General features: G+C 43.8%; 103 protein-coding genes and 3 tRNA genes (1 of these 106 running past the window's edge). 79 read left to right on the top strand and 27 right to left on the bottom strand.

Going from position 1 to position 115,343, the window contains the following annotated elements:
• Nucleotides 1-1,972, top strand: partial view of a flagellar hook-associated protein FlgK gene (gene flgK / locus C6Y39_RS05145; RefSeq protein ID WP_105930244.1) — the 3' portion only. 71 nt of this gene lie to the left of the window's left edge; the window shows 1,972 of its 2,043 coding nt (coding positions 72-2,043); its start codon lies beyond the left edge, outside the window; it ends in the stop codon at nucleotides 1,970-1,972.
• A 7-nt stretch (nucleotides 1,973-1,979) separates the two neighbouring features.
• A complete protein-coding gene (gene flgL, locus C6Y39_RS05140; RefSeq protein WP_105930243.1) occupies nucleotides 1,980-3,203 on the top strand; it encodes a flagellar hook-associated protein FlgL in 1,224 nt (407 codons plus the stop codon).
• A 5-nt stretch (nucleotides 3,204-3,208) separates the two neighbouring features.
• On the opposite strand, the gene C6Y39_RS05135 is transcribed toward flgL, so the two are convergent.
• On the bottom strand, nucleotides 3,209-4,186 hold the full coding sequence (locus tag C6Y39_RS05135) for a hypothetical protein (protein ID WP_105930242.1): 978 nt from the start codon (nucleotides 4,184-4,186) through the stop codon (nucleotides 3,209-3,211).
• Nucleotides 4,187-4,425: 239 nt separating this feature from the next.
• On the opposite strand from C6Y39_RS05135, the gene C6Y39_RS05130 reads away from it, so the two are divergent.
• From C6Y39_RS05130 to C6Y39_RS05045, 18 genes are all read left to right on the top strand, one after another.
• On the top strand, nucleotides 4,426-5,277 hold the full coding sequence (locus C6Y39_RS05130) for a flagellin N-terminal helical domain-containing protein (protein ID WP_105930241.1): 852 nt from the start codon (nucleotides 4,426-4,428) through the stop codon (nucleotides 5,275-5,277).
• A gap of 788 nt (nucleotides 5,278-6,065) precedes the next feature.
• Entirely contained in the window at nucleotides 6,066-6,911 is an 846-nt protein-coding gene (locus tag C6Y39_RS05125) for a flagellin N-terminal helical domain-containing protein (RefSeq protein WP_105930240.1), read from the top strand.
• A gap of 720 nt (nucleotides 6,912-7,631) precedes the next feature.
• Nucleotides 7,632-8,471, top strand: a complete 840-nt coding sequence (locus tag C6Y39_RS05120; protein ID WP_105930239.1) for a flagellin N-terminal helical domain-containing protein — start codon at nucleotides 7,632-7,634, stop codon at nucleotides 8,469-8,471.
• A gap of 94 nt (nucleotides 8,472-8,565) precedes the next feature.
• Nucleotides 8,566-9,054 carry a flagellar protein FlaG gene (locus tag C6Y39_RS05115; RefSeq protein WP_105930238.1) on the top strand — a complete coding sequence of 163 codons (489 nt, stop codon included), beginning with the start codon at nucleotides 8,566-8,568 and terminating at the stop codon, nucleotides 9,052-9,054.
• 13 nt (nucleotides 9,055-9,067) lie between these two features.
• Nucleotides 9,068-10,498: a flagellar filament capping protein FliD gene (gene fliD / locus C6Y39_RS05110; protein ID WP_105930237.1), complete on the top strand. Its 1,431-nt coding sequence runs from the start codon at nucleotides 9,068-9,070 to the stop codon at nucleotides 10,496-10,498.
• 22 nt (nucleotides 10,499-10,520) lie between these two features.
• Nucleotides 10,521-10,949: a flagellar export chaperone FliS gene (gene fliS / locus C6Y39_RS05105; RefSeq protein WP_105930236.1), complete on the top strand. Its 429-nt coding sequence runs from the start codon at nucleotides 10,521-10,523 to the stop codon at nucleotides 10,947-10,949.
• Nucleotides 10,946-11,263: a hypothetical protein gene (locus tag C6Y39_RS05100; protein ID WP_105930235.1), complete on the top strand. Its 318-nt coding sequence runs from the start codon at nucleotides 10,946-10,948 to the stop codon at nucleotides 11,261-11,263. Before fliS ends, C6Y39_RS05100 begins: the two co-directional genes overlap by 4 nt.
• 174 nt (nucleotides 11,264-11,437) lie before the next feature.
• Nucleotides 11,438-14,971, top strand: a complete 3,534-nt coding sequence (locus C6Y39_RS05095) for a motility associated factor glycosyltransferase family protein (RefSeq protein ID WP_105930234.1) — start codon at nucleotides 11,438-11,440, stop codon at nucleotides 14,969-14,971.
• On the top strand, nucleotides 14,968-16,152 hold the full coding sequence (locus tag C6Y39_RS05090; protein ID WP_105930233.1) for a glycosyltransferase family 2 protein: 1,185 nt from the start codon (nucleotides 14,968-14,970) through the stop codon (nucleotides 16,150-16,152). The genes C6Y39_RS05095 and C6Y39_RS05090 overlap by 4 nt, the downstream gene beginning before the upstream one ends.
• A gap of 99 nt (nucleotides 16,153-16,251) precedes the next feature.
• The gene (locus tag C6Y39_RS05085) at nucleotides 16,252-17,730 is read left to right on the top strand and encodes a glycosyltransferase family 2 protein (protein ID WP_167390625.1); all 1,479 of its coding nucleotides are present in this window, start codon (nucleotides 16,252-16,254) and stop codon (nucleotides 17,728-17,730) included.
• Nucleotides 17,731-17,738: 8 nt separating this feature from the next.
• Nucleotides 17,739-19,025 carry a glycosyltransferase family 2 protein gene (locus C6Y39_RS05080; RefSeq protein WP_105930231.1) on the top strand — a complete coding sequence of 429 codons (1,287 nt, stop codon included), beginning with the start codon at nucleotides 17,739-17,741 and terminating at the stop codon, nucleotides 19,023-19,025.
• A complete protein-coding gene (locus tag C6Y39_RS05075) occupies nucleotides 19,022-20,968 on the top strand; it encodes a nucleoside-diphosphate sugar epimerase/dehydratase (RefSeq protein WP_105930230.1) in 1,947 nt (648 codons plus the stop codon). Before C6Y39_RS05080 ends, C6Y39_RS05075 begins: the two co-directional genes overlap by 4 nt.
• Nucleotides 20,969-21,066: 98 nt before the next feature.
• Nucleotides 21,067-21,834: a glucose-1-phosphate cytidylyltransferase gene (gene rfbF / locus C6Y39_RS05070; protein WP_105930229.1), complete on the top strand. Its 768-nt coding sequence runs from the start codon at nucleotides 21,067-21,069 to the stop codon at nucleotides 21,832-21,834.
• Nucleotides 21,835-21,839: 5 nt separating this feature from the next.
• On the top strand, nucleotides 21,840-22,910 hold the full coding sequence (gene rfbG / locus C6Y39_RS05065) for a CDP-glucose 4,6-dehydratase (RefSeq protein ID WP_105930271.1): 1,071 nt from the start codon (nucleotides 21,840-21,842) through the stop codon (nucleotides 22,908-22,910).
• A complete protein-coding gene (locus tag C6Y39_RS05060; protein ID WP_105930228.1) occupies nucleotides 22,901-23,458 on the top strand; it encodes a dTDP-4-dehydrorhamnose 3,5-epimerase family protein in 558 nt (185 codons plus the stop codon). Before rfbG ends, C6Y39_RS05060 begins: the two co-directional genes overlap by 10 nt.
• A complete protein-coding gene (locus C6Y39_RS05055) occupies nucleotides 23,455-24,678 on the top strand; it encodes a class I SAM-dependent methyltransferase (RefSeq protein WP_105930227.1) in 1,224 nt (407 codons plus the stop codon). The genes C6Y39_RS05060 and C6Y39_RS05055 overlap by 4 nt, the downstream gene beginning before the upstream one ends.
• Complete coding sequence (locus C6Y39_RS05050) at nucleotides 24,675-25,580, top strand: NAD-dependent epimerase/dehydratase family protein (protein ID WP_105930226.1); 906 nt, start codon at nucleotides 24,675-24,677, stop codon at nucleotides 25,578-25,580. The genes C6Y39_RS05055 and C6Y39_RS05050 overlap by 4 nt, the downstream gene beginning before the upstream one ends.
• A 1-nt stretch (nucleotide 25,581) precedes the next feature.
• The gene (locus C6Y39_RS05045) at nucleotides 25,582-26,349 is read left to right on the top strand and encodes a cephalosporin hydroxylase family protein (protein WP_105930225.1); all 768 of its coding nucleotides are present in this window, start codon (nucleotides 25,582-25,584) and stop codon (nucleotides 26,347-26,349) included.
• Nucleotides 26,350-26,483: 134 nt separating this feature from the next.
• On the opposite strand, the gene C6Y39_RS05040 is transcribed toward C6Y39_RS05045, so the two are convergent.
• From C6Y39_RS05040 to C6Y39_RS05015, 6 genes are read right to left on the bottom strand one after another with little or no spacing between them, the layout of a single operon-like run.
• Complete coding sequence (locus C6Y39_RS05040; RefSeq protein WP_105930224.1) at nucleotides 26,484-27,248, bottom strand: phosphocholine cytidylyltransferase family protein; 765 nt, start codon at nucleotides 27,246-27,248, stop codon at nucleotides 26,484-26,486.
• Nucleotides 27,245-27,844, bottom strand: a complete 600-nt coding sequence (locus tag C6Y39_RS05035; RefSeq protein WP_167390624.1) for a gamma-glutamyl-gamma-aminobutyrate hydrolase family protein — start codon at nucleotides 27,842-27,844, stop codon at nucleotides 27,245-27,247. The genes C6Y39_RS05040 and C6Y39_RS05035 overlap by 4 nt, the downstream gene beginning before the upstream one ends.
• Complete coding sequence (locus C6Y39_RS05030; protein WP_167390623.1) at nucleotides 27,841-30,198, bottom strand: PEP-utilizing enzyme; 2,358 nt, start codon at nucleotides 30,196-30,198, stop codon at nucleotides 27,841-27,843. The genes C6Y39_RS05035 and C6Y39_RS05030 overlap by 4 nt, the downstream gene beginning before the upstream one ends.
• A complete protein-coding gene (locus C6Y39_RS05025; RefSeq protein WP_105930221.1) occupies nucleotides 30,195-30,734 on the bottom strand; it encodes an adenylyl-sulfate kinase in 540 nt (179 codons plus the stop codon). Before C6Y39_RS05025 ends, C6Y39_RS05030 begins: the two co-directional genes overlap by 4 nt.
• Complete coding sequence (locus tag C6Y39_RS05020) at nucleotides 30,727-31,494, bottom strand: hypothetical protein (RefSeq protein WP_105930220.1); 768 nt, start codon at nucleotides 31,492-31,494, stop codon at nucleotides 30,727-30,729. The genes C6Y39_RS05025 and C6Y39_RS05020 overlap by 8 nt, the downstream gene beginning before the upstream one ends.
• On the bottom strand, nucleotides 31,484-31,966 hold the full coding sequence (locus tag C6Y39_RS05015; RefSeq protein WP_105930219.1) for a hypothetical protein: 483 nt from the start codon (nucleotides 31,964-31,966) through the stop codon (nucleotides 31,484-31,486). The genes C6Y39_RS05020 and C6Y39_RS05015 overlap by 11 nt, the downstream gene beginning before the upstream one ends.
• Before the next feature lie 304 nt (nucleotides 31,967-32,270).
• On the opposite strand from C6Y39_RS05015, the gene C6Y39_RS05010 reads away from it, so the two are divergent.
• Together C6Y39_RS05010 and C6Y39_RS05005 are read left to right on the top strand one after the other, a co-directional pair.
• The gene (locus tag C6Y39_RS05010) at nucleotides 32,271-33,356 is read left to right on the top strand and encodes a glycosyltransferase family 8 protein (protein ID WP_105930218.1); all 1,086 of its coding nucleotides are present in this window, start codon (nucleotides 32,271-32,273) and stop codon (nucleotides 33,354-33,356) included.
• Nucleotides 33,357-33,364: 8 nt separating this feature from the next.
• Complete coding sequence (locus C6Y39_RS05005) at nucleotides 33,365-34,309, top strand: class I SAM-dependent methyltransferase (protein ID WP_105930217.1); 945 nt, start codon at nucleotides 33,365-33,367, stop codon at nucleotides 34,307-34,309.
• 68 nt (nucleotides 34,310-34,377) lie between these two features.
• Here the strand turns inward: C6Y39_RS05005 and pseC are convergent, their stop codons facing one another.
• The 9 genes from pseC to C6Y39_RS04960 all read right to left on the bottom strand — a co-directional run bounded on the left by pseC (nucleotide 34,378) and on the right by C6Y39_RS04960 (nucleotide 42,626).
• Nucleotides 34,378-35,538: a UDP-4-amino-4,6-dideoxy-N-acetyl-beta-L-altrosamine transaminase gene (pseC, locus tag C6Y39_RS05000; protein WP_105930216.1), complete on the bottom strand. Its 1,161-nt coding sequence runs from the start codon at nucleotides 35,536-35,538 to the stop codon at nucleotides 34,378-34,380.
• Nucleotides 35,538-36,536, bottom strand: a complete 999-nt coding sequence (gene pseB, locus C6Y39_RS04995) for a UDP-N-acetylglucosamine 4,6-dehydratase (inverting) (RefSeq protein WP_105930215.1) — start codon at nucleotides 36,534-36,536, stop codon at nucleotides 35,538-35,540. Before pseB ends, pseC begins: the two co-directional genes overlap by 1 nt.
• A gap of 211 nt (nucleotides 36,537-36,747) precedes the next feature.
• Nucleotides 36,748-37,404: an HAD family hydrolase gene (locus C6Y39_RS04990; RefSeq protein WP_105930214.1), complete on the bottom strand. Its 657-nt coding sequence runs from the start codon at nucleotides 37,402-37,404 to the stop codon at nucleotides 36,748-36,750.
• On the bottom strand, nucleotides 37,401-38,351 hold the full coding sequence (locus C6Y39_RS04985) for an ATP-grasp domain-containing protein (RefSeq protein WP_105930213.1): 951 nt from the start codon (nucleotides 38,349-38,351) through the stop codon (nucleotides 37,401-37,403). Before C6Y39_RS04985 ends, C6Y39_RS04990 begins: the two co-directional genes overlap by 4 nt.
• A 27-nt stretch (nucleotides 38,352-38,378) precedes the next feature.
• The gene (locus tag C6Y39_RS04980) at nucleotides 38,379-39,287 is read right to left on the bottom strand and encodes a LicD family protein (RefSeq protein ID WP_105930212.1); all 909 of its coding nucleotides are present in this window, start codon (nucleotides 39,285-39,287) and stop codon (nucleotides 38,379-38,381) included.
• A 1-nt stretch (nucleotide 39,288) separates the two neighbouring features.
• Nucleotides 39,289-40,338 carry a pseudaminic acid synthase gene (gene pseI, locus C6Y39_RS04975; protein ID WP_105930211.1) on the bottom strand — a complete coding sequence of 350 codons (1,050 nt, stop codon included), beginning with the start codon at nucleotides 40,336-40,338 and terminating at the stop codon, nucleotides 39,289-39,291.
• Nucleotides 40,339-40,340: 2 nt separating this feature from the next.
• Nucleotides 40,341-41,423 (bottom strand): UDP-2,4-diacetamido-2,4,6-trideoxy-beta-L-altropyranose hydrolase, encoded by a 1,083-nt coding sequence (pseG, locus tag C6Y39_RS04970; RefSeq protein WP_276309282.1) that lies wholly within the window; start codon nucleotides 41,421-41,423, stop codon nucleotides 40,341-40,343.
• Complete coding sequence (gene pseF, locus C6Y39_RS04965; RefSeq protein ID WP_105930210.1) at nucleotides 41,420-42,124, bottom strand: pseudaminic acid cytidylyltransferase; 705 nt, start codon at nucleotides 42,122-42,124, stop codon at nucleotides 41,420-41,422. Before pseF ends, pseG begins: the two co-directional genes overlap by 4 nt.
• A 46-nt stretch (nucleotides 42,125-42,170) precedes the next feature.
• Nucleotides 42,171-42,626 (bottom strand): FAD synthase family protein, encoded by a 456-nt coding sequence (locus C6Y39_RS04960; RefSeq protein WP_105930209.1) that lies wholly within the window; start codon nucleotides 42,624-42,626, stop codon nucleotides 42,171-42,173.
• Nucleotides 42,627-42,800: 174 nt separating this feature from the next.
• Between C6Y39_RS04960 and C6Y39_RS04955 the strand changes: the two genes are divergently transcribed.
• The 36 genes from C6Y39_RS04955 (at nucleotide 42,801) to ppnP (ending at nucleotide 80,496) form a co-directional block, all read left to right on the top strand.
• Entirely contained in the window at nucleotides 42,801-43,595 is a 795-nt protein-coding gene (locus C6Y39_RS04955) for a flagellin N-terminal helical domain-containing protein (protein WP_105930208.1), read from the top strand.
• Nucleotides 43,596-43,759: 164 nt separating this feature from the next.
• Nucleotides 43,760-45,223 carry a sigma-54 dependent transcriptional regulator gene (locus tag C6Y39_RS04950; protein ID WP_105930207.1) on the top strand — a complete coding sequence of 488 codons (1,464 nt, stop codon included), beginning with the start codon at nucleotides 43,760-43,762 and terminating at the stop codon, nucleotides 45,221-45,223.
• A 134-nt stretch (nucleotides 45,224-45,357) separates the two neighbouring features.
• Nucleotides 45,358-46,500, top strand: a complete 1,143-nt coding sequence (locus tag C6Y39_RS04945; RefSeq protein ID WP_105930206.1) for a sensor histidine kinase — start codon at nucleotides 45,358-45,360, stop codon at nucleotides 46,498-46,500.
• 16 nt (nucleotides 46,501-46,516) lie between these two features.
• A complete protein-coding gene (locus tag C6Y39_RS04940; protein WP_105930205.1) occupies nucleotides 46,517-47,854 on the top strand; it encodes a sigma-54-dependent transcriptional regulator in 1,338 nt (445 codons plus the stop codon).
• 244 nt (nucleotides 47,855-48,098) lie between these two features.
• The gene (gene fliE / locus C6Y39_RS04935) at nucleotides 48,099-48,437 is read left to right on the top strand and encodes a flagellar hook-basal body complex protein FliE (RefSeq protein ID WP_105930204.1); all 339 of its coding nucleotides are present in this window, start codon (nucleotides 48,099-48,101) and stop codon (nucleotides 48,435-48,437) included.
• A gap of 12 nt (nucleotides 48,438-48,449) precedes the next feature.
• Complete coding sequence (gene fliF / locus C6Y39_RS04930; RefSeq protein WP_105930203.1) at nucleotides 48,450-50,144, top strand: flagellar basal-body MS-ring/collar protein FliF; 1,695 nt, start codon at nucleotides 48,450-48,452, stop codon at nucleotides 50,142-50,144.
• Between the two features lie 12 nt (nucleotides 50,145-50,156).
• Nucleotides 50,157-51,197 carry a flagellar motor switch protein FliG gene (fliG, locus tag C6Y39_RS04925; RefSeq protein ID WP_105930202.1) on the top strand — a complete coding sequence of 347 codons (1,041 nt, stop codon included), beginning with the start codon at nucleotides 50,157-50,159 and terminating at the stop codon, nucleotides 51,195-51,197.
• Between the two features lie 53 nt (nucleotides 51,198-51,250).
• Nucleotides 51,251-52,033, top strand: coding sequence for a flagellar assembly protein FliH (gene fliH, locus C6Y39_RS04920; protein WP_105930201.1), 783 nt, complete (start codon nucleotides 51,251-51,253; stop codon nucleotides 52,031-52,033).
• Nucleotides 52,026-53,360, top strand: coding sequence for a flagellar protein export ATPase FliI (gene fliI / locus C6Y39_RS04915; protein ID WP_105930200.1), 1,335 nt, complete (start codon nucleotides 52,026-52,028; stop codon nucleotides 53,358-53,360). The genes fliH and fliI overlap by 8 nt, the downstream gene beginning before the upstream one ends.
• Before the next feature lie 72 nt (nucleotides 53,361-53,432).
• The gene (fliJ, locus tag C6Y39_RS04910) at nucleotides 53,433-53,879 is read left to right on the top strand and encodes a flagellar export protein FliJ (RefSeq protein ID WP_105930269.1); all 447 of its coding nucleotides are present in this window, start codon (nucleotides 53,433-53,435) and stop codon (nucleotides 53,877-53,879) included.
• A gap of 347 nt (nucleotides 53,880-54,226) precedes the next feature.
• Nucleotides 54,227-56,470, top strand: a complete 2,244-nt coding sequence (locus tag C6Y39_RS04905; protein ID WP_105930199.1) for a flagellar hook-length control protein FliK — start codon at nucleotides 54,227-54,229, stop codon at nucleotides 56,468-56,470.
• A gap of 286 nt (nucleotides 56,471-56,756) precedes the next feature.
• On the top strand, nucleotides 56,757-57,293 hold the full coding sequence (gene fliL, locus C6Y39_RS04900; protein WP_105930198.1) for a flagellar basal body-associated protein FliL: 537 nt from the start codon (nucleotides 56,757-56,759) through the stop codon (nucleotides 57,291-57,293).
• 27 nt (nucleotides 57,294-57,320) lie between these two features.
• Nucleotides 57,321-58,379 carry a flagellar motor switch protein FliM gene (gene fliM, locus C6Y39_RS04895; protein ID WP_105930197.1) on the top strand — a complete coding sequence of 353 codons (1,059 nt, stop codon included), beginning with the start codon at nucleotides 57,321-57,323 and terminating at the stop codon, nucleotides 58,377-58,379.
• A 17-nt stretch (nucleotides 58,380-58,396) separates the two neighbouring features.
• Nucleotides 58,397-58,804, top strand: coding sequence for a flagellar motor switch protein FliN (gene fliN, locus C6Y39_RS04890; protein ID WP_014948639.1), 408 nt, complete (start codon nucleotides 58,397-58,399; stop codon nucleotides 58,802-58,804).
• A 28-nt stretch (nucleotides 58,805-58,832) separates the two neighbouring features.
• Nucleotides 58,833-59,285: a flagellar biosynthetic protein FliO gene (gene fliO / locus C6Y39_RS04885; RefSeq protein ID WP_105930196.1), complete on the top strand. Its 453-nt coding sequence runs from the start codon at nucleotides 58,833-58,835 to the stop codon at nucleotides 59,283-59,285.
• Nucleotides 59,278-60,033, top strand: coding sequence for a flagellar type III secretion system pore protein FliP (gene fliP / locus C6Y39_RS04880; RefSeq protein WP_105930195.1), 756 nt, complete (start codon nucleotides 59,278-59,280; stop codon nucleotides 60,031-60,033). The genes fliO and fliP overlap by 8 nt, the downstream gene beginning before the upstream one ends.
• Before the next feature lie 8 nt (nucleotides 60,034-60,041).
• Nucleotides 60,042-60,311: a flagellar biosynthesis protein FliQ gene (gene fliQ, locus C6Y39_RS04875; RefSeq protein ID WP_105930194.1), complete on the top strand. Its 270-nt coding sequence runs from the start codon at nucleotides 60,042-60,044 to the stop codon at nucleotides 60,309-60,311.
• A gap of 12 nt (nucleotides 60,312-60,323) precedes the next feature.
• Nucleotides 60,324-61,103: a flagellar biosynthetic protein FliR gene (gene fliR, locus C6Y39_RS04870; protein WP_105930193.1), complete on the top strand. Its 780-nt coding sequence runs from the start codon at nucleotides 60,324-60,326 to the stop codon at nucleotides 61,101-61,103.
• A gap of 6 nt (nucleotides 61,104-61,109) precedes the next feature.
• A complete protein-coding gene (flhB, locus tag C6Y39_RS04865; RefSeq protein WP_105930192.1) occupies nucleotides 61,110-62,234 on the top strand; it encodes a flagellar biosynthesis protein FlhB in 1,125 nt (374 codons plus the stop codon).
• Nucleotides 62,235-62,385: 151 nt separating this feature from the next.
• On the top strand, nucleotides 62,386-64,485 hold the full coding sequence (gene flhA, locus C6Y39_RS04860) for a flagellar biosynthesis protein FlhA (RefSeq protein WP_105930191.1): 2,100 nt from the start codon (nucleotides 62,386-62,388) through the stop codon (nucleotides 64,483-64,485).
• A 29-nt stretch (nucleotides 64,486-64,514) separates the two neighbouring features.
• On the top strand, nucleotides 64,515-65,945 hold the full coding sequence (flhF, locus tag C6Y39_RS04855; protein ID WP_105930190.1) for a flagellar biosynthesis GTPase FlhF: 1,431 nt from the start codon (nucleotides 64,515-64,517) through the stop codon (nucleotides 65,943-65,945).
• 5 nt (nucleotides 65,946-65,950) lie between these two features.
• Nucleotides 65,951-66,817 carry a MinD/ParA family protein gene (locus C6Y39_RS04850; protein ID WP_105930189.1) on the top strand — a complete coding sequence of 289 codons (867 nt, stop codon included), beginning with the start codon at nucleotides 65,951-65,953 and terminating at the stop codon, nucleotides 66,815-66,817.
• Complete coding sequence (locus C6Y39_RS04845) at nucleotides 66,814-67,545, top strand: RNA polymerase sigma factor FliA (protein WP_105930188.1); 732 nt, start codon at nucleotides 66,814-66,816, stop codon at nucleotides 67,543-67,545. The genes C6Y39_RS04850 and C6Y39_RS04845 overlap by 4 nt, the downstream gene beginning before the upstream one ends.
• Before the next feature lie 36 nt (nucleotides 67,546-67,581).
• Complete coding sequence (gene cheY, locus C6Y39_RS04840) at nucleotides 67,582-67,965, top strand: chemotaxis response regulator CheY (RefSeq protein WP_025254383.1); 384 nt, start codon at nucleotides 67,582-67,584, stop codon at nucleotides 67,963-67,965.
• Nucleotides 67,966-67,999: 34 nt separating this feature from the next.
• Nucleotides 68,000-68,755, top strand: coding sequence for a protein phosphatase CheZ (locus tag C6Y39_RS04835; protein WP_105930187.1), 756 nt, complete (start codon nucleotides 68,000-68,002; stop codon nucleotides 68,753-68,755).
• 12 nt (nucleotides 68,756-68,767) lie between these two features.
• Nucleotides 68,768-71,014 carry a chemotaxis protein CheA gene (locus C6Y39_RS04830; protein WP_105930186.1) on the top strand — a complete coding sequence of 749 codons (2,247 nt, stop codon included), beginning with the start codon at nucleotides 68,768-68,770 and terminating at the stop codon, nucleotides 71,012-71,014.
• Nucleotides 71,015-71,042: 28 nt separating this feature from the next.
• Nucleotides 71,043-72,173, top strand: a complete 1,131-nt coding sequence (locus C6Y39_RS04825; protein ID WP_105930185.1) for a protein-glutamate methylesterase/protein-glutamine glutaminase — start codon at nucleotides 71,043-71,045, stop codon at nucleotides 72,171-72,173.
• A 28-nt stretch (nucleotides 72,174-72,201) separates the two neighbouring features.
• Nucleotides 72,202-72,966: a ParA family protein gene (locus C6Y39_RS04820; protein ID WP_105930184.1), complete on the top strand. Its 765-nt coding sequence runs from the start codon at nucleotides 72,202-72,204 to the stop codon at nucleotides 72,964-72,966.
• Nucleotides 72,967-72,973: 7 nt separating this feature from the next.
• The gene (locus C6Y39_RS04815) at nucleotides 72,974-73,771 is read left to right on the top strand and encodes a chemotaxis protein CheW (protein WP_105930183.1); all 798 of its coding nucleotides are present in this window, start codon (nucleotides 72,974-72,976) and stop codon (nucleotides 73,769-73,771) included.
• Between the two features lie 17 nt (nucleotides 73,772-73,788).
• Nucleotides 73,789-74,280, top strand: a complete 492-nt coding sequence (locus C6Y39_RS04810) for a chemotaxis protein CheW (protein WP_105930182.1) — start codon at nucleotides 73,789-73,791, stop codon at nucleotides 74,278-74,280.
• Between the two features lie 57 nt (nucleotides 74,281-74,337).
• Nucleotides 74,338-74,772, top strand: coding sequence for a DUF2802 domain-containing protein (locus C6Y39_RS04805; RefSeq protein ID WP_105930181.1), 435 nt, complete (start codon nucleotides 74,338-74,340; stop codon nucleotides 74,770-74,772).
• A 114-nt stretch (nucleotides 74,773-74,886) separates the two neighbouring features.
• The gene (metA, locus tag C6Y39_RS04800) at nucleotides 74,887-75,825 is read left to right on the top strand and encodes a homoserine O-acetyltransferase MetA (RefSeq protein WP_105930180.1); all 939 of its coding nucleotides are present in this window, start codon (nucleotides 74,887-74,889) and stop codon (nucleotides 75,823-75,825) included.
• A 3-nt stretch (nucleotides 75,826-75,828) separates the two neighbouring features.
• Nucleotides 75,829-76,896 carry a homocysteine S-methyltransferase family protein gene (locus C6Y39_RS04795; RefSeq protein ID WP_105930179.1) on the top strand — a complete coding sequence of 356 codons (1,068 nt, stop codon included), beginning with the start codon at nucleotides 75,829-75,831 and terminating at the stop codon, nucleotides 76,894-76,896.
• 9 nt (nucleotides 76,897-76,905) lie between these two features.
• A complete protein-coding gene (gene metH / locus C6Y39_RS04790; RefSeq protein ID WP_105930178.1) occupies nucleotides 76,906-79,530 on the top strand; it encodes a methionine synthase in 2,625 nt (874 codons plus the stop codon).
• 14 nt (nucleotides 79,531-79,544) lie between these two features.
• Complete coding sequence (locus C6Y39_RS04785; RefSeq protein WP_105930177.1) at nucleotides 79,545-80,135, top strand: DUF938 domain-containing protein; 591 nt, start codon at nucleotides 79,545-79,547, stop codon at nucleotides 80,133-80,135.
• A 76-nt stretch (nucleotides 80,136-80,211) separates the two neighbouring features.
• The gene (gene ppnP / locus C6Y39_RS04780) at nucleotides 80,212-80,496 is read left to right on the top strand and encodes a pyrimidine/purine nucleoside phosphorylase (protein ID WP_105930176.1); all 285 of its coding nucleotides are present in this window, start codon (nucleotides 80,212-80,214) and stop codon (nucleotides 80,494-80,496) included.
• A 135-nt stretch (nucleotides 80,497-80,631) separates the two neighbouring features.
• Here the strand turns inward: ppnP and C6Y39_RS04775 are convergent, their stop codons facing one another.
• Both C6Y39_RS04775 and C6Y39_RS04770 read right to left on the bottom strand, forming a co-directional pair.
• Nucleotides 80,632-81,522: a LysR family transcriptional regulator gene (locus C6Y39_RS04775; RefSeq protein ID WP_105930175.1), complete on the bottom strand. Its 891-nt coding sequence runs from the start codon at nucleotides 81,520-81,522 to the stop codon at nucleotides 80,632-80,634.
• A 26-nt stretch (nucleotides 81,523-81,548) separates the two neighbouring features.
• Nucleotides 81,549-82,508 (bottom strand): hydrogen peroxide-inducible genes activator, encoded by a 960-nt coding sequence (locus C6Y39_RS04770; RefSeq protein WP_105930174.1) that lies wholly within the window; start codon nucleotides 82,506-82,508, stop codon nucleotides 81,549-81,551.
• A 159-nt stretch (nucleotides 82,509-82,667) separates the two neighbouring features.
• Between C6Y39_RS04770 and C6Y39_RS04765 the strand changes: the two genes are divergently transcribed.
• The 4 genes from C6Y39_RS04765 to betI all read left to right on the top strand — a co-directional run bounded on the left by C6Y39_RS04765 (nucleotide 82,668) and on the right by betI (nucleotide 88,406).
• Entirely contained in the window at nucleotides 82,668-83,321 is a 654-nt protein-coding gene (locus C6Y39_RS04765) for a carbonic anhydrase (RefSeq protein ID WP_105930173.1), read from the top strand.
• Between the two features lie 11 nt (nucleotides 83,322-83,332).
• Complete coding sequence (locus tag C6Y39_RS04760; protein ID WP_105930172.1) at nucleotides 83,333-84,970, top strand: SulP family inorganic anion transporter; 1,638 nt, start codon at nucleotides 83,333-83,335, stop codon at nucleotides 84,968-84,970.
• 354 nt (nucleotides 84,971-85,324) lie between these two features.
• The gene (locus tag C6Y39_RS04755) at nucleotides 85,325-87,757 is read left to right on the top strand and encodes a TonB-dependent receptor domain-containing protein (RefSeq protein WP_105930171.1); all 2,433 of its coding nucleotides are present in this window, start codon (nucleotides 85,325-85,327) and stop codon (nucleotides 87,755-87,757) included.
• A 73-nt stretch (nucleotides 87,758-87,830) separates the two neighbouring features.
• Nucleotides 87,831-88,406, top strand: a complete 576-nt coding sequence (gene betI, locus C6Y39_RS04750; protein ID WP_276309281.1) for a transcriptional regulator BetI — start codon at nucleotides 87,831-87,833, stop codon at nucleotides 88,404-88,406.
• A 195-nt stretch (nucleotides 88,407-88,601) separates the two neighbouring features.
• Here betI and C6Y39_RS04745 read toward each other — a convergent pair whose 3' ends face one another.
• Nucleotides 88,602-90,677: a M13 family metallopeptidase gene (locus C6Y39_RS04745; protein ID WP_105930169.1), complete on the bottom strand. Its 2,076-nt coding sequence runs from the start codon at nucleotides 90,675-90,677 to the stop codon at nucleotides 88,602-88,604.
• Nucleotides 90,667-91,932 (bottom strand): GNAT family N-acetyltransferase, encoded by a 1,266-nt coding sequence (locus tag C6Y39_RS04740; protein WP_105930168.1) that lies wholly within the window; start codon nucleotides 91,930-91,932, stop codon nucleotides 90,667-90,669. Before C6Y39_RS04740 ends, C6Y39_RS04745 begins: the two co-directional genes overlap by 11 nt.
• A 116-nt stretch (nucleotides 91,933-92,048) precedes the next feature.
• Here C6Y39_RS04740 and C6Y39_RS04735 point away from each other — a divergent pair, with 116 nt between their 5' ends.
• The 10 genes from C6Y39_RS04735 (at nucleotide 92,049) to C6Y39_RS04690 (ending at nucleotide 100,576) form a co-directional block, all read left to right on the top strand.
• Nucleotides 92,049-92,507 (top strand): regulatory protein RecX, encoded by a 459-nt coding sequence (locus tag C6Y39_RS04735; protein WP_105930167.1) that lies wholly within the window; start codon nucleotides 92,049-92,051, stop codon nucleotides 92,505-92,507.
• Nucleotides 92,508-92,788: 281 nt separating this feature from the next.
• Nucleotides 92,789-95,386: an alanine--tRNA ligase gene (gene alaS, locus C6Y39_RS04730; RefSeq protein ID WP_105930166.1), complete on the top strand. Its 2,598-nt coding sequence runs from the start codon at nucleotides 92,789-92,791 to the stop codon at nucleotides 95,384-95,386.
• Between the two features lie 133 nt (nucleotides 95,387-95,519).
• Nucleotides 95,520-95,711 (top strand): carbon storage regulator CsrA, encoded by a 192-nt coding sequence (gene csrA, locus C6Y39_RS04725; RefSeq protein WP_012517705.1) that lies wholly within the window; start codon nucleotides 95,520-95,522, stop codon nucleotides 95,709-95,711.
• A 462-nt stretch (nucleotides 95,712-96,173) separates the two neighbouring features.
• Nucleotides 96,174-96,264: transfer RNA gene (locus tag C6Y39_RS04720), tRNA-Ser, on the top strand.
• 41 nt (nucleotides 96,265-96,305) lie between these two features.
• A tRNA-Arg gene (locus tag C6Y39_RS04715) sits at nucleotides 96,306-96,382 on the top strand.
• Between the two features lie 53 nt (nucleotides 96,383-96,435).
• Nucleotides 96,436-96,512, top strand: a tRNA-Arg gene (locus C6Y39_RS04710).
• Between the two features lie 141 nt (nucleotides 96,513-96,653).
• Nucleotides 96,654-97,130 (top strand): acyl-CoA thioesterase, encoded by a 477-nt coding sequence (locus tag C6Y39_RS04705; RefSeq protein ID WP_105930165.1) that lies wholly within the window; start codon nucleotides 96,654-96,656, stop codon nucleotides 97,128-97,130.
• Between the two features lie 215 nt (nucleotides 97,131-97,345).
• Entirely contained in the window at nucleotides 97,346-97,612 is a 267-nt protein-coding gene (locus tag C6Y39_RS04700) for an OadG family protein (protein WP_105930268.1), read from the top strand.
• A gap of 18 nt (nucleotides 97,613-97,630) precedes the next feature.
• Nucleotides 97,631-99,442 carry a sodium-extruding oxaloacetate decarboxylase subunit alpha gene (gene oadA / locus C6Y39_RS04695; protein ID WP_105930164.1) on the top strand — a complete coding sequence of 604 codons (1,812 nt, stop codon included), beginning with the start codon at nucleotides 97,631-97,633 and terminating at the stop codon, nucleotides 99,440-99,442.
• A gap of 3 nt (nucleotides 99,443-99,445) precedes the next feature.
• A complete protein-coding gene (locus C6Y39_RS04690; protein ID WP_014948675.1) occupies nucleotides 99,446-100,576 on the top strand; it encodes a sodium ion-translocating decarboxylase subunit beta in 1,131 nt (376 codons plus the stop codon).
• Nucleotides 100,577-100,719: 143 nt separating this feature from the next.
• Here C6Y39_RS04690 and C6Y39_RS04685 read toward each other — a convergent pair whose 3' ends face one another.
• From C6Y39_RS04685 to pspF, 6 genes are read right to left on the bottom strand one after another with little or no spacing between them, the layout of a single operon-like run.
• A complete protein-coding gene (locus C6Y39_RS04685; protein WP_105930163.1) occupies nucleotides 100,720-101,523 on the bottom strand; it encodes an ATP-binding cassette domain-containing protein in 804 nt (267 codons plus the stop codon).
• The gene (locus C6Y39_RS04680; protein WP_105930162.1) at nucleotides 101,523-102,518 is read right to left on the bottom strand and encodes a peptide ABC transporter ATP-binding protein; all 996 of its coding nucleotides are present in this window, start codon (nucleotides 102,516-102,518) and stop codon (nucleotides 101,523-101,525) included. The genes C6Y39_RS04685 and C6Y39_RS04680 overlap by 1 nt, the downstream gene beginning before the upstream one ends.
• A 1-nt stretch (nucleotide 102,519) precedes the next feature.
• Entirely contained in the window at nucleotides 102,520-103,413 is an 894-nt protein-coding gene (locus C6Y39_RS04675; protein ID WP_105930161.1) for an ABC transporter permease subunit, read from the bottom strand.
• Nucleotides 103,400-104,431 (bottom strand): ABC transporter permease, encoded by a 1,032-nt coding sequence (locus C6Y39_RS04670; protein WP_167390622.1) that lies wholly within the window; start codon nucleotides 104,429-104,431, stop codon nucleotides 103,400-103,402. Before C6Y39_RS04670 ends, C6Y39_RS04675 begins: the two co-directional genes overlap by 14 nt.
• Entirely contained in the window at nucleotides 104,428-106,167 is a 1,740-nt protein-coding gene (locus C6Y39_RS04665; RefSeq protein ID WP_105930160.1) for an ABC transporter substrate-binding protein, read from the bottom strand. The genes C6Y39_RS04670 and C6Y39_RS04665 overlap by 4 nt, the downstream gene beginning before the upstream one ends.
• 3 nt (nucleotides 106,168-106,170) lie before the next feature.
• A complete protein-coding gene (gene pspF / locus C6Y39_RS04660; protein ID WP_105930159.1) occupies nucleotides 106,171-107,292 on the bottom strand; it encodes a phage shock protein operon transcriptional activator in 1,122 nt (373 codons plus the stop codon).
• 219 nt (nucleotides 107,293-107,511) lie between these two features.
• Here pspF and pspA point away from each other — a divergent pair, with 219 nt between their 5' ends.
• From pspA to maiA, 7 genes are all read left to right on the top strand, one after another.
• A complete protein-coding gene (gene pspA, locus C6Y39_RS04655; protein ID WP_105930158.1) occupies nucleotides 107,512-108,195 on the top strand; it encodes a phage shock protein PspA in 684 nt (227 codons plus the stop codon).
• Between the two features lie 75 nt (nucleotides 108,196-108,270).
• Nucleotides 108,271-108,510, top strand: a complete 240-nt coding sequence (pspB, locus tag C6Y39_RS04650) for an envelope stress response membrane protein PspB (RefSeq protein WP_105930157.1) — start codon at nucleotides 108,271-108,273, stop codon at nucleotides 108,508-108,510.
• Nucleotides 108,507-108,953: an envelope stress response membrane protein PspC gene (pspC, locus tag C6Y39_RS04645; protein WP_105930156.1), complete on the top strand. Its 447-nt coding sequence runs from the start codon at nucleotides 108,507-108,509 to the stop codon at nucleotides 108,951-108,953. Before pspB ends, pspC begins: the two co-directional genes overlap by 4 nt.
• A 205-nt stretch (nucleotides 108,954-109,158) precedes the next feature.
• Nucleotides 109,159-109,959, top strand: a complete 801-nt coding sequence (gene phhA / locus C6Y39_RS04640) for a phenylalanine 4-monooxygenase (RefSeq protein ID WP_105930155.1) — start codon at nucleotides 109,159-109,161, stop codon at nucleotides 109,957-109,959.
• 214 nt (nucleotides 109,960-110,173) lie between these two features.
• Nucleotides 110,174-111,730 (top strand): transcriptional regulator TyrR, encoded by a 1,557-nt coding sequence (gene tyrR, locus C6Y39_RS04635; RefSeq protein WP_105930154.1) that lies wholly within the window; start codon nucleotides 110,174-110,176, stop codon nucleotides 111,728-111,730.
• A 371-nt stretch (nucleotides 111,731-112,101) separates the two neighbouring features.
• Nucleotides 112,102-113,112: a fumarylacetoacetate hydrolase family protein gene (locus C6Y39_RS04630; RefSeq protein WP_105930153.1), complete on the top strand. Its 1,011-nt coding sequence runs from the start codon at nucleotides 112,102-112,104 to the stop codon at nucleotides 113,110-113,112.
• A 210-nt stretch (nucleotides 113,113-113,322) separates the two neighbouring features.
• On the top strand, nucleotides 113,323-113,976 hold the full coding sequence (gene maiA, locus C6Y39_RS04625; RefSeq protein ID WP_105930152.1) for a maleylacetoacetate isomerase: 654 nt from the start codon (nucleotides 113,323-113,325) through the stop codon (nucleotides 113,974-113,976).
• 58 nt (nucleotides 113,977-114,034) lie between these two features.
• Here maiA and C6Y39_RS04620 read toward each other — a convergent pair whose 3' ends face one another.
• The gene (locus tag C6Y39_RS04620) at nucleotides 114,035-115,273 is read right to left on the bottom strand and encodes an IS4 family transposase (protein WP_240618812.1); all 1,239 of its coding nucleotides are present in this window, start codon (nucleotides 115,271-115,273) and stop codon (nucleotides 114,035-114,037) included.
• Between the last annotated feature and the right edge of the window lie 70 nt (nucleotides 115,274-115,343).

The following is a 115,343-nucleotide window of genomic DNA, read 5'->3' as shown; positions in this document are numbered from 1 at the left end:
GAGCAACAACATAGCCAACGTGAACACGCCAGGCTATGTTCGTGAGCGCACTGAACTGCAAAATAGCCAAGTATTTGGTGTCGAAATTGGCAACACCGAGCGCATTATCAATGTGTTCGCCCAAAACCAACTTAGAAGAGATATTACAGCTGTTGGTGAGCTTGAAGCATTTTCTAGCAAAACAACGGCTATTGATAACTTGTTGGCAAGTGAAGCAAACTCTATTTCAAAAGGGTTGAGCGAATATTTCTCGGCGCTTCAAACCGCCGCTGACGATCCGACTAACCTCGCATCACGTGAGCAAGTACTTAGCAAGTCTGAGTCTCTCTACAATCGTATGAGAACCTTGTCGGATTACATGCTTGAAAAAGAAGAAGAACTCAATCTTGAGTTCACGTCGATGGTAAACAGAGCGAATACGCTGATAGGCAGTATCGGTGATTTGAATCGCAACATTGTTATTGCAAATGGCAACAGTACGAGCGACCAGCCGAGTGCCCTACTTAACGAGCGAGACCAGGCTATTGATGAGCTCGCCTCAATAATGGGAATAACCGTAAAGGAAAGTACAACGCAAAACGGCGCGGTAACCATTAACCTTACCTCAGGTGAGTCTCTCGTTCTTGAAAACGGTGCGTTTAATCTTTTCGAGTTGAGCTCTAGCGCTGATTTGACCACCAAGGAAATCAAGTTAGAAACTGATTTTGGTTCACAAACTAAAAATAACGCGTCCCTACGTATACTAGAAAGTGATCTTGGCGGCGCATTAGGCGGCTTATTCAACTATCGAAATGAAGTCTTAGGCCCAACGATGCGTGACGTTGGTCAGTTATCTGTAGCCTTTGCGGACGCTATGAATACCCAAAACAAGCTGGGCATGGACTTAGATGGCCAAATCGGTGGTAACATTTTTGACATTCCCTCGTTTAGAGGCTTAGCGTATGAAGACACCAATGGTGACTACGTAGTTACAGCACAGATCACGGAAGGCAAGGGCGCTGAATTAACTGATGCTGATTATAAAATTGAAGTAACGGCGGTTGCTGCTGGGGTACCCAGTGAGATAGAAATTACGTTTTTAAACCCAGACGGCACGCCCAAAAAAGACGGTTCAGGCATAGACATTATTTTTTCAAACTTTGCCGTTACACCTGGTTTTAACGAGTTGCCCGGTGGTATTGAAATCGACTTTTCGGGAAGCGACCCTTACACCGTTGGCAATGAATTTTTAGTTCAGCCGACTAAAGATGTAGCTTCAAAAATAAGTTTTGCGACAAATCGTCCTGAAGATTTAGCTTTTGCTAATCCCGTGAGAGCCGGGGCTGATAGCGCAAACTTAGGTAGTGCAAATATTATTGATGTTTCCGTATCAAACACAGAAATAGGAACGTCTGCTTTTGATGGAGCGGGAGGCCTTCTAAATTCTGCGCCTGCTCAAATCAGTTTTACGGCGGCTGATACGTATAATGTTTTGGATGGAAGTGGAACGGTGCTCGCTACCGTTACTGGCACAACGAATTTAAATAATCTTATCAGCCAAGCAGGCATTAGCCCTGACCCAGGGTTTGATCTGAGTTTAGATGGCGTGCCTAAAGCCGGGGATAGCTTTTCAATTAGCTATAATACAGACGGCTTTAATGACAATAGTAATGCGCTTAATTTAGCTGCTCTTCAAAATGAAAATAAAGTACAGGTGAGCAGTGAAGCTACCAACAAGCCTCGTACGTTTCAGGATGCGTATGCGTCTATGGTTGGGCGAATTGGCGAAGACGCTTCAATGGCTAATGTTTCACTGGCCTCAGCAGAAGCGATGAAAGTGCAATCGCAAAATTGGTTTGAGTCTGTTTCGGGTGTAAGCTTAGATGAAGAAGCGGCCAACTTGATAAAATATCAGCAAAGCTATGCCGCAGCAGCGCGAATTCTATCGACCGCTCAAGAGCTGTTTAATACCATTCTGCAGTCAGCAAGGTAGGTGATTTATGCGTATATCAACGAATCAAATTTATGACCAAAACATGCGCTCGATTATGCAGAATCAGGGCGATTTGGCAAAGACACAAGAGCAACTGGCCTCTGGCAAGCGCATAATTACGCCTAGCGACGACCCTGTTGGTGCGGCAAAAGTGCTTCGCTTGACAGAAGAAATTGACGAGCTCACCCAGTTCCAGCGTAACAACGATCTGGTCACTGGCTCGCTTGAACAGCAAGAGGCTGTGCTAACCAATATTACCGATTCAATTAACCGTGCACGCACACTTATCGTTCAGTCGGGTAACGGCATTCTATCTGACCCTGATAAGCGCGCTATAGGGGCTGAATTAGAACAAATTAAGCTCGAAGTGTTTGATCTTATGAACACGCAAGATGCTGATGGGAACTATTTATACGCTGGCTTCCAATCAGGTAACCAGGCGTTTGAATACAACCCAGCAGCAGGTGGCAACGCCATCACGTTCGCAGGCGATCCTGGAGTAAGCTTCGTTCAGCTATCAAATAGTTCGAAGATTCAATCAACCAGTAATGGTTACGAAGTGTTTGAAAACGTGCTATCACGGTTCAAATTCTCAGTTGATAGTACTGTTGGCGCTACAGTGAACACTGCATCGGTTAAACAGCAGGGAACATTCGACACTTTTTTTGACAAAAACTATGACCCGGTAAATGCTGCGAACAACGATTATCGCATTAATTTTCTAGCGTCAGGGCAGGCTGAACTTGTCAATCAAGGAACCGGAACGGTTGTCGACTCAGTTTCTTATACCTCTGGTCAGCCTTTCACTATAAAGGGAATGGAGTTTGAAGCGACGGCCGCGCCTGGCGATAGTATCGACTTATCCTTTAATGCGCCTGAGAAAAAAAGCATGGCCCAGTCTATTCACGAAATTCAAACGATTTTGATGGACTCCACAATAGATAATTCAGCGCTTCAAGAATCGATAGCCGATGCATTAGTAGGTCTAGATAACGGGCTTGAAAAGCTTTCTTTAGAGCGTGCTTCGATTGGTAGCCGGCTAAATATAGCCGAGAGTACTTACGAAAGTAATCTAGATATGGAAATTGCTGCGAAAGCGCAGCGTTCGTCAATTCAGGATGTGGATTACGCCGAAGCATCTACTGAATTTGCGAAGCAAGAAACGGCATTAAGTGCCGCGCTAGCTACTTTTCCTAAAGTGGCTAACTTGTCGTTATTTGATTTTGTCTAATAATTCTAATGTGTTAATTCAGTGACACCGGATAAACACGCCATATAGACTCGGGCTTCATTGTCTACATGACAAGAGTAGTAGGAAACATACAGGCGGTCGTTTTCTACTACTAAACCTGGATAACTCGTATCTTTACTGCTTGGCAACGTATGTAGTTCTTCAAGTTTTTTCGAGTCACTGTTGAACAGCCAAATTTTCGTAGAGAACTCTCTAGTTTCCCATTTGACGTGTCTTCCAGCGACAATAAATCGATTTCTACTTATTGCTACAGCCGCAGGACCGCCTATGTAAATTCCCAAATCGTGCCATTTCCATTTAGTAAAGGGGGGCTTCGATGTGCCAAATTGTGCACTGAAAGTATCGGCATCTCTTCTTAAAAATACCGAGGCGTTGCCGTCGTCATCAAACAAGATTGTGCTTTCATTAGGGTAGCCTTTGCCTTGCTTTTTTAGGTTAAAAACATCCTCTTTATGGGGCCGCATTGTGCGAGTGGGGTCGCCCTTATAAAGAGATAATGTGTTTGAGGGCCGATTGTAAGCAAATCCGTAGGCTTCAAAACCAAACCATTCATGGTTCCACAACCACCACCCGCTTTTACCAAAACTATTTTTGCCTGACCAAGATTGTCCTGTAGTTGAAAAGTAAGTCAGCATTTTGGTGACCATTTTTCCGGTAGCTAAGTATGTTTTTGCGTAAGTAGTTAGGATAAGCCGTGTCCCATCGAAAGAAAATTTAGGATCTCTTAAATCTGCATTGTTTTCTCTGATTGTCATTTTCCTGAGAACGCGAAAAGTCTTTTTTTCTACTGTCAGAATAACGAGAAAACCATCGGCACTGACGTGATTAGTTGCTAGGCGATAACAACACAGTAATGTTTGACCGCCTTCGTCGAAAGGATTTTTAATTAAATCGGTGAATGCACTATGGGCAGCAGGCTTAGAAATACGCATTAAATTAACTAGATTCAACTTTTTTTTCACCTTAAATCTTCCTTAAAAATCCAATGGTTACAAACGCATTTGCGGGTTCTTGGCGGCAATATATTACCGCTTATCGGCAAAAATCGTAATTTTTCCTAAAGGGAATTTACATTTTGTCGATACAGATTCTGAGAGAGCCAGTTCATCAATTACCCCTCAGGTCTTGATGACTACTAAAACAAAACGTCGGCAATGCCGACAGCCAGCGCACGCTGGACTGAGAGTGTAGGAGAGACTTTATGTCTATGTTCGTTAATACCAATGTATCCTCATTGAATGCCCAGCGTCAGCTATTTGATGTTAGTAATTCTTTGAGCACGTCTTTTGAACGCCTTTCTTCAGGCTTCCGTATCAACAGCGCTGCTGATGATGCTGCAGGTCTACAGATTACCGATCGAATGACTTCACAAATTCAAGGACTTAACCAAGCTGTACGTAATGCAAACGATGCGATTTCACTGTCGCAAACTGCAGAGGGTGCACTATCTGAAACAACAACAGCACTACAGCGTATACGTACGCTTTCTATTCAGTCGCAAAACGGTATCAACAGCTCAGCTGACCGTGTAGCACTGCAAAAAGAGGTGTCAGCACTACGTACTGAGATTTCGCGTATCTCTACAACAACACAGTTTGCTGGTGTAAACATTCTATCAGGCGATTTCTCTGCTAAATTCCTTGTAGGCGCCAACGCAGGTCAGACTATTTCTGTAAACCTTTCTAGCCCAACGCTAACACGTGCTGGTGTTAATGGCTTTAGTGCGACAGGATTGAATATCACAGGAACTGGTGTTGACGTTCTTACGAGCGAAAACGCTTCTGGTCTTTTAGCAAAAGTTGACAGCGCCATATCTGCAATTGGTGGTTTACGCGCAGACCTAGGTGCGCTACAAAACCGTTTCCAGTCTACAATTCGTAACTTGAGCAACATCTCAGAAAATGTTTCTGCTGCGCGCTCTCAGATCAAAGATACGGATTTTGCTACTGAAACGGCAAACCTAACGCGTAACCAGATTATTCAGCAGGCAAGCACAACTGTATTGTCGCAGGCTAATCAGCGTCCGCAGGCAGCATTATCGCTACTTGGTTAATACTATATCGAGAGTGGAGCCAGGGGGTAGTGCTCTAGTCCACAAAGCGATTCATAAAGCCGATACCGATAAGGTATCGGCTTTATTTTTTCTCGATTAAGATAACTTACGTAGTCAAACGGTCAAAACGAGATTAACCATCGGCATTTTTTAATTTTTAACTACCCTAGTGTTTATTCGTCAGACATATACCCAATCTCGCCTCGATACTACTTCCGCTATAAGCTTCTCCGATCCTATGTAGCTGATAATAAGAAATTTTTATCTGAAAACTAAAAAACCTCCAAAATATTTTAAAAAACACTAAAGTAATTTTCCCAAAGTGACGATAACTATTACAAAGGGAGATATAAGAGGCTTTATACTTCCTGAGCCAATAAAATAGTAGTTTACATTGTCAATATTTAGCTTTTGATGGGTAGATAACTTTTTTTAAATTGGTTTTAAAGTTAGGAAAAACAGTGTTTTATCTTTGTTTGGATAAATTTTTAAAAATTTCTAAAGAAAATTTGTTTGAGTGACGATAAATAAGAAGGTTTGTTGGGCGAGGGACTGCTGACTGGCGAGAGTGAAGCCAGGAGGTAGTGAGAGGTTTGAGGTCTGGAACATCAAACTCACCAGCCAGCAAAGAGAAGTAACTTCTCTGTATAGCAAGTTTTATCGGTAGTGTGCCGGTAAAACGTCAGATTACTCTGACACCTGAATAAAGCACAGGCTATGCCATTTTTAAAACTACAGCGCAGATAATAAAAACAATAGCGCAATCTCGAAACTGTTAGGAGAGACCCATGAGTCTATTTGTTAATACCAATGTGTCATCGTTAAATGCACAACGTCAATTATTCACAACTGGCAATAACTTAAGCACTGCTTTTGAACGTCTATCATCTGGCTTTCGAATCAATAGCGCTGCTGACGACGCTGCTGGTCTTCAAATTACCGACCGTATGACATCTCAGATTCAAGGTCTGAACCAAGCGGTAAGAAATGCAAACGATGGTATATCGCTTGCGCAAACGGCTGAAGGAGCGATGGCTGAGACTACAACGGCGCTTCAACGCATTCGCACCTTAGCAATTCAATCACAGAACGGTATTAATAGCTCAGCGGACCGTGTTGCGCTTCAAAAAGAAGTCTCTGCACTTCGCACGGAAATATCGCGCATTTCGACGACAACGCAATTCGCAGGTGTAGACATTTTAACGGGTGATTTTTCTGCCAAGTTCCTTGTTGGCGCCAACGCAGGGCAGACTATATCAGTAAACTTATCTGCACAGGCACTGGGTCGCGCAGGTGTTAATGGTTTCAGTGCGACAGGCCTAGGAATTATCGCTGACGACGTGTTAACCGAAGCTGGTGCATCACGTTTGTTAACCGCGGTAGACAAAGCAGTATCGGCAATTGGCGGCCTACGCGCTGATCTAGGTGCCTTACAGAACCGTTTTCAGTCAACTATTCGTAACTTGAGTAATATTTCTGAAAACGTGTCTGCGGCAAGATCGCGTATCAAAGATGCTGACTTTGCCACTGAAACGGCAGAGTTAAGCCGCAACCAGATATTACAGCAGGCAAGTACCACAATTCTTGCCCAGGCGAACCAGCGCCCACAGGCTGCATTATCACTACTTGGCTAATGACCAAAGTTAGTTATTAGGCGCTTATTTGGGAAGGAGTTGAGAGGCCATCCCCTAAAGAAAGGTTAGCAGCCATTTAGGCCGCTCCTTTGAGAAAGCGCCGACTAACAGGACTGAGAGTGTAGAAGTGTTGGTTGAGAGGCCAGTTTATCCTACTAAACCCTGCCAGCCGACAGAAACTGAATTTGCTCAATCTCCTAACGTGAGCAAATTGGCCGAGATTAAATTGTCTCGGCCTTTTTTTATTTTTACCGAAACATCCCACCAATTTCAAACTGCGGTAGAGCAACGCCGCGAGTTCATATTATCTAAAGCATATTAAGTGCCAACTCAAAAATTATAAGATTATCTCTGTCTCCAACTTATCACTTACCACCAAAATTGTTCCCTTTAATCTACTTTGTTTAAGAACGACTACTCTTTCTCCTTCCTTGAAAGGACCCAGTTAGTACGATTGATACTGCGTTAAATTAGAATTAAATCTTCGATAAAAATTTATTTTTTGCTTATAAATCATTGCTGTAGATTGCTGGGTCTAGTTTTTTTTAAAAAAAATAAAAAAAAAGCTAAAGAACCTAAAGCCTTGGCCGATACCTATTGTTGAGGGGTAATTTAATTTACTTTTATATTGAGGTGTTAGCAGGAGTAGTGACCCGGCTAATATGAACTGGAAGGATTTGATCATAGCAGTTTTGCCATCGAATCCCTAGGAGGTAATCTATGTCTTTATTTGTAAATACCAATGTTTCATCGATCAACGCGCAGCGTCAGCTTTTTGACGTGAACGATCGCTTGAATACGTCGTTCGAAAGACTTTCATCGGGATTCCGCATTAACAGTGCATCGGATGACGCTGCAGGTCTACAAATTTCTGATCGTCTCACATCGCAGGTACAAGGTCTTAACCAGGCCGTGCGAAATGCTAACGACGCTATCTCTTTGTCGCAAACAGCAGAAGGTGCGCTTAGCGAAGTTACCACAAGCCTACAGCGTATACGTACTCTTGCTGTACAATCACAGAACGGTATTAATAGCTCTGCTGATCGTCTGGCACTACAAAAAGAAGTGTCTGCTTTACGTACAGAAATTTCACGCATCGCTACCGATACACAGTTTGGTAACGTGAACATATTAGATGGTAATTTTTCTGCGAAGTTTCTTGTTGGTGCTAATGCTGGCCAAACAATTTCGGTAAATTTGTCATCAACAAATCTAGGTTCCATTAGCGGATTCAGTGCTACAGGTCTTGGCATCACTACAAACAGCGTTGCTACAGCGGGCGGTGCATCAGCCTTACTTAGTGATGTTGACGCTGCTATCTCTGGTATTGGTGCGGTTCGTGCAGACCTAGGTGCACTTCAGAACCGTTTTCAGTCAACTATCCGCAACCTAAGTAATATTAGTGAAAACTTATCTTCGGCTCGTTCACAAATTCGAGACACAGATTTTGCTGCGGAAACAGCAGAGTTAACGCGAAACCAGATTATTCAGCAGGCATCTGTTTCTGTACTAAGCCAGGCAAATCAGCGTCCACAAACTGCGCTGTCTTTGCTCGGATAAGCTATACTTTAAAATAGCGACCTTAGTTGAGATGTAGCGGGTGCTTGCTTTTTAAGCAAGGGCCCGTTTTGTTGTTTCAGTCGGGAGGTATTACGTGGAAATTCAAAATACCCAAGTTGGCCAAGTGTTTGCATCACTAGCTCCTAAGAATTCTGAAGTTGTTGAAGCTGATATTCAGAATAAAACTGCTGTTCTTGAAAGTAGTGAACCGGCTACATCTAGCGATACGCGTCGAGGCAATACGCGACTGGCAATTGATGAGTCGAATAATACAGAAAGGCAGCAAATTCTTTCTCAAGGTTCTCAAGCGCAGGCCGATAAAAGTGAAGAAGAGCGTAATGGTATTGAGTTAGATGATGCTGTTGCGAAAGTTGAATCATTCTTAAAAGTTCAGAATCGGGATTTAGCGTTTACTATTGATGAAAATACTAATCGTTCGGTAGTGACAGTTAAAGATTCAAAATCTGGTGATGTTATAAGGCAAATACCTTCAGAAGAAGTGTTAAAGCTTGCCGATCGAATCCAAGAGTTACAACAGGATGTTGGGGACAGTGTGGGAGTGTTTATCAACAATCAAGTTTAGTTTGAGGTAAAGTATGACAATTCAGTCTCTAGGTGTAGGATCGGGTTTAGCCCTTGATGATCTTGTACAACAACTTCTTAGCGCAGAACGCCAACCTAAAGAGGAGCGTTTGAACGCAAAAGAAGAGCGTATCGAGGCTGAAATATCTGGCCTTGGTAAAATAAAGTCTAAGCTCTCTGACTTTAAGGACGCTGTTGACGAATTAAGAAGCGACAACGGCATCAATGGTCGTGAGCCCACCATTTCTAATCCCTTAGAAGACAATGATGTTCTTTCTGCCGAGGCTTCTAACTCAGCGCTTCGCGGGAGTTACGAAATTGTTGTAGAGCAGCTAGCGTCTGGTAGTCGAATTACAACAGACGCAGGTGCATTTACGTCAAGCAGCGACCCCGTACTTACTTCAGGAACAGGCTCATTAACGTTTGACGTGGGCGGAAATAAAAGCTTTACCGTAGACGTTACCGCTGGGATGTCACTCACCGCATTACGCGAAAAAATAAACAACTCTGATAACAACTTTGGTGTAACCGCAAACATCATTGATACAGGAACCGGTGCAGGGCCTCGTTTAGTATTTTCGTCGAACGAAACCGGCGATGGGAACGATCTCGTCATTACCAATGACACTGGCGCTGCAGAGTTAGATAGATTGTCAACGGCAGGAGGCACAAATAATATCAGTGCCGCAAATATTCAGAGTGCTAAAAATGCAGTTGCTTATATTGACGGTATCGAAGTTCAGAGTAGCTCCAATGAATTTGAAAACACGATTCAAAACGTTTCATTTGAAGTAAATGAAGTCTCACCTAAAGATGCTGCAGGCGATTTCTTAGCTACTAAACTGAATATTGGTTATGACAAAGAAGGTTTAGATAAAAAAATTAGAGATTTTGTCGATAACTACAATTCTCTGATTGATGAAATAAAAACCCTGACGCGCTATGGTGAATCTGAGCTTGAAGACGATGGCGCATTAGCAGGAGATTCACTACTGCGCGGTATACAAAGCGGATTAGCTTCTATCGTTGGCGATAGCGTAAGTTCTTCCTCATTAGGTGGACTCTTCCAGATCGGTATTGAATTTAATGATGACGGAAAGCTCGAAGTCGGCACAACTGATTTTGGATTGGGTTCTGGCGAAGACAGACTAGAAGATGCTTTAGAAGATAACTTTGATGAAATAGCAAAATTGTTTACTGATCCTGACGAAGGCATCGCGACTCGACTTTATGATTTCTCTAAGGAATATACCTCATTTAGTGGACTAATTAGCTTAAGAGAGCGCGCAGCCAAGGATGATCGGGATGATCTATTTGATGAGCGTGAGACTCTCGAACTGCGTATGTTAAATTATGAAGAAATCCTTCGAGATAAATATTTAAACCTCGACCAAACCGTTGCGCAATTAAACCAAACTGGTTCCGCGCTTTTAGCGTCGCTATAAATAACATAAATTTGGAGTTTTTATGTCACTTAAAGGTATAAATGCGTATCGCAAAGGTAACCTTAAGCAAGATATTGCTAATGCCGATCCGCATAAACTTACACTTATGCTTCTTCAAGGCGCATTGGACAGGATTGCATACGCTAAAGGGGCCATGGAACGCAAAGAATTGGTAGCCAAAGCCGATTTCATTTCAAAAGCGAATGCGATCATAATGCATCTGCGTGACACTCTTGATTTGGAAGTGGGCGGTGAAGTCGCTGAGAATATGTTTGCGCTATATAACTATATGATTGAGCGCTTGAATGATGCACATTTTAACAACGACTTGAATATGTTAGATGAAGTGTCTAGCCTATTAACACCTATCCGAGACGCATGGGTACAGATTCCTGAAGAGGCGAAACAGGAAGCTTACGAAGCCCAGCGTCAGAAACGACAAGCTGTGTGAAAATACAAGACCTTAACCACTCTTTAACGCCAACGGCGCTGCAAAACTTAAACGAAAGCATTGCGGCGCAGTTACTGTTGGACCAAGAAAAATCCTCTGATTACGCTATGCTGAGAACATTGTTAGCAGAGCGAGATCGCCTTATAAAAGACCACTTAAACTCACTTTCTGTTAGCGAAAAGCGGCAATTTTCTGAAAAAGAATTGGTCGTCAATCGCCTCCTAGAGGAGTTGGCCTTTAAATTGCTTGAATCTTCAAAAGAAGAGATTATTCAATTTGTTAGAGGCAAGGCTGCAGTCAAAAAATACAAATAGAAGTATTTTTGCTTTAAATAGCATTGGTTTATTCATTTGACATAGCTTTCATACTTGAGCCTCCTGTAAGCTCCTCTTGTTGCGTCAAAATTATGTCTCGTTCTTAAATAAAACTAGAATTTTAAAAATCGTATAATTGGCAGAGCTCTTTGATTAAGGCGCTGGAGTCGAAAAATGCTAAAAGATATTAGAATCCACTTAGACCCAGATGAAAAGAAACAAAGCGAGCTAGAAAAGAAACTCGCTGAACGAGTTACACAAAATTATCGGCGAAACTTCGGGGCATTCAAGGCATATGTACCTAATATCGTCGATACAATTGTGCAAGCTGCAACGCTAGATATTTCCATTTTTACTAATCGGAATGGCGAACTTAATATTGTCAATTACAGCAACGGTCGTACATTCTACGATTTGTCACCCGAGAAGGAAGTTCAAGCTCAGTATGTCGAAAAATTACTTCACTGTACATATTGCGATCTAGAAAGAAATGTAAGCTATAACTCTAACGATGAACATTACTTACCTATTTATGACAGATACTTATCGCAACCCCCTTTAACAAAAGACATCAATTTACTCGTTGTTATGGGAGTGGGCTTAGGCTTTCATATTCGAACATTGGTTGAAAACCATAACATCAAACACCTTGTTATTTATGAGCCGGAAGAGCAATATTTTTTTGCTTCACTCTATACACCAAATTGGAAAGTCATACTAGAAACGGCCAAGTCGAAAGGCACTGCACTTTATTTTCAATTAAAAAATAGTGGTATATCTATGTCTAACGACATAGAGGAACTGAAAACGCATTTTCCAATTTCAGGTTTTTATTTTTATCGGCATTATAATCACAATACGTTCAACCTTCTCGAAAATGCATTACTTACTTCTAGTTGGGAGAACTTTCAAAAAGATGGTATCAGCAAACAGCTAAGAAAGTCTGAGGAAAGTCTCCTGCCGCATTGGAACAAACCTGTTTCAATGGAGCGACTTTATGAGGCGAGCAAAGAGGAGCGTTTTACTCTCAATGTAGAAGCTTTTAAACGCTACGTCCCGAATATTGCCAATGAATTTGAGTGCTACACACCTAATTATTGGGTTCCAATGCAGGACGCGCGCGGTGCAGTAAACATATTTAGCAAAGTATCTCTGGCTAATTGGTACAGTGATTCACCATTTGAAGATGCCAGTATAAATTTCGAAAACTTCAAAGAGTATCCGAATAAAGATGGCTTAATATTGGGGTATAACGGGGTTAAGCTGAAGCATTATCAACACTTTCAGTTTGTTAAAAAGGCAGAGAAACTTCTAAAAGACGCAGGAGATAAAACAAGTAAGCTACCCGAGCAGATAAAGTCGCTAATTCTATTTGGTATTGGACCTCAGTTAGAAACGTTGTTTGAGAACAACGATGTTGAAAAGCTCTTCGTCTGTGAGCCTAATCGCGACCTATTCTATGCATCGCTTTATTTAATAGACTGGGCAAATATTCTTGAGCGCATCGACCAGAAAGGCGGACGTTTATACATTAATGTTGGAGATGATGGCTCAAATCTATTTAGAGATTTGCTGAATCAGTTTTATTCTGTTGGTCCCTACATTCTCGCTAATACATACTTTTATCAGACCTATCATAACACCAAGATGGTTCATACCATTAGTCAGCTGCGTGAGCAGTTGCAAGTTGTTATTGCCATGGGGGAAAACTTTGATCATGCTCGCTACGGCATTGCGCATACAAAAGAAACCATAGGTAGAAAGTATCCACTTCTTTTAAAGGACCCTGCAAAAAAACTATCACTAGCAGACAAGGATATTGCAGTCTTCATCGTAGGAAATGGCCCGTCACTAGATAGCACAATCGATGCTATCAAGTCTTTTAAAGACAAAGCTATCGTGGTCTCGTGTGGTACAGCGCTTATGCCGTTGTATAAAAATGGCATAGTTCCAGATTTCCATGCAGAAATCGAACAAAATCGTTCTACTTTTGATTGGAGCTGCCGGGTTAACGACTTTGCTTTTTTAAAGCAAGTAGACTTGTTGTCATGTAATGGAATTCATCCAGATACATGTAAGTTGTTTAGAAATACTTATATCGCATTTAAAGAAGGTGAATCTTCTACGGTTTCTTCACTAAAGTTACTCGGTGAAAAAAACTACGAAGAACTTCAGTTTGCTTATCCTACGGTATCCAATTTTGCTATAAACCTGTTTACCTTGATGGGATTTCAGCAGCTTTACTTGTTCGGAGTCGATTTAGGTTTTGCAGAACAAGATAAACATCATTCAAAGCAGTCTGGCTATTATGACAATCATGGAAAGGAAAAATATAGTTATAAAGAACGGCATAATACCAATATCGTGGTGCCAGGAAACTTCAAGAAAAGTGTGTTCACCAAGTATGAATTTAAAGTTTCCAAAGCCATTATTGAGCGCACGCTTGCAAAAGCTAAAGTAGATTGTTTTAACACAAGTGACGGTGCGCTTATTGCTGGCGCGAAACCATTACCTGTAGACGACATCCTGTTAGTGACATCTGCCTATGAAAAAGAGGAGGTGTTGAGAAAAGTTAAGACAGAAGCGTTTCAACCTTTGTCGGAAGAACGCGATTTTTTACACGAATACGACAGTTTTTACGATCAGTCAACCTTAGAAAAACAATTGAATGAGTTTGTAGCGATGACGCAAGATGCTTTTGAAGTGTCGGACGATGCAGAGCACTACACAGAAAAACTTAAAAAGAAGTTGTTTTCGTCATATCAAGAGGGAAGGTCACTTCTTTTCTATTATCTTTACGGTACGGTAAATTTTGCTAATTCTGCATTCAGTAAGTTGCTTTATTCGGATGAATCAGAATACGAAAAAGTGTCACGTCTCAATATGCTAAGGGAAGCATGGCTTGAAACACTAGAAATGATTCGAGGTGCGATCCTGCAAGGGAATCACATATTCGATCACGTCTCTAGTTTTGTGCCAGAGCGTGAGGCTATTTTTATAAAAGAACAAAGCCAACAATTTACCGCACGATCTAATCTGAGTGAGAACGATAATAAATTCATAAAACAATATTTAGATGCGGTTTCTGAAATAGACAAACAGTGGTTCGAGCCCAACACTAACAATAATGAGACCGCATTACTCTGTGACGAAAAAAATTACCCTACGAAAGAAAGTATGTCTGGGGCACATGTCGTTGTACAAATTGATAAAGATACATCCCAGAAAGCGTTAGCAGATTTCTTCTGTAAACAAAATACGATTTTATATCATCATCCAGTGTTTGACTTTAAATATGACGTTGATGCGTACCTTAATGGTGAAACTGTTTTCTATCATTCAATTAATAAAGCATCTTGGACTGTAAAGGCTTGGATTCAGAAAAAGATTGCACTAGTCATTCTGCCAAAGCTTTATTTTGTGGGTGAAAGTAAAGAAGTTTCAGATGGTTTAAGGGATTATGCAGAACATGTGTTAAGTATGTTCCCGGATCATGTCAGCTATATCGATTATCCAAATTACATTATGATTCCAAAGGATAACGCTCAATATAATGACTACATAGTCGATAAATTGGGTAATAGAGGTGTTGTATGTGTTGGCAAGCCAAAGGTTGAGTCGATGTTTCTTGAAGGGGTGAGCAAACGTGAAGCACATCAACAAATTGAAAATAATATTATGTGGTGGGGCTTTGGAAATGAGCGATGAATTTTTCTGACAAGGCCGCTGAAATAGCAACAATGAACAGCACGCCATTGGTATCTGTGATTGTACCGAACTACAGGCACGAAAAGTACCTTGAGAAAAGACTCAGCACTATCATCAACCAAACGCATAGTAATATTGAAATTATATTGCTAGATGATGGTAGTCCTGATAAAAGCGAGGAAGTGCTTACCGCATTTGCTTCAGCCTGTGAGAAAGTTGTTGGCTTGTACGTCAACAATTCAAATTCAGGATTACCTATAAAACAATGGATAAAAGGGGTTTCATTAGCTAAAGGCGATTTTATTTGGATAGCCGAGAGCGATGACGAAGCTGAGCCAGAATTGATTACCACACTTCTTTCTATTTTAAAGGGCAATCCCTCAGTCGGCATGGCTTACTGCGACAGCGAAATAATTGATGAAAGTAGTCAAATTATCGCTAGGTATGACTACTCCTCTCATCACTATTCTGACGATGGGCTGTGGAAGCAAGACTTCTTCATGAAGGGAAGAGACTTTGTTACAGATTACATGGCTTATCGCAATGTAATACCCAACGTAAGTGCGGTATTGTTTAACGCTTCAGTTTTGAAAAAGAACCTCCGTGAATGCGACTTCAAATACTGCGCAGATTGGGCGCTTTACAATAGAATACTGTTGTCGCATGACATTGCTTTCACCTGTATCCCTCTGAATAAATTTAGAAAACATGTTCAAACAACGCGTTGGCACAACAAGAAAAGTTATGCGATAGAGTTAAGAGAAAAGTTTACGCTATTGAAATCATTGAGGAGTGCTGTGGGTTTAAACAAAGGTGCCCAAAGTAATATTAATTCTTCATTGAGCTTTATTTTTTCGAACAGGCATAAATTCAAGAGGGTTGAGTATTTGTGCAGTCAGATTGCTGCTCTGGACAACTCTTTAATTACAGAACTGTACATATTTGGCGCTAATGATATAGCCGAGCGTGCTGTCGAAACATCACTTGCAATGAATGTTAAGCCCATCGTCATAGATACCTTTAAAGCGGGACAAATATTTAAGGGAATAGAAGTTTTGCCTTTAAATCTCAATAGTTTCAATGCTGCGAGTGCCGTTGTTATTTGCTCTTTAAGCTATCAACAGCCAATGCAAGCGATACTTGAAAACTGTGGCTTCGAAGGGTTGGTGTTACGAGTATAGAGAAGACTGATGAACAAAAGCATTCTTATAGTTGGATGGAAACAGGAGCTTGAACAGGTTGAGTCTTTGGTGAGCTCATTAGAGAACGCGCAAGTCATTTTGTTTGATGATGAAGGACTGGTTTGGGCACCCTCTAAAAAAGTTGATAATATCGAGTTCTTAGTTATAGAACAGGGCCAGTTCACTCACAGGGATAGTAGCCTCAAGGCACCTTCTGAGATAGCGTTATGGCTCTATAAAAATCCATCTTTCGATACAATATATTTCTCTCGTTACGCTGGACTTGGGTACTTTGCTAATGTTTTGCATCAAACCGTTGAACGCTGTATGTACTGGAATATTCGCTGGTTTGGTTGTCATTCAGTTCAGCAGGATTATGCTAACGCAAAACGGTTTCTCGACAAAAATGGTTTGCTGCTAAGTTATCTTGAAAAGCATCAAAAAAGAAAAAGAACGCAGCTGAAAAATGAACGTTCGCAAATAAATATAGATGATGTTTCGGTTATCATCCCCTTCCATAATCGCATAGATTATTTACCTTTAACTCTTTTGTCTGTAGCGCAGCAAGGTACCGGACTTGAAGTTGTTATTGTGAATGATGCGAGTAGCCAACTAGAAAGGGAACAGTTAGCAGATTTGGTGAAAGACCCGCGATTTTCTAATCTACATATTAAAATCATTGATAGTAAAACTCCCCTTGGAGCCTCCAACGCAAGAAATAAAGGCGCTGCAAATACAAACCGCGACTATATATTTTTTCTTGATGATGATGACATTCTCGCACCAGACGCACTTCGCCTCTGCTGCGACACGCTATCAAGAGAAAATGCTGATGTTATTACCGTTGCTTTTTGTTTTTTTGAGGGCGACGGCATCCCTGATTTCGCAAACGAAAAAGGCATGCTAATTCAATTCCATGATGCCAAAGACTGGTCATCAGCGTTGTTATACAACTGTGTAGGAGGCATTAGCGCACTGTACCGCAAAGTTGCTTTTGAACAAGCCAAGGGTTTTCAGTGTGGAGAGTTTGCAGGAGAGGAGGATTGGCAACTCATCTTGAAGCTTTCATTTACAGGCAAAAATATCGTCAACATACCCTTACCGCTTTTATGGTATCGAAATACACCATTTAGCTTAAGTAAAAAGATGTTGCGGTATGAGAGTCGACAGCAGCTATTTGCCTTATATGAAAGTGTTCTCCCCGAACCTTTAGTGGCTCTCTCTGAGTTTGTAACGTCAACGCAGCATATGCAGAAATCTTCGTCTGATGAAATCGCAATGCTGGGGTGGGAGTTATATCCTTATCGAGAAAACCCTGTTTACATCTACGGTGGAGGGGAATTGGGACGCAACGTTTTAAAGTTTTTAAAAAAGCTTGAGCCATCAATAAGTATCGAATTGATAATAGATAGAAATGCATTATTTATCAAAGAGATAATGGGTTGTAAAGTGGTCACCCTAGATAAGTGTCTTTTTAAAGACAATGCAGTGGTAGTCATTGCCTCATTGAGTTTTGTTGATGAAATTGCAGCACAACTACCCTCCTCTGTGAGTCATGTTATCAAGTTGAAAAAGTAGGAAAGATTATGAATGACAGGCCTTTTCTGAGCTATGTATTACCCACTAGAGATAGGCCACAGCTGCTTAAAAAGTGCCTTGAATATCTATGTGCGCAGCAAACTGATGATTATGAAGTAATTGTCTCTGATAATAGCATTAATAAGCCCTGTAAAGACGTTGTTGCTCCATTCCTCAAAGATAAAAAATTTAAATATTTTAGACCGACTGAACCTTTATCAATGCCTGACAATTGGGATTTTGCGATTGAAAAAGCACAAGGTCAGTACATCACTGTTATAAATGAAAAATTTCTTTTTCATCCACGAGCAACGACGGTTTTGCAGGAATTAGCTGATGAATTTAATACCCCTGATATTTTATCTTGGCAGTATGAGCATTTTGCGATGTCAGATGGTGAAGGTCAGCGGGGTACATATCACCCCCTGATAAAGCCGGTAATGCCATCTGTTTATAGTGCACTTGAAGAGCTAAAGCGACGATTTGACTTTATCGAGCCTTTGTTTGGTCGTTCCACACAGGAAAAAATTAGTTTTGGTAAAATTTATTCAGGTGCAGTTAACCGAAAAATTGTAGAAAAGATAAAACAACATTACGGGCGTATATTTGTGCCAATGAGTCCTGATTTTACTTCTATGGTTTGTGCACTAAATTTTAGCAATAAATGTGTGGATGTGGGGCGTAGTCTTATGATGGTAGTCTCGGGAGAGAATATTTCAAATGGTGAGAGAACTAAAGTCTCTCTTCCCGCGGCAAAGCAATTTCTAGAAGAAACAACGCCTGACTTCTCGCAGTACATATCGCAACTTGTCGTTCCCGGCTTCTGGCTTGGACATAACATATTTATTGCATCAGATTACGCATGCATTAAAGCAATGTATTCGACAGGTAATTTGAGCAAAGTAAAGCTTAACATTCCAGCAGCATTGGGCTGGGCAATGATTGAGTATGATCAAGTCACTGAATGGGGAGATGAAGACCCTGCGAACTTCAAAAAGATTTTGGATGACTTTTATGCATTGCTCACGGACGAAGAGAAAGCTATCACAGATAGCATTATTGAAAAAAATGAGAAAATCCGTCAGCCGAGTCCTCGAGAGATTTATCATTCGGGCCTTACAAAAAGCGATATATATATACCTGATATAAGTCCAGAAGAGCTTGCTCGCTACCACTGGGAAAAGCAACTTGCCCTGCCACGGAAGCCAGTATCCACAAGCCCTCAGCATCTAGATGATGCAATGCAGTTCTACATAAAATACACTAATTTCTCTTTAGAATTGCTTGGATTATGATGCAAGATAAAAAGCATGTTGCCGATCATGACCGTTTGACTGATGAAATCGTAGCAGGACTGCTAAAAAAGGTTGGCTTAATAAAGTCAGCGGATATTAAAACCGCAATGTCAGATTTGCTCTGCTATTACAAACAACACTTATCACGCGTTGAGAATAAGATTAAATGCGGCTTTTGGGTTCAGCGCAATGCTGCAATGAATCACATGTTTGAGTTGTTCAGTTCGCTCAAAGAGTATGCGCAAATTGAAGTTCTCGCTATTGTCGATATTGATGAGGTTAAAAGTAACCCACAGTGGCTAATAGAGAGTAATTGGCTTGATGTTCCGTTACTCTTGTGTTGCGAGGAAGATTTTCAACAGTTAGACGCGCTAGATATTGTTTTTATACAAGAATCGAACTTCGAACTTAGCTTTAATTGGCCTACAAATGTTAAGCGCATCGGGTGTCAGCACGGTATCGATGTAAAGCTGACTAAAACACTAAACGAATACGGTGGATGTCTAGAGTTTGATTATATTCTTTCGGCCCAGCCTGTCACGTGTGTTAACAAGCAAGCGTTCTCAGGTTACTTTCCAAGAGCATTGCGACAGGCAAGCAGTGATGCTTTAACAGTCATTCCTTTTGGCTCAATAAAGTTCGATAAGTTTTATCAGGTTTACAGGCAGTGCAGCAAAAAAAACACGGCGATTATTTACCATCTCTCCAACCTTGCTTTAGAGGCGACTTGGGTCGTTGATCACATAGCACCGACCGTTACTTTTCTGTTAACTCATTTTCCAGAACACGAGATTATTTTCAGACCTTTTCCAGAAGATTTCTCTCACCCAAAAATTGCATCTGTCATTGAGAGCTTCAGTAACAACCCGCGTTTTACCTTCAGCAAATCACCTTCTTATATTGGCGACTACAGCAGAGGTGTGGCAATGGTCTGCCACAGGCAATATCAATCACACCTTTATCCTCTTGTTACCGGACAACCTATGCTGGTTTTCAAACCCAGCGGCGGAAAGTCTGCTATAGAAACAACTATTTCTAGCTTAGATGAATTGAAGGAAAGACTGAGCGCGATAATTGAGGGGACAAAGGAGGAAAATACACCGCAATATCATAATACTGTAATCTGTAATCCAGGTAACTCAGTAGGTTATCTCGTTGAAAATCTCCACTTTATTCTAAATGGCGTTAGGCTACCTGTATGGCAGGAATATAAGCTAGACCTTATGGAGTCCGTCGACAAGTGTCTGGAACAGTATCAAAGGTCGTATCAACCATTTAATAAGCTTGCGCTTGCTGCCTGGAAAAAATATCCCGAAAAAATGGACTACGCAATTACAGCCGCTGAGTCTCTATCAAGACGAACAGAGAAAGAATTCGATGTGAATCCTGGTTTAGCGCTTTTATATTTGCGTAAAGCACTCAACGTTGTTTTAAATGTTGCAGAGCGTAATGATGCCAATAGCGAAAAACTAGCTAGCTGGATGACTCGACAGGGCACTTTTATTTTGGGAATGATCGAGCAGTTGTGTAGCTGTCTACAAACGTCGCTACTTGAAACTGAAAAAGTGCTTATTAACCAGTTCGGAAAAAATGTGGCTCGCACAATTCCTTCACTGTACGCTCAAAAACTCTCGGTGAGATCTTGTCATAATGGGCAACAGCTTTGTACTGCTTCAAATGCAGTATTGTATGGTTCTGGTGAGCTCGCGAGTCAATTTATAATGCAACAAAGAGTAGATGGAACATATGACATTGTGGGCGTTTTCGACTCTTCACCTTCACGACATGGGTGTAAGTTCGAAGAGTACATTATTAGTCAACCAAATGAGCTACTTCAATTAGATGTTCCCATTATTATTTGTTCATTGGCTTTTGCTGAAGAAATCTATTTAAGCTTATGCCAATTAGGTATCTCGACAGAGCGAATGTATAAAATTTTTTAGCGTAATAGAGTCAATATGGGCCTGATGCTTGCTTTATTTTTGTATATACTTCAGTGTCATAGAAATGACAAATTACCAAAATACACAAAGGCTTAATAATGAAAGCAGTAATCTTGGCGGGTGGTTTGGGTACTCGAATAAGTGAAGAGTCACATCTACGCCCGAAGCCCATGATAGAAATTGGTGGCAAGCCAATACTGTGGCACATAATGAAAATATACTCTCATTATGGAATTAATGACTTTGTGATTTGTCTTGGCTACAAAGGTTACGTAATCAAAGAGTATTTCGCTAACTATTTTCTTCACTCTTCTGACGTCACATTCGATATGCGCTCGAACAATATGGAAGTGCATGAGAAGCATGCTGAGCCTTGGCGTGTCACTCTTGTGGATACGGGCGAATCGAGCATGACTGGCGGTCGATTGTTGCGCGTACGAGAATATCTTGATGATGAGACTTTCTGTTTTACCTACGGTGACGGTGTTGCGGATATTAATATATCCCAAGCAATCAGTGCACATCGAGCTTCGGGAAAAACGGCTACCGTTACGGCAATTCAGCCTCCTGGCAGATATGGTGCTCTTGATATTCAAGGTGATGTGGTTAATCGATTCAAAGAAAAACCGGCTGGTGATGGCGCTTGGATAAACGGTGGTTTTTTCGTACTTGAGCCACAAGTATTTAATTACTTAACGTCAGATGAAGATAGCTTCGAAGATAACCCTCTTATGGAATTAGCAATGAATGGGCAGTTAAATGCTTATAGGCATCATGGGTTTTGGCAGGCCATGGATACATTGAGAGACAAAAACCAGCTAGAGTCTATGTGGAAACAGCCTAATCCACCGTGGAAACTGTGGTAAACATTATGTTTAAAAATTGCTTTGCGGGTAAGCGCGTTCTAATTACAGGTGCTACTGGCTTTAAGGGGAGTTGGCTAACGCTATGGTTACAGGCATTAGGCGCGGAAGTAACTGGGTATTCTTTGGAGCCAGACACCACGCCTTCTCATTGGAGCTTGCTTGAACTGCAAGCTGACCATGTAAACGCAGATGTAAGAGATGAAAAAATGTTAAGTAGCGTGATAGAGAGAGTATCACCGCACCTCATATTTCATTTAGCTGCACAGCCCCTTGTCAGAGCTTCCTATAATGAACCTGTACAGACGTGGGCCACGAATGTAATGGGAACAGTTAACTTACTTAATGCATCACGCGGTTTGAGTAGTTTGCTTGGCATTGTGGTAATTACTACCGATAAAGTTTATGACAATCCAGAAAATGGCGCGCCATTTAATGAAAATGAGCCGTTAGGGGCGCACGACCCATACAGTTCATCGAAAGCGGCGTGTGAATTGGTCGTAGAAAGCTTTCGCAAAAGCTTTTTCACTGATGGTGCTCCAATTGTTGCCAGCTGTAGGGCAGGTAACGTGATTGGGGGTGGGGATTGGGCCAAAGACCGATTAATTCCTGACATCGTTAAATCAACGATAAACGGTTCTCCTCTTGATATTCGATATCCAAAGGCGGTAAGACCTTGGCAACATGTGCTTGACTCACTCTCTGGATATTTGTGTTTGGCACAAAAGATGGTTGAAGATGATAAAAGCGTGCAAGGCGCGTGGAACTTCGGACCGCGGCTTCAAGATAATTACAGCGTTGAAGATATTTTGACCACCATGAAATCGTTTTGGCCCGAATTGACATGGAATATACAGCAGGGTAAACCTTTGCACGAAGCAACATTGCTTAGATTGAACTGTGAAAAAGCACAATCACAACTCTATTGGCAGCCTGTTTGGGATTTCAGTGATACAGCTCGATATACCGCACTGTGGTATCAAAACTATTATGCTAATGGCCATGTCTCGTCTAAAGAGCAATTGAAGCAATATCAGCAAGATGCGCACAGAAAAGGAGTTGTTTGGGCGTGCAGTTAAAATGCGATGAAAAGCCAATCAACGGTGTAGTAGAGATTCTAAGCCCAAGGCTCGGTGATGCGCGAGGTAGTTTTAGTCGCTGGTTTTGTGCCGAACAACTTTGTCCACACATTGAAAATCTCTCATTTCGACAAATGAATCATTCTGAGAACTTTTTAAAAGGAACCGTCAGGGGCTTGCATTATCAACTAGGGCCACAAAGAGAATATAAAATCGTGCGTTGTATTAGAGGGAGAGTTTCTGATGTCGTGGTTGATTTACGCAAAACATCTGATACATTCTTACAGCATACAACAGTAGTACTATGCGCTGCTAAAAACAACGCGTTAATTATCCCTCCTGGGTGCGCACACGGTTTTCAGGTTCTTGAGCACGACTCTCAACTCCTTTATCTTCATACTGCTGATTATTTACCTAATTATGAAGGTGGAGTTCATCCAAACGATCCTAAATTAAACATTCAATGGCCGCTGCCGATAACAGAAATATCGGTCAGAGATAACGAGCTGCCTAAATTGCCGGGATATTTTAAGGGTTTGTCATTGTGAAGTGTCGCCACTGTAACCATTCACTATCGCTTCCATTTGTCGACTTAGGCTCAATGCCGCCGTCAAATGCGTATCTTAGCTGTGAATCCGACTTCGAGAAGGAAGTATCATTTCCACTGAATATTCTAGTTTGCGACAAGTGTTGGCTGGTTCAGACAGAAGATTTTACGCGGGCAGATGAACTTTTCACTGACGATTATGCCTACCTTTCCTCCACGTCATCTACATGGGTAGAGCATGCAAGGCTTTTTGTTGATGAACTTGTGGAAAGCCAAAATCTAGATGCTGAAAGTTTTGTGGTTGAGCTTGCCGCTAACGATGGCTATCTTCTTCAGCATGTTGTAAGAAAAGGCATTCCATGCTTGGGTATTGAACCTACTTCTGTAGCGGCAGAGATAGCAAGAAGCAAAGGCGTTGATATACAAGAGTGCTTTTTTGGATTAGAACAAGCTTATCGTTTATTGAATGACTATCCAAAAGCAAATGCCATCATTGGAAATAATGTACTTGCCCATGTGCCTGATATTAACGATTTTGTCAGTGGTATTGCCACTATGCTCGCTAAGACTGGGGTCGTGAGTTTAGAGTTTCCACACTTGTTGAACCTTATCAAATACAAGCAATTTGACACTATATATCATGAGCACTTTTCTTACCTCTCTCTTACCGCTGTCAGTAATATTTTAGCATCAGCGGGATTAGAGGTTTTCAATGTAGAGAAGTTATCGACGCATGGAGGTAGCTTGAGAGTATGGGCTCAGCATAGTGGCCAAATTAAAAAAGTGAACCACAATGTCCTCAACGTTCTTGAAGAAGAGCAACATTTCGGTATGGGTCTTCATAATACCTATCAGAACTTTGCGCATTCAGTGGATGCAATTTCACAAGACTTGAAAGCGTTCCTGAAGAAAGCAAAAGCAAGTCATAAAACGATTGTTGCATATGGTGCAGCGGCTAAGGGAAATACGCTGCTTAATTACGCGGGCGTTGATGTGTCAGATATTCCGGTAGTTTTTGACGCTGCTGATTCAAAGCAGGGAAAGTTTATGCCAGCAAGTCACATTCCTATTCTCCCGCCTAGTGGACTCAAAGAGTATTCTCCAGATTATGTGTTGATTCTACCGTGGAACATCGCTCATGAAATCAAAGATGTGGTTAAACCACTAGTGCCTAAAACATGCAAATTTATAACCGCAATACCTGAATTGAGAGTTATATGAAAGTATTGGTCACAGGTGCGAGTGGCTTTATTGGTGGTGCGGTTATAAAAAAGCTTACTCAACAACGTATTCCGTTCGTAGCCATTGGCCGTTCTTGCCCAGAAACCGTTGCTGAGGAAAACTTTATTTCGATTGATTTGTCGAGCCAAACCATAGCAAGCTTAACCAAGGTGCTAAAAAGTGTAGAGTGCACACACCTGCTTCATTTGGCGTGGTTTGTAAAGCCTAATCAATTCTGGGAAGCGCCAGAGAACATGGATTGGGTGGCTTATTCACTAACATTGTTCAGAGCATTCCATGCAGCAGGTGGAAATATCATAGTAAGTACCGGAAGCTGTGCCGAATATGGAAACTCAAAAGAAGTATTGAGTGAAGCTCATAATGAAGGCACTCCCAACACTTTATATGGAACTGCGAAGCTTTCATTAAATAATATTGCAGGCGCATGGGCTAAAAAACATGAAGTTGGCTTTCGATGGGCAAGAATTTTTTTTGCTTATGGGCCAGGTATGCCAAGTGCCAAACTTATACCCTCTCTAATGCGCTGTTTAGAAGGCTCTGAACCTGTATTTTCGGTAAATGCATTAGATAAACGCGATTTCATTTTTATTGATGATATAGCGCAAGCCATGCTGTGCTTATTGACCACGAGGAATAATGGCACATTTAATGTGTGTAATGAAATAGGACACTCTGTTGTAGATATTTTAAATATGTTACAAGGGTTTACTGGTTTTGATGCATCTGAAATTAAAGCTATAGCTAACGAAAATACTCTGAATTTGCCGATTGTCGGCCGTAATGGTCTTCTTAAGGAAATAGGTTGGCAACCTAAATATGATTTAGCCTCTGGGCTAAAGAGAATGGTTACTGCACATAAATCACCTGCAGCAGGAATATAAAATGAAAATCACGATCGATACAGAAGAAAAGACACTAAGTACACAAGATGGTGATGCAACCAAAACGTTGCCGCTTTATTCGAAAGAAGCATTTGAGGCGCTCTCGAAATATTGGGTAAAAGTAGGGTGGAACCAAAAGTATGTCTATACCTTTAGTTGGTTTGGTCGTCCTGTAATTCAACTTCCAGAAGACATGATACGCATGCAGGAAGTTATTTATCAGCTTCAGCCCGATGTAATTGTAGAAACAGGTGTAGCACACGGTGGCTCGTTAGTGTTTTACGCAAGTTTAATGCAGGCTTTAGATAAAGGACGTGTAATTGGGATAGATATTGAAATTCGTCCTCATAACAGGGCGGCAATAGAAGCCCATCCTCTATTTCATCGAATAGAGCTTGTTGAAGGTAGCTCTACCGACGAAAAGGTAGTGGCAGACATTAAGAGCATGGTTAAAGAGGATGAGACAGTACTGGTCATACTTGATTCTAACCATACCTATCAACACGTACTCAGCGAGCTTGAAGCCTATGCCGAACTTGTTTCTGTTGGTTCTTACATTGTTGCTACAGATGGCATAATGCAGGATTTAAGTGACGTGCCAAGAGGAGGAGCAAACTGGGATACAGATAATCCAACTCGCGCAGCGGCAGATTTCGTGAAAAGAGATGACCGCTTTGAAATCGTTCAGCCTGAATGGCCGTTTAATGAAAGTGAGCTTACTGATAATATAACGCACTGGCCAGGAGCGTGGATCAAACGTGTTAAGTAATGTCAATGCCTAAAAACGGCAGTTCACTCCCTTATTATTGTGCGAGATAAAGGGAGTGCAACAAGACGGTTTTGTCTTTAATCAGTCTTACATCGTCAGAGCAACATCTTCGTTGTGTTTAAGCACGCCAGCAGTCAATCGCTAGGTTTGATGCTATCTAAGAACGCTTTTATTTTTTTTGATGACTCGTAGCAGGCTTTATCTTCAACACTATCTACTTCCAACCAACCACCGCTATGAAGAGATGCAGTAACATCATGACCATTATCTATTAGGGATTGAATAAAATCAGTCATATATAAATTTTGAGACTTTGATGCTGGCATTTGGTCAAATGCAGTAAGCCACTCATTTTGAAATGCTGCAGATACCTTTAACAAACCTATATATTGAGCCTGCGCATCTTCATCAGTGGTAATGCTTTGACCTAAAGAAACAATTTTATGACTATCTTTCTCCATGACGAAGGATTCAGCATCACTGAAAGGGTCTTCCATCCTAAGCTTCCATAAGGAAAGCCAATCTAAGTCTGCCGAAACAACCAGTGAGCCTTGTGTATCTAAAATACGATTAAGGGTATCTTGGTTATATACAATGTCGCCGTAACAAACTAATAGATCTTCTTTGCTGTCAAAGAGCACACGTGCTCGCATTAATGAATAAACCATATTGCTGTTTGCGTACTGTTCGTTGTAAAAGCAAGGTAATTGATATTGCTCAAATGCATCGGGAAGATAACCTGTCACTAAGCTAATATTATTGATGCCCCGCTTTCTTAATGAAGAAAGCTGATAATCAAGCAAAGGAGTGCCGTTTACAGGAACCAGGGCTTTCGGAAGTGCGTTTGTGTACGGGCGAAGGCGACTGCCGAGCCCAGCTACCAGAATGACTGCTTTCATTGGCTAAAAAACTCTTTTATAAATTTGATGTCATGCTCACAGAATTCTTCTTCTCTTTCTGGGTGCCACATAATGCCGACGACAGGGGCGTTCGGGTGTGATATCGCTTTGATCACCCCATCTTGAGATTGCGCGTCTATGCTTAATAAAGTGTTGTTATTACGTGTACCTAGCTCGTGATAACTATTCACAGTGCGTAAAATACCTTTGTGCTTAATTTGCTGCTTTTGAGCAATGTGTCCGGTTATTGGCGTTAGTGCTTGTCCGTATTTATCTTGAATAACTTGCATACCACGACACACACCTAACACAGGTTTTTGCGCTGTAATGAATATGTCTAAAAGACGTTTTTCAGTAGCATCTCTCAGCGGTGCGTCTCCTCCATACGTTACCAAGGAGTTGCCGCCAGTGAGAAGAAGTCCAGACGGTGATATTGTCTTATATAGTGCTTCTGCTGCTTGCACATTATTGGGAATCAGAATTGGAAGTAGTCCGCAGTGCATGAGTAACAATACCCACTTCTGATCTAAGCTGTCTCGCGTTTCATTTCGATCTTGTAGAATATCTACACGCTGAGTAACAAAAATGGTGTTCATGAAATGATATGAACCTTTTGACATTGGCAGTCAATTTTTAGCATTTCTGCATTTTTCCATTTCTTAAACCACCACTCTCCTGCACCTATAACCGCAGGTACATTGAGTTCTTGTGCTCGAATAGCCATATGTGAATTTAGTCCGCCAAACTGTGTAACTAACCCTGCTATCTCATAAGAAAACAACCAGTCGAATCCGGGGTCAGCAGCCTCAATAAAAACAATTTTTCCTGCTACCGAATTTGGATCAATATTGGTACAAACCGGAGCCGTGATGCAGCCAGAAGTAACGAAGTTGGGTTCTTCGGCAAGCACTTGATAAAACTGGGCATCAGAGGGGCGTCGAATTAGTGCCGGCAATTTTATCTTCTGGCACATCTCATAATACTCCTTGCCGAGAGTAATTGTGCTAGCTAATGTTGCCGTAGCGCTGTGACTCGTTGACTGTAATCGCAAAATTTCTTTGATGTCAGCGAATGCTAAGTCGTCACGGCTAAAGCCCACCTGACTGCCTAGCTGCTCAATAAGTACCAGTGTTTGACTTAAACTTCGAGAGAAAACAAATTTTCCGTATTCACGCGCTTCAATAGCGTTTTTTATAAAGTTGAACAATGTAACGGCGTCGCAAGAGAGGTTGCTACGTGATAGCGCCTCATTAATGTTATTTAGCTGTTCTAATGACAATGCGAACTTATTTAATTTGTCACTGAAACCTTTGGTTGTCGAAAAATAACTGCCAGGCTCTTCGTCATAACGTTTAGAGGTAATGTCATATGTTCCAGGTCGTAAATGCCCGTATTTTTTAATGAGTAAGTCACGCTGCATTGTTTTGCTATCATCGAGCAATGCAGAACTAACGGTTTTTACGCTGTGTAAGAAGCTATCGTAATCACATTGGGTTATTAATTTGCTTTCGCACATTGACTTTAGTAGCTGAATGGCAATAAAACCGGCTCTTGCAAGTCCCGCAAATGGAAGTGTGCCATAGTTTTTGCAGTCTTCTATTAGCCAATATATTTTGTCTATTTTATTCAAGTCAGACTGAATTATTTGATCCTGCCTTTTTTCAAGTTCATCTATTTTCTTTATATCTTGATGAAAAACACTATTTTTATCGGTAATCACATTATCGGTAAGTACAATTAGTGCGCGTTGTATTTCATTACATTCAGACTGACTAAATCCGCACTGCTTAAGTTCATCAAGCTGGCCTTTTAGTCCGAAATTGAAACAGGATAAAACAATGCTGAACTCGACTTTGTCGTGGAGGTGCGGTGACGCTTTTAGTGTATTAAGGTAATGATTAACGAGCTTTTCAGCCAATGGTTCTGCCAAGGTGTTAGGGATAAATGAGTTAAAACTAGCTCTAATATCAACGAAAGGCGTACCGCCTAACACTAAAAGAAGAGGATGGTTATACACGTTTCTGTAACCATAGTTAAACCGCTGTTGCGCCCATACGCGGTCTGTAACTAATTCCTTATAGAGAGAAAGAGCGAGTGGTTTGGGTTTTACGCCAATAATTTCTGCAGGGTTCCAATCTGGCATAACGCCAAATAGCGTTTGCTCGCCGCAAAGGTACGGGTGGCGGGTAGACATACGTTTAAGCTTTTTCTCAATACAGGAAAGCTCTAGCTCGTATTGTTTTGTATTACTTTTTGATTCTTGGCTTTCTTGTTTTAGCGCTAACAAAAGAGGCCGTACCTGTAATAGAAAAACCTTATTTTTCTTGATGGCAAATTCGATATCCAGTGGGCATGTACCAAACAGCGTGTGTAGTTCTTCAAATAGTGCTATCACTTGAACTAGCCATTTTTCCTCAGGTTTTGCATCGTGCCTTATGAACCAATTCTGTATCGTTGAATCTGCGCCTGATGTAACCGATTGTGTATCACCGGTAGTATCAGCACTAATAACATAGTAGTTTCCATTACTATTCGGTTCTCTATTAAAGGCAACACCAACAAAGTCAGGTGTATCAAGCATTGGCTGAATAAATACTTGATCGTCATTTTGTGCATCGCCATAAGATTCGAACACTTTGCTTATTGCGTGACTTAAAGCTTCAGTTGTGTTTTTAACATGTAGTAACGAAGTGTATTTACCAGCTTGACTACTACAGTCGGTGTCTTCATTCAAACAACTAGAACGAACAATTAGCTCTGCGCCTAATTGCTTAGCTGCATGAATATGTTTATCACCACCACGTTTCCACTCTGCAAACGTAAAAAAATTAAGTGGGAGTACTGATGCGCTTTTTAGTCTGCCATACAAACTATTTAGCACTTCTGCCTTAGAGGAAGCTAACGAAAGCTCGCTACGTGAAAGCGTAACTATATTGTCAGAGTAACTCATAAACATTGCTCGCTGAATGCATCAAATATGTGTCTTGCGACACTATCTGCGGTAGTAATATCGCCTTCATTAACGATAGTGAGGTCAGGAGACGTAGGAAGCTCAACGTTCAGATCCAATCCTGGCATTTTTGCGTTTTTTCCTTGATTGTGTGACGCATAAAGTTTTTTTGGATCGCGCTTACGCCTTACATCTTGGCTCGTCTTTAAATACACTTCGAAATATCCCGCATTATGCAGCCTATTCCATTGCCTTACTTCTTCGAACATACTAATAGTTGGTACAATAACCAAGTGGCCTTGAGAAGCGAAAAGCGATGCAAGACGAGCATAAATATAAGAACCACGCAGCCTGCTAGCTTCGTCAAATTGCCAATGTGGATCTTGAATAGCAGCCCTAACTTGATCGCCATCAAGGACCACAGGAGTGAGGTTTCGCGCTTTGAATAATGTAATAAGTTTTTCTGCTATCGTCGATTTGCCTGCGCCAGAAAGACCTGTCAGCCAAATTACTTGGCCTTTTGCTGTATTACTCATTTATGAATAATCCTTTTGGGCTGAGAGGGTCGAAACGATTGGTCACTTTGTTTATTGTCATCATTCTTAAAAGTGGGTGCATGACATAACAAGCTCGAGGGCTAGGCGCTTTGCTTTTGTGCTTACTGCTGGTTTTTTTTATATCGGATATGTTGGGCCAAGACTGCCAAACACGTTTTAGTGTTTGTGCTCTAACCCACGGGTCGATGACATAATCCATATAAGTTGCGTTGAGGATCTCATTTGGTAGGTTGATATGGAAATGTTGGCAGAAGATAGGCTCGCCGGCGTCAATTTCTTCGGTTAAAAAAAATGCTGTTGCTGCCAAAGTATTGTCGCATAACAGTGAGTAATAGAAGCAAGTGCTTCCCCTAACTTCCGGTAATTGACCTGGGTGTATATGTAAAAAGCGGATGCCAGCTTTAAAAAAATGCGGTTTTACAATACCTCCACCACTAAAAATCCACGTTTTGATCCCTGTTTCTCTTATGAGCGCTAAAACGATATCGTCGTTGATATCACTGGCGTTGATTGAATACAACGGAATGCTTGCATGTTTCGACAATGTCTCTTCATCGTTTTTCATTGAAATGTAAGACTGAGAAATACCTTTTAATGTCGTTAACGATTTATTCAGGTGTGGGTTACTCAGTTTTAAAATACATGATGGAAATTTATTTAGCTCAGAAAACACGTCCATGTAAGCTAGAGCTCTAGCTCCAGGCATTGAAATAAAACCAATGTCAGTATTACTGCTCATTAGACAATGCCTCTAGAATATTCAACAAGTCGCCAAGTACTCTTTTCAGTGGCGCCTTATTTCTAATGTGTACAATTGAAAAAGAGAGTAAGTAATCAGTAAGTCTTACTGCGCTATTGAGCGAATTTAAGTCTTGGTTTTTCTCGCATTCACTGTTCAGTACTTCAAGTAGAAAAGTACCAACGACTATAGCTTGGTCAGCAGTAAGGTTTTTCATAAGCGGCTCTCCTTTTACCGCTAAGTCGCTACGAAGTACGAATCGCTTTTCTAGCCTTCGGATAGCTTGTTCACTCAAGACCCACTGCATTTGTTGGGCACTCAAGTATTGTTCCAGTGCGGCTCTGATGGAATAATCATCGCCTTCAATTTTCTGCATCACACTTTTTATTTTAGCTTGATATGCAACCAATGAGTCTTCGATTGAGACCGAAGGTATGTCTTGCTCGTGTCTATTTGAAGTTTGAAGTGTCATATTACTCGTTATTCGCGCATATTCAGCGCCATTACAAATGCTTTAAGTCTTGTATCGGCAAAACTATAGTAACCCTTAACGAAATGGTTTCTATAGTTTTATTACAATGAGCCGATACAAATTTTTTCGATTAGAGTTTATGTGTTTACTATGTGTTTATGAAGCGACAAGTAAGGCTTTATTTACTGTCTATAGCTTTAGTTTGCCTATCAGGAACATAAATTTTTACTCCCCAGTAGTTTGACATGTAGAACACAAATTTGACGTACTCCTTCTTGTTACTGCTAATTTAGAGGTCATAAAAATGATAAATGTCGCTTTTTGTATCGATGATAATTTTGCACCTTATTTAGCGGTGAGCCTTGCCAGCCTTATTAAAAATACCGACTCGTGTGTATCCCTTAATGTTGTCGGCAATTTATCTTCTAAGGTAAAACGATGTCTAAGAATGCTAGAAAGTGAAAAGGTAACGATCAATTTTATTGCTTACAAGGCGAACATAACGGAAGGCAAACTTAGTGAACGTTACCAAGGGCGCTTAAATGGCATTACTTTCATTCGTTATGCACTTGCTGAAATATTGCCACAGTTGGATAGGGTCGTTTATCTGGATGCTGATATTCTCGTCACAGGTGACATAAAGACACTTTGGGATGAGTCACTTGACGGCAAAACGGTTGGTGTTGTCGAGGATCATTCCTTAATGTCTCAAAACAGGCCGGAAAAAATAGCGCTTTCCTCAAAAAGTTATTTTAATGCTGGCGTAATGCTTATAGATCTAGCGAAGTGGCGAGAAAATGATACGTTTCAACATTTGACGTCTGTTCATAGTTCAAGAGAGCAATGGGAATACAATGACCAGGATGTATTAAATAAGGTGCTTGATGAACAGGCTCACTATTTAGACGCAAAGTTTAACGCGCAAACTTACACAATAATGCATTCAGATGTTACTTCGCCCGTGGTGGTACATTTTACTGGTCAAGAAAAACCATGGCATCTTTCTTCAGCACACCCTTACACAGAGCAATATAGGAGGTTTTTTGAAAATATACCTTTCGAGAACAATACGTTGTCATTGTTTCTTGATAGTGAAGACCATGCCATCCTCGAAAAACTAAAAGAAACATTTACTACCAGTGGTCAAATTGCCATTTGGGGAGCTGGGGCGCGTGGAAGACGAATTATTAAAGCGCTAGAACAAAAGCTTCCCCACATTGTTATTAAACAAGTTGTTGATACGTACTTAACTGGAAAGTGCTTTTCCTTTTCCATTGTTTCTCCAGAAAATTTGATGACTGAACAGGTCGAAGCAGTAGTTGTTGCAACGCTTCCTCACAAACAAGACATTACGAACTCATTACGCCATAAAGCGTTAACTGTTATATAGGGATTTATATGTTTTATCTTTTTCCATTCGGTGATGTTCCAAAAAGCGAGGGTGTTATAATCTACGGTGCTGGTGATATCGGTCAGTTATTCATACAGCAATTAGAAGTAACGAGGTTTTTTAGCACTATTTACGTTACGGACAAAAAAATAACGTCTGCAAAGCAAGAGGGAGCCATTAAATTTGTTCGAGAAGACGCATTACTTCGGTTACCAGCGTACCCAATTATTGTAGCGTCTTTAAAATTTGCCGATGAGATAGAGCTTCACTTAAAAAAACTGGGCGTCAACGCAAACAGAGTTGTTAAACTTAATGCTAACCATGTAATGGAAGAGGGGCAATATGAGCCCCATACTTTCGATTGGAACGAGTATTATAAAGATGCAGAAGAACATAATGAGGTACAGTTTCAGACCTATCTTGAGCCCTTGATGCAAAAATATCATTTCAATTTATCCCAAGTAATGGATTTTGCTTGCGGTAAAGGCCGAATTGCTGACTTGTTAAGCGGTAACTGTGAGTCACTTATTTGTGTAGACACAAGTCAAGAAGCTATCAGTCATTGTGCCTCAAGGTTTGACGAGAAAGAAAATGTGGAATGCCGCATAAGTAAGCCTGAAAAAATCCCGGCAGACAGTGGCAGCGTGAGTTTTATTTACAGCTGGGATGCGATGGTGCATTTCGATTACAAGAGCGTTGATTATATATTAAGTGAGTTTTCCCGCATCCTGTCTATCGGTGGTTACGCTGTGCTACACCATTCAAACGCTAGAGAACACCAAGATTTCAAAGCAGACAAAAATTGGAGAAAAAATCCTCATTGTCGTAGCGAGTTCAACGCAGAAGACATGCGTCATATTTGTAGAAAAAGTGGCTTTATTGTTGAAGAGCAGCAGATTATGGATTGGGGGATAAAAGCGTTAGATTGTATTTCGGTAATAAGGAAATGCTAGTATGTTTGCTGCAATCAATACGGCTCACTCAGTCTGGCATGAAACAAGACTGAACACCGGATTTTAAATTAGCGCTTTATCTCTTCAGCAAGTATTTTCACAACAAATTCAACCTGTTCAAATGTTAACTCCGGAAAAAGCGGTAATGTCACCGCTTGCTGATAGTAAGTCTCCGCATTTGGAAAGTCGCCAAGTTTAAAGCCTAAGTTCTTGTAATAGGGCTGCATATGAATAGGAATATAATGCACGTGCGCAAAAATACCTTGTTCACGTAAATTCGTCACAAGGTCGGCATGCTGTTTATCAGTAAACGAATCTATGCGAACCACATAAAGGTGATAGCTGGAATATCCATCAGTGTTTTGCTTCAACGGTGTTATGTTTTCATATTCGCTAAATAATCTATCGTAGTGTGCTGCTAGTGCGTTTCTTTTTTCCAGAAATTCTTCAAGTTTATTTAGCTGGCTTAGTCCTAACGCGGCCTCTACATCCGTCATACGATAATTAAAGCCTAACGAAATTTGTTGGTAGTACCAAGGTCCATGACTTTCTTCTGTCATCACTTCTGGATTGTTTGTTATGCCATGGCTGCGCAGCATGCGCATTTTCTCTGCCCATTCACTATTATTTGTGAGGGCCATGCCGCCTTCCATAGTGGTAATTATCTTCACTGGGTGAAAGCTAAAAACGCAAATATCAGCATACTGCCCGCTGCCTATGAATGCGCCTTTATATTTAGCACCAATGGCGTGTGATGCATCTTCGATAACATAAAAGCCAAACTGCTTTGCCAATACGTGGAGGCTCTCCATATCGCATGGTTGTCCAGCAAAGTGAACCGGAATAACCACCTTAGGCAGTGCATTGATGTTTTGGGCATGCTCAAGCTTCTGCTTTAACGCTTTCATACACATATTGCCTGTTTGCAGGTCAATATCTACAAAATCAACCGAAGCACCGCAATACAATGCGCAATTAGAAGATGCTACGAATGAATTAGGTGACGTCCAAACAAGGTCATCCTCGCCAATACCTAACGCCAAACAGGCAATATGAAGTGCCGAAGTTGCGCTATTTACGGCAACGCCAAATTCGGCGCCACAGTAATCAGCGAGAGCGGCTTCAAATTTAGGAACTGCTGGGCCTTGTGTTAACCAGTTTGATGTTAAGGTTTCGACAACGGCTTTTACATCTTCTTCATCAAGATGCTGTCGCCCATAAGGAATCACTATTGTGCTTCCTCGTTGAACTTCTGTATCTCCTCAATACTCAGGAAATGTTCGTTAGTGTCTGAGACGTACTCGAAACCCGACTCTACAAGCTTTCCCTGTTCGCTAAGTGCATTGCTAGTAAAATTGTTGCTTCGGTGGAAAAACTTGATAGCTGGGGCAATAACAAAGTGGTCATCGAACTCAAAAGTATGCAGCGACATGTCGCCAGGGCACATCATTTCATGAAGTTTTTCACCTGGACGAATGCCTACATATTTTATTGGAATATCCGGTGCCATTGCAGTCGCGAGGTCAGTAATTCGAATAGATGGGATTTTAGGTACGAAAATCTCGCCACCCAACATGCGTTCAAAGTTTTTAAGTACAAAGTCGACGCCCTGTTGAAGAGTAATCCAAAAACGGGTCATGTCTTTGTGCGTAACAGGGATATGATCGCTGTTTTCTGATATCAATTTATTGAAAAAAGGCACCACAGAGCCACGAGAACCCACTACATTGCCGTAACGCACTACGGAAAATCGAGATGCACCGGCTCCCACAATATTATTGGCTGCAACGAACAATTTATCTGAAGCTAATTTAGTAGCACCGTATAAGTTAACTGGGTTGGCGGCTTTGTCTGTAGACAACGCAATCACTTTTTCTACGTTATTATCGATGGCAGCGTTAATTACATTTTCGGCACCATCGATATTCGTACGAATACATTCGGTAGGGTTGTACTCAGCGGCAGGGACTTGTTTCATAGCTGCTGCATGTATAACAAAGTCAACACCTTGCATGGCGCGATTAAGACGTTCTCTGTCACGAACATCGCCAATAAAATATCGCATGCAAGGCGCGTGAAATTTTTGCTGCATTTCGAACTGTTTGAGTTCGTCGCGTGAGTAGATTATTAAGCGCTTTGGTTTGTATCTCGCTAACAGAGTCTCAGTGTACTTATGGCCAAATGAACCCGTTCCACCTGTTATGAGAATCGATTTTCCATCGAACATAGCTTGCCCGCTGTTTTTATGGTTATGAACACAATATATCATGTGTCGGCATTTTTGCCATAAAGCTTTAGAATCTATGCGCTTAGGTGAGTGGGATTAGTCCTAAAGGTGTAGTTTTCTTAGCATTTAGGTAGAACGTGTTGTTTATTGGCAGGTAGATTAAGCACTGATTTTTTTTTACTAAATATGTTGAGATGCCGCCTAACACGTTTCAAAGCCCGAGGGCTGGGAGTTCATCTAGGTTTTGTATGGTGAACTTTGCATCGAATCCTGGTTTGGCAGGTGCTTTTTTGTGAACACCAGTTAGCACCCGAACAGTCGGCATTCCAAGTGTATTTAAATTAACGAAGTCTTTCGCTGGATTGTCACCAATGTAAACCATTTCGTACCACTGACACTGTTCTGCTTGTCTGATTTTTTCAAAACAGTAAGTAGAAGGTTTAGCATGTTGCACTCCAAAGCGGTGAGTGACAAACACGCGCTTAAAGTAGTGCGCTATGTTGAGTGCTTCCACTTTCTTACTTTGTACCACTTTATTTCCGTCGGTTACGAGGTAAAGTGGCTTGGGCAAACTTTCTAGCAACGTTAGGTGATTGTCGGGCAAAGTCAAAGTGGGTTGGTGTAAGCGATATGCTGAAACACAGGCACGTACATTTCTCTTATTGACTGCTATACCATGGTGAGCTAGATAATCATTGAAAATTCGACCACGACCATTTCGATCAAGTAGAGTAACTAATTGTTGAAAGCCACTTCGCTTATCAACATTCCAGGTTTTTTCCACAAATGAGGCAACCGCTGCAAGGCCAGACTCTACGTACTGGCGTTCATCATAAAGGGTATCATCTAGGTCGAAGATATAAATCATAGGTAATAGTCGGTAGCAGCTCTAATCTGCGTTATTTTGTGGGATGCGAGATCTACGGGCAACGAATCGATATCTTCACCTATACTCTCGCACAAGCTCCAATAAAGACTATCAACCCCCGCCTTGATACCTAACGTTGAAGCGCCTCCAAATCGTGAATTACATTCAATGATGTGAAGTGCTCCATCATTTATGATGCCCTGTAATACAACGGGGCCAGACAGCGCTAGTTTGGAAAGTGTCTGTGTCACCTGTGCTGTAAAAGGGCAATTCGGTAAAGTATAAGTAATTTGGGATTCACCATTAACAACTAAGTCTCGCACACGGCACACGGCCGCTTTAACCAAATGATCTTTTGTTAGCCAAGCGTCTACGCTAATTTCTTGACCTGTTTTGAATAATTGAAAAATAGGGGAGGACAGACCTTTAGCGTGCTGGACTGCGTCGTTTTCGTTTAGATTAAGGCCAACTGCTTTACTACCCGCACCAAAACGTTCTTTGACCACATAATGCAATGGCTGAGTGTCCTGAACAACCGTTTTCACCTCTTCGATACTCTCGAATGAAGGGATGATAAAAGGAATACTGCATTGGCCGAATCTTAATTTATCTAAACAAAGCTCAATTGCACTTTCATTAGAAATAAGTACGTGAATGTTAGCGCTTTTTAGGTCGTTTTTTAGCCTTGCCCAAAAAAGCAGTTCGCCGTCTCTACTTGGGAGAACATGAGTAATGCTTCGATGCTTGAGCTGGGCAATAATCTCATGTGCGTTTTCTAGTTTTATGGGTGGCATTTGCCAAAAAACATCGCAAAAGTGTCGGGTGAGTACTTGGCTACTTAAATCTCCCGCCGTAACTATGCCTTTGTCATCGATACGCTTAACTGCGCATTGAAGCGCTTTTAATAGTGGAACTTTATTGCTGGCACTTGAAAGTAATACGTTCACGTTAATTTGACACCTTAACCATCACGCTCATTCACAAAGCGTGCGTTTTTGCACGCTTATACCTGTTCTAGGTGCTGACATCGATGCTCTTCTATTTTCGTATTCCGTAATTTGTGTCGTCTTTTTGGGCGTTTGCCAATGTCCGTACATAAATGTGAGAAAGCCTTCTGCATCGAATGGGGCAAGAAAGGTTTCACCTAAAAACTCGATTGGCTCGTAGCTGTCGAAATGTGTAGCGGGGGCAAAAAACAGCCCGCCCGAGGACAAGAGTTCAGATAAACCATTTATCGACTCTCTGCGCTGTATGCTTATATCAAAAGGGACTAATTGGGTGTGTGATGAATTACTAAACTCTAGGTTGATGCAACAGTCTATGTTGTTGACCGTGATAATGACGATATTCCATTTTACGTCATAGTTTGTGTTTAATAATTTATGAAGCTCAGGTAGCGATGCCTGTAACCTTTCGTAATTGTCTTTATCTACAGCTAAATCTATATCGTCATCCCAAGGTATGAGCCCTTTATTTCTCACAGCACCTAATAAAGTTCCAGAATCTAGACACGCTGAAATGTTGTGGGAAACGAAGTATCGATTTAGCGTACGCATTACGGACTGGGCAAAGGCTAACGTTTCATTGTCTTCGAAAGGCAAGGCAGCTTTTACCGACTGCTTACTCGGTACAATGATATTCGACTCATCAATACCCATTTCTTCGGTAAGCTGGGAATAGATTTGATCAACCCACTGACTGGTGATTATTATGCTGTCGACATCGTGAGTATTGATATCTGCGGGTGCAATGATGGGATAACCCATAAAACGAGTTCCGTGTTTCGCACTATCGTTATCCGTGAATGCCACGACTTCTATATCTGGGTGATTAGAAACGTAGTTTTCTCCGGCCTTACTTGCACCGAACAGAATGGCTCTCATCTCACAGTAGCTCCCAACTCATAGGGGTACCTTTTAGTGCGTCGCACTTGATTTGCTTTCCAAGCAAAAGGGGAAGGTATTTGGGAGGCAGTCCAAGTCCTGGACGAACAGAGCGTAAATTCTTTGCATTTAATGTATCGCCGGCTTTCATATCTTCGGCAATGTATAAAGAGCGTCGGTGTACCAACGAAGCCCTTTCTCGCTCGGTGGCGCCATAACTCACCTTTCCAATTGCTACCGCTGCCCGCGCCGTTTCCTCAACAAGCAGCTTAATTTCATGGGGTTCAAGAGAAAATTCTGCGTCAACCTCTCCGCCGTTTCTGTCTAAAACAAAATGCTTTTCAATGACTGTTGCACCAAGTGCCACCGCAGCGACAGCTACCCCCACCCCCGGAGTATGATCGGAAAGTCCAACGTGACAGTCGAAAAGTTCGCTCAAATGAGGAATTGTCTTTAAGTTGGCGTCTACCGGGTTCGCTGGGTAATTACTGGTGCACTTAAGCAATATGATGTCATTGCACCCATTGGAACGAAGTACTTCAACAGACTCGGCTATTTCTGCCTGGCTAGCCATGCCTGTAGAGACAATAACGGGTTTCCCTGTCTTTGCTACAGCCGCTAGGATAGCGTGGTCAGTATTTTCAAAAGACGCTACTTTGTAACAAGGAGAATTCAATGTTTCTAGGAAGTCGACAGCGGTTAAATCGAAGGGCGTGCTAAATGCCAATAGGCCTTTCTCTTTGGCATAGTCGAATAGCTCCTTATGCCATTCCCAAGGCGTCATCGCCTCTTTGTAGAGGTTATACAAAGAGTTTCCTTTCCAAAGACTATTTGGGTCTTCAATAAAAAATTCGCCTTCATGACAATCCAAAGTGATCGTGTCTGGCGTATAGGTTTGCAATTTTATGGCATGTGCGCCAGCTTCTGCAGCTGCATCAATGAGTCGGTAGGCTTTTTCTAATGATTGTCCATGATTTCCAGACATTTCTGCGATGATAAAGGGAGCGAGACCCGGACCAATTTGAATATCACCGATTGTGATTGGTTTCATGACTACCTCGTAACAATGTTCAATATAGTATCCATTACAAAAGATGGATTTTTGTTTGCGCTCACCAAAGATACCGCGTTGTTTGCTAGTTTACGCATTTCTTGCGGCGAATTTATCGCAAATTCAACGGCCTTGCTAATATCTTCGTTTGTGACCTCGTCACATGCTCCTAGCCACAAACAGCAATGCCGTTCGTGCAAGCACCGCGTCGTTTCAACTTGATTATCAGCCAATGTGATAATTATGCCCGCTACCCCCGATGCCGCGCGCTCCCAGTGCATCGAACCTCCAGCGCCAATCATTGTGTTGGCGGATTTCATAAGCTCGGATATGTGACCGCAAGCGACATGAAGCTTCGCGTTAGGTAGGCGTTCAACTTTTGCTTCAAGCGCATTAACGCTGGAATAAGCCGCTCCGACAACAATATCGGCTGAAAAAGTTAAAGACTTTAATTCAATCAAAACATCAACGACGCGCTCTGTTAAATTCCCAGGGTCGCTGCCGCCAAAGCAGACTAGAATATGATTGTCATTTCTAGGCATTGGTGGTGCGCGGTAAAACTCATTTCTTAAAATAGCGAACTCGGGTCCTAAGAGTTTTTGGCAATGAGGAGGGACAAGCTGATCGTATCGGAATTCAAAGTCCTCAAAGAGATTTTGGTCCAAAATCACGTCACAGTCGTGTTGGCGGTTTGCTAAATCGTCAATGACAACAATATGTTTGCAGCGACTGCGCATCACTTTACTAAACGAAGCTGATAGCTGATAGTGGTCGACTATAAGCATGTCGATAGACTCATCGTTCATGTCATCAAGAAGCGCTATACAGTGAGTTGCATGAGAGGCTTGTTCTACTTCATTTAAGACCGCCGAAGCATTATCTTCCAGTTCGCCTTCATCAAGCGATGGCGTGGTTAATATTGCAATTCCAGCACGCTGAATCTGTTGTTGTAGAGTTAAAGGCAGCGCGCAACACAGGAATGTTATGCTGTGTAAGGGAAGTAATTGTGTGGCCAAGGTTAAGCAACGCATAACGTGGCCGAGTCCTATTTGGGCCGTACCATCGACCCTAAAAACAATCCTCACTCTACGTTTTCGCTCTGTAAAAGCTTGTAAAGCAGTTCAGCTCTAACCCAATCTTCAGGTGTATCAATGTCTTGCACTAAGTGGTCTGGCATTACTACCATTTTCGAGTTTGCGCCAAAAATACGTTTGGTAGTATCAAGCCAGGTTTTGTGATGGCCCCAATACAACTGTCCTGCATCATGAAAGGCTGGTGGTAAATCCTGTGAGCGCTGAGTAATCCCAAAATCGTCAAAAGGTTTTACGCCGCCATTTTCGGTTTGTAATATCGCACGTTGAATTGGAAATGAGAATCTTGCCGCTGTAAAGACGTAGTCTGTATTGTCAGCGTTCATTAGCATTTCATAGCAAGAATTAATTAATGATGTGGTCAGAAGAGGCGATGTTGCATAAACGCAGGCGCAATAATTTATATCCCAGCCTTTTTCTAACAGAGTGCTCAGAGCATGGCGAACTACGGGACTAGTGCCTGTGTAATCATCTGCCAATTCTGCAGGTCTCATGAATGGCACCTCAGCACCATAATCTATTGCTACGTTCGCAATAGATTCATCATCTGTTGAAACCACTACTTTGTCTACATAAGGGCTTGCCAACGCGTTTTCTATTGCATGGGCAACCATAGGTTTACCGCAAAACGGTTTTATATTTTTTTTAGGAATGCGTTTGCTTCCGCCCCTTGCGGGGATTATAGCTACGTTCATTTACTTGTTCCGTTCAAAAAAGGCTAGCTCAAATCTGATAACGAACTCAAAGCCGCTGCATTAACGCATTTAAATGCTCTGTTAGACTTTTCAGTTGGCGAATTTTTTCGTTTTGAATTTCACTGATAACGGTTTTAAGTTCAGTAGTAGAGACATCTTGTGTACGTGGCAGATACACAACTTTAACGATATCTTGCAGATCATCGAACTTTCCAATCCAGTCATCACCCATTGCAAAGATATCAGCGTTTTCTCTTTTTAAATCTTCCCGTTTCTGTTCCCAACAGTTCTCCTCAAATACGTCATCGACATAACGGCAAGAAAGCAATATTTCCTTTCTATCAGCATAAGGAATAACGACGTTTTTACCTTTGATGGTATTAAATTCGTCAGAGGATAACCCAACTACAAGCCTATCACCGAGGCTATGTAATCGCTTTAAAAGTCGTACATGCCCAATATGGAATAAGTCGAAGGTGCCGTAGGTCACCACAGTTGTCATAATATTATTCTCTGAAAATAAATGAATTGTACACGCTAAACTTATCGGCAAGTCAAACAGTTACATGAGCGTATAATTTATACGTCAGAGGTATTAATCATTATACAAATGGTTGACTATATTTTATTCAGTGTTCTGCTAAACTATAGGGGTTATAAAACTTAGGAAAGTATCATGCAAGTTAATAGCTCAACGTCTTCTATTCTCAGTCAAGTGCAAGAGCGACAAGAGTCTTTGATGGAGAAGCTTGCCAGCGGCAAGAAAGTTAATAACGCGCTAGATGATGCTTCAGCCCAGCAAATCATCGATCGTCTCACCTCTGAAGTAGAGGGCAGCCGTCAGGCAATAAACAATGTTTATGACGGCATCTCCCTTGCGCAAGTCGCAGAAGGCGGCCTCGGAAGCATAAATGACGACGTTAACCGTATTCGTGAGCTTACCTTACAGTCGGGCAGTGGAGTGTTAAGCAGTGGCGATCGTCGTGCAATTCAATCTGAAATAACGCAGCTGCAAGAAAATATTTCGCAAACCATTGAGCAGACCAACTTCGCTGGCAAACCGTTATTATCTGAAAACGGTACACTTGATTTTCAATCAGGGGCAAGTGCTGGGCAATCGATAAGCGTGAACACGCGAGATATATCTTCAGAGCTAAGTGATGTGCTCGCGATCGATGTAACGGCGGGAACAAGTATTGAGGATGCACTAGATGCAACTGATGCAGCAATCGAAACACTGGGCAGCGCCCGTGGCGATTTAGGCGCAACGCAAAATCGCTTTGAAAGTGCAGCGCGTTCTCTTACTCAGTCGAACATTAATACTGCAGAAGCGAGAAGCCGAATCCAAGACTTAGATTTTGCTCAAGCAGCATCAGAGCGCGCATCTAACGATGTTTTAGGGCAAGCTGCCCTTACCGTTCAAGCGCAGGCTAATCAGCAAGAAGGACAGGTTCTGTCTTTACTAAGTTAGGTTATTTTTAACGAAATTCACTATTTATTAATCGAAAGAAGCAGGGTAACCTGCTTTTTTTATTGATACATTTCCCAAATCAGCGGTTGCGCTCCGATCTTTTGTCGTTACAATTTAGAAATGCGCTAAACTGTAAATAATAACAAAGCGTCCTCGGGGAATTGATGAAGAACATTTTGCTGGTTAGTGACAACCAGGAACTTATTCAAAACTTAGAAACTATCGTTACGTTCATGGGAGAGTCGTGTCAATCACGAGGCTTTAGTGAATGTGAACGCTATTTGCTAGATAGCGGTGCTGACGCTGTTCTTATTGAACATGTCTCTTCAACCATCGTAAGCAACTTGGTTGAGAAGTTTCCACACATACCTTTTGTTGCACTGGTTGAAAATAACAGTCAAGCGACAGCGGCTCATAATTTAGTTAGCGTTATAGCAACCCCATTAACGTACCCCGTTTTAACTCAGGCTATTCATCGCTGCCAAGAATATTCTCGACGTAAACCCAGCCTGTCTCGCACCGCGGGTACAAAAACGCGATTGTTTAGAAGCCTTATCGGCAAAAGCGAGCAAATTCAAATTGTTCGCCGCTTAGTAGAACAAGTTGCCCCTACCGATGCCACAGTATTGATCCTAGGTGAATCTGGTACGGGTAAGGAAGTCGTTGCCCGTAACGTACACTTTTTGTCAGAGCGTAAAGACGGTCCTTTCATACCTGTTAACTGCGGTGCCATTCCTGGTGAATTGTTAGAAAGTGAATTGTTTGGTCATGAGAAAGGGGCCTTCACAGGCGCGATCAGCGCGCGAAAAGGGCGCTTCGAATTAGCGGAAGGTGGTACGCTATTTCTTGACGAAATTGGCGATATGCCCCTTCAAATGCAGGTGAAATTGCTGCGTGTTCTTCAGGAGCGCACGTACGAGCGGGTAGGGGGAAACAAGCCTCTGCAGTGTAACGTTCGCATAATCGCGGCGACCCACCGCAATTTAGAAACCATGATCAGTGAAGATAAGTTTCGCGAGGACTTGTACTATCGCCTCAATGTTTTCCCAATTGACAGCCCTGCCTTAAGGCAAAGAAAAGACGATATTCCCTTATTACTACAAGAGTTGAACAGTCGTATTCAGGGCGATGGCGTTGAGTCCGTGCGTTTTACTGAGCAAGCCATTGCGTCTCTGATGGAGCATGACTGGGCTGGTAACGTTCGAGAGCTATCGAATCTAGTAGAGCGACTAACAATTCTCTATCCCGGACAAATTGTGGACATCGCCGATTTGCCTGAAAAATATCAGTATGGTGATGTACAAGTTTACGAACCTGATTATCCCGAAGAGATTCTGGAGCGTGAGGCATTTAACGAGTTGTTTGCTGAAGCGGCTGCACAAGAGCCTGAAGAGGGCATCAACCAGTCAAATAATCAAAGTTTTAATAGCCTGGTTTCTTCTGAATTACCTGAGGAAGGCGTTAATCTCAAAGAGTATCTTTCTGAGCTTGAAGTGAACCTTATACGGCAAGCCCTAGACAACCAAGAGTGGGTCGTAGCGCGAGCTGCCGACAAACTTGGAATGCGGCGAACAACCCTTGTTGAGAAAATGCGGAAGTACGATATTCAACGCACCGAAGATGCGTAATGTCAGGTAATTGACGTTACGCTTTCCCCTAAAAATCCTCGTATATATTTGAAATATATATCAATTTGAAGTTGGCACGCCTCCTGCTTTCTCCAAGCCATAGTGAACAACGTCTGCAATTTGACGAGGGTTATATGGCTTTTGACAGCACCACACATTCTACTGATTACACAACGTCAGCTTATGCACTAGATAGTGTCGAGGCAGCGATGCCACGTGCCGAGGGTTGTAGCTCAAGTTATGATGATATTGATTCATTGCGTTTGCAGGCAAGCAGGTTAGAGCATTTACTTCAAGTAATGCCGGCTGGCGTAATTGTTCTTGATGGCAAAGGCGTGGTTCGACAGGCAAACGAACAGGCGAAGGCCCTTTTGGGTGAGCCGCTAGAAGAGGAAGTGTGGCGTCGTATTATTACACGTTCTTTCAAACCGAGAGCCGACGATGGCCATGAAGTTTCATTGGTCGATGGACGTCGTGTAAAGCTATCCATTACGCCGCTTGAAAATGAACCAGGGCAGCTTATCGTAATTACTGATTTGACGGAAACGCGACAGCTACAAGCTAGAGTCAGTCATATGCAGCGCTTATCTTCTCTTGGAAAAATGGTTGCGTCGCTGGCGCATCAAATACGCACTCCACTTTCTGCTGCCATGCTTTACGCTTCAAATCTAACTCGTAAAGGCTTAGGGGAAGAGGCGCAAACACAATTTGCAAATAAACTGAGCGATCGACTTAAAGAGTTAGAGAGTCAGGTTAACGACATGCTGCTTTTCGCAAAATCGGGGGAAGAGCAGGTGGTCACTAATATTAGTTTGAGCGATCTTTTAGCGTCAGTTGAAGGAAGCGCTCAATCAATGATAACGCAAGCACAGCAATCCCTCCTCTTTTCTGGATTTGATCAAGAAGCAACGTTAACGGGAAATCTCACTGCACTTCAAGGCGCGGTTTTAAATCTTATTCATAATGCCAGTCAGGTCACTGGCAAAGGCGAGCGAATCGTTGTCAATGCAACGATGAATAATGAACGCTTAAATATCGCTATTGTTGATAAGGGACCTGGCGTCCCTGACTCGCTAAAACACAAAATATTTGAGCCGTTTTTTACAACCAAAACACACGGTACGGGTTTGGGCTTGGCGGTCGTAAAATCGGTGGTGAATGCACATAACGGTACACTTAGTGTTTTAGACATGCCTCAGGGCGGTGCCTGCTTTAGTATTTCTTTACCTTTTAAAGTCCATACCCAATCATCAAATTCGTTGACTCACGTTGCGTAAGTCATAGGAGAAAATCATGTCTAAAACTACTATTTTAATTGTTGAAGATGACGCAGGTTTACGCGAGGCACTCCTGGATACGCTGTTGCTTGGCAACTATAATGTGGTAGAGGCTGACTGTGCAGAGCAGGCGCTTTTAATGTTGTCATCACACGCTGTCGATTTGGTGGTGAGCGATATTCAAATGGGCGATATGAGCGGACTTACGCTTTTGAAAAACATTAAAGCGAAATATCCTAACATGCCTGTGTTGCTAATGACTGCATACGCCACTATCGACGATGCTGTTCAGGCTATGAGAGATGGTGCGACCGATTACCTATCTAAGCCCTTTGCGCCAGAAGTGCTTCTTAATTTGGTAGGGCGATATGCACCTGCGCAAAAAATAATATCGCGCACGCCGATTGTAGCTGACCCTTCAAGTCTCAAGCTATTAGAGCTTTCCCGTAAGGTGGCAAAGTCAGACGCTACTGTGATGGTAATGGGGCCTAGTGGTTCCGGTAAAGAAGTGTTATCTCGCTATATTCATGATCAGTCGCCGCGAAATGATGCCCCTTTTGTTGCCATTAACTGTGCAGCAATTCCTGAAAACATGCTTGAGGCTACACTGTTTGGCTATGAAAAAGGCGCGTTTACCGGAGCTATTCAAGCGTGCCCTGGCAAGTTTGAGCAAGCCCAAGACGGTACGCTGTTGCTTGATGAAATTACCGAAATGGATTTGGCGCTGCAAGCTAAACTCCTTCGTGTATTACAAGAGCGTGAAGTTGAGCGACTAGGTGGCCGCAAAACCGTAAAACTCAATGTGCGTGTCATTGCCACGAGCAACAGAGACTTAAGAAAGGCGGTGGATGCGGGAGAGTTCAGAGAGGACTTATACTACCGCTTGAATGTATTTCCGATTGAATGGCGACCATTGTGTGAACGTCCAGGCGATATTGTTCCTCTTGCTGAGCATTTAGTCCAGCGTCACGCCAGTTCGCAAGGGTTAGGCACAATACGCTTGAGCGCTGCTGCGCGTAATAAGCTGTCTCAATATGCTTGGCCAGGTAACGTGCGGGAGCTCGAAAACGTTGTACAGCGTGCGTTAATCTTGTGTGAAAATAAGGAAATAGACGCCACAGATCTTATGATTGATGAAGATATGTCCGCACCGTTAGAGGCGGCACAAGAATATGTTGAAGACAGCAAACTAGGCTCTGAGCTTCGTTATCAAGAGCATCAAATTATCCTTGATACACTTGTATCGTGTAACGGTAAACGAAAAGACGTGGCTGAAAAGCTAGGTATCAGCCCCCGAACCCTTCGCTATAAGCTTGCTCGAATGCGTGAAGACGGCATTGAAGTACCCGCGTAAGGGCTAGCGGCTCCATCCATCGTTCTTTTAACTATCTTTCCGTCGCCTCTGTTGTGTAGAAGGCGGCGGTTTTTTGTTCCCGCTCCTTGAAACAACGTCATTAATTTGGCTTTTCTCCTTTCTTGCTTTCTATCCTTATGATTTTAATGGGTTTTAAAAGTTGGCAAGACCCTTGCAAAATCGCTTCTATATAATGCGTTTCGCCATCAATTAGGCGGTTATCAAAGAAACACTAGGAGTAGGTATGGACGTTAAAGCCAATAGTTTGTATCAAGAAATGCAAAACATGATTGGGCAAACTCGTCTTCAAGTTAATGAGCCTCAACAGCAGCAGTCGCTTACTGAGATCAATAGCTCTGCAAGTGATTTCTCGACCATGCTTAAAAATGCGGTAGATGGCGTGAACAGTATGCAGCTAGAGTCCAAAGACGTACAACAACGCTTTGAAATGGGGGACCCTAGCCTTAGCTTAGCGCAGGTAATGCTAACGAAAGAAAAGTCAGGCATTGCCTTTGAAGCGACCGTTCAAGTACGAAATAAAGTACTTGAAGCCTATAAAACAATAATGAACATGCCGGTATAGGTGGAGTAGGTTATGGCTGAAGCAACAGGTACAAACCTAACGGTTCCTGATCAAAATCAAACGGTAGACAACGAGCCGGAAAATAAATCTGGCTTTATGGATACGTTAGGCAGCGCTGACATGATGCGTCAAATGGCATTAGTCGTTGTACTCGTTATCTGTGTGGCCATTGCTATTTTCATTCTTATTTGGTCTCAAGAGCCAGATTATCGTCCTCTTGCAAAAATGGAAACCCAGGAGCTTATCGAAACTCTGGATTACATGGACGCAAACCAAATCGAATACAAGCTTGAAGGAAACATTGTTTACGTAAAAAGCGATGAATTTCAAAATATTCGTTTGGGTATGACCCGCCAAGGGTTAACAAAAACATCTGATGCTGGTACCGATATCATCATGCAGGATATGGGATTTGGAGTCAGCCAACGCGTTGAAATGGAGCGTCTGAAGCACGCACGAGAACAACAAATTGCCGCTACTATCGAAGATATCGCCAGTATTCAAAAAGCACGTGTTCTCTTGGCGATGCCAAAAGAAAATGTATTTGCGCGCAGAGAAAAGAAAGCGTCGGCCACGGTTGTTTTAACGGCGAAGCGCGGTGCAGTGATTGCTGGTGAGGAAGTGGACGCTGTTGTTGATATTGTAGCGTCTGCCGTGCAAAACATGGAGCCTTCAAAAGTGACGGTCACCGACAGTAACGGCCGTTTGCTTAACTCTGGTTCACAAGACTCACTGAGTTCTCGTGCAAGAAAAGAATATGAAATTGAGCGCCAGCGCGAGCAAGAGTACTTAGAAAAAATTGACGCAATCTTGATACCCGTTCTTGGTATCGGCAACTATACCGCTCAAGCCGATGTGGCGATGGACTTTACCGCCATTGAACAAACCCAGCGTAGCTATAATCCGGACCTTCCTGCGGTTCGAAGTGAAATGATAATGGAAGAGAATAGCGTGGGTGGCGGCGTTGGTGGCATACCAGGCGCGCTATCAAACCAACCTCCACTTGACTCTACTATTCCCGAGAACGCAGGCGGTGGTGCTCAGCAAACAATGCCGGGTCGTACCGCAAAAGAGTCAACACGTAATTACGAGCTTGATACCACAATTAGCCATACCAAAAAGCAAACCGGCGTTATTAGAAGACTAAGCGTGTCTGTAGCCGTCGACTATACTCAAGTCGCTGGTGAAGACGGCGCTATGACACCAACGCCGCGCAAACAGGAAGAACTTCTAAATATTCGCAGACTTTTACAAGGTGGTATCGGTTTCGATGTCACACGTGGTGACTCGCTAGAAGTCGTCAGTGTTCCGTTTACTCGCATGGACGCAGGGGAAATTGAGGATGTGCCGCTTTGGGAGCAACCAGGATTTCTGCCAATTCTTAAGCTAGTTGTTGGTGGCTTGGTTATAATAGTACTTATCATCTTTGTAATTCGTCCAATGCTGCGTCGTCTAATCAACCCTGACGAGTCTAACGAGGCCGATGAGTTTGATGCTGATGAAGGTCTTGATTTAGGCGATGACACCATTAGCATGCTAACGTCAGACTTCGATGAGGGGCAGGTTGGCTTCGCGCCTGACGGCTCGCTGATGTTACCAGACCTCCACAAGGATGAAGATGTGCTTAAAGCAGTGCGCGCCCTAGTGGCTAATGAACCTGAATTATCAGCCCAAGTAGTGAAGGGTTGGTTAATGCAAGACGAGTAGTGAGATAAGATTATGGCTGAAGAACTTGCCAATGTTTCAGAGCCGTCGTATGACGTCAGTAAATTAGAAGGTGTCGAAAAAGCGGCTATCTTACTGCTGAGCTTATCTGAAGAAGACGCGGCACAAATTTTAAAGCACCTAGAGCCAAAACAGGTTCAAAAACTAGGTGCTGAAATGGCCAAAGTGGACGACATGACGCAAACCAAAATTACGTCAGTTCACAAACACTTTATTGAAGAGATTCAGAATTACAGCACGATAGGCTTCCAGAGCCAAGACTTTGTGAAGCGAGCGCTTACTGCAGCTTTAGGTGAAGATAAAGCAGCGAATCTAATCGACCAAATCCTCATGGGTAGCGGCGCTAAAGGTCTAGATTCACTTAAATGGATGGACTCTAAGCAGGTGGCCAGCATAATTCGCAACGAGCACCCGCAGATTCAAACTATCGTATTGTCTTACTTAGAGCCGGAGCAGAGCGCGGAAATTTTGGCGCAGTTCCCGGAGAAAGTTAGATTAGACCTCTTGATGCGTATTGCTAACCTTGAAGAAGTTCAGCCAGCGGCGCTACAAGAACTTAACGAGATCATGGAGAAACAGTTTGCAGGTCAAGCCGGAACGCAAGCAGCCAAAATGGGCGGCTTGAAGTCAGCGGCGAACATCATGAACTATCTCGATACGGCGATAGAAGGCCAGCTCATGGATGCTATCCGCGAGCAGGACGAAGAAATGAGTCAACAGATTCAGGACCTTATGTTCGTATTCGACAACTTGGTCGATGTGGACGACAAAGGTATTCAAGCGATTCTGCGAGAAGTTCAGCAAGACGCGCTGCTTAAGGCGATTAAAGGCGCCGATGAAGAGCTTAAAGATAAAATTATGCGGAACATGTCTAAACGCGCCGCTGAAATGCTTGCTGATGATTTGGAAGCGCTTGGCCCAGTACGTATTAGTGAAGTTGAAACGGCACAAAAAGAAATTCTCTCTGTCGCCCGTCGACTTTCTGACTCAGGTGAAATTATGCTAGGTGGCGGTGGTGGTGAAGAGTTCCTGTAGTTAACTACTGGAATAGCTTTTAACACCCTGAACCATCTCGTCTAGGTAAACATATGACCGGTAACAAAAGTTTCAGCGAAAATGAGATTAACGAGGCCAAAAAATGGGATTTACCCTTTGTAGAAGATCCTACTTCAACAAGGGAAAACGAGCCCACTAACGCACTTAATAAGCGTTCAGATTGGAAATACGAGCCCCCAGAAATCGAGGAGGAAATAAAACCTCCTACTGCTGAAGAAATCGAAGCTATCAGACAAGCTGCTTATGATGAAGGGTATCAGGAAGGCAAAGAAAAAGGTTTTGAAGAAGGCAAAAGCGAAGGGCTCGAAGCTGGTTTATCAGAAGGAAAAGAGCAAGGATATGCAGAGGGACTGGAGCAGGGATTAGACGAAGGACGTCAGCAGATGGCTACGCAGGCAGAAGTGTGGCAAATACTTGCTGAAAAATTGCATGAACCGCTTTCTCAGGCTAACGACACCACACGGGACCAGCTCGTTAAACTAGCAGTTACCCTAGCTAAAGCTGTGATAAAGACAGAAGTCAGTACCAATCAACAAGTCATTCTTCAAGCGTTGAGTGAGGGAATCAAAGCCTTGCCTATCAACCAAGCCAGCTATCAGATTCACATGAACCCTGAAGATATTGAGCTGGTTAAGTCCCATTTTAGCGATGAAGAAGTGGCTAATAAAGGCTGGAACCTTGTTGAAGCGCCAGCTATGGAACGCGGTGGGTGTGACATTACTACCACTCAAAATGCCGTTGATGTGTCAATTGAACGTCGCTGCCGCGATGTCATCGATAAATTTTTATTAAACCAAGGGCTGTCTGATGACTAGCCCGTGGCACAATCATTTTGAATCGTTAACCAAGCAGGTTACCTCGCCACCTGTAGTAGCTGCCGGTAAACTTGTAAGAGGTATTGGCCTCACGCTTGAGGCCGTTGGCTGTCAGTTGCCAGTGGGAAGTCAGTGTTTGGTTCAAACCATTGAGGGTGAAATAGAGGCTGAAGTCGTTGGCTTTGGTGACGACATTACCTATCTTATGCCGACTGAAGCTGTCCGGGGCATTGTGCCAGGAAGTCGCGTCATGCCGTTAAATCGCCAAAGCGGCTTACCAGTAGGAATGGGGTTGCTAGGGCGAGTCGTAGACGGTAATGGCCAGCCTCTTGACGGGCTCGGTGAAATCGATGCTGAGGCCAGAGCACCAACCACACGTCCTCCAATGAACCCGCTCATTCGTCGCCCAATTAATACCCCTATGGACGTTGGTGTACGCGCCATTAATGCATTGAATACGGTTGGTGTTGGCCAGCGCATGGGGCTTTTTGCTGGTAGTGGCGTGGGTAAAAGTGTGCTGTTAGGCATGATGACCCGAGGTTGTGAAGCCGATGTAGTGGTCGTTGGTCTTGTTGGTGAGCGTGGTCGAGAAGTTAAAGAATTTATTCACGAAATACTTACCGAAGAAGAGCGTCAGCGCGCGGTGGTCGTAGCCGCGCCTGCCGACACGTCGCCGTTAATGCGATTAAAAGGCTGCGAGACCGCGGTGACAATCGCAGAGTATTTTCGTGACAAAGGCATGAAGGTACTGTTGCTGATTGATTCGTTAACTCGCTATGCCATGGCGCAGCGTGAGATTGCGCTCGCGGTAGGTGAGCCACCAGCGACCAAAGGTTATCCGCCTTCAGTGTTTGCTCGACTTCCTGCTTTAGTTGAACGGGCGGGCAATGGCAGCGAGCGACAGGGTTCGATAACGGCTTTCTACACTGTTTTGACCGAAGGTGATGATTTGCAAGATCCCATTGCCGATGCAGCAAGGGCAATCTTAGATGGCCATGTGGTCTTGTCTCGCACCCTCGCCGATAGTGGTCATTATCCTGCTATTGATATTGAAGCGTCCATCAGTCGTGTTATGCCGATGGTGGTCAGTGAGGAGCATCAGTTAATGGCCCGGCGTATTCGACAAGTTTATTCAAATTACAAACAAAATCAGGACCTAATATCAATTGGGGCGTACGCTAAAGGCTCTGACCCGCGTATTGATTTAGCTATACGTGCGGAACCTGCGATCAATGCGTTATTGCAGCAAGGAATGAAACAAGTCATTCCTTATGATGAAAGCTTAGAAGGCATGGCCGCTCTGGCTAAAGGACTGGGACAAGGGTAATGGGCATTACAATAAGATACGCTCGGCGAGCAATGCGCATGTGCTCAGAATCCCTAACTGATGGGCTCTACAATGTCTAAACAATTAGAGCGTTTAGCCGAATTCGAGCGTGAAAAAGAACAGCGAGAAGCGCGCTTTTATCAGCAGGCTCAGCAAAACGTTAATCAGCAAAAGCAAAAGTTAACCAGTCTTGAGCAATACCGCATCGACTATGTCAAAGGTATTCAACAAACCGGTCAGGCAGGTGTAACCGCCACGTATTATCAGCAACATTTATCTTTTGTTGGGAAATTGGATAAAGCGTGTGAGCAGCAAATGCAAGTGATCGCTCGTGCGCAAATGGCCGCGGACCAGCGCAAACAAATGTGGTTAAAGCAACAGCAAAAAGTTAAAGCCGTTACTTTGCTGTTAGATAAGAAGAAGATAGCAGAGCAGAAAAAAGAAGCCAAAGCCGAACAGGCCATGATGGACGAGTTCGCTACCCAACGATTTTTCAGAGCTAAGCGCTCTCCTTTCTAATAATTGATAGAGCCTTGGTCACTTTGGCTCAACCCTTGCAAAACCAACATACAATGTATCGATGCGCAGCAATTACAGTGCAGTGGTTATTAAGGTTTAGCAGCGTTTCTTTGAAATTTTACACACATAATAAAGTACTAATTTTATAGAGAGCGAGCATAGAATTTAACGCCAAGCGATAGCCATATAGGGTATCCGAATCGAACTAAGTAATTGTTATTTAATAAGCATTGGTGGGGTTGCGAGTAACTAGGTTTTAAATGGTTTGTATAAAGCCAAACACATTATTCGCATCATGTTACGTCTTCTTTGTAAAAGACGATTTAAATGTAGGACGGTAGGACAATATGCAACAAGTTGCCGCACAAAAAACAGACATTGCCGCATTACCCTTTTCTGCTTCTAGTACGGCTAAAGCCGTTGGAACAAGTATTGGCACCCAGCCAGAGGCAAGCAGTGAAAATAACCAAGCATTTAATCGACTTTATCAAGAAGCGAAATCGAGCAAATCAGATTTTGTTTTAAATGACAACGAGACCTTGGGCTCTCAATCTCGTGCAGCAAACCGCTCAAACGACACCCATGCGGCGTCTCCAGCATCTAATAATACGATGAAAAGCGGTAAAGATCGTGATGCAGGTCACACTGATCTTCCCGTTGAAAAGAATGAAACGGACATGCCTTCCGATTCAGTGGCGGATACAAAAGAAAAAAACGCTGAAATAGGTTCAAAAGAGATTGCAGAAGACGGAGAATCAGCCAAAACACAGCAAACCACTGATGAAGAGGGAGATGTAAACCTCGCAGTGGATGACGCACAAGGTGAAACGGCTCAAAAAACGGCAACCGAGGCACAATTCGTTATTGAAGCTGGTGGTAAAAAAGACGCCGAAGCGGGTGTTATTACCACACCAGGCACCCCAGACGGTAAGCCTGGAAATCAAAATGAAGAGCCAGACTGGATTGCCTATGTAGAAACAGTAGCAAATCGTTTTGGCAATAGCGAGCAATCTTCAGGTGCATCGAACCCTAAAGCCGACAATGATATTTCTGCAGTTGTAGATGAGGCAGTGAACGTCCTTTCTGTGAAAGAAAGCGGCAAATTGTGGAAACTTCCTGATGATGTTAATGCCAGTGACGCCCCTTCAATAATGGCGCATCTACTATCTCAGCTGAACAACACCAGCAGTGAAGGTGACATCACCTTAGAGTCTATTTCGAGCGAAGCACAACAAACGCTTAGTGCTTTAACATCGCTTTTACTTGGGGCTGATGCCAAAAGCGAACAAGGTGGTGGCAATGGAGAAGCTAACAGTGCGCTTATACATGCCTTCGCTAATGCTAAATCCGATATGAATTCTGATGACGACAAGGGGCTTACTGCGTTAATTGCACAGCTCATGCAGCAAAAAGAAAGCGCAGGGGATGGAGTGCAAGGTAGTAGTGGTAAAAACTCAGCCGATGAATCCCTCGTGTTAAGTCTGCTTTCTGATGAACTTAAAAGTATGCAGGAATTGTCATTGGACGAAGCTTCTTCAGAAGTAGAAGCATCACTTGCTGAATTGACAGCGGCAACGGTGTCAGTAAAAACTGAAGAAGTTAGTGCTAAAGCGACAAACGCCAATAATGCAACTTCATCTGACGTAGGTCTTAAAACGAACTCCAGTAGTGACCAAGGGCAATCATCCAACGATGAACTGGTTGGGGCAATGCCAAAAGACCTTCTAACCGCCATAAGTGAGTTGTCGCCACAAAGCGCCCAGAAGGCAACGGAAGCATTTGCTGAACGCATAGTGGCGGGCATGCCAAGTGGTTCACAACAACAGAGTGTAAAGGCAAACATTATTGCTGGCATCAACGAATTTCAGCAGCAAGTGCAGCAAGGCAGAGAGCCTGGTATTGATTTGTCAGCTATCATAGCGGATGCAGCGAAAGAGGCTGCAGTAAGTAACGACGCTATCGCTTCAATGACGGCTCGAGTTGATAGCCAGGCCACTCAATTTCTTAATTTAATGAACCAAACCCAAGCAAGTGCTCAACAGGCTTTTGCCAGCATGCTTGGGCAAACCGACACTGTTATGCATGAGAACAACCAGCTTCGAGCCGAAGCGTCAAAATCTCAGCAGCAGTTTGAGGGTTTTGATAAAGCCGTCAATATTCATAAGCCTGAAGGTCAGCAGCAGTTAAATGAAAAAATTCGCTGGATGGTTAATGCCAGAAATACCATGGCTGAAATTCGCTTAGACCCACCTGAGCTTGGCAGTATGCAGGTTCGTGTAAATGTGTCGGGTGACGCGGCGAGCGTTAGTTTTATCGTCCAATCACAGCAGGCAAAAGAGGCATTAGCTGAGGCGATGCCTAAGCTACGGGATATGCTTTCTGAACAGGGCATAGAGTTAGGTGATGCTCAGGTGAGAAAAGATAATTCGTCTGGTAACGAAAATGGCCAGCAACTTGCAGGTAACGGGAATGAAGGCCGTGGCGACGGAAATCGTAACGGTAATGACGAGTTAGATGAGATGGAGAACGGGCGCGTGATTGAGCAGTCAGTCACTCGGGCAGCAAAAGGCGGTATCGATTTTTACGCCTAAGTAGCTAAAACTCGGCATTTTTAGCAATAGGTTGAATGGTGAGAATAGACCAGTACTGCTATGTTTGACTGTACCGTCAGTGGATGGGTTTATTTGAACTTATCGAGATAAATGGATTTCGGTGCCAAGTATTCTTGTTTGAGGATAAAGGGCCGTTGACTTAACTTTGTGACCCAAAATTTTGCGCACAGAGCTCGATAGACTAGGCATTCACGCAGAATGGCATTGCCATTTTTGACGGAACCTTGATAATACGTTTTTTCCTAGAATTACTGATGAGTTGCACATGGCTGATGAAGAGTTACAAGTAGAAGAAGGCGGTAAAAAGAAAGGCAAAATGATGCTGATTATCATCATCGCCGTCGTTCTTGTTGGAGGTGGGGCGGCTGCCTATTTCTTATTGTTTGCAGGTGGTGATGAGCCCGCTGCAGAGCAGTTAGCTGAAGCTGATGCGGCCGCCGCGCAAGCAGCAACTGCGCCAGCCGCGGGAAATGCTGAGATGGGAACCGCATTGTACGTAGCCATGCCTCGACCTTTCGTTTTCAACGTTCCCGGTTCTGGCAGAGACAGGCTGGTTCAAATAAAAGTACAGCTTTTAGTGCGTGGCTCTGACAATGAAGAGCTGGCAAAAACGCATATTCCCCTGATTGAGGGCACGTTGCTACAGGCTTTTAGCACTTCGAATGCGGATGACCTGGTCACAGAAGCAGGGAAGATTGAGCTACGCGAGCAGGCAGTAAGTGAAGTGCAAAAAGCATTGAAAGACATTACGGGTAACGACGTTGTCGAACGCGTATTGTTTACTGGTTTTGTCATGCAGTAATGCATTGACTTTGTAAGGTAGAAGACGGTGAGTGATTTATTATCTCAAGATGAAATCGATGCCCTATTACACGGGGTAGATGATGTAGATGAGGATGAGGTCGGCGATAGCGACTCTGATGCGTCTACGCTCGAGTACGACTTCTCCTCACAAGACAGAATTGTGCGTGGGCGCATGCCTACGCTTGAAATTGTGAATGAGCGCTTTGCACGTCACATGCGAGTAAGCCTGTTTAATATGATGCGTCGTTCTGCCGAAGTATCGATTAACGGTATTCAAATGATTAAGTTTGGCGAATATATTCATACGTTATTCGTACCAACAAGCTTAAACATGGTCCGTTTCCGCCCTTTGAAGGGCACTGGCCTTATCACTATGGAAGCCCGGTTGGTATTCATTCTGGTAGACAACTTCTTTGGCGGTGATGGTCGATATCACGCGAAAATTGAAGGTCGGGAATTTACGCCTACAGAACGCCGAATTATTCAGATGCTGCTGAAAATAATCTTCGAAGATTATAAAGAGGCATGGGCGCCGGTTATGGACGTATCGTTTGAATACCTAGACTCAGAAGTGAACCCTGCGATGGCAAACATTGTGAGTCCAACTGAGGTGGTAGTGATCAGCTCATTCCACATTGAGTTAGACGGCGGCGGTGGAGACTTCCATGTATCGTTGCCATACTCAATGCTAGAGCCAATTCGCGAATTGCTTGATGCGGGTGTTCAAAGCGACAAAGAAGACACGGACTTGCGATGGAGTAAAGCCCTTCGCGACGAAATTATGGATGTTAAGGTGGCGCTCACTACCCATATGCTGGATGTCGATGTGCCTCTTCGCGACGTGATGGAGTTTAAACCTGGCGATATTATCCCTGTGGAAATGCCAGAAACCATCACCGTATTAATTGAAGATCTACCCACATTCAGGGCTAAGTTAGGTCGAAGCAGAGACAATTTAGCGCTGAAAATAGTAGAAAAGATTGCAAGACCGACTTCAGTGAAGTCTGAGCTACAGTTATTAACCCGCGGTGGGCGCATTATTGATAATGACGCAGAACTGCAAGTACTCGAAGAAGACCTGTAAGGTAAAGGGGAGTTCCCATGAGTGAAGACGGTATGGACGATTGGGCTGCGGCCATGGCTGAGCAAGCCGAATCTGAAGCGGAACAAGAAGCTGGCGATAATGAAGATGTGCAGGTAGCCGAACTTGACGAGCTAACTGACGATGCGCCAATTACGCAAGAAGAAAAGAAAAAGTTAGATACCATTCTCGATATTCCTGTGACTATTTCGATGGAAGTCGGTCGTAGTCAAATAAGTATCCGAAATCTGCTACAGTTGAACCAGGGTTCTGTGGTGGAGCTGGATCGTGTTGCCGGTGAGCCACTAGATGTATTAGTTAATGGCACGTTGATTGCTCATGGTGAAGTAGTAGTGGTCAACGACAAATTCGGTATTCGATTAACGGATGTTATTAGTCAAATTGAGAGAATCAAGAAGCTCAGATAAAACTTCTTATAAAGTAAGGGGTTGCGTAATGCTGCCCCTTTTGTTTAGTCAGCCAGCCCTCGCGCAGTCGACACAATCCATTACCAATCCCACATCAGTACTGTCAATTTTCCTTTCTTTGTTAGTTGTTGTTGGTGTTATTTTCGCGCTGGCTTATGTTATGCGTCGGTTTAATGTCACTGCCATGGGTAGCAATCAAATGAAAGTGGCAGCTAGTATGGTTGTAGGTACAAAAGAAAAAATAATGGTGATACAGGTGGGCGATGAGCAGCACCTTATCGGCATAACCAGCCATAACATTTCCCATTTGAGCAAGCTTGATAAAAACCTGGACATACCTGTTAAAGGCTTAGGCAGAACAAGTGGCGAGAAGCCAAACGGCGCAGATGCGTTCAAACAAAAGTTAGTTGAGGCGATGGCGGGAAAACTTAACCCTAATATTGAAAAGAATGATACGAAGGAAGGAACAAAAGATGCGTAAGCTAACTTGGCTGGTTCTTGCGCTATCACTCCTCTCGTTTGCAGAGCCAGTGTTTGCGCAACAAGGTATTTCAGCGGTTACCGTCACCACTAATCAAGACGGTACGCAAGATTATTCAATGACACTCCAAGCGTTGTTTATCATGACAGCGCTAAGCCTAATTCCTGCATTTATCATGATGATGACGTCATTCACTCGTATCATCGTGGTTTTATCGATATTGCGCCAAGCAATTGGATTACAACAGTCCCCTTCAAACCAAATATTAATTGGGGTTAGCCTGTTTCTTTCCATGTTTATTATGGCACCAGTATTTGACGAGGTTAATGAGCGCGCGTTACAGCCTTATCTCAACGAACAGCTCACTAGTTTAGACGCACTTGAACAAGCCAAAGGACCCATGCGTGCTTTCATGCTCTCGCAGACACGAGTGAAAGATCTGGAAACCTTTGTGCGCATTGCAGGTGATGAAGGGAAGTATGCTGATACCGACGAAGTACCGCTTACTATCCTTATTCCCGCTTTTGTGACCAGCGAACTTAAAACCGCGTTTCAGATTGGTTTCATGTTGTTTATTCCCTTTCTAATTATCGACTTGGTTGTTGCTTCTATCCTGATGGCCATGGGTATGATGATGCTATCGCCGATGATTGTGTCCCTGCCATTTAAACTTATGCTCTTCGTGCTTGTGGACGGCTGGAATCTTATTTTCGGTACGCTGGCAACCAGTTTCGGTATGGGCGTCTAGGAGGCCTTATGTCACCAGAAGTCTTTGTAGAAATACTGCGAGAAGCCATGTTTATGGTCATCGTTTTGGTATGCGCCGTTATTGTTCCAAGCTTGATTGTTGGCCTAGTGGTAGCAGTGTTTCAGGCTGCAACCAGTATCAATGAACAAACAATGAGCTTCTTACCTCGTTTGCTTGTTACACTTTTAGCCCTTAGCTGGGGAGGAAATTGGCTGGTGCAACAGCTCATGGACTTCACTTTTAGAATGGTCGATATGATCCCGCAAGTTGTGGGATAGAAGGTCAATAAAGTGGAAGTCGAACTCGCCACCATCAATCAATTTTTGGCTGACATGCTGCTGCCCTTTATGCGCATTAGCGGGTTATTCGTGGCAATGATTGGATTGAGTGCTAAGTCTATTCCGCCCCAAGTGAGGGCGCTTTTAGGCATCATGCTTACGCTTATTATCATGCCTGTCGTTCCTCCGTCACCGATTGAAAATTTGGTAGATGTGGGCACCTTCTTAATTGTTATCCAACAATTGCTGATAGGTGTAGCCATTGGTTTTATTTCGATGATGGTACTTAACACCTTCGTGCTGGCAGGGCAGATAATCGCGATGCAAACCGGTTTGGGCTTTGCGTCCATTGTTGACCCAGTCAACGGTATTAACGTACCTGCGGTGGGACAGTTTTATTTGATACTTGCTACGCTCTTGTTCTGGACGCTAGACGGCCACCTGTCTATGATTCAAATGATCGTAATGAGTTTTGAGGCATTCCCAATAGGCGAAGCGTGGTGGACGGGCGAACAATTCCGCGATATCGCGCACTGGGGAGGCTGGATGTTTATCTCGGCTATCACCCTGTCACTTGCGCCAATTGTGTCACTATTAATTGTAAATTTGGCTTTTGGTGTAATGACTAAAGCAGCGCCACAATTAAACATTTTCAGTATTGGTTTTTCCATTGCACAAGTAATGGGTCTACTCATTATTTGGATAACCTTGGATAACTTTACTGCTCACTTTGAAACCCAATGGTTCAGAGCTGAGCAGTTTATGTGTGAATTATTGAATATTTGTCCGTAGGAAATAATGGCAGATTCAAGCGAAAAAACAGAAGACCCCACGGGGAAAAAACTCGAAGATGCCCGAAAAAAAGGGCAGTTGGCTCGTTCCCGGGAGTTATCCACGACGCTGGTGCTAATAGTCAGCGCCGTTATGTTTCTATTCGTCGGTGGCTGGATTGCAGAATCTGTTTTTAAACTTACTCAGCGAATGTTTATTCTTTCTCGCGACGAAACCTACGATATTACCCATATGTTTGGCGCATGGGGAGAGGCTTTTACGGCGGTAGGCCCTGCGGTATTGCTATATATGGTTGTCGCAATGATAGCTGGAATTTATGGTTCTATTGCCCTTGGTGGCTACAATTTCACATGGGAAGGAGCAAAACCCAAAGGGTCTAAAATGAGCCCGATTCAGGGGTTCAAGCGCATGTTCGGCACCAATGGGTTGGTAGAACTATTAAAATCTATTGCCAAGGTTGTCGTTATTATCGGCATGGCAATTGGCGCGTTGTTGTTCTTTGAAGATGAAGCGCTGCATCTTGATATGGAACTTTATCCAGGGAATATCTTTCATGCGCTCGACATGCTCAAATGGGCTTTTCTTATTTTAGTGTGTGGAATGATCCCCATTGCACTTATTGATGTGCCTTACCAAATGTATAAGCACAACAAAGAAATGAAGATGACCAAACAAGAGGTCAAAGACGAAAGAAAGAACGCAGAAGGCGACCCTATGGTTAAGGGGCGTATTCGTCGCCTGCAATATCAAGCAGCAACCAAGCGAATGATGCAGGAAGTGCCGCAAGCAGACGTGGTTGTTACCAACCCAACTCACTTTTCTGTCGCTATTAAATACGATGAAAAAGGTTTAAGGGCGCCAGTGGTTGTCGCTAAAGGTGCAGATGAGTTAGCAATGCACATCAGAAAAATCGCTACCGCAAATGATGTACCTTTAATTCCTTCTCCGATGCTAGCTCGCGCTATTTTCTATTCAACAGAAGTCGACGATGAAATTCCCAACGCTTTATTTATGGCTGTAGCGCAGGTGCTAGCTCATGTGTATCAATTGAAGGCGCATAGGGCAGGGAAAGGCAAGCGGCCTAAACCGCTCAAGCGAGATTTGCCCATTCCGCCAGAATATCGTCGATAATCACAGTTATCGTCCGGAAAAAGCTTACCATAATCAAGATAGCGCTATTTTTAGCCGATTAGCAGTTTAGTAATAAAGCTGGCACGTTAGTTGAAAACTCCCTTTCAGATTCATATAAAGCGTCAATTTTCTGATAGAGAGACACCAAACCATGCAGTTATCCGGTTATCTTCAGCGATTCGATAAAAATCAGCTGCAAAATTTTACGAGTGGTCTAGGCGCGCCCATCGTCCTTTTGGCAATCATGGGCATGGTTATTTTACCCATGCCGCCTTTCCTGCTGGACGTGCTTTTCAGTTTTAATATTGCGTTATCTCTCGTCATCATATTGGTCGCGGTACTCACTCAAAAGCCTGTGGATTTTGGTATTTTCCCTCTTGTTTTGTTGATTGCAACAGTACTTCGGTTAGCGTTAAACGTGGCATCAACTCGGGTTGTATTGCTTTACGGCCATGAGGGCGGAGACGCGGCGGGAAAAGTCATTGAAGCCTTTGGCGCCGTTGTTATCGGTGGCAACTATGCCGTAGGTATCGTTGTTTTTGCTATTTTACTTATTATCAACTTCAAAGTAGTTACTGCTGGTGCTGGCCGTATCTCTGAGGTAAGTGCAAGATTTACTCTTGACGCTATGCCAGGTAAGCAAATGGCAATTGATGCGGATTTGAATGCGGGTTATATCGACCAAGATCAAGCGCGCCAGCGTCGTGAAGAGATTACTGCAGAAGCTGACTTTTATGGTTCGATGGACGGTGCATCAAAGTTTGTGAAAGGTGACGCAGTTGCCGGGCTTTTCATCATGCTAATCAACATTGTTGGGGGCCTTTTTATTGGCATGATTCAGCATGGCCTTTCATTCGGAAACGCAATCGAAATCTACACAATCTTGACCATAGGTGATGGTCTGGTCGCTCAAATTCCTTCACTACTGCTTTCAGTTGCCACCGCAATTATCGTTACTCGTGAAAATGAATCTCAGGAAATGGGCAAAGAAATACGCGGCCAGCTGGGAAATAATCAGGCGCTATACATTGCTTCGGGCGTGCTATTTGTCATGGGGATCATTCCGGGAATGCCTCACATAGCGTTTCTTGGTTTTTCTTTCTTGATTGCAGGCTTTGCTTATTTTCAAACGGTACAAGCTCGTAAAAAGGCTGCTGCACCAGCAGTACCCGACAATGTGTCTAAGAGCGAAACCGTTGCGCCAGAAGTGAAAGAGTTGGGCTGGGACGATGTACAACAAGTCGATACTATTGGTTTAGAAGTAGGTTATCGCCTTATCCCACTCGTTGATAAGTCACAAGGTGGTGAGTTATTGACGCGTATTAAAGGGGTGCGTAAAAAGCTGTCTCAAGAGCTTGGGTTTCTTATTCCACCCGTTCACATTCGCGATAATTTAGACCTAGAGCCCAATACATACACCATTGCCATGCTAGGCGTTACTATTGGTGATTCAGTGATTAGTCATGACGAAGAGCTTGCCATTAATCCTGGACAGGTTTTCGGTAAACTAGAAGGACGAGCAACCAAGGACCCAGCATTTGGTCTGGATGCAGTATGGATTAAACCAAACAAACGAGAGCATGCGCAGACATTGGGTTATACGGTTGTGGATGCAGCTACCGTGGTAGCAACCCACTTAAGTCAGCTGTTGACTAACAACGCCTATCAGTTACTTGGCCATGAGGAAGCCCAGCAGCTTCTTGATATGCTAGCCAAACAGCACCCTAAACTTGTTGAAGGTTTGGTACCTGACATTCTTCCGCTCAGTACAGTGGTGAAAGTGCTGCAAACATTGCTATTTGAAGGTGTGCCTATTCGCGATATGCGAACCATCGTCCAAACCCTAAGTGAGTATGGTACTCGCAGTCAAGACCCTGATGTACTTGTATCTGCGGTACGTATCGCACTTAAACGACTTATTGTTCAAGAGATCACGCAAGGGGCGAAAGAAATACCTGTCATAACCTTGGCGCCAGAGTTGGAACAGATGTTGCACCAGTCACTTCAAGCAGGTGGCGAAGACGGTGCTGGTATTGAACCAGGCTTGGCAGATAAGTTGCAAAAATCACTGCAACAAGCCAGTCAGCAACAAGAGTTAGAAGGTGAGCCTGCTGTGCTTCTAACATCTGGCATGCTGAGACCGGTACTCTCTCGCTTCTTAAAATATTCGGTTGTTGGGCTTCATGTGCTGTCTTATCAAGAAGTTCCTGATGACAAACAAATAAAAATAGTCAGTTCGGTCGGTCAATAATCTGACGCTGGGTGATTGGAGAGGTTGCAATGAAAATTAGACGTTTCTTCGGCAAAGATATGCGTGAGGCGTTAAGCCAAGTTAAAGCAGAGTTAGGCAGTGATGCAGTTATCATGTCAAACCGCAAAGTGGCTGATGGTATAGAGCTTGTTGCAGCTTATGATAAAGAACCCGATGCAAAACTCGCTGTTCCTAAAGCAGCGTCAAAAGCGCCTGGTCAAAAGGCTACGCCAAGCTTAAGTGAAATAATTGGCGACGACGGTCCAGATAGCTTAAAAGCGTTATTAGAGAAACAGCATGGTGCTGCGGCTGCAACAGCCGATCCAGGAACATTATCTAACGCTGCTGAAAACCATACCCAGCAGCGCCCTCAATCAATGTCAGCTAATGCAAAGCACGCCAACGAGATAGCGTCACATTTGGATTTTTCTGATGCATTTATTGATGATGTGGAAAGTCAGCAGAGTGCTGGTCATCGTGCTAATGACTTACCCTTTCCTGACCACCAAGCCTCAAGCATTGGCGAAGCGCCAATGACACAATCGGCAGAACTTGCACAAATAAAAGAAGAGCTTGCGTCTCTACGGGACGTTCTGCAATATCAAGTTGCTGACCTCATGGAAGCAAAAAATAAGCGTCAAAAACCAGTTCACCAGTACTTAACCACGCGTTTAGTTGATATGGGGTTGAGCAATGCTCTCGCTAATCAGCTAATAAATTACACGCCAGCTCACTATAACGAACGTGACGCGTGGATTTATCTTCTTAACCTATTGGCTAATCGCATAAATGTGACGGGGAACGATATACTTAGTTCACAAGGCGCGGTTGCGTTGGTTGGTCCTACGGGAACAGGTAAAACAACAACAGTTGCTAAATTAGCAGCCCGTTATGCGCAAAAGTATGGTGCAGAGTCAGTCGCTATGATCACCATAGATACGTATAGAATAGCTGCCTATGAGCAGCTAGCGACATACGGAAAAATTATTGGCTGTACGGTAAGAAAAGCGCAGACTAGTGAAGAGTTAGCCGATTTATTATTCCAACTTCGTCATAAGCGACTAGTATTAATCGATACGGCAGGGTTTAGTCAGCGCGATAGTCGATTAATTAAACAAATTAAGCAATTTGACAACGGTCAAATGCCTAAAGTGAAAAAATATTTGGTGGCGCAAGCCAATACCCAATATCCAGCGCTTCAAAGAATCATCCAAGCGTATGATGATATTGAATTAAGTGGCTGTATTTTCACGAAGTTAGATGAATGCTACTCTTTGGGAGAGGTATTGAGCGCTGCCGTTGAGTACCAACTACCGGTTAGCTATGTCACCGATGGTCAGAAAGTGCCAGAAGACATTAAGATTGCAGAGGCGAAATCTTTAGTTTCCGCTGCTGCAAAGCTTTATAAAAAGTACGGTTTGAATCATACTAGTGGTAACAACGCAATTAAAACAGCATAAGTAGTATGATTGACGATCAAGCGAGTAGCTTAAGAAAAATGAAGCAATCACGGTTAATCAAGGTTATCGCCGTCACCGGAGGCAAAGGTGGCGTTGGTAAAACAAATATTACTCTCAATACCGCTATCGCTATGGCGAAGCAGGGTAAGCGAGTCATGGTACTTGACGCGGACCTCGGTCTGGCAAACGTTGATGTTATGCTAGGACTTCGCGTAGAGAAAAACTTATCTCATGTGCTTTCAGGTGAATGTACCCTTGACGATGTTCTCGTCACCGGTCCGCACGGGATCAAGATTGCGCCGGCCACCTCTGGCACGCAGTCGATGGCAGAGTTGTCCCCAACTCAACACGCAGGTTTGATCCGCGCTTTTAGCGAGCTAAGAACGCCGATAGACGTGTTGATTGTCGACACTGCTGCTGGAATTTCAGACATGGTATTGAGCTTCTCGAAGGCTTCTCAAGATATCATGGTCGTGGTTTGCGACGAGCCTACGTCACTAACCGATGCCTACGCCCTAATAAAAATCTTAAATCGCGAACATGGCGTTTTTCGTTTTAAGGTAGTGGCTAATATGGTGCGCGACGTGCGTGAAGGCCAAGAATTATTTAGTAAATTAAGTAAAGTGACAGGGCGTTTTTTGGATGTTGCACTAGAATTAGTGGCAACGGTTCCATTTGATGAAAATATTCGTAAAGCCGTAAGAAAACAAACGGCTATTGTAGATGCCTATCCAGGCTCTCCAGCCGCAGTGGCCATAACACAACTTGCTAGTAGAGCATTGTCATGGCCCATCCCGGCTCAGCCAGGCGGACATCTTGAATTTTTTATTGAACAACTTGTTGCAGAAAAAGCAGTAGGAAATCAGCGTTGAACAGCAAGGCAGCCGCTTATCAACAACAAACCGATAAGTCGCAGTTAGTCGAAAGACATGCGCCATTGGTTAAGCGTATAGCGCATCACTTGATGGCTAGGTTGCCTGCAAGTGTTCTTGTTGATGACCTTATCCAATCAGGCATGATTGGGCTTTTGGAAGCTGCACGAAATTTTGATGGCTCTAAGGGAGCTAGCTTTGAAACCTTTGCAGGCATCCGTATTCGCGGTGCAATGCTAGACGAAATACGCAAAGGAGACTGGACCCCTCGTTCAGTCCATCGTAACGGACGTGCTATTTCGGAAGCTATATCCCAAGTAGAAGGTGAGACCGGAAGGGATGCAAGAGATTCTGATATTGCTGAAAAGCTTAACGTGAGCTTGCAGGATTATCATCAAATGCTCAATGAAGTGAATGCCGGCAAACTTGTCGGGATAGAAGATTTGGGTGTGTCGGAGGACGTAATCACTACTGAGCAGAGTAGAGGCAGTGATGCGCCGCTGGAAGACTTGATGCAGGGTGCTTTTCAAAAAGCACTTGCCCAAGCGATTACAACGCTACCTGAACGGGAAGCGATTGTGCTTTCTTTATACTATGATGAAGAATTGAATTTACGAGAAATTGGTGAGGTTCTTGATGTAAGTGAGTCAAGAGTCAGTCAAATTCACAGTCAGGCCATGTTAAAACTCAAATCACGAATGAAGTCGTGGCAGGCTGACGAAGAATAGAAATTAATAACAATTAACCCCTCATTGGAGGCTATTTTGGACAAAAGTATGAAAATTCTTGTGGTTGATGATTTTTCTACCATGAGACGTATCATCAAAAACCTTCTTAAAGACTTAGGTTTTGCCAACATCCAAGAAGCGGATGACGGAAGCACTGCACTGCCAATGTTGCAGCAAGGTGATTTTGACTTCGTTGTTACTGACTGGAACATGCCCGGCATGCAAGGTATCGATTTGCTTCGTGCAATTCGAGCAGATGACAAGCTCAAGCATTTACCCGTTCTAATGGTTACTGCTGAAGCTAAAAAAGAACAAATCGTTGCTGCAGCGCAAGCCGGTGTGAACGGGTACGTAGTAAAACCCTTTACAGCAGCAACGCTAAAAGAAAAATTAGACAAAATTTTCGAACGTTTAGGTTGATCCAGACGCTCACCAGATAAATGAGGTTTACTGGATGTCAACGAATATAAACGTTCCAATTTCGTTGGAAGAAGCCAAGCAACTCGTTACTTATCTTGAAGAAGGTGATAACGCTTCAGCCAATGCCCTACTTGAAGCAGCATCAATGAAAGAAAACGTTGAGTTGTTTGCTGAAGTAGGAAAATTAACGCGTCAACTTCATGACGCGTTAAATAACTTTCAGATTGATGATCGCATTAAAAACTTAGCAACCGACGATATTCCGGATGCTCAGTCCCGCCTGACTTACGTTATTGAAGAAACTGAGAAAGCTGCTAATACTACTATGGATGCCGTTGAAGCGAGCATGCCAATAGCAGAAATGCTTTCAATGCGCATCGATAAGGTAATGCCAGAATGGAAAAAGTTAATGAATCGCCAAATTGAGCTTGGTGAATTCAAAGCGTTGTGTGCAGACTTAGACGAATTATTAGAAGAAGGTTCGCTCCAGTCAGCTAAACTAACACAACTGCTTACTGAAGTGCTGATGGCCCAAGGTTATCAGGACCTGACGGGGCAAGTTATTCGTCGCGTGATTGACCTTGTAAAAGAGGTGGAAGACAGCTTAGTCAACATGCTTACCATGTTTGGCGAGCGCGATGGAGAAGAACATACTAAATCATCTCGTGTTAAGGCCGATAAGAGAGATGGTGTAGAGGCAGAAGGCCCAATTATTGACGCCGAAAAACGAGATGATGTCGTTTCAGGCCAAGATGACGTAGATGATCTTTTGTCTAGCTTAGGTTTTTAGGGGAGCGGGCGCATGTCGTTTGATGTTGACGAGGATATATTACAGGACTTTCTAGTTGAAGCTGGAGAGATTCTTGAACAATTACAAGAACAGCTCGTTGATCTTGAAAACAACCCGGAAGACGCGGATTTACTGAACGCAATTTTCCGGGGATATCATACAGTAAAAGGAGGCGCAGGTTTCCTTTCTCTCACAGAACTCGTTGAAATTTGCCACGGTGCAGAGAACGTATTCGATGTGATGCGAAACGGGCAAAGAACCTTAACCCCTGAGCTCATGGATATTATTCTGCAGGCCACCGATGTGGTTGTAGAAATGTTTGAACGAGTAAAGTCTCAGGAGCCACTGCAACCTGCAGACGCACAGTTAGTTGATAAACTTCATAAACTGAGTCGCCCTGAAACGCCAGACGAAAACATATTCGAGACTTCAAGCGCCCCTGTACAAGAAACCGTTGAAGATGAGCCAGAGCTAGTAATAGAAGAACCTACAGCACAGGCACAGAGTACAAGCGATAACGGTGGCGGTATTGACGAAATCACTGAAGATGAGTTCGAAGCCCTGCTCGATGAACTTCACGGTTCTTCGGCACCGGGTCGCTCATCATCAGGTTCGATTGAAGCGCCTTCTGCATCCGAGTCAAAGCCCGCCGCTTCAACTGCCTCTGCGATAAGTGATAGCGACGATATTACCGATGAAGAATTTGAAGCGCTGTTAGACGATTTACATGGTAAAGGCCAGTTCAGCGCCAAAGAAGCGCCAGCTGTAGAGACTAAAGCGCCTGCAGCGCCAGCATCTTCAAGCACAGGTGGTGACGAAGAAATTACCGATGACGAGTTTGAAGCCCTTCTTGACCAATTACATGGTTCAGGTCAAGGCCCAACCAAGTTAGGTGAAGCGCCTAAGCAGGTAGAACCACCTGTCGACAAGGCAGCGACTGAAGCTGTTCAAAAAGCCAAAGAGGCAGCGCCAAAACCAACTCCTGCAGCAAGTGCTCCAGCGCCATCTACCCCCAGCGCGCCAGCAAAAGCAGCAAGTGCTCCGCCTAAAAAGGATGATAAGAAAGCGGCTGCCTCTGCACCTCAAGCCGAGACAACCGTGCGGGTTGATACTAAACGCCTTGATCAGATAATGAACATGGTGGGTGAGCTTGTTCTCGTGCGAAATCGTTTGCTTAGCCTTGGTATTAATAGCAACGATGAAAGCATGTCTAAAGCGATTGCTAATCTTGATGTAGTTACTGGCGACCTACAGGGTGCAGTAATGAAAACGCGGATGCAGCCAATTAAAAAGGTATTTGGTCGCTTCCCTCGCGTTGTTCGAGATCTCGCAAGAAGTTTAAAGAAAGAAATTACGCTTGAGCTTGTTGGTGAAGAAACAGATTTAGATAAAAACCTGGTTGAGGCACTGGCCGATCCATTAGTGCATTTGGTCAGAAACTCGGTGGATCATGGTATTGAAATGCCTGATGATCGCGCGGCAGCCGGCAAGCCAAGAATGGGAACCGTCCAACTGTCAGCGTCTCAAGAAGGTGATCATATCCTTCTTACGATTGAAGACGACGGCAAGGGCATGGACCCTGAGAAGCTCAAGGAGATAGCCATAAACCGTGGCGTGTTAGATGCCGATGCGGCAGCGCGTATGTCTGATGTTGAAGCGTTTAACTTGATTTTTGCGCCAGGCTTTTCTACCAAAACAGAAATTAGCGATATTTCTGGTCGCGGTGTGGGCATGGACGTGGTTAAAACTAAAATTAACCAGCTCAACGGTACGGTCAATATCGATTCACAGCTAGGCAAAGGTACCCGACTTGATATTAAAGTTCCTTTAACGTTAGCTATCCTTCCTACTCTAATGATTGTTGTAGGAAAACAGACCTTTGCGTTACCATTAGGTGCGGTGAACGAAATAATAAACATGGACATCAAGAAGACCAACACGGTCGATGGCCAGCTAACAATGATAGTTCGTTCGAAAGCAATTCCGTTGTTCTTCCTCGGCGAATGGCTGATTCGTGGTCCTAAAAATATTGAAAGAGATAAAGGTCACGTGGTTGTTGTACAAATAGGTACACAGCAAGTCGGATTCGTAGTAGACGCGCTAATAGGTCAAGAAGAGGTGGTTATAAAACCGCTTGATGCTTTGCTACAGGGTACACCCGGCATGGCAGGAGCAACCATTACTTCAGACGGTGGAATTGCACTTATTTTAGATATTCCGAGCCTTCTAAAACGGTATGCGCGTAAACCCATTAAGTAAGGCGATGAATTAATAGGAATAGTAATCCATGGTCTTTAAAGTCCTTGTGGTGGACGACTCGACATTTTATCGTCGTCGGGTAAGAGAAATACTCGACAGCGATAAAGAACTTGAAGTAGTCGGGGAAGCGCGAAATGGTCGTGATGCACTAGAAAAAGCAGAAGCGCTCAAACCAGATGTAATAACAATGGATGTGGAGATGCCGGTAATGGACGGCATTTCTGCGGTGAAGGCTATCATGGATAAAAAGCCTACGCCGATCCTTATGTTTTCATCCTTAACCTATCACGGCGCCCAAGCCACGCTTGATGCCCTTGAAGCAGGCGCGCTCGATTTCTTGCCAAAGAAATTTGAAGATATTGCGCAAGATAGAAAAGAAGCATCTCATTTATTGTGCACCAAAGTTAGGTTGATAGCGCGCAGGGGCGTTGGTCTTAGGCGTCCGTTATTTAGGGCAACGGAAACAAGACAGCTCCCAGATAATGCGCCCAAACAGGCTTTCTTTAAAACCTCTGGATTATTGTCCGGGCATAAGGACGCAACAAAGCAACCCACCGTATCGTCGGTCAGAGCAACGGGTAAACGCTATAAATGTTTAGCGATTGGTGCATCCACTGGCGGGCCTGTTGCACTTCAAAAAGTGCTTGCGCCTTTACCTGCAGACTTTCCGTATCCTATTTTGCTTGTCCAGCATATGCCTGGTACGTTTACCACAGCGTTTGCGCAACGGTTGAATTCAAACTGCAATATAAGCGTGAAAGAAGCTGAGCATGGCGACATATTAAAACCGGGTCACGCTTATCTGGCTCCGGGTGGCAGGCAAATGCTGATAGAAAATATTGGCCTGAGCAAAAGCATAGTAATAACCGATGCAAGCGCGTCGGAAAAGGTCAATTATAAACCTAGCGTAGACCTTACGTTTGGTTCATTGGCTAAAGCTTTTGGTGGTGATGTTTTAGGCATTATATTGACGGGAATGGGTGCAGACGGTCGGGAAGGCTGTCGATTGTTGAAAGACAAAGGCGCAACCATTTGGGCCCAAGATCAAGATTCTTGTGTTGTATATGGAATGCCGCAAGCTGTAGCGGTTGCTAACATATCGAGCAAGAACATTAATATTGACGATATAGGTAGTTGCGTTCAAACCGAGATGCGCTAGCGCTTTGGACTCTAACGGAATAAACATCATGAAAGTGTGGACTGTAGCAAATCAAAAAGGCGGAGTGGGGAAAACAACCACTACGGTGAGCCTTGGTGGTTTGCTTGCAGAGCAGGGAAAGCGTGTACTTATGATAGATACCGACCCTCATGCATCTCTGAGTTATTATTTCGGTATTGACGCTGAAGCAACGAGTCATTCAGTCTACGATATTTTTATTCAGTCTAGTTCACTTTCTGCCGATAACGTTATGGATTGCTTAAGTCCAACGAAGTTAGACAATCTGTATGTGCTGCCTGCCACTATGGCGTTAGCCACCCTTGATAGGACGATGGGGAGTGAGCAAGGAATGGGATTAGTCCTTAAAAAGGCCCTTGCTAAAATTGCTGATGAATTTGATGTGGCGATTATTGATTGCCCGCCAGTTTTAGGGGTACTTATGGTCAATGCGCTAGCAGCGTGCGACAAAGTAATTGTACCCACGCAAACAGAGTATTTGGCATTAAAGGGGTTAGACAGAATGATTCGGACCATGGAAATTATGGGGCGTTCGTTAAATAAAACCTTCGATACAGTGATAATTCCAACTATGTTTGATAAGCGAACGAACGCTGCGCTAGCATCACGTAAAAAGTTATTAAGCGATTATGGTGAGCGCGTGTGGGAAGGGGTCATCCCCGTAGATACTCACTTTAGAGATGCCAGTTTAGTGCAGTTGCCTATTTCATCTGCTTATCCTAAAACTCGTGGTGTGTCTGCTTATGCGAAGCTATTAGCCGTGTTGGAGAAGTAATAAAATAATGAGCAAGCAATCACCCTTTGCCCGTGAAGAAGTGATGGAGGCATACTTAGATAGCCTTCTCAAAGAGCCTGAAACACCGGAAGATGTTACTGCGCGCACGGCTAAGTTGCTTGAGCAAGCGTCTCAACAAATAGCGGAAACAACCCTATTAGGCGTTGAAGAGCAAGATTCTACTCAGCACAAAGAAGAGGCGATTGCAGACAAGGTAACGTCGATTATAGAGACGTCGACGCTTAACTCTGTTGAGGATAATAAGCGAAACCCAGTAGCTCAAACCGAGAGTCAGAAAAATAGGCTTTTAGACACTGAAATTAAATCGAAAGTACCACTAAAGGATACTCTCGGTTTTCGTTTTCAAGCGCTATTCTTTGAAGTGGCGGGTTTAACGCTAGCGGTACCGTTAACTACCCTAGGCGGAATTCATCAAATTGAGAAAATTGGGCCACTTTTCGGAAAACCTGATTGGTTTATGGGTGTAATGCTGCACAGAGAGTCTAAACTCAATGTTGTGGATTCAGCAAAGTGGGTAATGCCAGAAAAATATGATGAAAACCTCGCACAATCGCTCAACTACCGATATCTTATTATGTTAGGAGAAAGTTTGTGGGGGTTGGCAAGTGAAAAGCTTGTTAATACGGTCAATTTGACTACAGATGATGTTAAATGGCGCGAGTCCACAGGAAAACGTCCCTGGTTAGCGGGGATGGTTAAAGAAAAAATGTGCGCGTTAATTGACGTTGAAGAATTAATATCTATGCTTAACAAAGGCTTAAGCAGTAACGACCAGACGCCATAGTATTGGGAGCCAGGTTCATGACCGACGAAAGAACAAGTAGTAATGCCACCGACAGCAATGACGAAGTCCTTCAATGGGTTACGTATCGCCTAGGTGATGAAACATATGGTATTAACGTAATGCAAGTTCAAGAAGTATTGCGTTATACCGAGATAGCTCCGGTTCCCGGTGCGCCCGATTATGTATTAGGTATTATCAATCTGCGTGGTAACGTAGTAACGGTAATTGATACTCGTGCACGATTTGGTTTGCCGCCAACAGAGATAACAGACAACACACGTATTGTAATTATTGAGTCTGACGAGCAAGTCGTTGGAATTTTGGTTGATAGTGTGGCCGAGGTGGTTTACTTGAAGTCTTCAGAGATTGACAGTGCACCTAACGTGGGCACAGAGGAAAGCGCCAAGTTTATTCAGGGCGTTAGTAACCGCGATGGCGAATTACTGATTCTTGTTGACCTTAATAAATTGCTGAGCGATGAAGAGTGGGATGAGCTTAGCAATATCTAAATAAATGACTGGGCAGTATTATTTAATACTGCCTGCATTTCCCCAAGGGTTACGTCCATGGATTGGCAGCTTGCTGCACCTACCTTGTTAGAACTAGTTTTGATTGTGTTAGTGGTTGTACTTGCCGTGACGGTGGGGTTGTTGTACTCGCACATTCGTAAGCTGCGTACTTCTATAGAAACTAGCCAAGCTGAACATATTGAAGCACTCGCCCGAGTAGAAGCGTTGGCAAACAACGCTAATAATCAGCAGGCTGAAGCGCAGGCTAGAACCATAGTTATCACTCGACACCTCAAAGAGTTAGATGAAAAGCAGATAAGCATTGAGAATGAGCTTCGCGAGCTTCGGTTACAAGACCCTTCTTTACGCCTTTATCAGCGAGCAGCAGAGCTTGTGAAGCAAGGGGCAAGCATTGACGAGATTATTGAAGCCTGTGATATACCAAGAGCAGAAGCGGAGATGCTGGTTATGGTGCACAAACAAGGCAGTTAATAAAACAGTTCTACAAATCTGAAAAAAACGTTTAGACGTCTAGACGTAAAGATGTTGACATATTCCCAGTTATAGACACAATACAGATATTGTAATTTATCACTGGAGCCCTCTATGCCAATTCGTATTCCTGAGCAATTGCCTGCACAGAATGTACTACTAGGTGAAAACATTTTTACCATGGACATGGACAGGGCGGCCAATCAGGATATTCGTCCTCTTGAGGTTGGTATTCTTAATTTAATGCCGAATAAGATCGAAACGGAAGTACAGCTACTTCGTTTGCTCTCAAATACACCGCTTCAAATCAATGTGGACCTTATTCGTATTGACAACCAAGCACCAAAAAACACGCCGCAGTCGCACATGGACGCTTTTTATCACGACTTCTCTGCCGTAGCGAACAAGAAGTACGATGGTCTCATTGTAACAGGAGCGCCTCTTGCTCTAATTGATTATGAAGAAGTGAAGTATTGGGACACTATGACCACAATTTTAGAGTGGGCACAGCGTCATGTTAACTCAACGCTATATCTTTGTTGGGCTGCTCACGCTGCTATGTATCACTTTTATGGCGTTACCCGAGAAATAAGAGACGAAAAGTTTTCAGGCGTATTTAAACATCACGTCAATGATCCTAATAACGAGTTATTAAGAGGCTTTGATCCAACATTCTTCGCCCCTCACTCTCGGTATGGTCACATTCATACATCGCAATACAACAGTGTGGATGGCCTTAACGTAGTGGCAGAGTCAGATGATGTAGGTGCGTATATTGTCGCTTCTGATGATAAACGGATGGTGTTCGTAACCGGTCATCCAGAGTATGATCCTGATACACTAAAAGACGAATACTTTAGAGATTTATCAGCAGGGCAAACCCCTGCAATTCCAAAAAATTATTTTGAAGGAGATGATCCAGCCAAGTCTCCCATTGTACAGTGGCGCTCACACGGTAGCCTGTTGTTTACAAACTGGCTGAATTACTATGTCTATCAGACCACTCCTTACGATTTAAGTCAGCTTGCTGAAAAGTCACAGCCAAAGAGGTAGCACGTGAGCCAAAGAACAAATTCAAGCGCGCAGGCAACGCTTACAGAAGCCGCTAAACAACGTATTCTTATACTTGATGGTGCGATGGGCACAATGATCCAGCGCCACAAACTAGAAGAAGCCGATTATCGCGGAACCCAGTTCGCAGATTGGCACTGCGACGTAAAAGGTAATAACGATATGTTGGTGATTACCCAGCCTGATATTATTTACCAGATTCACTGCGATTACTTCGACGCTGGCGCAGACATTATCGAAACCAACACGTTTAACGCTACAACCATTGCTATGGCTGATTACGATATGCAGGCGCATTCTCGTGATATTAACCTTGCTGCAGCAAAGTTAGCGCGTAAAGCAGCCGATGAATTCACGGCAAAAACACCTAATAAACCAAGATTCGTAGCGGGTGTACTAGGGCCAACAAATCGCACGGCGTCAATATCACCAGATGTAAATGACCCTGGTAAACGAAACGTAACCTTTGACGAGTTAGTTGAAGCCTACAGCGAGTCGACCGAGGCACTTATCGAAGGTGGTGTAGACTTGATCATGCTAGAGACTATTTTCGACACGCTAAATGCGAAGGCGGCGGCGTTTGCCGTAGAGTCTGTATTCGAAAAATTAGGCAAGTCTTTACCCGTGATGGTATCGGGGACAATTACCGATGCCTCAGGGCGCACGCTATCGGGGCAAACCGCTGAGGCGTTTTATTACTCAATGCGCCACATCAGCCCTTTCTCTTTCGGATTAAACTGCGCATTAGGTCCAGACCTTTTGAGACAATATGTCGATGAAGTCGCCGCGGTTAGCGAGTGCCTTATTTCTGCTCATCCCAATGCTGGGCTACCCAATGAATTTGGCGAGTACGATATGGAAGGCCCTGAAATGGCGGAACATATCAAAGAGTGGGCCCAGTCGGGACTTGTCAATATTGTGGGTGGCTGCTGCGGCAGTACGCCAGAGCATATCCGCGATATTGCAAATGCTGTTGAGGGTATCGCGCCGCGAAAAGTGCCTCAATTTGAACCTAAAATGCGTTTGTCAGGCCTAGAGCCGTTTGTACACTAGGAGGGCATTATGAGCGCAGAATTTTCCACATTTATTAATATAGGTGAGCGAACCAACGTTACGGGTTCGGCTCGCTTCAAACGTCTTATCCTTGATGGTGATTATGAAGCCGCACTTGATGTTGCAAGACAGCAAGTCGAAAACGGCGCGCAAATCATCGATATCAATATGGATGAGGCTATGCTTGATTCCAAGCAGGCCATGATCACCTTCATGAATCTTATTGCCTCTGAGCCGGATATCAGCCGTGTACCCATTATGATTGATTCGTCTAAATGGGAAGTGATTGAAGCTGGGCTTAAATGCGTCCAGGGCAAAGCCATTGTTAATTCAATTAGTTTAAAAGAAGGTGAAGCACTTTTTTTAAATCAAGCAAAGCTCATCAAACGCTACGGTGCCGCAACCGTGGTGATGGCCTTTGACGAAAAAGGGCAGGCCGACACGCAGCAGCGCAAAGTAGAAATATGTCAGCGCAGCTACAAGCTGCTGACAGAGGAAATCGGTTTTCCACCTGAAGACATTATTTTTGACCCCAATATTTTTGCCGTAGCAACGGGGATCGAAGAGCATGATAATTATGCAGTAGATTTCATTGAAGCTACCCGCGAAATACGTAGGACCTGCCCGCACTCCCATATTTCGGGCGGGCTCTCTAACATCTCTTTCTCGTTCAGGGGAAACAACCCAGTGCGAGAGGCGATGCACTCGGTATTTTTGTATCACGCCATTCGCGCGGGTATGGATATGGCTATCGTAAATGCTGGTCAGCTAGAGGTGTATGACGAAATTCCAGCTGAACTTCGTGAAGCCGTTGAAGATGTGATCCTGAATCGCAGAAGCGATGCTACTGAGCGTTTGTTAGACATTGCACCTAACTATCAAGGTGACGGCAAAGCTGCAGCAAAAGAAGACTTAAGCTGGCGTGAACAAGACGTTAATAAGCGCTTAGAACATGCTTTAGTTAAAGGAATTACCGACTACATCATTGAAGACACTGAAGAAGCTCGCCAGCAGGCCGAGCGTCCGCTACACGTTATCGAAGGGCCGTTAATGGACGGCATGAACGTGGTGGGTGATTTGTTCGGCGAAGGAAAAATGTTTCTCCCTCAGGTGGTGAAGTCGGCCCGGGTAATGAAAAAGGCGGTGGCACACTTACAGCCGTACATCGAAGAAGAAAAGTCTGATGATGCTAAAAGTAACGGTAAAATTCTTTTAGCTACCGTAAAAGGTGACGTTCACGATATTGGTAAGAACATTGTGGGTGTGGTACTTCAATGTAACAACTTCGAAGTGATCGATTTGGGCGTAATGGTGCCAGCGGCAACAATTTTGCAAACGGCCAAAGATGAAAACGTAGACATGATTGGTTTGTCTGGGCTTATCACGCCTTCCCTTGACGAGATGGTTCACGTAGCTAAAGAAATGGAACGTCAAGGTTTCGAAATTCCATTACTTATTGGCGGTGCGACCACATCGAAAGCGCACACTGCGGTAAAAATTGAGCAGAACTACCATTCACCTGTTGCGTATGTGCCTAATGCAAGTAGGGCTGTTGGCGTATGTCAGCGCTTACTCAACAAAGCATCTCGTGATATCTACGCGCAAGAACTTGCTAAAGAGTACGATACCGTACGCGAACAACATGCACGTAAAAAGCCTCGTAGTAAGCCAGTGACGCTAGCACAGGCCAGAGAAAACGCTTTTAAGCCTGACTTTACTACCTTGCCAGTTAAGCCCGCGAACTTGGGGGTTACCCCTGTTACCGCTGATTTAGCAACGCTTCGCAAGTACATCGACTGGACTCCTTTCTTTCTAACCTGGTCTTTGGCCGGAAAATACCCACGGATCCTTGAAGATGAAGTTGTGGGTGATGAGGCTAAGTCGCTATACAGTGACGCTAACGCTATGTTAGATAAGATTATTGCTGATAACAGCCTACAAGCGAAAGGCGTTATTGGTCTATTTCCTGCAAATCGCGTTAATGACGATGTAGAAATTTACAGTGATGAGTCGAGAAATGAGGTACAAGGCGTTGCTCACCATCTGCGTCAGCAAACCTTAAAAGACAAATTTGCCAACTATTGTTTGGCAGATTTTGTCGCCGATAAATCTAGCGGTATCGAGGATTATGTAGGCGCATTCGCGGTAACAGGCGGTATAGGCGAAGACGAACTGGCTGATAGCTTCATCAAAGCCGGCGACGATTACAATGGCATTATGGTTAAAGCTGTGGCCGACAGGCTAGCTGAAGCTTTTGCTGAGTACCTACACGAGCAAGTGCGCAAGCACTACTGGGGCTATGCCGCAGACGAATCACTAAGTAATGAAGAATTAATTCGCGAAAAGTATCAAGGTATTCGTCCGGCGCCAGGCTATGCGGCTTGTCCTGAGCACACCGAAAAGCAGCTAATTTGGGATTTGTTATCTGCAGAGCAGCACACCGGGATGAAGCTAACCGAGAGCTACGCTATGTGGCCGGGCGCATCGGTATCGGGGTGGTATTTTGCACACCCTGAGGCTAAATATTTTGCCGTAGCTAAAATTCAGGCTGACCAAGTAGAAGATTACGCCAAGCGTAAGGGCTGGACGTTGGAAGAAGCCGAGAAATGGCTGGGTCCTAATTTAAGTGACTAACGCTATTAAACGACATGCAGTATGAAAAACCATTCAGTCAGGCCTGTGAGAACAACAAGCGCGCTATTTTAAGCGTGCTTGAGCGGACCTTTGCAAACTGTAAGCAGGTACTGGAAATTGGCAGTGGTACGGGCCAGCATGCGGTATTTTTGGCCGAGAACTTGCCCCACCTTATTTGGCACACAAGCGATCAACCTCAATATCATGACGGTATCTCTTCGTGGTTAAGTGATGTGAACATTGACAATGTTAGGTCACCGATTTCCTTCACGGTTGGGCAAGATAGTTTCCCTAATCTTGACGTAGATGGCGTGTTCTCAGCCAATACCGCCCATATCATGCAAAAAGAAGAGGCAAAATTGCTAATGGAGTCAGTGGCAGCACACTTACCCGAAGGCGGTGTTTTCTGTCAGTATGGCCCTTTTACTCATGGTGGTGAATTTACATCTGAAAGTAATCAGGCATTCCATACCTCGCTTTTAGAAAGAGGCTATGGAGGTTACCGTGATATCAATGAGCTCACTGCGTGGGCAGGCGAGTTAAGCTTAAACGATATTATCGACATGCCCGCTAACAACCATATGCTTATCTGGCAGAAACGCTGAATAAGCCCAAGGGGCTGAACGTTTTGCTAAAACTACCTTGGTAAATATTAACAGCCCCCTAATCAAAGGAGTAGCTATGAGCTTTAAAGTAAACCATTATTTCGACAACAAAGTAAGCTCGATTGGGTTTGAGTCTGCAAATGGACCATGTACATCTGGGGTTATGTCGCCGGGTGAATATACCTTTTCTACATCACAAAAAGAGCTAATGAAAGTGGTCGAAGGCGAATTAGTTGTTAAGTTACCAGGAAGCGATGAGTGGCAGGCGTTTGTTACTGGCACTAGTTTCAATGTACCTGCCAACGAATCTTTCGATGTAAAAGTGTCAACGCCTACCGCTTACCTTTGCTTTTACAGCTAGGCCCTATTGCTAAATAACAAGAGTTTGGAAGGCTTTTCAAAAATTGATTTCGCTATCGTGACGCATTTGCTCATGATAAAAAGCAAAGAAGCCTTCTTTATTCTTACTGTAACGTCTAACCGATGAGCAACGTATTTATCTGGGCTTGTGGGTTTGGGAGAGTTTAATGAAATCATCTACAAACCCCAATACGTCCTGCGCTTTTCTATGACCTAAATACAAGGTTTTTGATACGCCTTGCTCTCCAAGCGAGCGACAAGCCAGAAGTTCGCTTTCTTTTGATTCATCAATTAACCATTTAGGTAGCGCAGTAACACCGCGCCCGGCAGCTACCATTTGTAAGATGATCTCAGTGGTTTCAATCGTTTTATGCTGCCTCACCGTGCAATTAGCAGGCGTCAAAAAATGGGTGAAAACGTCAAGTCGGCTTAGCTCTACAGGGTAGGTTATAAGAGTTTCGTTGCTTAAATCTTTCGGTGTTATAAAGGGTTTCTCTACCAAAGGGTGATGCTTATCCATTACCAATACTTGTTCATATTCAAATACAGGGGTGTAGGTGATCGTATCGAGTGAGAGCGGATCTGGGGTAAGCAAAATATCTATATCGTAACCGTGTAGCGCTTGAAGACCACCGAAGGAGAATGCTCTGCGGACATCTACATCGACGTCAGGAAACGCTTTCAGAAAAGGTGCGACGACTTTTAGCAGCCATTCAAAGCAAGGATAGCACTCCATACCGATGCGCAATATTCCCTGCTTGCCATCAGCAAAACGTCGCAGTTGTGCTTCAGTATGCTCAAACTGAGGTAAAACCCGATGTGCCAAGCCCAGTACGCTTTGACCTGCCTGCGTGAGTGTAAGTCTTCTACCATCTTTGTTCCACAATGGTACATTGAAATGGGCTTCTATTTTTTTCATTGCGTGGCTTAACGCCGATTGCGTGAGAAAAAGCGACTTCGCCGCTTCTGTCATCGAGCCTTCTGCATCAATCGCTCTTATAATTCGCAAATGTTGCCTATCAATCATAACGCTCACATATGGTTTAGAATTTTTTAAACAGAACCTGACGTCGTACTGACGATTGTTACCGCATCGGAGAGACGAGTTTCTATTATTTCTTTTATGATAATTGAAATGTCTCTGAAAGTTTTTCTACCTGGTGCCGTGTTTCGCCACGCCAGAGAATGCTGACGTTCAATTGGCATATTCGCAATCTCACATACATGCAGTGCTTCAGGTTTGTGCAATTCAGAGTGGATATAGAGACCAGGTAGAAATGCCACGCCCATGCCCATTACCACCATTTGACGCAGTGTATCCAAACTTGTGCCTTCATAGTCACGTTGTAAGTCTGCGCCAATTTCATCACAAATGCGCTGCACTTGATGATGAAAATGATGTTTATCTTCAAGGGTAAGTATTTTTTCACCGGCGATCTCTTTGGGATTAACGAACGCTTTTCCTGCTAATTTGTGATCAGAAGGCGTGACAAACTTTAAGGGTTCATTAAAAAGCGGCTGCTTGATTAACTGTGAATTTTCTCCTGATAGCGGAGAGAGAATGAGGTCGTACTCCCCACGCAATAAACCATGTTGAAGCGCATTGGGTGCGCCTTCTCGAACATAAAATCGAAGGCCAGGTTTTCTCTTATGCAAATCAGGAAGTACGAAAGGCAGTAAATATGGCCCGAGGGTGGGAGGAATACCCAAGCGATAAGTAACGACTTCACCTTCAGATAAGTCACGGGCAATCTCACTGAATCTCTGCGACGATTGTAAAACCTCTTCCGCGGCATCAAGCAGTGCCTTACCTTGAGGCGATAACAGTGTGCCGGTGCGGGAACGTTCAAACAATGTTAAGCCTAAGAGGTTCTCTAGCGCACTAATTTGACTGGTCAGAGTAGGCTGGCTTATTCCGAGTATCCCCGCGGCCTGCCTGAAGCTTAGGTATTTAGCTACTGCTACAAAGTAGCGTATTTGATTTATTGACGGCGTCTTTCCGTTGAATTGCATGGTGGGAAATATCTTCTTTTACTAAACTTAATTTTACCACTGAATCTGTGGTGATAGTATTTAGCTATCGCGAGTTGGTATATTAAACTATTAATCTATCAAGTGAAACTGACGTAATTACATAATCATTACAATTATTAAAAAAATTGGGAGTTCTATATGGATCACGTTATCTCAGGTGTTGCTAAATTCCAGAAGGAAGTTTATCCGGGCAAGAAAGCTAAGTTCCAAAAGCTTGCAAACGGCCAAAATCCTGAAGTGCTTTTTATCACGTGCTCAGATTCTCGCATCGACCCGAATCTTGTTACTCAGACTGACCCAGGTGAGCTTTTCATTTGCCGCAATGCGGGTAATATTGTACCTCCTCACAGCAACCAAACTGGCGGAATGACTGCTTCTATCGAATTTGCTGTTGCGGCATTAGGCGTTTCACATATTGTTGTTTGTGGTCACACTGACTGTGGTGCAATGAAGGGCGCTATTAACCCTGCAGGCCTTGACTCTCTGCCCCATGTAAAAGAGTGGCTAGGTCACTGCCGTGTGGCAACCGAAGTGGTAAAAGAGCGCTGTGGTCATTCAGAGCTTTCAATTGACGACCTAGAAGCGGTGACTAAAGAGAATGTAGTGCAACAAATTCAGCACCTTCGCACACATCCAGCTGTTGCAGCAAAACTAGCGACTGGACAAGTTAAACTTCACGGTTGGGTGTATAACATTGGTTCAGGGGATGTACTTTATTACAACACTGAATCAGGTGAATTCGACGTAATGGATGAGTCTACAGCAGAAGCGCAGCTTGCGCGCGCCGAATAAGGCTCTTTAGTATGGTGAAAGTTAATTTTTCTAATTTACGTGGTGATTTTACCGGTGGTTTGACTGCCGGTATTGTTGCTTTACCACTGGCGCTTGCCTTAGGTGTAGCGTCAGGTTTAGGCCCAATGGCGGGTCTTTACGGCGCTATCGCTGTCGGTTTCTTTGCGGCGCTTTTCGGCGGAACACCTGCCCAAATTTCTGGCCCCACAGGGCCAATGGTCGTTGTCCTTGCAGGCTTGTTTGCAAGTCTTTCGGGCGACGCTAGCCTGATATTCACGGCGGTTATATTAGCAGGTATATTCCAGATTGTGTTCGGTGTGTTAGGTGTAGGTCAGTACATTCGGTTAGTGCCTTATCCAGTAATATCGGGCTTCATGTCGGGCATCGGCGCAATTATTATCATTTTGCAAATTGGTCGCTTGCTGGGACACGAGCCTCCGGGCGGTACAATTGGTGCTTTGTCTTATTTACCGACTGCGCTTGCAGATATCGACTTTGCTACCTTAGCACTTGGCCTAGGAACACTTGTTATTGCCTATAAGTGGCCTCCACAGCTAGGAAAGTTTGTGCCTGGAGCACTTGCGGCGCTCATTATTGGTACGCTAGTAAGCTTAGCGCTGTCAGTACCAGTTTTAGGCGATATCCCTACCGGTCTACCAAGTTTGCACCTGCCTGTTTTTGAGCAGAGCAAAGCGTTGCTCATTCTTGAGGCTGCATTTATTCTTGCGGTACTAGGCGCGATAGACAGCCTGCTTACATCGCTGGTCGCTGACAATATGACGCGTACTCGTCATGACAGTAACAAAGAACTTATCGGCCAAGGTATTGGCAACACGTTTGCAGGTCTTATTGGTGGTATCGCAGGTGCTGGTGCGACTATGCGTACAGTTGTAAATATTCGCAGTGGCGGTAAATACAACGTTTCGGGTATGGTTCACGCATTGGTGCTACTAGCAATTGTGCTAGGCCTTAGCCCGCTAGCTGCGCAAATTCCTCACGCGGTTCTTGCAGGTATTTTGGTTAAAGTTGGCCTTGATATTATTGACTGGAGCTATCTGAAGCGCGCTCACAAAGGCCCTCGCTGGGACTTTGGCCTGATGCTCATGGTACTGGCACTAACGGTATTTGTAGATCTGATCACTGCGGTAGGTGTAGGTGTAGTATTTGCTGCGCTTGCTTACGTTAAGCAAATTGCTCAGCTACAAATTGAAGAGCTTAAGAAGATCCCTGATTCGCTTAATGACCCTAAAGAGAACGAGCTTCTAGAGTCGCTTAAAGATAAGGTTTCAATCTTTAGCTTTGGCGGTCCACTAAGCTTCGGCGCTGCTGCGGATTTAGGTCACCACGTGAGAGAGCGAGTTAAAGCTGGTTCTAAAGTAACCATTCTTGATTTCTCCCGTGTGCCGCTGATGGACGTATCTGCTGCGATGGCAGTGGATACAGTAACGTCAGATGCGCTTGCTGCGGGACGTCAGTTGGTCATTTGCGGTGCTAATTCAGAAGTGAATAAGGTACTTGAAGGTGTTAACGAAGCGCACCCGGGTATTCCTAACTTTGAGACCCTACACGACGCATTGCTTTACGCAAAAAAGCAAGTAGGCGGCACTAAAGGCGAAGACACTAGCTATCAAGCCGCAGCGCAGTCTTAAAGTAAGACACAATCAAGACACGCTTTTCCCTTTTTAGCCCTCTTTCGAGAGGGCTTTTTTATGCCTAAATAGACGCCACTCCAACTTTTAAATCAAATACTATTCCGCACAGATAATTGTCTGCTCTCATATGCTAGTGCTAGAAAAGTAAAAACGCGCAAAGAAAGTTAACGGATATGTTGAAAAGATATCAGGCCCCATCGCTAACTTATTCTTTTAGGTATTTCTTAGCATAACTTTACTTACTCACCAGACCTATCTATTTTATTAATTGATTGTTCAATTAAACTTAACGTAACTGTAACAATCCCTCCCTAAAGTAGTGCACAAATAATACAAACTACTGGGAAATACATGAAATCACACAATAAACTCTCTTTAGCGGTGCTTGCTGCACTTTCATCAATGGCTGCCCTAAGTGCACCTTCCTCTGCAATGGCAGAAGAAGCTGCAGGCGCAGAAGAAGAACGCATAGAAGAAATTACCGTTGTTGGACGAAGCGTTTCATACGCAAATAACGCCACAAGCGAAGATATGTTCAAGCAGCAGGCTAATCTTAGTAGCGTGCTAGCCGCGGTGGATAATCTACCTGGTGTACTAATTAACGAAGGTGACACCTTTGGTGCGGATGACTGGTCTACATCTATCGTTATTCGTGGGTTTCAGGTAAACCTCAATGAACAACAAATTGGTATGACGGTAGACGGAATTGCCAATGGTAATTCAAATTACGGCGGTGGTGCGAAAGCAAACCGCTATATCGATACTGAAAACGTCAAAGGCGTTGAAGTATCTCAGGGCACAGCAGATATAGCCTCACGTTCACATGAGGCCTTGGGCGGCACGCTTAATTTTACAACCATTGACCCGTCTATGGAGCAAGGTTTAGTAGCGAGTGTGACTGCGGGTGAGTTTGACGCATCAAAATATTATGTACGCTATGAAACAGGCGAAATTTTTAAAGATACCTATGCGTGGATAAGCCTTTCAAGCCAGGAAAGCTCTGACTTTATGCAGCAGGCGGCAGAGAATACACGTGACCATTTGGCAATGAAGTTTATCTCTACTGTTAACGATGTGTCTCTTACTGGTTATCTTTCTTACGACGATACTCATGAAGACAACTACCAGCGTATTTATGGATTAGCACAGTATGCACAAAACCCTGAGTGGGACCAGTTAACAGACGAGTGGACTGGAGTACCTTATCAGGATCAGGCTTATCGTCGCGGTTGGTCTACATTACGCGAAAATCTATTCGCCTATCTCCAGGCTGAATTCACAATTGGCCAGGTCGATTTTATGACAAACGCTTACTATCACGACAATGAAGGTCGCGGCGAATGGGTTCCACCATACATTGTCGATATTACCGATGATGGCGCGCAAGGACATTCAGAACTCGTTGTAGGCAATACAGTATTCGGTGGTCAAGAGCTAGGGCAAATTTACTTTGTCGATAGACAAGGCAACCAGCTTAGCCCAATCGAAGGCTGTCAAAGCTCGTTAACTTTCCCTTACGGAGGAGCTGGGCCAGAGTATGACCCAGGTTGTCATGAACAAGGTGCAATTCCTGTTGGATCATACCGCCATACACATTATGCCAAACAGCGTATAGGCCTTAACGCTGATGCCGTTTGGTACACTAAGGTTGGCGATTTTGACAATACTTTACGCTTTGGTGTTTGGTGGGAAGACTACGACCGTGACGAGTCGCGTGACTGGCACAAAGTTACGAACTCTGCCATTAGTGTCGATTATGACAACGTGCCTTACTGGGTGCAGTACGACAGAACTTTCCCAGTTGATACCTTGATGTACTATGTGGAAGATGAGCTTGATTTAGGCTTTGCCCGAGTTCGCGCAGGTGCTAAGAAGTTTAACGTCGATATCGAGAAAACTGACAACTTCGATTCAGCCAATGACTTAGCGGTGAATACTGATTCAGATACGCTGTTTTCAGCCGGTATCGTTGCACCTTCACCTATTGATGGCTTAGAGGTCTTTGCTGGCTATGGCGAAAACTTTGCGGCTATTAAAGATGCTCAACTTGAGCGAAATGATACTGATCTTCGTTTTATCAAACCAGAAACGGCCGATAACATTGATGTTGGTTTCCGCTACGCATCACCGGGCTTCAATGCCAGCGTCACTTACTACAGTATTGAATTTAACGACCGTATTCAATTTACCAGTAACGAAACGCCAGAGGGAATAGACTTTCTTGAAGCGGCTGCTGGTGGATACAAAAACGTAGGTGGTATTGAATCAAGTGGTTTTGAGATTTCAGCAGATATAACGCTCACCGAAGAACTTTCTTTGTTCACATCGATTACGCTAAGCGAGTCTGAGTATGTGGCGACAGTGGGAAGTTCAGGAACGGAGTATGAGACTTTAGCTGATGCTCAAGCCGCCATTGCTGACCCCAATAACCCTGAAATGTCTTTGGTGGCCATTGAGGGTAATACGGTTATCGGAACGCCGGATACTATGGCAGTTGTGAGCTTCGACTGGGCTCGTGATAATTATTTTGCTGGCCTATCAACGAAGTACGTAGATGGCCGTTATCTTGATATCTATAATGCTGCCGAAGTTGACGACTACATAGTGAGTGACTTCTACGTAGGTGGGTTTATAGAAAATCTTGGTCCGGGTATAGAAGAGCTTGAAGTTCGCCTTACAGTAAACAATTTGTTTGACGAAGATTACGCGTCTACTATTGCCCCAGGTGCTTTTTGGATTGGTGCACCTCGCGCTGTAGCAGTGAACGCACGCTTAACCTTTTAATCGTGATATCATATCTGCGGCAGCTAAGCACTGCCGCAGAGTGTTTATTTGATTTTAGGTTTGGAGTTGTAGCATGCCCAAAGTGGGAATGGAGCCAGTTCGAAAGAAACAGTTAATTGAAGCAACGTTGGAAGTGATGGCGGAAGTCGGTTATCACGGCACCACCATCAGCTTAATCAGCAAAAGAGCAGGGCTTTCATCAGGAATAATCAGTCACTACTTTGGTGATAAACAAGGGTTAATTGAAGCGACTATGCGCCATCTGCTCGACGCGTTGAAAATTACCAAACGCATCGACGACCCACTTGAGCGTATTGACTTCATCATAGAAAATAACTTCTCGCAAACGCAGGGCGCAAGTTCAGCAACCAATACATGGTTTAACTTTTGGGCGCTGTCACTACACAATGACGGATTGCATCGTTTGCAGTGCATAAATCATAAACGTCTAGAGCGAAATCTTGCTTATAGCTATCGCGAACTGATCCGCTCAGACCAGGTTAAGAATATAGCCGCTTCTACCGCGGCACTCATAGACGGCTACTGGCTACGTTATTCTATGGGAAGCGTAGGTAATGGCGACTTTTCAGAGGCTGTAACGCGCTGTAAGCAATATGTCCGTGACGTAGTAGCGCAATATGGGAAGTAAGTGAGCATTTGCTGGGCCGAATCAACGCTGATAATAAATTAAAAAAGGGCGGTACAAAATCTTTCGTACCGCCCTTTTTATTTGCTTAGATTTGATTGCTGGGCACTTATGTTATGAGCATTAAGTACTGCCGATAAACGCCGAGTGGCTCTCGCTATCTGGCGTCAAGGGCTATCAAATAAATAAGCTAATGCATTACCAAATTCTTACGCGCTCTTCTGGTGCAAGATAAAGCGCGTCACCTGGTTTCACGTCGAACGCTTCATACCATGCATCATGGTTTCTTGGTGCTTGCGCACGATAACGACCTGGCGCGTGTGTACCTGCGCGAAGTTGATTTAGCATGCTTTCTTCAGTGCGTTTTTCTTTCCACACTTGTGCCCATGCTAGGAAGAAGCGTTGATCGCCTGTCAGGCCATCAATTACTGGTGCTTCCTCGCCGTTCAGGCTAAGTTTGTAAGCGTGGTAAGCCATGGCTAAGCCACCTACGTCACCAATGTTTTCACCCAAGCTGTTGCGACCGTTTACGAAGTTACCTTCGATAGGCTCGTATTGGCTGTATTGTTCGGCTAGCATGTCCGCTTTTTCTTCAAACGCTGCGCGGTCGGCATCTGTCCACCAGTTGCGCTGAATGCCGTTTGCATCAGACTTTGAGCCTTGGTCGTCAAAACCGTGGCCCATCTCGTGCCCAATTACCGCACCGATAGCACCGTAATTTACAGCAGCGTCGGCATTAGGATCGAAGAATGGCGGTTGCAAGATAGCTGCTGGGAATACAATTTCATTGAACGAGCTATTGTAGTACGCATTTACACGTTGTGGTGTCATGCCCCAGCGGTTGCGGTCGGTCTTCTCTAGCTCACGTTCTACCGACTGGTCTTGGAAGAATGTGCGAAGATTACGAACGTTGCTTACTAAGTCCTTGTCGCTAATAGTTACGCCGTCGAAAGACTGCCATTCGTCTGGATAGCCAATTTTAGGGTTAAATGCCATTAGCTTTTCTTTCGCATTTACCTTGGTTTCTTCGCTCATCCAATCTAGGTTTTCAATACGCTCACCTAGTGCTGTACGCAAATTCTCAACCAGTTCTGCCATCTGCTCTTTTGAACTTTCTGGGAAGTATTCATTTACGTAAATCTTACCGATAGCAAAACCAAGTGACTCTGTACCAGACATTTGACTCACTGCGCGCTTCCAGCGAGGACGAGGCTCTTGCTGACCGCTAAGTGTACGACCGAAGAAGTCAAAGTTAGCTAGGTAGATATCTTCAGATAAGAAACCTGCATTGTTTGAAATAGTGTGGTACTTCAAGTACGACTTCCAATCGGCTAAGTCAGCTTCGTTAATAATCTTTATAACGTCCTTTACTGGCTCAGGCTGCGTAATATTCAGCTCAGGCACTTTATAGCCGGTTTGAGCAAAATACGTGTCCCAGTCAAAGCCAGGGTATTCGTCAGACAGCTTGCTACGCTCAATTTGATTAAGAGTAAGGTCGCGGTCACGGCGTTTTTCGCGCGGCCACTGAATGTCTGCAATTTGTGTTTCAAGGGCAAGAATGTTGGCTGCTTTTTCCGCAGCGTTTTCTTCGCCTGCAAAATTTAACATCTGCTCTATGTGTGCTACGTAGGCTTCACGGATTTTAACGAAACGTTCGCTATCGCTAAGATAATAGTCACGATCTGGAAGACCTAAACCACCCACACCAACGCTTAACTGGTATTCATTCGGGTCTAGGCGGTTGTACCACATACCGCCGTCAATTGGCGTGTTAGAACCTACTAACCAGCTATTGCCAAATGCTTTGGTTAGGTCAGTTTTATTTTCAATGCTATCAATAGACGTTAGTACGTCTTTGATTGGCTCAATACCTTTTTCGTTGATGGTATCAGTATCCATGTAAGCAACAAAAAAGTCGTGAACAAGCTTCTCTTCTGCATTTAGCGAAGACTTTTCCATTAGCCCATCAATAATGTTTTTAACTTGCTCTTCACTGCGCTCGGCAAGACCGGTAAAGGCACCATAACGTGTTTTATCGGCGGGCAGCTCATAGTTGTCGTACCACGTACCACTTGCGTACATAAAGAAGTCGTCGCCGGGCTTTACTGCTTCATTACGTGCAGTAAGGTCTACGCCGAAAGAACCCAATTCAGCTTCACCTTTCACTTCAGGTGCTTCAACTTTACTCGTCTGATCTTGCGCCTGCTCAGGCTGTCCACAGCCTGCAAGGCCTAAAGATGCCGCAATCGCTACGGCTAGAAGTTTATATTTCATCGTTTTTCTCGTTTTGATTGTAGGTGTCGTCGTTAGGTAAATTGACACTGGTTGTTTTTAAAGTAGGCACAAATTCCTTGTTAAACGGTAAAGCATTCCGTGCCTGATTAAAATAGTTAGCGATATGCGGCGTTTCACGCTGTAAAAAGTCTGCTACAGCACTTTGAAACGACGCATGTTGTAATTTGTGATGTGAACGGCAGTAAATGGGTTCGAAGCCTCGAAGTATTTTATGTTCACCTTGAGTTCCGGGATTAAAAAGTGGAAGCTTCTTCGCAATGGCAAATTCAATGCCTTCAAAATAACAGCAGGCAAAATGGAGGCCGTCTACTTCTTTGAGTGCTCCCCAGTATCTGCCATAAAGTCCCGTTTCATCATAGAAGAAAAGAGCACTTGCTACAGCTACGCCATTTTCGCTCGCAGTAACAATAAGCATCTTATCGCTAATGCTCTCTACAAGTTGTTCAAAGAAAGCGTCATTCAAATATCCCACGTGACCGCTTCGTTTTAAATAGGTCGCTTTGTAACACTTTGTAAAAAAGCGAAGTGTTTCAGGGCTAATTTCATCTCCGGTATGATATGTAAAACGAACGCCTCGTTCGCTGAGCTTTCGTCGACTTTTCTTTATATCCTTTCTTTTGCGTGATGTTAGCGCGTTTAGAAAGTCATCAAAGTCTCTGTAGCCATAGTTATGCCACTGAAATTGAACGGTGTACCGTGTAAGGTAATGAGGCAGCGTTTCATGAGACTGTGTTAGTTGTGTAGATGTTGCATCATTAGGGAAAAGCCAATGAAATGAAGACAGGAATTCATCGAACTCTCTCTTGGCGTGCGCAACAAGTGCAAGCTCAACTTCGTTTACAAGTTCGGGTGTTAAAAGAAATTGACCGTCGCTTAATAAGCGAGGGCCCGTTACAGGAGTAAAGGGTATTGCGGATATCCATTTAGGGTAGTAATCCAAACCATGCTGTACGTAGGCGTTGGCCCAAGCATGGTCGAATATGTATTCCCCGTAGCTGTGCGTTTTCAAATATCCGGGAATGATAGCGCTAACGTTATCGTCTTGATTTTGCAATATAGCGATGTGACAAGGCTGCCAGCCGGACTCGTTAGTACAAGACTCGCTGTTTTCTAGCGCGTGTAAGAATTCATAGGAAAGAAATGGGCCTGCCTCCCGCGAAAGTTGCTGCCAGCGCGTTTTAGATAGCTGTTCAATGGAGTCTATTATTCTTATGCGAACGTTTTGTGCTGTCATGCAATTTACATCATGTAGAAATTAATGTGTTTATGCTGGAATAATCGCTATTTGCGAATATTTAGCGTTAAAATAACGAGATTTCTACGTTTTATACAGGATAGTTGATTTCAAAAATGTCAGATTTTGATCGAAAAATCATTACCGAAGCGATTACTCGCATGCTAGCACGACGAGAGCATAGCTTCAGCGAGATAATTCGAAAGCTTCAGCAAAAGGGCATCGAGAGCAATGCTTTTATCCCAATTTTAGAAGAATTTAGAGATGCCGATATTCAAAGTGACGTGCGTTTCGCTGAAAGTCGCGCGCGCGCACTGTATTTAAAAGGAAAAGGTCCGCGTTTAATTAAGCTAGATTTGCAGCAATACGGTATAGATGAAACTGTTGCGGAGCAAGCTCTGCAAGAGATTGAGGCTGATTGGTTTGAAAGCGCTAAAAAGGTTAAAGAAAAGAAATTTGGCGGGTTTTATGAAACTGAATTTGCGTTAAGGCAAAAGCAAAAACAATTCCTGCAATACCGAGGTTTTTATCAAGAGCATATAGACTACGCTGTAAGCGCAAACGACCACGACTAGCGCTCAACCTTTCCAAATAACAGCCTTTCGCCTCTTAACATTATAATGTCATTTTTGTATATCGAGAATAAGTGAGTTTTGTTCCTATCTTGTTCTTGTTCCACTTAACAAAAACGCGCTTTCCGTGGTATTGTTGCGCAAATTTGTGTGCATTTTAATTTATTCAGAGAATTGTAATGCGGCATTGCACATTGCGTAATGGCAAACGCCCTGATTATAACGCTCAGTAAAACAGGCAAATAGCACTCGTCGTTAATAGAATAAAGGAAGTTAGGTTTTCAATGACATTATCAACTGCTGACTTACGTAACAAGTTTATCGATTATTTTAAAAGCCATGGCCACCAAGCAGTGGCAAGCTCGTCACTGGTACCGGCAGATGATCCCACACTTCTTTTTACCAACGCGGGCATGAACCAGTTTAAAGACTGCTTCTTAGGCGCAGAGAAGCGCAGTTATACTCGCGCGGTATCGTCTCAGCGCTGCGTTCGTGCTGGTGGTAAACATAATGATCTTGAAAACGTAGGCTACACTGCTCGTCACCACACCTTTTTTGAAATGCTGGGCAACTTTAGCTTTGGCGATTATTTTAAAAAAGAAGCAATCGAGTTTGCGTGGAATTTCCTTACCAAAGAAATTGGTCTGCCAAAAGAAAAGCTGCTGGTTACCGTTTACTCTGAAGATGACGAAGCTTTCGATATATGGGAAAACCATATTGGCGTGCCAAAAGAAAAGATTATTCGCATCAGCACGTCAGATAACTTCTGGTCTATGGGCGATACCGGCCCATGTGGCCCTTGTTCTGAAATCTTCTACGACCACGGTGCGCACATTTGGGGTGGTCCTCCAGGAACACCTGAAGAAGACGGCGACCGTTTTATCGAAATTTGGAACCTGGTATTTATGCAGTTTAACAAACAAGCTGACGGTACCATGGAGCCACTTCCTAAGCCTTCTATCGATACGGGCATGGGGCTTGAGCGTATTTCCGCTATCTTGCAAAATGTGCACAGTAACTACGAGATTGACCTGTTCCAAAACTTGATTAAATCGGCAGCATCAATTGTTGGTAGCGACGATTTAGAGAACAAATCACTTCGTGTTATTGCTGACCATATTCGTTCATGCAGCTTCTTAATTTGCGATGGCGTTATGCCATCTAATGAAGGCCGCGGATACGTTTTACGTCGTATCATTCGTCGTGCGGTTCGTCATGGCTACCAGCTTGGCGCAAACGATATCTTCTTTTACAAACTTGTTGCATCACTTGCCAAAGAAATGGGTGAGGCGTATCCAGAACTTGTAGACCAGCTGCCGGTAATTGAAAAAGTACTTCGTGTAGAAGAAGAGCAGTTTAGCAAAACGTTAGCCCGAGGCATGGCGATTCTAAACGATACGCTGGAAACTCTAGAAGGCGATACAGTGCCGGGAGATGTGGTGTTTAAGCTTTACGACACCTACGGCTTCCCTACTGACTTAACAAATGATGTGGCGCGTGAGCACGACCTCAAAATTGATGAAGAAGGGTTTGAAGCTGCCATGCAGGCGCAGCGTGCCCGAGCACAGCAGGCAAGCAACTTTGGTGCAGACTACAATAGCAAACTCGCCATCGATCACACGACATCATTCACCGGGTACACCGATGTAGAAGGTCAGGCAAATGTTGTTGAGCTTATTGCCGACAATGCATTTGTTGATACGCTAGAAGATGGTCAAGAAGGTGTTGTGGTATTAGACAGCACGCCGTTCTACGCAGAAAGTGGTGGTCAAGCCGGCGATAAAGGCGTACTTCGCGTAGCTAACGGGGAGTTTGTTGTAACCGACACTCAGAAAATGGGCAATGCGTTTGCACATAAAGGTGTAGTGAAAGGAAAGGTTACTAAAGGCGACACGGCAACAGCTGCTATAGACCTCGCTAACCGCGAAGCAATCAAAAAGAACCACAGTGCTACGCACTTACTTCATGCAGCATTGCGTGAAATTCTAGGTGAGCACGTAACGCAGAAAGGTTCATTGGTTGAAGCGCCACGAATGCGTTTTGATTTCTCTCATTTTGAAGCGGTAACGGCACAGCAGCTTGTGGAAATTGAGCGACGAGTTAACCAAGAAATACGAGCAAACCACACGCTAGCCACTGAACTTATGGACTTAGACGAAGCCAAAGCTTCAGGCGCAATGGCACTGTTTGGAGAAAAGTACGACGAAAAAGTTCGTGTGGTAACTATGGGCCCATTCTCTGTTGAGCTATGTGGTGGTACTCATGTTACCCGAACTGGTGATATTGGTTTGTTTAAAATTACGAGTGAGGCAGGTATTGCATCTGGCGTTCGACGCATCGAAGCAGTCACTGGCGAGCACGCACTTGAAGTCGTGCAAACGCAACAAGCCACACTGTCTTCATTGTCTGCATTATTGAAAACAGACAGCCAAAATGTAGTCGATCGCGTAGTTTCTCTACAAAATCAGACTAAAGAACTAGAAAAAGCGCTCAATTCTGCGAAACAAAAACTGGCGAGTCAGCAAGGTGCTGATATGCTTAGTAATGCAGTAGAAATAAATGGCGTTAAAGTTCTTATAGCGAATTTAGAGGGCGTTGAAGCTAAGTCACTACGCTCAATGATGGACGACATAAAGAACCGAATTGGCGAGGGGATCGTAGTATTAGGTGTGGCGAATGAATCAAAGGTTAATTTGATTGCGGGCGTTACGAAGAACCTAATTAACAAGGTTAAAGCCGGAGAATTGGTTAACTTTGTTGCATCTCAGGTCGGTGGAAAAGGTGGCGGCCGTCCAGATATGGCACAAGCCGGCGGCGACAACCCAGAAAACTTGCAGCAAGCACTCGATTCGGTTAACGCTTGGTTACAAGATAAGCTATAATTATTTACGTATATAACGGTGAGTTTTTGAAGTGACGCAAAAACATGGAATCACTGTCGCCCCCATCGGGTCGTGCTGGTGGGTTGGCAATTCTTAGGGATGACGTTCAGTATTAAGGAACAGGAGCAAGAGAATGCTTATTTTGACTCGTCGAGTTGGTGAAACGCTTATGGTTGGTGACGATGTAACTGTCACTGTTCTTGGCGTAAAAGGGAATCAGGTACGTATCGGTGTTAACGCACCAAAAGAAGTTTCTGTGCACCGTGAAGAAATATACATGCGCATTCAAGCAGAAAAGGGCGGTCAGCCAGGTTCAGCCGAATAATTGCATTATACGCTTCATCGGAAAAGGTCAGCTATTACGCTGGCCTTTTTTGTTTTTACTGTTATTCCGGCGATGGTTTTCTATAGGCAATTTTTTGGTGCGGCAGCCGACGGTGTAGTGCGTTTGATTTGTTGGCGTTGAGTTATAAAGACTAAAAGCCCGTTGCTCGCTCACTTCTGACGTTCGTTGTTAGCGCACAGGGATAATATTGCGCAATAATAGATAAAAAGAGATATAAAGCATTTATCATCAGCTATAATTTTAATAGTGATTGATGATTTTTAGCATCTGAATTTAGGAAGAGCTCAGAAAATGCAACGGGCATTTTATTTAATTGCTTGTATTATGAACAGATTACTGGTTTTTTGCTCGAATCGTTTAAAATGACAGCGAGCGAACACTTTCTTTATAAAAAAGGTTTGACTCACGCCAACGAATCCGTAAAATGCACCCCGCAGTCAAGGAGAGGTGGGTGAGTGGCTGAAACCAGTTCCCTGCTAAGGAACCATACGCATTACGCGTATCGAGGGTTCGAATCCCTCCCTCTCCGCCATTATCATTCGTTGGTAGTGACGGTCGACAACAAGTTTTTGCGCGTGTGTAGCTCAGCTGGATAGAGTACCTGGCTACGAACCAGGCGGTCGGAGGTTCGAATCCTTCCACACGCGCCACTTAATTAAAAGCGTCACCTTTCGGAGTGAAATTCGAAAGTATACAAGTTAACGCGTGTGTAGCTCAGCTGGATAGAGTACCTGGCTACGAACCAGGCGGTCGGAGGTTCGAATCCTTCCACACGCGCCATATTGAGAAGCCCACCTTTAAGGTGGGCTTTTTCATTTCTGTTTATTACCATCTTTCTTTTCTAACACCTCTATAAGTGCATTGTTTAAAAAGTAAGCTAAGCTTTAACTGTTAATTGAGCAGTAATCAGCGAGGCAACTTATGTCACACCCATCCACTACTTTTCGATTTTTAGCAGAACCTACAGATGTTAACTTTGGTGGGAACGTTCACGGCGGTATCGTTATGAAATGGATAGACCAAGCTGCCTACGCGTGTGCAGCTCAATGGTCTAAATGCTATTGCGTTACGGTTTCAGCCAACGGAATTCGATTCATTAAGCCTATTAAAGTTGGTCAGTTAATAGAGATTACAGCGTCTTTAGTTCATACAGGCGCATCAAGCATGCATATTTACGTTGTGGTGAAATCTGGCGATGCGACCGCAGACACTACGACGGTGGCAAATCGCTGTTTTATCACTTTTATGGCGGTAGATTGCGATGGTAAACCGGTCAACGTTCCTGCCTACATACCGGAAGACGAGCGGCACATGCAGCTCGAGTTAGTAGCCATGCACGCAAAAGATTTTGCAAAGCAGTTAGATAGTGACTTCTCAGACAATATAGGCTTTCATTAGATTATGCCTTACAAAATGAGCGATTGATGGGCGAGACCTAAATTCAGTTACTGATAGCTTATTGAGTCTTTGTTGCAATTTTATTGAGTAAAAGTGCATTAAATTTCATGTGGTGGCGTTATATAGGGTTTTTATTGGTTTTTTATGCTGTTTTGTTGTTTTTTAAAAAACCTCGTGATACTTATTCAAATACAAATATACAAACAGGATTGAATATGAATTCGGGATCCGTCAGTAGCTTGCTTGTTGAAGCGGGTTCATTAATGCTCATTGGAATGGTGTTCGTTTTCTCATTTCTCGGGCTTCTTATCGTAGGTATACATTTAATTGCGCGGTTTTGCGAAGCGTTCCCTGGGGAAATAGAAGAGCCCTCAGTTAATGTAAAAAGAAACAATCAAGCGGTACAACCTGGAATAGACGGAAATGTTATCGCAGCTATTTCCGCAGCCATCCATACCCATCGTCACAATTCTAAAAAATAAGCCTAATCAGGAGTTACCATGTCAAAGCCTCTGGCCCTTACCGAGCTAGTCCTGCGTGATGCCCATCAATCGCTTCTTGCTACGCGTATGCGTATTGAGGATATGCTTCCCATAGCGGAAAAACTAGATAAAGCTGGCTTTTGGTCGGTAGAGTCATGGGGAGGTGCTACTTTTGATGCATGTATTCGTTACCTAGGCGAAGACCCTTGGGAACGGATTAGAAAGCTTAAAGCGGCAATGCCTAACACTAAACAACAAATGCTCCTTCGCGGACAAAACCTGCTGGGATATCGCCATTACGCTGATGATGTAGTGACACGTTTTGTCGAACGAGCCCACGAAAGCGGCGTTGACGTGTTCAGGATCTTCGATGCCATGAATGACATTCGTAATTTAAAAACAGCGATCAAGGCAACGATAGACAGCGGCGCACATGCTCAGGGCACTATCTCTTATACTGTCAGTCCAGTTCATAACCTTAAGCTTTGGTTAGACATGGCAAAACAGCTTGAAGATTTAGGTGTTCACTCTATTTGCGTAAAAGACATGGCCGGGCTTCTGAAGCCTTATGAATGTGAAGCATTGATTACTGGCTTAAAAGAGACGGTGAGCGTGCCTATTGCTATGCAGTGTCACGCAACAACAGGGCTTAGTACGGCAACGTACCAAAAAGCGATTGATGCGGGGATTGATATGCTGGATACGGCAATCTCTTCAATGAGCATGACTTATGGCCACAGCGCAACAGAAACTATGGTGTCTATTGTAGAGGGCACTGAGCGCGATACCGGTATTTCGCTCCCTGAGCTTGAAGATATTGCAAGCTATTTCAGAGAAGTAAGAAAGAAATATAGCCAGTTTGAAGGCAGTCTTAAAGGCGTTGATGCGCGAATTCTCTTAGCGCAAGTGCCAGGTGGAATGCTAACAAACATGGAAAGTCAGCTTAAAGAGCAAGGCGCTGAGGATAAGTTTGAAGAGGTACTTAAGGAAATTCCTAGAGTGCGCGAAGATTTGGGGTTCATCCCGCTTGTCACTCCAACATCACAAATTGTGGGCACACAGTCGGTACTTAACGTGCTTACTGGCGAGCGCTACAAAAGTATCACAAAAGAAACGGCTGGCGTACTAAAAGGCGAGTACGGTGCTACGGCTGCTCCGGTCAACAAAGCATTGCAGGAACGTGTGCTTGATGGCGCAGAGCCAATAACGTGTCGCCCTGCGGATAACATTGCACCAGAACTTGATACGCTTAGTAAAGAACTTGATGCTTTGGCAGAAAAAAAGCAACTTTCTCTGGCAGAGGATAAAATTGATGATGTGCTTACTTACGCATTGTTTCCCCAAATCGGCCTTAAGTTTATTGAAAATCGCGGTAACCCAGATGCATTTGAACCTGCGCCTGGTGAACAAGATTCAGCAAGTTCTAGTCCATCGCAGCCCGTTAACGCCACGTCAAACGCAAAAGTATCTTCTTCGTCAGAAACTTATGATGTCAATGTGGATGGTAAGGTTTATCGCGTCGAAGTCGCTCCTTCTGGTACCTTAACAAGCGTGACTCCTGCTAGCGGTGGGAATACGCAGCCCCAAGCTCCAGCGAGTAGCGCAGCACCAGCCTCGTCAGAGTCTATTGATGCGCCATTAGCGGGTAACGTGTTTAAAATCTTGGTAAGAAACGGTGACAGCGTATCAGAAGGCGATGTGGTGATGATCCTCGAAGCCATGAAGATGGAGACTGAGATCCGTTCAGCATACACCGGGACAGTTACCGACATTGTCGTAGGTGAAGGTGATGCTGTAACAAGTGGCCAACCGTTAATCTTATTGGGGTAATGCATGGATAAGTTAATGGTACTTTGGGATAGTACCGCGCTTGCGCATTTTGAAGCGGGCCAGTTGATAATGATGGCAGTAGGCTTTGGTTTACTGTACCTAGCCATTGTGAAAAAGTTCGAGCCATTGCTTTTACTGCCCATCGGTTTCGGTGCGTTGTTGACGAATATTCCGATTGCTGGGTTTTCTGAAGCGGGTGGTTTGCTTCATTACATCTATAAAATCGGCATTGATACCGGCGTATTTCCGCTACTCATTTTCATGGGCGTCGGCGCAATGACGGATTTCAGTGCACTTATTGCAAACCCTAAGATGTTGTTACTTGGCGCAGCGGCGCAGTTTGGGATTTTTGCAACCTTGTTTGGCGCTATCGCTTTAAACCTGATCCCGGGTTTTGAGTTTACGTTAAAGGATGCAAGCGCTATTGCTATTATAGGCGGCGCAGATGGGCCTACAGCGATTTTCTTAGCTTCGAGGCTTGCTCCCGACTTGCTTGGTGCTATTGCCGTAGCCGCCTATTCCTATATGGCATTAGTGCCTATTATCCAGCCTCCAATTATGAAAGCTCTGACGACAAAAGAAGAGCGCGAGATAAAAATGGGGCAGCTTCGACCAGTATCAAAGCGCGAAAAAATCATTTTTCCTTTAGCTGTGTTGTTTATGACTATCTTGTTCCTACCAGCTGCTACACCGCTTGTGGGCATGTTCTGTTTTGGTAACCTGATGAAAGAGTGCGGTGTTGTTGATAGGCTTAGCAAAACTGCTCAGAACGAACTTATAAATACGGTTACGATATTTCTCGGTTTGGCGGTTGGCTCAAAGCTATCAGCCGAAGCATTCCTTACCGTTGAAACTTTAGGTATCCTGGGCCTTGGTGCTATAGCGTTTGGTATTGGTACTGCCGCTGGAGTACTTATGGCCAAGCTAATGAGCAAACTTTCAGGTGGGAGCATCAATCCACTCATTGGTGCTGCGGGTGTGTCTGCGGTACCTATGGCTGCGCGAGTGGTAAATAAAGTAGGCCTAGAGGCTAATCCCCATAACTTCTTATTAATGCATGCAATGGGGCCTAATGTAGCGGGTGTATTGGGAAGTGCCGTAGCTGCAGGGATCTTGTTGGCGCTAGTAGGTTAGTTACAAATCTGGTCAAGAGCGACCTGACCATTTAAAAGTTAATTATACCAGTCCGCATAGATAGTTACCCACTCAGCAATTATCTATGCGGATTGGTATTATACAGATAGGGGCGCCTTAGCCCCTTTCTGCTATCTTTAGGCTTATCTAATGGTTTGTTGAGGAACGAGAGACTGATAAGCCGTAACTAGTTTCTTGGTGCGAATGTGCTGCGGCCATCTGAAAATAGTTTCTGTTTTGCCTTCTTCTACAATTTCACCGTTCTCCATTACAATGATCTTATCGGCGATATGCCTCACAATACCAAGGTTATGGCTTATAAATACGAACGCTAAACCGAGTTCTTGTTGTAGCTGCAAAATCAAATTTACCGTTTGAGAGCGTATTGAAGGGTCAAGCGCAGCAAAGGGTTCATCGGCCACTAGCACCTTGGGCTTTAATACAATAGCTCTAGCGAGGGCAACCCTTTGCTGTTGTCCATCGGACAGCATGTGGCGGTAAAAATAGTAGTGCTCTCTTAGTAGACCCACTTTCACCAACATGTCTTCTATGATTGGTTTTCGTTCAGCTTCAGACAGACCAGTATTTAGTCGCAACGGTTCATCTAAAATTTTGCCTACAGGCACAGCGGGGTTCATGGATTCACTGCTATGCTGCAAGATCATTCGAATATCGTGAGTGCGTTTTTGCTTATTGTCTTTCGACTGATACTTCGCTAAATACTTGTGTGTGTTAATTTCAATTTCACCAGCATCAGCGGGTAAGGCGCCAACCAAAAGTTTTGCAAGCAAAGATTTTCCAGAACGGTTTTCACCGATAATAGCGATTGTTTCTCCACGCTTTACACTCAAGTTTACCGGACCGAGTTGAAACACTTCTGGGCGCTTTAACCAGCGCTTTTTCTCGTTGTGAATAAAAGTGAGGTTTCTTACCTCCATAATATCCATCACAGCTTCTCCATATGTAACGGGTAGTGGCAGCTATAACTGTGATCATGAATCTTTCGTACGGCAGGTGTTTGCACGCATGCTCTTTGTGCGCGAGGGCAGCGAGGACCCAATCTACAGCCAATAGGTAAATGCTGAAGTGTAGGAATAGAGCCGCTCAACGTAGGCAAAAGGGATTTTGGCGGTAAGTCTTTCCTGAAACTCGGAGCACTGTCGAGTAACGCTTTAGTGTAGGGATGAAGCGGGCGTTTTTTAATGTGTTTCATTTTACCCGACTCGACGGTTTGGCCCGCATAAAGCACCGTCATTGAGTGAGACATACTGGCAATGGCTAACAAGTCATGACTAACAAACAATATCGACAACGAACGGGTTTGGTTCAAGCGAGTAAAAAGCTTCAAAATTTGAGTTTTGGTTGTCGGCTCCATACCGCGGGTAGGATCGTCGGCAATCAGCAATTTAGGCTGAGATACTAACGCCATGGCAATCATGAACTTCTGACCTATATCCGCGGGTATTTGATGCGGGAAAGCACTTAAGTAGTGTTTGTGGTGTTTAATCCCTACTTTGTGAACGGTGCTAATAGCAATTTTTTTACGATGCTGTGCTCGCTGCCAAAACCAACTGCCCTCTACAAACTCATCGGGAATGCTTTCTTCTAACTGCTCGCCTAGCGTGGCTGACGGGTCCAAACTTGCCTGAGGGTTTTGAAATACTACCGCGATTTCACGGCGCATTACTTCACGACGCTGTTGTGAAGACATGCCTAAAAGGTTCTCACCATTCCAGCTCATCCTATCGGCGGTTAAATGCCATTGATTGGGAAGGGCACCACAAATTGCTGACACAATAAGGCTTTTGCCTGAGCCCGATTCACCGACTAATGCACGAATCTCCCCAGTACTTACAGATAAATTCACTTTATCTAAGGCTTTAATCGTGCCTTCGCTACTCTGCATTTCTAGCGTGAGATTTTTAATATCAAGCATCGGCATATTAATGACTCACTCTTTTTCTCAGTGCAGAACGCAAACCATCGCCCACAATGTTGATTGATAAGACCATGAAAAATATTGCCATGCCCGGAACGGCGACATTCCAAGGAGCCAAATAAGTAACATCTAAACCATCGGCTAGAATTACGCCTAATTCGGGCAGGGGGGATTGGGCGCCTAAGTTAAGAAACCCTAATGCTGAGATGTCGATAACCGCAATGGAAAGGGCAAGCGTACCCTGTACAACGAGCATTTCAGTCATATTGGGTAAAATAGAATGTACAAAAAGCTGCCATTTGCTCGCGCCATCCAGTTTTGACGCTATGATGTATTCCTTCTTCATTTCAGCGCGTACGAAGCTGCGTGTGTGATGAACAAACTGAGGGATCAACGCCAGCGTAATCGCCCACATGCTATTGACCAAGCCAGTACCTAAAATCGCTACTATGATAATAGCAATAAGCAGTGTTGGAATAGCCATTAACGCATCTAAAAGGTGGTTGGCTACGCTAGAGCGAACGCCCCGCAGCATGCCGGCAAATGCGCCCAAACTAACGCCCATTAACATAGCAAGAACGACGGTGATAAATGCCGAACCTAGCGTTACACGACAGCCATATATTATCCGCGTAAATAGGTCACGCCCAAGCGCGTCGGTACCAAACAGGTAAGAAATGGATCCATTTGCCATCCAGCTAGGCGGTATCAGAAGACCATCAATGTTTTGCTCTAGCGCATCATAGGGCGTGATCACAGGGGCAAACAGCGCAAATACAACGAAAAGCGCAAGCATTATTAGGCCGAGCATTGAAATGTGGCTAGCTCTAAATGATGCCCATGTTCGCTGCCACGGCGACGGATGGAACTCTTCGTCGTATAGACTAAACTGCGGCACGTTCGTATTTCTCTCTGCTAGGGTCAATGACTCGGTTAAACAAATCGACGAGAATGGTTAATGTTATGACAAGGGTAGAAACCGCCATCATTCCTATCCGTAGGGCAGGGTAGTCACGCTGATAAATGGCTTGAATTAGCCAGTTACCAATACCGGGCCACGAAAATAAGGTTTCCACGATCATAGCATTTGTTATGAGGGTGGTAATCTGAATCGCCATCAACGGCAAAATTGGCAGTAAGGCGTTGCGCAAAATGTGGCGAAAGAATATTTGCCAGCTTGAAAGTCCTCTAGAAATTGCTGCAGCAATATAAGGACGATGCCTCACATCGATAACAGAACGCCTTGTTATTCTAGCCATAGACGCTGTAGCAATTGCGCCAATAGCAAAGGTGGGTAATGCCAAGTGTGAAAGCGCATCTTTTAATGCCAAGGATTTGTTTTCGATATCTGCAAATAATATATCGAGAAGAATAAAGCCAGAAACAGGCTCAATGTTATACAGCAGGCTGATACGGCCAGATAATGGAGCCACGTCCATCTGTAAGCTGAATACAAGGATGAGCAGTAGCGCAAACCAAAAAACCGGGAACGAATAAATCGTAATACTGGCGCTGTTGATTAAATAATCTGAAGTTGAGTAACAACGAATTCCTGCGTAATACCCCATAGGTATCCCGATAAATAGTGCCATTAGCATCGCGTATGTTGCCAACTCTATTGTGGCTGGCATCGCTATTCCGACCTCATCTCTTAGCGGGAGGCCTGAAGTAAAACTATAACCCCAGTCACCTGTTAGCAAATTGCTTACATAGTAAAAGAACTGATGTACGTAGGATTGGTCTAACTTAAACTGCTTTTCTAACGCGGCGCGTTGAATTTCATTTTGCGGTACCAAGCCTGTCAGATTTTCTAAAACGTCGCCTGGAAACAGGTAGGCCAAAGAAAACGAAATAATCGCTAATACAAGAAGCGTTAATATAAATAGCGTGCAATATCTAACGAGAATCTGGGTCACAGTGTTTTTTCTACTCCACCAAAGCGCACGCCGCCAAAGGGATTTATAGTTAACCCCTCCAGTTCGCTTCTATACGCCTGATAACGATAAGCATGGGCGATGGGTACCAGCGGTAAACGTTCATACAGTAGTCGGTTTACTTGTCGATAAATGGCTTTGCGCGCTTCAATATCATCAGTCTTAAGGGCATCGTTAATTAATTTATCATAATCTGGGTTACACCACATGGCTCTGTTAGTGCCAGAAGGAATAGCGCCGCAGCTCAATAATGGGCGGTAGAAGTTATCCGGGTCACCGTTGTCTGCAGACCAACCTATTAGCACAGAGTCGTGTAACCCTTCTCGTAAGTGTCGCCTAAACGTAGCCCAGTCGTAACTTACAATCGTCGCTTCAACGCCCACATCTCTTAGATATCGCTGGATCAGTTCAGCCATTTTTGTTGCATTAGGATTATATGCGCGCTCTACCGGCATGGCCCAGATAGTCATTGAAAAGCCGGGTTCTATTCCTGCGTCAGCAAGCAGTTTGCGGGCTAATACAGGGTTGTAGGCGGTGTCGTCAGCATCATTTTGAAATGCCCAACTGGCCGCAGGTAACAAAGTTTTTGCCCGAATAGCACTGTCAAAGTACACGGCCTCTAACAAGGTGTTTTTATCGATAGCCGCTGCCAGCGCACGCCTTACATCTGGGTTGTTAAATGGAGGACGTTGAGTATTAAATGCCCAAAACCCGATATTCAACCCCGGTTTCTCTGCCAGAATCAGGTCTTCCTTTGCACGAATAACTTCAAGTTCGGTTTGCGCTGGAAAGGCGGTGGCATCACACTCACCGGTCATTAACTTGGCTAGTCGAAGTGAGCTTCGAGGCGTAATATCAAAAATAAGCTGTTCTACGGCCGAGTATTCGCCCCCATTTGACTGAAAGCTAGAAGATGCGGGGGGCGAGGCAATCTCAGGTTCTTTGCTAATTTCAGAATTAGTTTGTTCAGACGCGTTTTCACTGTCCTCAGAGGATAAAGACAAACGCCAATAATCTTCGTGGCGACGATACTTTATAAAGTGATCTTTTCGATAGCTTTCAAACTTAAATGGGCCTGTTCCAACAGGCAGTTCATCAATTTTGCTTGGGCTACCGGCTTGCGAGAGCTGGCTGGCATATTCTTCTGAAAGGATCACCGCAAAATCAGTGGCTAGATTAGCCAGAAAAGAGCTGTCGCGGCGCTTAAGCGTAATTTCTACCCGGTAGCCATTTACGCGCTCCACTGACTCAATGTTTTGTGCAAGGCCAATGCTTTCAAAATACGGATAGCGCCCGCCTGATATATAGTGATAGGGATGAGATGTGAGTCTCCACCTGTCTATACTAAAAAGAACGTCATCAGCGTTAAAATTTCTTGTCGGCGTAAAGTAATCAGTGCTGTGAAACCACACGTCTTTTCTTAGTTGAAATGCGTAAGTCAGACCGTCGTTAGTGACTAGCCAACTGCTCGCTAAACTTGGCACTATCCGTCCAGTCTCTGGGTCAAAGTCAAGCAGACGGTCGTAGAGTTGATGGGACGAGGCATCGGATGTTGTGCTTGAGGTATCTAATTGAGGGTTGAATGTAACTGGATTGCTTTCCGAGCAGTAAATAATTCCCGTATTGTAGAACGCTTGTTTATTCTGTTTAGCGCAGGATGCAACGACAAGCGCCGTACACAAATATAATGACAAACGCTTCACCAAACCATAGGACATGCTTTACGCCTCGACTTTTTCAGCGGAAGAATCTAGTAAGTTATATTTCTTGAGATAGCCTCGGAGCTGATGGTATGTCAGGCTCAATTTCTCAGCCGTTTTCTTTTGATTAAACTGACTGTCTGCAAGAGCCTGTTTTATCATATCTATCTCATATTGTTGAGAGCGTTCTTTCAAATCTATGGGATATTCGACGATTTCTTGCTGATTATTGGGTGCTAAAGGAGAAACATCAGCTTTTTCAACAACAGCATTTGCTATAGGTGTGTCGGTTTGGGTATCGTGCTGGGGCATTTCAGCGCTTTTCACTCTGTCATTGGTCTTTACTCGACCTTTAGGGCGAAATGCAGATTCAAAAGGATCCAAAATAATTTCATGCACAGGTAAATGAGGGTTATTGGTCCTATATACTGCTCGTTCGACCACGTTTTTAAGTTCTCGGATATTACCTGGCCAGTCGTATTCTAGAAGCGTTCGTTTTGCTTTTTCCGTAAAACCGCTAAATAACTCCATCTCCATTTCACGTGCCATATTGATAGCGAAATTTTCAGCCAACATCATGATATCTTCGCGACGTTCGCGAAGAGGGGGAATAGTAATCACGTCGAAGGCAAGTCTGTCGAGAAGATCAGCGCGAAACTCCCCTGCTTCAGCAAGCGCGGGCAAATCTTCGTTAGTGGCTGCAATAAGGCGGACATCAGTTTTTACTGATTTACTGCCACCTACGCGTTCAAACTCACCGTATTCAACCACGCGGAGAAGTTTTTCTTGAATAAGCCCAGATGTATTTGCTAACTCATCTAAAAAGAGTGTGCCGTTGTGGGCTACCTCAAAGCGACCTTCACGGCGTTTTGCAGCACCAGTAAACGCGCCCGCTTCATAGCCGAAAAGCTCACTTTCGAGCAGGCTTTCGTTTAGCGCCGCACAATTGAGTTTGATGTAGTTCTGATCCCAGCGCTTGGATAGAAAATGCAAACGCGCTGCAATGAGCTCTTTACCCGTTCCTCTTTCGCCAATAACGAGTACCGGTTTATCGAGTGGTGCAATTTGTGAAATTTGCTCTAGAACTTCTAAAAAACTATTCGCTTGGCCAAGCAAATTATCTTGTTGTCGATACCTACTCATTAAATCCCTCAAAAGTTAGTCATTTCGACCAATTAGTAGTGTAGAGCAAAATTTATTGATAAACGAGTATTATTTGAATATAAAAAAATCTATTTAAAATAGAAGGTTAGCGCGAGAGTAAAGTTGGCAAGTATATTGAATACTATCAATACCAAGAGAAATCTATTTATCACGAGTGGTGTTTTTAACACTGACTATTTTTAGCAAGAGGTAATTATTATGGGTATCTTCTCGCGTTTTACAGATATTGTGAATTCAAATATTAATGCGCTTTTAGACAAGGCGGAAGATCCTGAGAAAATGGTTAGATTAATCATTCAGGAAATGGAAGACACATTGGTTGAGGTTCGCTCAGCATCTGCGAAGACATTGGCCAATAAGAAAGAAATCGTCAATCAGATTTCAAAGTACGAAAGCGACGCAAGCGACTGGGAAGCGAAAGCTGAACTAGCGTTAAGTAAGGATCGGGATGACCTAGCGCGTGCTGCACTGCAAGAAAAGAAAAAGTCCGCTGAAGCTGCCGAGGTATTGAGCAAAGAGTTGGCAATTGTCGATGAACAAATAAGCAAGCTTCAGGACGAAATTGGTCAACTTCAAGAAAAGCTGGCCGATGCGAAGAGTCGTCAAAAAACGATTATTATGCGCCAGAAGACGGCGAGTTCTCGTCTTGAGGTGAAAAAGACGCTAGATAGCACTAAAGTAGATAATGCAATGGGGCGTTTCGAACAATACGAGCGCAAAATTGATGACCTTGAGTCGCAAGTCGAAGCCTACGATTTAGGGAAAAAGACATTGCAGGATGAGTTCGCTGAGCTAGAAGCTAGCGACAAAGTAGAAGACGAACTTGCCGCACTTAAAGCGAAAGTAAAAGGTGCAAATAAAAGCACTGAAAAATCAGAATAAAAAGAATAGGGTGGGCCCTCCTGGTGTTCAATTTACTGGAGGGTAAGTACATCAGAGTTTGTAGGAGAGATTGAGATGGATGAAGGTACAATAGCAGTGTTGGTCATGCCCCTTGTGGTGTTCTCAATATTTGTTGCTCCGATTTGGCTTATTTTGCACTACCGTAGTAAAAAACAAGTTAATCAAGGACTAAGTGTAGAAGAGCACGCCGCTTTACAGGACCTAGCTGAAAAAGCTGAAAAGATGAGTGAACGCATCGAGACGCTAGAGGCAATTCTAGACAGCGAGGCGCCTGAGTGGAGGAATAGAGCATGAGAAACGGTAAACAGCTCTATCGTAATCCAGAGAATGCGCGAATAGCTGGGGTGTGTTCAGGTGTTGCCGAATATTTTGGTTTAGAAACGTGGTTAGTAAGGATTTTAGTTGTTACCGGATTCTTTCTACTAGCCGGACCTTTCATATTTGTCGCCTATATCGCCGCATGGTTTATTCTCGATAAAAAACCAGCGGGATTGCAAAGCAACGCGGCAGCTCCAGTATTCTCAAAAGGGAAAGGTTGGACAAACCCAAACGCCGGTCAGGTAAAAAGTGCCAAGGTAGAGGTAAAGACCAAAGTGTGGCAGGCTGGAGAGCCTCCAAAACAAGCGTTTCATGACATACGCAATCGTTTTGAAAAAGCTGAAGTGCGTCTTCGTAAAATGGAAACGTACGTGACCTCTCGAGAATATCAGCTCAACAAAGAGATAAGTCGCCTTTAACTTTGTCTTAAATCTCGCAAGCTAAACGTATTTAAGCCGCTTCTTTGAAGCGGCTTTTTAGTATATAAAACAATACCTTCAATCTGCATTGTAAAACTCTTGTTACAGCTAAATCATAAGCCACATTAGGCAGGCTGCTTTTCGCTGTCCGGAATTTCATTACACTGATAGACAAGTTACACAACACTTATTGGTTAAAGAAGTTATGCCAAAAGCTACGCAATATCAGTCGAGACAATCGGATGACAACGGCATCATTCATTGGTCAGATGAAGAGAATCAAATCTGGTCCGAACTTTATGCCAGACAAATACCACTAGTAAAAGAAAGAGCATGCCAGCAGTATCTAGACGGGCTTGATTTACTGAAACTCGACGAAAAAGCAATTCCTCAACTACCGGATATCAATAAAGTATTGATGGAGCAAACAGGTTGGCAAACCGCTGAAGTTCCAGCGTTGATTAATTTCGGGGAATTCTTTAGGTTGCTGGCTAACAAACAGTTTCCTGTAGCAACATTTATTCGCACGAGAGAAGAGTTTGACTATCTTCAGGAGCCGGACATCTTTCACGAGGTATTTGGCCATTGCCCGTTGTTAACGAACCCTGCGTTCGCGCACTTCACACACACCTACGGAAAATTAGGTCTTGCTGCGAGCAAAGAAGACAGAGTATACCTGGCGCGTCTTTACTGGTTCACCGTAGAGTTCGGTTTAGTGAGAGCTAGAGATGAATTGAAGATATATGGCGGCGGCATATTATCCTCCCCTGGTGAGACAATTTATGCGTTAGACAGCGATACGCCTCTGCGCAACCCGCTTAGCGCAATCGACGCGCTTCGCACTCCATATCGCATTGATATTATGCAACCGCTTTATTACGTATTGCCTGAGTTTGATTATCTTTTTGAACTTGCCGAAATGGATATTATGGCTCTTGTAGAAAAAGCAAAGTCTCTCGGGTTATTTTCCCCGCTTTTCCCTCCGAAAGAACAAAAAGCAAGCTAGCACTATTGTTAAAAAAATGTGTTTTGTATAGGATGCCGCGTCAGAACAGCGGCATCTTTGTTTCTGATGCTTAGTGACCCTAATTTACTTGCCTTTAGAAGCTTTAGCACCTGACTTCCTTAAAATTTAAACTTCTGTAACATTTCTCTTGTTATCTTTTTGTAAAAGTATGATACTCTGTACATATATGTTTACAAAGTAGCCTTAGCACCCTATGCGTCTAGAAATAAGTTGTCAGGACCGTCTTGGGATCACTCAAGATGTATTAGATATTCTCGTTAATAAAGAAATTGATTTGCGCGGTATAGAAATCGATCCGGCGGGAAAAATTTTCCTAAATTTTCCCAACATTGAGTTTGCCGATTTTCAACACCTCATGCCTCAAATTCGTCGAATAGATGGAATTGATGATGTTAAGACCACGCTTTTCATGCCAGGAGAGCGAGAAAAGAATCAGCTATCTGCTATTTTACGCACCTTGCCAGATCCTGTTTTTTCAATCGATGCTAAAGGTAACATTTTACTTTGCAATGAAGCCGTATGTGCAGGACTTGAAATTCCATATAGTGAAATTGAGGGCACTGAGATAGGCGAGGTAGTGAAGGGGTTTAACTTTACTAAATGGATGGACGGCAAATCGCCTGGGCCGCAATCTTCAAAAGTAAAATTCATTCAGCAAGATTATCTTGCCGATATGCTTCCTATTACCGTACCTGATGGCGACCAAAACATGATAATGGCAGGTGCGGTGGTCATTTTGAAATCTGAAATGCGATTAGGACAACAGTTCACTGCGTTTCACCAGTCGCCAACAGATAGTTTCGATCGTTTCGTTGCTCAGTCACCGTTAATGAAGCGCGTGGTTCATGAAGCGAAGCAAATTGCTGACTTAGACGCTCCGGTACTCATATTTGGGGAAACCGGTACGGGAAAAGAAATGATAGCCCGAGCCTGCCATCAGTCTAGCCGTCGCAGTGAAGGGGCATTTTTAGCGTTAAATTGCGCTTCGTTACCAGATAGTGTGGCTGAGACCGAGCTCTTTGGTTATGCCGCAGGTGCCTTCAATCAACCGAATGCAAAAATAGGGCTGTTAGAGCAGGCCAAAGGCGGCACACTTTTACTGGATGAAATAGCCGACATGTCTTCTCAGCTGCAAGCTAAGTTACTTCGGGTTTTAGAAGATGGTGAATTCAGAAGAGTGGGAGACTCAGAGCCAGTAAAAGTAGACGTTCGATTTATCTGCACGACATGTCGCGATCTTGGTCAACTTGTAGAAGAGGGACGATTTAGAAAAGAGCTGTACTATCGCCTAAACGTGCTCAGTCTGGTTATGCCGTCTTTAAAAGACCGCAGGCAAGACATTGTGCCATTAGCTGAGTCTTTTATCGTTCAGCACAGCACTAAATTAGGGCGACGCCCAGCAAAGCTGAGCAAGTCATGCGTTGATTTTCTTCAGCAGTATCCGTGGCCTGGCAACGTAAGGCAGTTACAGAACGCCTTGTATCGTGCTTTGTCACTGCTGGACGGAAAAGAAATTACAAAAGAAGATATCCAGCTTCCAAGTTGCGCACCGAGTGTTACCTACATTGATGAAAACTTTGAAGGTACGTTAGACGAAGAAGTGAAAAAATTTGAGAAGGACTTGTTAAAACGTCTTTATCCTTCCTATCCAAGCACACGTCAGTTGGCTAAAAAACTTGGGCTTAGTCATACAGCTATTGCCAATAAACTGCGTGAGTACGGCATAAACAAAGCAACGGTAAAGTTATAAATTTTTGCAGACGACGCGCCGCGCTTTTTCTAGTGTTTAAATAGCACACTAAAAAAAGCGCGCCTGCCTCTTGCTAGCAGCCCCTCACGAACGCCTCGTATTCCTGTTACGAAAAATTTACATCCTGCTCGACGCCTGCCCAATATGGCTGCAAGAGTATTACGCGAACTTACAGCGTACACCCTTTATTACAGCTAAATAAAACTTCGTACAGTGAATGCTTCTCAATGTGTGTCAACTAATGGCATAACTATACCTATGTAAATTTAGTTGCTCGTTGGCCCTTTTGAATAGTGTATACCTTTCAATCGAGTAAGCCGCTTTAATAAAACGCAAAAGCCAATTGAACGACAATCTTCGAGGGAATTTTAATGAAACTAGCCACCTATAAAAATGAAACACGAGACGGCTGCCTTATGGTGGTATCGAAGGATCTTTCTCGAGCGTGCAGCGCGCAAGATATTGCAATGACAATGCAAGATGCTTTGGATAATTGGAAGGAAATAGCGCCTCAGCTACAGATGAAGTATCAAGCACTCAACGACAATAGCTGTGACAGCGTACCGTTTGATGAATCTCGCTGTGAGTCACCGCTGCCAAGAGCCTATCAGTGGGCAGACGGAAGCGCGTATGTTAACCACGTAGAGCTAGTAAGAAAGGCGCGTAATGCAGAAATGCCCGAAAGCTTCTGGACTGACCCTTTAATGTATCAGGGTGGTTCAGATGATTTTATTGGACCAAAAGACGACATTATTTTACCTAGCGATGATTGGGGAATTGACTTTGAAGGTGAAGTTGCAGTGGTTACTGACGACGTGCCGATGGCTTGCACACCTGAGCAGGCTTCAGAACAAATTCGACTAATTATGTTAGTCAATGACGTGTCGCTTAGAGGGTTGATTCCTGGCGAATTAGCAAAAGGTTTTGGTTTCTTTCAGTCTAAACCCGCATCGAGCTTTTCACCTGTTGCTGTAACACCAGATGAACTAGGCGATGCATGGAAGGAGAGCAAAGTACATTTGCCTTTACGTTCCACCTATAACGGTGAATTGTTTGGAAAGCCTGAAGCTGGGCAAGATATGACTTTTGATTTTGGTCAACTTGTAGCTCATGCAGCCAAGAGTAGGAATTTAGGTGCGGGAGCTATAATTGGTTCAGGTACCGTGTCGAATAAACAAGGCACTGACCATGGCTCAGCGATTGCTGAAGGCGGTGTGGGATATTCCTGCATAGCTGAAGTACGCATGATTGAAACAATCAGAGACGGAAAGCCATCTACACCGTTCATGCAATTTGGCGATCGCATTCGTATAGAAATGCTGGATAAAGATGGGAACTCGGTTTTTGGTGCTATCGAACAGCAGGTAAAACCGCTTAATTAGTTTTACACGTGGAAACTACCTCAGCATTAGCAAGTCGAAATTTTTAGCTGGGGCAGTTTTCAAAAGGCTTTTTTCAATACTGCTGGTCTATCGCTATTTCTCGGCGATTTGACAAATCATGCTTAGGCAATGGAGTCGTTTATCAGGCAAACGTAACATTGTCTAAAGCATTGTAATTAACGTGTAATCAATGACAGGTGTTGTTATTTCATGAGTATTAAACTTTACGGCTACTGGCGCTCAACTGCGTCTTATCGAGTTCGCATTGCGCTTAACTTAAAAGGCGTCGAGTATGAGTACGTGCCGATACATCTTGTAAATAACGGCGGCGAGCAGCATAGCAGCGAATACAGCCGTCTTAATCCCGCACACTTGGTACCTACCTTCGTCGACGAAGATGAAGATATCATTCTGAATCAGTCTCTATCGATCATTGAATATCTTGATGAAAGATATGAAAGCGATTATCAACTTATTCCAGAGCACCGCACAGAAAGAGCAAGGGTGAGGGCGCTGGCGCAAGATATAGCCTGTGACATTCAGCCAATAGGAAACCTTCGCGTATTAAACGCTTTAAAAGGAAACTTTGACGCAACACAAGAGGATGTTGAAAGATGGGCGGCCCATTGGATAACACTGGGTTTTGACGGAATTGAAAAACGACTTCAAACCCAAGCTGGTAAGTATTGCTTTGATTTTGATGTGACGCTTGCTGATATTTGTTTAGTACCGCAAGTTTACAATGCGCAGCGGTTTAATGTAGATATGAGTCGCTATCCGCTGATCAGCAAAATAGCAAAAAACTGTAACGAGTTGAGTGAATTTGAATTGGCTAAGCCCGAGAGTCAAATCGACGCGATTTAAGTAGTGGGGTCAGAGTAGGAATGTACTCTGACCCTGAGGGATCCCCACGAATTTAATTTCATGTGCCTGCGGCCCAGGCCCCGTCGACTATGGAGCTGTACCATGTGAGTGCAGCTTTCCACTGTCGCATAGTGAATCTTATTCGGCAAGCAACAGCTCTCAGGCCGAGATAGTGGAATGACAGCACGCTTCTGGTTTCGGTATTGGCCTGGAAGCGCCGATGTTTATTCGAAGAGACGACCACCATACCCAGTAGTATAGCCACGAGTGACGCTAACGTAGTGAGCAATACCAGGATTGTTAGACGCTGCTTTTTCACGCTTTTATTTTGCTCATAGCCAAGCCCGAACTTGGTACTTTTCATGTCCCTAAAGCCTTCTTCAATCTGCATGCGCTGGCGATAAATAGCCACGACCTGTTTCGATAAGCGTCGATGAGATGCTAGTGATGTCGCCAACAGCCACGGGTCTTTCGCGCCTTGCGCATGGACTTTCGACCGCTTTGAGGCTTTGCGTGTACCGTCTGGATTTGAAGCGTGGCGTCCTTTCGTTTTCTGCTTGAACAGAACTAACGTACAGGCAAAGGGGTTACCTCTAGCTATTTCGCTGTTATCAAAGCGCTTTGGTCGTCCTGTCGCTTGAGCATAAAGGTGACGAATACACTGCCACGAATTTCCTCTATCAAGCGAGTAAAAGTGTGGCTTACGAATACGCCCGACAATATCCCAGCCTAACGCTGATACTTCCCTGAACCAAGGTGATTTATACCCTGCGTCGGTGACGATAATGGGCCGACAGTGTGAAGGTAATATGGCGTGCAAAGTTTTTAAGAATGCCTTGTGCGTAGCTGGTTTCTCTTTGGTCTTGTTGCAGTGAACTTCTTGATAAAGTGTGACGGGTCTACCTTTTAAAGATATTGCCGCGCGTAAAAGAAAATGTGCTTTACGGTCGTCTAAATCTGACCAGTCGATTGAGATAACAGGGCGTGATGTACTGCCACAAAATAGTTGGCATATAGATGCATAGACAAACGGTGTTTCACTTAATAGATGCGGGTTTGAAAGCAAGCGGTCGGCACGTTTAATCCGATGCTTCTCAAAGGCTTTATTGCTAATACCTCGACCTATGCTGGTTACGGTTGCTGCGCTCCCATCAAGAAGGCTTTTCACGCACGCCGTTAGTGCATCCTGACGAGCTTTATGCATTTTATAGCTGACAAGCGATACGACATTGTTCACAATAGATAGGGCATTCATGGCAGTTTGGTCTCGGTGATTTTTGGCGATTGATCTGATCACTAAACACCATGAATGTTCCTATCTTTCTTATCTCACTGATATCGTTATATTATTTGTGGGGATACCTCAG

Origin of the sequence: Alteromonas gracilis (assembly GCF_002993325.1) — a bacterium.
Taxonomy (GTDB): domain Bacteria; phylum Pseudomonadota; class Gammaproteobacteria; order Enterobacterales; family Alteromonadaceae; genus Alteromonas; species Alteromonas gracilis.
This window is presented reverse-complemented; position numbering and strand designations above follow the sequence as displayed.

Coding starts and splice junctions, on each gene's coding strand:
- flgL (WP_105930243.1), top strand. CDS start 1,980: ATGCGTATATCAACGAATCAAATTTATGACCAAAACATGCGCTCGATT.
- C6Y39_RS05130 (WP_105930241.1), top strand. CDS start 4,426: ATGTCTATGTTCGTTAATACCAATGTATCCTCATTGAATGCCCAGCGT.
- C6Y39_RS05125 (WP_105930240.1), top strand. CDS start 6,066: ATGAGTCTATTTGTTAATACCAATGTGTCATCGTTAAATGCACAACGT.
- C6Y39_RS05120 (WP_105930239.1), top strand. CDS start 7,632: ATGTCTTTATTTGTAAATACCAATGTTTCATCGATCAACGCGCAGCGT.
- fliD (WP_105930237.1), top strand. CDS start 9,068: ATGACAATTCAGTCTCTAGGTGTAGGATCGGGTTTAGCCCTTGATGAT.
- fliS (WP_105930236.1), top strand. CDS start 10,521: ATGTCACTTAAAGGTATAAATGCGTATCGCAAAGGTAACCTTAAGCAA.
- C6Y39_RS05095 (WP_105930234.1), top strand. CDS start 11,438: ATGCTAAAAGATATTAGAATCCACTTAGACCCAGATGAAAAGAAACAA.
- C6Y39_RS05090 (WP_105930233.1), top strand. CDS start 14,968: ATGAATTTTTCTGACAAGGCCGCTGAAATAGCAACAATGAACAGCACG.
- C6Y39_RS05080 (WP_105930231.1), top strand. CDS start 17,739: ATGAATGACAGGCCTTTTCTGAGCTATGTATTACCCACTAGAGATAGG.
- C6Y39_RS05075 (WP_105930230.1), top strand. CDS start 19,022: ATGATGCAAGATAAAAAGCATGTTGCCGATCATGACCGTTTGACTGAT.
- rfbF (WP_105930229.1), top strand. CDS start 21,067: ATGAAAGCAGTAATCTTGGCGGGTGGTTTGGGTACTCGAATAAGTGAA.
- rfbG (WP_105930271.1), top strand. CDS start 21,840: ATGTTTAAAAATTGCTTTGCGGGTAAGCGCGTTCTAATTACAGGTGCT.
- C6Y39_RS05050 (WP_105930226.1), top strand. CDS start 24,675: ATGAAAGTATTGGTCACAGGTGCGAGTGGCTTTATTGGTGGTGCGGTT.
- C6Y39_RS05045 (WP_105930225.1), top strand. CDS start 25,582: ATGAAAATCACGATCGATACAGAAGAAAAGACACTAAGTACACAAGAT.
- C6Y39_RS05040 (WP_105930224.1), bottom strand. CDS start 27,248: ATGAAAGCAGTCATTCTGGTAGCTGGGCTCGGCAGTCGCCTTCGCCCG.
- C6Y39_RS05035 (WP_167390624.1), bottom strand. CDS start 27,844: ATGAACACCATTTTTGTTACTCAGCGTGTAGATATTCTACAAGATCGA.
- C6Y39_RS05030 (WP_167390623.1), bottom strand. CDS start 30,198: ATGAGTTACTCTGACAATATAGTTACGCTTTCACGTAGCGAGCTTTCG.
- C6Y39_RS05025 (WP_105930221.1), bottom strand. CDS start 30,734: ATGAGTAATACAGCAAAAGGCCAAGTAATTTGGCTGACAGGTCTTTCT.
- C6Y39_RS05020 (WP_105930220.1), bottom strand. CDS start 31,494: ATGAGCAGTAATACTGACATTGGTTTTATTTCAATGCCTGGAGCTAGA.
- C6Y39_RS05015 (WP_105930219.1), bottom strand. CDS start 31,966: ATGACACTTCAAACTTCAAATAGACACGAGCAAGACATACCTTCGGTC.
- C6Y39_RS05010 (WP_105930218.1), top strand. CDS start 32,271: ATGATAAATGTCGCTTTTTGTATCGATGATAATTTTGCACCTTATTTA.
- C6Y39_RS05005 (WP_105930217.1), top strand. CDS start 33,365: ATGTTTTATCTTTTTCCATTCGGTGATGTTCCAAAAAGCGAGGGTGTT.
- pseB (WP_105930215.1), bottom strand. CDS start 36,536: ATGTTCGATGGAAAATCGATTCTCATAACAGGTGGAACGGGTTCATTT.
- C6Y39_RS04990 (WP_105930214.1), bottom strand. CDS start 37,404: ATGATTTATATCTTCGACCTAGATGATACCCTTTATGATGAACGCCAG.
- C6Y39_RS04980 (WP_105930212.1), bottom strand. CDS start 39,287: ATGAGAGCCATTCTGTTCGGTGCAAGTAAGGCCGGAGAAAACTACGTT.
- pseI (WP_105930211.1), bottom strand. CDS start 40,338: ATGAAACCAATCACAATCGGTGATATTCAAATTGGTCCGGGTCTCGCT.
- pseF (WP_105930210.1), bottom strand. CDS start 42,124: ATGAACGTAGCTATAATCCCCGCAAGGGGCGGAAGCAAACGCATTCCT.
- C6Y39_RS04960 (WP_105930209.1), bottom strand. CDS start 42,626: ATGACAACTGTGGTGACCTACGGCACCTTCGACTTATTCCATATTGGG.
- C6Y39_RS04955 (WP_105930208.1), top strand. CDS start 42,801: ATGCAAGTTAATAGCTCAACGTCTTCTATTCTCAGTCAAGTGCAAGAG.
- C6Y39_RS04950 (WP_105930207.1), top strand. CDS start 43,760: ATGAAGAACATTTTGCTGGTTAGTGACAACCAGGAACTTATTCAAAAC.
- C6Y39_RS04945 (WP_105930206.1), top strand. CDS start 45,358: ATGGCTTTTGACAGCACCACACATTCTACTGATTACACAACGTCAGCT.
- C6Y39_RS04940 (WP_105930205.1), top strand. CDS start 46,517: ATGTCTAAAACTACTATTTTAATTGTTGAAGATGACGCAGGTTTACGC.
- fliE (WP_105930204.1), top strand. CDS start 48,099: ATGGACGTTAAAGCCAATAGTTTGTATCAAGAAATGCAAAACATGATT.
- fliF (WP_105930203.1), top strand. CDS start 48,450: ATGGCTGAAGCAACAGGTACAAACCTAACGGTTCCTGATCAAAATCAA.
- fliG (WP_105930202.1), top strand. CDS start 50,157: ATGGCTGAAGAACTTGCCAATGTTTCAGAGCCGTCGTATGACGTCAGT.
- fliH (WP_105930201.1), top strand. CDS start 51,251: ATGACCGGTAACAAAAGTTTCAGCGAAAATGAGATTAACGAGGCCAAA.
- fliI (WP_105930200.1), top strand. CDS start 52,026: ATGACTAGCCCGTGGCACAATCATTTTGAATCGTTAACCAAGCAGGTT.
- fliJ (WP_105930269.1), top strand. CDS start 53,433: ATGTCTAAACAATTAGAGCGTTTAGCCGAATTCGAGCGTGAAAAAGAA.
- C6Y39_RS04905 (WP_105930199.1), top strand. CDS start 54,227: ATGCAACAAGTTGCCGCACAAAAAACAGACATTGCCGCATTACCCTTT.
- fliL (WP_105930198.1), top strand. CDS start 56,757: ATGGCTGATGAAGAGTTACAAGTAGAAGAAGGCGGTAAAAAGAAAGGC.
- fliN (WP_014948639.1), top strand. CDS start 58,397: ATGAGTGAAGACGGTATGGACGATTGGGCTGCGGCCATGGCTGAGCAA.
- fliO (WP_105930196.1), top strand. CDS start 58,833: ATGCTGCCCCTTTTGTTTAGTCAGCCAGCCCTCGCGCAGTCGACACAA.
- fliP (WP_105930195.1), top strand. CDS start 59,278: ATGCGTAAGCTAACTTGGCTGGTTCTTGCGCTATCACTCCTCTCGTTT.
- fliQ (WP_105930194.1), top strand. CDS start 60,042: ATGTCACCAGAAGTCTTTGTAGAAATACTGCGAGAAGCCATGTTTATG.
- flhB (WP_105930192.1), top strand. CDS start 61,110: ATGGCAGATTCAAGCGAAAAAACAGAAGACCCCACGGGGAAAAAACTC.
- flhA (WP_105930191.1), top strand. CDS start 62,386: ATGCAGTTATCCGGTTATCTTCAGCGATTCGATAAAAATCAGCTGCAA.
- flhF (WP_105930190.1), top strand. CDS start 64,515: ATGAAAATTAGACGTTTCTTCGGCAAAGATATGCGTGAGGCGTTAAGC.
- C6Y39_RS04850 (WP_105930189.1), top strand. CDS start 65,951: ATGATTGACGATCAAGCGAGTAGCTTAAGAAAAATGAAGCAATCACGG.
- C6Y39_RS04835 (WP_105930187.1), top strand. CDS start 68,000: ATGTCAACGAATATAAACGTTCCAATTTCGTTGGAAGAAGCCAAGCAA.
- C6Y39_RS04830 (WP_105930186.1), top strand. CDS start 68,768: ATGTCGTTTGATGTTGACGAGGATATATTACAGGACTTTCTAGTTGAA.
- C6Y39_RS04825 (WP_105930185.1), top strand. CDS start 71,043: ATGGTCTTTAAAGTCCTTGTGGTGGACGACTCGACATTTTATCGTCGT.
- C6Y39_RS04820 (WP_105930184.1), top strand. CDS start 72,202: ATGAAAGTGTGGACTGTAGCAAATCAAAAAGGCGGAGTGGGGAAAACA.
- C6Y39_RS04815 (WP_105930183.1), top strand. CDS start 72,974: ATGAGCAAGCAATCACCCTTTGCCCGTGAAGAAGTGATGGAGGCATAC.
- C6Y39_RS04810 (WP_105930182.1), top strand. CDS start 73,789: ATGACCGACGAAAGAACAAGTAGTAATGCCACCGACAGCAATGACGAA.
- C6Y39_RS04805 (WP_105930181.1), top strand. CDS start 74,338: ATGGATTGGCAGCTTGCTGCACCTACCTTGTTAGAACTAGTTTTGATT.
- metA (WP_105930180.1), top strand. CDS start 74,887: ATGCCAATTCGTATTCCTGAGCAATTGCCTGCACAGAATGTACTACTA.
- metH (WP_105930178.1), top strand. CDS start 76,906: ATGAGCGCAGAATTTTCCACATTTATTAATATAGGTGAGCGAACCAAC.
- C6Y39_RS04785 (WP_105930177.1), top strand. CDS start 79,545: ATGCAGTATGAAAAACCATTCAGTCAGGCCTGTGAGAACAACAAGCGC.
- ppnP (WP_105930176.1), top strand. CDS start 80,212: ATGAGCTTTAAAGTAAACCATTATTTCGACAACAAAGTAAGCTCGATT.
- C6Y39_RS04775 (WP_105930175.1), bottom strand. CDS start 81,522: ATGATTGATAGGCAACATTTGCGAATTATAAGAGCGATTGATGCAGAA.
- C6Y39_RS04770 (WP_105930174.1), bottom strand. CDS start 82,508: ATGCAATTCAACGGAAAGACGCCGTCAATAAATCAAATACGCTACTTT.
- C6Y39_RS04765 (WP_105930173.1), top strand. CDS start 82,668: ATGGATCACGTTATCTCAGGTGTTGCTAAATTCCAGAAGGAAGTTTAT.
- C6Y39_RS04760 (WP_105930172.1), top strand. CDS start 83,333: ATGGTGAAAGTTAATTTTTCTAATTTACGTGGTGATTTTACCGGTGGT.
- C6Y39_RS04755 (WP_105930171.1), top strand. CDS start 85,325: ATGAAATCACACAATAAACTCTCTTTAGCGGTGCTTGCTGCACTTTCA.
- betI (WP_276309281.1), top strand. CDS start 87,831: ATGCCCAAAGTGGGAATGGAGCCAGTTCGAAAGAAACAGTTAATTGAA.
- C6Y39_RS04745 (WP_105930169.1), bottom strand. CDS start 90,677: ATGAAATATAAACTTCTAGCCGTAGCGATTGCGGCATCTTTAGGCCTT.
- C6Y39_RS04740 (WP_105930168.1), bottom strand. CDS start 91,932: ATGACAGCACAAAACGTTCGCATAAGAATAATAGACTCCATTGAACAG.
- C6Y39_RS04735 (WP_105930167.1), top strand. CDS start 92,049: ATGTCAGATTTTGATCGAAAAATCATTACCGAAGCGATTACTCGCATG.
- alaS (WP_105930166.1), top strand. CDS start 92,789: ATGACATTATCAACTGCTGACTTACGTAACAAGTTTATCGATTATTTT.
- csrA (WP_012517705.1), top strand. CDS start 95,520: ATGCTTATTTTGACTCGTCGAGTTGGTGAAACGCTTATGGTTGGTGAC.
- C6Y39_RS04705 (WP_105930165.1), top strand. CDS start 96,654: ATGTCACACCCATCCACTACTTTTCGATTTTTAGCAGAACCTACAGAT.
- C6Y39_RS04700 (WP_105930268.1), top strand. CDS start 97,346: ATGAATTCGGGATCCGTCAGTAGCTTGCTTGTTGAAGCGGGTTCATTA.
- oadA (WP_105930164.1), top strand. CDS start 97,631: ATGTCAAAGCCTCTGGCCCTTACCGAGCTAGTCCTGCGTGATGCCCAT.
- C6Y39_RS04690 (WP_014948675.1), top strand. CDS start 99,446: ATGGATAAGTTAATGGTACTTTGGGATAGTACCGCGCTTGCGCATTTT.
- C6Y39_RS04685 (WP_105930163.1), bottom strand. CDS start 101,523: ATGGATATTATGGAGGTAAGAAACCTCACTTTTATTCACAACGAGAAA.
- C6Y39_RS04680 (WP_105930162.1), bottom strand. CDS start 102,518: ATGCCGATGCTTGATATTAAAAATCTCACGCTAGAAATGCAGAGTAGC.
- C6Y39_RS04665 (WP_105930160.1), bottom strand. CDS start 106,167: ATGTCCTATGGTTTGGTGAAGCGTTTGTCATTATATTTGTGTACGGCG.
- pspF (WP_105930159.1), bottom strand. CDS start 107,292: ATGAGTAGGTATCGACAACAAGATAATTTGCTTGGCCAAGCGAATAGT.
- pspA (WP_105930158.1), top strand. CDS start 107,512: ATGGGTATCTTCTCGCGTTTTACAGATATTGTGAATTCAAATATTAAT.
- pspB (WP_105930157.1), top strand. CDS start 108,271: ATGGATGAAGGTACAATAGCAGTGTTGGTCATGCCCCTTGTGGTGTTC.
- pspC (WP_105930156.1), top strand. CDS start 108,507: ATGAGAAACGGTAAACAGCTCTATCGTAATCCAGAGAATGCGCGAATA.
- phhA (WP_105930155.1), top strand. CDS start 109,159: ATGCCAAAAGCTACGCAATATCAGTCGAGACAATCGGATGACAACGGC.
- tyrR (WP_105930154.1), top strand. CDS start 110,174: ATGCGTCTAGAAATAAGTTGTCAGGACCGTCTTGGGATCACTCAAGAT.
- C6Y39_RS04630 (WP_105930153.1), top strand. CDS start 112,102: ATGAAACTAGCCACCTATAAAAATGAAACACGAGACGGCTGCCTTATG.
- maiA (WP_105930152.1), top strand. CDS start 113,323: ATGAGTATTAAACTTTACGGCTACTGGCGCTCAACTGCGTCTTATCGA.